Genomic DNA, 115,343 nt, shown 5'->3' with positions numbered 1-115,343 from the left:
AGCCCTCCACAATTTGTAGAAAAAAGGCCCGATCCGTCATCTAGTATAGTTAAGGACAACATTTTTTCATTAGATAATCCCTCACTCTTGTCAATCATTTGTATAGCTGATTGCCGTACTTTAAATAGCCCGTTTGCATCCGTTCCAAACCATAGATTATCTTCAGAATCTATTAAAATGCCTTTAAAATTAAGCTCTGAGTTCTGTTGAACCGGATTGAAGAGCTTTAATTCTGATCCATTCCAAACAACAATATGCCCTAAAAACTCTACATATAAATTTTCTCCCCCATTATTAACAACTCCAAAATTACTAAAAATTAAATTTTTAAAATCGCCTTCAAACTTTAGTGGGGAAAGTTTATTGTCTGCATATTTATAAAACCCTTCACTGCGAGTAGCCAAAATCAATTCTCCGGATCCGGCCGGAAATTCTCTTGAGTCTTCAAAAATACCATCAAACTGATCACTCAAGTCTGCTACTTCTATTGCCTTATTTCCTTTGAAGAATACGATCTTTTTATTGAGATTAACCCAAGTTCCTCCTTCATAATTTTTTTCTGGTTCGGTACTAACTGACTTGGTAATGTCAACTTCCTGAAATTCCACCCCATTAAACTTCAAGAGTTTCTCTGAACTCGTCAATAAAAGACTGCCATCTTTGGCATTCCGCATTCTAAAACCGAACCCCCCACTTCTATCTAAAGGAAAAGATTGGACTTCACCATTTTTATACCTCATCAACTTTGCTCGAGGTGCCTCAGCGATAATCCAAATACTTCCTTCTGAGTCTTCATGTATTCCTAGAATCCTTTCTTCAACCATTCCCGGAGTATTAGAGCGCTCAAAAGTTGTAAATGTATTTCCGTCAAAACGTACAAGACCTCCATAGGTAGCCAGCCATATATATCCGTCTTTTGATTGGATAATATCATTTACGGAACTTTGCGGCAGTCCTTCTTCCAGACCAAAATTCGTAACTACATAGTTTTCTGCATTAAAAGATTGGGAATATCCGGGGATTTGGAAAAAAAGGAAGGTTAGGAATAATATGAACGCAACACTCTTTGCGGAGTCATTTATATGTATGTCAGAATTAAATATGATTGGCATGCCCAGTGTCCAAAAAACTAAAAGAAATTAATCGAGATGAAAGTACTGAATTTTTCCAGTTATCAAAGTACTATTTAACTGCAACTAAGCACATTAAAGATCTCTTAGAATGATTCTCTAACTTTTTGGGGTATCAAAGAATTGATTCTGTTCTAAAACAGATTATCAAACTTAATGATTTTAACCGGCTTTGAAGTCAAGAATACATTTAATTATTTGAGGCTAGAAATTTAAAATTACTCCATTAACACCGCTTTAGTTATGTTATAGCATCCCACGAACAAAAAAACTGTACATTGAAAAAATCTTCACTCCTCTTTCTGCTTGTATTCTCTATTTTTTTTACTCCGGCCTTATCTTTTGCCCAAACCTTTAAGGTTCTTGTTTTTTCAAAAACTGAAGGATTCAGACATGCATCCATTCCTGCAGGGATCTCAGCTATTCAACAACTTGGGTTGGATAATGATTTTGAAGTAGACGCAACCGAAGATGCTTCGATGTTCACCTTGGAAAACCTGTTACAGTATGATGCCGTCATATTTCTCAGTACAACCGGAGATGTTCTTAATGCAGACCAACAAGCCGCCTTTGAGCAGTACATCCAAAGCGGAGGTGGATTTGTGGGTATTCATGCCGCTTCAGATACCGAATATGACTGGGCATGGTATGGTGGATTAGTTGGAGCATATTTTGACAGCCATCCTCCGGGAACTCCCACCGCCACCATTGAAGTTGCGGATAAGGTGCACCCTTCTACCTCTTTTTTACCGGATTATTGGGTCAGAACCGACGAATGGTATAACTACCGGGACAATCCCCGTGGTGAAGTTCACGTATTAATGACGCTCGATGAAGACACATACAGTGGTGGAAATATGGGATATGACCACCCCATTGCATGGCTACATCAATATGATGGTGGCCGCTCCTGGTATACCGGCGGTGGACATACCAGTGAAAGTTTCTCTGAACCAAATTTCCTAAACCACATTCTGGGTGGAATTAATTATGCCAGTGGCGACGTGCAAGGTCAGTACGAAGGAACTGTTGACGAAAAATACCAGATGACCGTAATCGACAACAATCCGGTCAACCCAATTTCACTTGCAGTACTCCCAAACCTAGATGTGCTATATATTGAACGCGGTGGCGCTATAAAATTAATAAATGAAGCTACAGGTGTCATTGAAGATGCCGGTAGTATAGATGTCTTCGATGGTTTTGAAGATGGCCTGATCGGTGTGGTATTAGATCCTGATTTCGAGACCAATTCATGGGTGTATTTCTTCTATTCGCCAACATCAGTGACAGAACAGCGAGTTTCAAGATTTGAATTTGTTGATAATGAGATCGTTTCTGAATCTGAAGAAATATTGCTTCGAATACCTACTCAGCGGGATGAATGCTGCCATTCAGGTGGTGATATGGAATTTGACGCCGATGGAAATCTATTTATTGCTACCGGAGATAATTCAAATCCTTTTGCAGATGGGTGGTCTCCTATTGATGAACGCCCAGGCCGTGAACCTTGGGACGCCCAACGGACTTCAGCAAATACTCAAGATTTAAGAGGAAAAATCCTCCGCATCCACCCTGAAGATGACGGAACTTATACCATCCCTGACGGAAATTTATTTGCGACTACTGATGATGGCAAGGAAGAGATCTTTATAATGGGAACACGTAACCCCTATCGAATGGCTATCAGGCAAAATACAGGGGAGTTAGTGTGGGGTGAAGTTGGGCCTGATTCAAGAGAAGATAATCCAAATCGGGGTCCGGTTGGGTATGATGAATTTAACCGCACGACTACTGCCGGAAACTTTGGCTGGCCTTACTGTATTGCTGAAAATATCCCCTACAACGACTATAATTTTGCCACTCAAACTTCATCAGGTACTTTTAGTTGTGATGCCCCAGTCAACGAATCTGTGAATAACACAGGAGCAACAAACCTACCTGCCGCCCAACCTGCATGGCTATCCTACACGTATGGATTCACCCCGGACCGACCTGAATTTGAAGAAGGAAACAGAACAGCTATAGCCGGAGGTTTCTTTGAATTCAATCCAGCAAACGAAGAAACCGGAAGTTTCCCACAGTATTATGACAGCACGCTTTTCATCATGGAATGGACTCGCAACTGGATCAAAGAAGTTCGTTTCGATGAAAATGGAGATCTTCTTCAAATAAACCCATTTTTTGATAGTCTGGTCTTAAACCGGCCTATCGATATGCAATTTGGACCCGATGGTGCTATGTATGTAGTTGAATGGGGAACCGGATTTGGGGGTGGTAATGAAGATGCCCGAATCATTAAAATCGAATATGTTGAAAACTTAGGGAATCGACCTCCACAAGCGGTTCTTCAAGCTTCAAAAACTACGGGCGCAACTCCGCTTACCGTAGATTTTTCAGCTGAACTCTCTCGCGACCCTGATGCTGATTTTTTACAGTATTCCTGGGACTTTAATAGCGATGATGTTGAAGACGCTAACTCCGAAACCACGAGCTATACATTCACAGAAGCGGGTTCCTATTTGGCAAAACTCACTGTTACTGATCCTGATGGAGAAAGCTCCGTTGATCAAATTCAGATTGTAGTCGGAAATACAGCTCCCGAAGTAACGATCGACTATCCCGTTAATGGTGGTTTTTATATTGAAGGGGATGAAATCGAGTATAAAGTTTCGGTGACTGATGCTGAACAAGGTACTATTGGAGACGGTATAGAATGCTCAGCCGTTGAAACAGAGCCTTCTATCGGGCATGACGATCATTCCCATGGTGCAGGCCCAAGCAGCGGCTGTGAGGGAACATTTATGACCGTAAGCCATGGCGATGGACCTGATAACGTCTTTTATGTTTTTAATGCCACTTATGAAGATGATGGAGGCGGTGCTAACGCTCCCCTCACTGGCTCTGCATTAACCGTTCTTCAGCCCAAACTAAAGCAGGCAGAACATGCGCTTGAGTCATTTGATATTCAACTCGAAGATACCGGAGATTTCCTTGGAGGAGGGAAAAATGTTGGTTTTGTAAATAATGGCTCAGCTCTGAAATTTGGTCCTATGAATTTTGAGAACATAGAGTTCATGACTGTAAGATATGCAACCCAACAAAATCCGGCCCGTGTTGAGGTAAGAATTGATGAAATAGACGGTCCACTTATTGCAAGCATGCAAACTGCACTTACAGGCGGATGGCAGACTTACGACTATTTCACCACCGAATTAGATAATCCGGGCGGTACACATGATGTCTATTTTGTTTTCAAAAATGTATTGAACCCGGGAGGAATTGGAAACTTCAATTGGTTTGAATTTCACGGGCAAGGTGTGGCTAAAGAGAATTCAGATTCTCTTGAAGGCTTGGCTGCTACCTACTTTTCAAATAATGATTTCACAGGTGATAAAGTCATTCGCAAAGAACCTATGGTTGCCTGGAATTGGCTTAGTAATAATCCCTTGGAAGGAATCCCTTCCGACAACTTTAGTGTCCGCTGGGAAGGTGAAGTAATGAGTCCAACTACAGGTAACTATCGTTTTTCAACAGGTACTACGAATGGCAGTGCAAAGGTTTTTATTGATGGCGAGGAGGTATCACCCAGCCAACAAGTTGCTATGGTTTCTGGAGAGAACCGAAATATACGAGTCGAATATATCCATACAACTGGCCCTGCTGGAATGTATCTTCGCTGGACCGGTCCCAACCCTTCCAACGTCATTCACTCGAAATACTTGACCCCGGATTTCGACGCATTAATGGTTTCAAATGAAGTCAATGAAAAAATAGAAATTCCTACTGAAATCTCGTTAGAACAAAACTACCCAAACCCTTTTAACCCCTCTACTCAGATAGAATTTAGTCTGCCAAAAAATGGACTTGTTCAGCTTAAAGTCTTCAATGTTGTAGGCCAAAGTGTTATGGTTTTAGTAGATGAAGTTCGAAGTCAGGGTCAACATTCTGTGACATTCGATGCAACGGGTTTCTCCAGTGGGGTTTACTTTTATCAGCTTCAGTTTGATGGGACTATCATTTCGAACAAAATGCTCCTCATGAAGTAACCCCCAAAACTCACCGTAGTTAGAACGGGCTTGAAGAAATTTCTCTTTACCTATAAGCCTGGGTTCGATTATGAAAAATGAAATTTCCTTTGCTTTGTGTATCGGATAAGTAAGTTGTCACCCTGAACTTGATTCAGGGTCTGAAAAGAGTGATTTTCTGATACCGGCAAGCCTCTTCGCTAACATCTCGTCCTTTTTAAACGAGTGTATGATTTTATTCATAGCTAAATCTATGAACCGGGTTTCCATATTCGACTGGGGACGTCTGGATTTCTGCCAGCTTCACTGCAGCATTGCTCATGGTAAGGGTGTAATCGTTGTCCTGAACATTGCCCTCCGAATCGCCTGTGGTCATTCGTAGCCATTTCCTCGGTTTTTTGAAAACAACAGACCGGGCATGTGATGTTGGAATATAATAATACCTTCATCTCAGCTTTTTCCTTTTTTCACATTCACCTTCCAGGGCTTTTAAAAATAGGACAATCTCCTTTAGGTCCTTCGCCAGTACAAGAATCAATTAAATCTATCAGAGTATTCTTTATTTGTTGTAGGTCTTCGATATTTTCTACCACACTTGGTATTTTTCTTCCGCTTCACTTTTGACCTCAGAGCAAGTGGTGTCAACATCAATTCGTAGTTCCAGCAGTTCCTTGATTTCTCTCAGCGTGAACCCTAACTCTTGCTCCCGCTTGATAAATTTAATCTGATCGATATGCCGTTGGGTAAAAATTCGGTAACCTGATCTTCTTCGGTCAGGCTTGGGAATGAGATTGCGTTTTTCGTAATAACGGACGGTTTCTTTATTCACATCAGCACGCCGGGCTACTTCTCCGATTTTGAAAGTGCTTACACCATTATATTTTTCTTTATTATCAGGTTTCATGGCTGGGCGAATTTATTTCTTGTTCTTACTCTACCGAAATAATAACTACTTAAAAAAGAACCGGAAACAAGGTCCGGTTCAATCTTAGTTTAGTCTTTCTATACCATGGTTTTGCCACAGCAGCAGGGAGGGTTTTGCGTACCTCCACAACTTGCTGGAGTTCCTTTGGTTACGGTAACTTCATATCCACACCCTTCATCCGGGCATTTATAAACTTCTCCTTTTTGAACGGCATACTTAGTTCTCCATTTAGTTATAACTTCAATACACACCTAATATAAGGCCTGTACCATGGTCCAGAGTCAAATAATAACAGATCCATTATCTCTGGGCTACAACATGTAGCTAAGTAGTATATATTTATCTATTTCTACTTTCTGGGTACTGGTTTGTCTGTAGTAATATCAGTCAAATAAATACTCAAAGCGGGAAGAACAGTAATTTGAACAATCGGCGATAAGCCAACCTCATAAGAAAAAATAGTTAGCTCTGGCATCGCAGATGTATATTCCCAAAGGCTAAGAAAAATAGCAACCCATTCAAGAAAAATACTTGCTGCAAAGCTTAAGCCGAAAAGCACAATATATCCTTTGCGACCTAGACGAGGTTCCAGATGCACGGACGAAGTCAGCATTGAGGTGGCTCTCCATAGCCCTAATACAATGATGATATCCCCTAAAACAGCTCCCCACATCCAAACGGTAGCCTTGAGAAAAGGCCAGTCCCACATGCCATATAGAAAGCCACATTGAACAAATTCCCAAATGGTATTAAGAATAAAAGCCCAAAAAATTACTTTTTTAACTGGCTCACTAATCACGTTCAATTATCAGAATCGTTAAGACTATAATTATACGTGGCAGCGATTATTGCCCCTGTTATCCAGCCTATAATGAAGGTCAGAATAATTCCAAGTAGTGATTCCCACAAAGGAATGTCCATACGAATGATTGATGACGTATCAAAACCGTGCAAGAGGGCGTTAAAAAAGGAAATAGTTCCTTGCTGGCCAAGCACAATCATCAACAAAGCACAGCCCAGGTATAGAATCACGCCTGTTGCGCCAACCGCTATTCCTAATTTCTTAGTGTTTAGTTTTCTCATAGTATCTCCTTTATTCTATTGGTTTGATGTACCTATTTAGTGATTTGAAAATATATAAGTCAGATTCGCAGTTTTAAACCCATCTTTTGATAACCTTAGTTTCCATTTTACATCCTTCAATTTTCGAGCTTCAAGAACCGTGCATTGATAGCTACAATAACAGTACTTAGCGACATGAGTATAGCTCCCACTGCAGGACTTAATATAATGCCCCAGGCGAACAGGACACCAGCGGCAAGAGGAATGGCTCCAATATTATAGCCGGAAGCCCACCACAGGTTTTGCACCATTTTTCTGTAGGTAGATTTTGAGAGCTTGATCAATGCTGTTACATCTTGAGGGTTATCTTTTACCAGTACGATATCACCGGTTTCAACAGCCACATCTGACCCGGCTCCGATAGCAATTCCAACATCAGCCTGAGCTAAAGCGGGGGCATCGTTGACGCCGTCTCCGGTCATGGCCACAAGTTTTCCTTGCCCCTGAACCTCCTTCACCTTATCGGCTTTTTCATCCGGAAGTACTTCAGCAAACACCTGATCAATGCCTAGTTCTCCAGCTACATAATCGGCCGTTTGTTGATTATCGCCCGTCAGCATAATGCACTCAATCCCCATCTTGTGTAATGCATCAATCGCATTCTTAGACGACTCTCGAATTTGATCTCCCAAAGCAATGGCTCCGGTCAATTGATCTCCAATGATCACAAAAACCACCGTTTTTCCCTGGGATGATACTTTTTCAACTTCAGCTGTTGGGTATTCCATTTCCTGGTCCCGAATATATCCGGGGCTTACTACTTTCACCGACTTTCCATTTACCTTGCCTTCAATTCCCTTTCCGGTAATGGAATTAAACTCATCCGGCTCCCAGGTTTCGCCGGCTTTTTCGAGGATTCCTTTTGCAAGTGGATGTTCAGAGTTTTTCTCCAGCGAAGCTGCATATTTAAGTATCTCTTCATCGGAGTGATCATCCCCAAAATTCAGAATATTGGTTACCGTAAAGGTTCCTTCGGTTAGCGTACCGGTTTTATCGAAGATAATGGAATCCAAGTTTCTTGCCTGCTCAAAAGCAGACCGATTGCGTATAAGAAATCCATTGGTCGCAGCAATACTGGTTGAGCGGGAAACCACCAATGGAATGGCCAGACCTAACGCGTGTGGACAGGTAATCACCATGACCGCTACGGTTCGGTTCATCGCAAAGTCAAAGCTTTGTCCCGTAAAAAAGATCCAGGCTCCAAAGGTTATCAGGCCGGCTGTAATAGCAACGATGGTCAACCAAAAAGCAGCCCGATTGGCTAAATCCTGTGTACGAGACTTACTTTCCTGAGCTTCTCTTACCAGGTTAATAACCTGAGATAAGAATGAATCGTCCCCGGTTTTAGAAATTTGTATAGTAAGAGAGCCTTTTTCATTTACAGAACCGCCAATTACCTCATCATCTTTTTGTTTACTAACCGGCTTGGATTCTCCGGTAAGCATGGCTTCATTCACGCTCGATTCCCCTTTAAGAACAATCCCATCGGCTGGCACTTTCTCACCCGGCTTGATGAGGACTTTGTCGCCCTGTTCTAATTCTTCTACCGGGACGTCTTCCGTTGATCCATCCTCATGTACACGATGAGCTTCACCCGGTATCAAAGCAGCTAACTCTTCCAAAGCTGTCGAAGCGCTCATCACAGAACGCATTTCGATCCAGTGTCCCAAAAGCATAATCCCGACCAAAGTTGAAAGCTCCCAGTAGAGCAGGTCTCCTTCAAAGCCAAAGACCACAGCCGTGCTATAGAGGTAGGCGATAGAAATAGCAAGACCGATAAGCGTCATCATACCCGGTTGCTTTTTCTTCAGCTCATCTATCAGTCCTGTTAGAAACGGCCATCCGCCAAAGAAGTAAACGACGGTTGATAACGCAGCTAAAATCCAGCTGTCACCGGTGAATCTCCAGTCCACACCCAGAAAATCCTGGATCATGGGTGATAGGGCCATGATCGGAATCGTGAGTGCAAGCACCCACCAAAATCGAAATTTGAAGTCCTGAACCATCATTTTGTGATGCTCATGATGGGAGTGCCCTTCATGCCCACCGTGATCCTGATTGTGTTCCTGATCTTGGTTATGCTCTTTATTTTGGTGACCATTGTGGTTATGGTCTTCGTGATTGTGATGTTCGTGGTTCATATTCTGCTCTGTTTAGTTAAATCGTTTGTTGCTTATCGGGATGACCAGTGAATAGCGGTAATTTTCCAATCCGAACCTGCCTTTTTTAATACAGCCAGTTCGAGAGAGGTCAGGTCTATTTCTCTTTCGGAATATGTTCCTTTCATGGAGCTAACCGTGCTTACCCATGCTGTATTCCCTTCAATGCTGATTTTTTGAGTTAGTATCTCACGATCCATGGCCTTCAGAAATTTACCATCGGAGTGAAAGTGATGGGAAAGATATTCTTCCTTCGTTTCCATTCCGCTGCCTTCCAGTATCAAGACATCATCAGCCATGACACTCGATGCAGCCTCAGAATCATTTTCAATAATGGCGGTTTTAAAGTTGTCAAGTGCTTCTAATACCTTGGTTTCTTTTTGATTTGTCTGAGCCATCACCGTTCCTGATAAAAACACAAGAACAGCGAATATTTTTATAAGTGATTTCATTGAGATAGTTTTTTAGAGTTGCGTCATTTCAATTTTAGATATGAGTACCGATCCCTGCCCTTGTAATTTTAGCCCTACGTTTCCACTTTCCGGAGCATCTCCGTGGCCGTGAACTTTCATCTCTCTGTTAATATATCCGCGAAAGTGCGTTTCATCTGCCACTACCCGTAGAAATAACAGACCCTCGGTTTCATAGGTGCCTTCTTCGAAAATGGTTGTTTCCCCGTTCTGGATTCTGCCTTGACGAATAATCCCATCCGAATTCAGTGAAACAAAATCATAGTTACTTGCATCCTGCAGGTGATGACTAAGTTCTATTTCTCCATCTAAATCATCCAGATTGAGGTAGTAATCAACTTGTATGTTTTGGTATGATTGATGGGTAACAAATAGACTTGCTTGCCCGGAAGCCTGAAGCTGTAGTAGCGGATTGCCACTTGAAGTGATAGTTGGCTTTAACGCCTGTAAAGAACCTTCCACCCAATGAAAGTTAGTGATTAGATCACTGACTGAATTTGAGTTTATGTCCCAGGTCCAGTCTCCATTGTCTTTCGTAATAAAAGAGGATGGAACAGTAGTACTGTCGGTGACTTCAGATGAGGCTTCTTCTTGTTGTAATAATTGACCGGTTCCCGCTCCATATCCATATACCATTTTACCGCCATACTCAGCCGTTTCATATACCATAAATAATCCCGGTAGCACTGTAATGAATGCAATGATCTTAAAGCTCTTCTTTTCAAAAAGATCAAACCAGTGAAAGGCGATTCTCAATAGAGTGTAAATAACAAAGAACCAAAGTAGATACTCCGCCCAGTCGGCGTGCTCGCTTAAAACAGATTGAGCTTCTGTAGGTAAAAAGACGCTATCTGCAGCTAATGTACCACTGTAATAGGTGACACCGGCGAAAAGTGCTCCTGCTACATAAAGGATGGTATTCTTTGTTTCATCCCACCATTTTTCTTGAAAAAAAAGAGATACAAAATTAGCCAATGCAGCCGTCACTAATAGCGCAATAGGAAAATGAACGATCAGTGGGTGAATGTTGGGAGCCCATTCAGGAGTTAGTAAAGATTCCATAATTAGTTAGTCAAAGTTTTAAATAATTGAGTTCAGAAATTAATTGTTGTGTCCAAAAGGTTATATAATCTCCAGGTTAGCCATCATGCCGTTGTCTTCGTGCTCCAGGTTATGGCAGTGAAAAACGTACAGGCCTTTTGGCGCATTGAAATTCATGATAACCCTAACAGTCTCACCGGGCATAACAAGTACCGTGTCCTTCCAACCTGTTTCGGTAGGCGTTAATCCTCTACTTCCGCTTCTATCAAGAACTTTAAACTGAATGGCATGCACGTGCATGGGGTGAGGTACGTTTGAGTTATTGATAAACTCCCAAATTTCAGTACTTCCTTGCTCTACACGTTCATCGACTCGCTCCATCTCAAACTGACGCCCATTAATGGTATGGCCGTTCATCATTTGCATGTCCAACCGAATGGAGCGGGTGCGATCAGCAGATGAAGCTTCAGGAAAGGTCGATTCAGACAGCTGACCGGGAAGGCCCATCGATTCTTGCTTAGATTCTCCATCGATCCTGAATTCCATAAGATCAAAACTGGTGCCTTGCTCTGGTCCGGAGCTCCCCATCATGTTTTGCATTCCCATCATACCGCCGCCGGAAGGCACATCAAATGGTTTACTGATAAGGTGAATACTATTTTTCTTCACTCCAGAGAAGTCTACCAGTATGTCTGCTCTTTCCCCGGGGGCCATTAATAATTCATTCGTCTCAATAGCTTCCGGCAGAAGGCCTCCATCGGTGCCGATGACCATAAAGGAAAGATCATCTTGAAACGCTACATTATAAATCCGGGCATTTGAGCCATTTAATACTCTTAAGCGATACACACCTGGCTCAACTTCATGGTAAGGAGATGGCGCTCCGTTAACTAAGATTGTATCTCCCAAAAACCCAGTCATCATCCGTTCGGGCATAGACGGGTTATAAATGATCTGCCCAGAGTCACTTACTCTCCGATCCTGAATAACGAGCGGTATCTCGTAGTTACCACTGGGTAAGTTGAGCGCTTTTTCTTCGTCATCCTCAATAATAAAAAAACCTGCTAACCCGCGGTAAACCTGCTCTCCTGTTATTCTGTGAGGATGCGGGTGATACCAATAGGTGCCGGCTCTTTGATTCAGGCTGAATTCATAATCATAGGCTCCTCCTGATATTGCATCTTTGGGATGTCCATCCATTTCGGGGGGAACAATGAGTCCATGCCAGTGAATAATGCTTTCCTGACCTATATTATTAGTAAACTGGATGTTAAGTTCCTGCCCCTTTACATGGCGAATTGTTGGACCGGGAACTGAATTATTAAATTGAAAAGCAGCCAGACTTAACGATTCTGGCATCTCTATTTCTGCAGAAGAGGCAGATAAATTAAACGAAGGATCTGTTATTTGACCCGGAAAAGGCAATCTGTTTCTAAAAGAACCCTGCAACTCATCGTCAGAAAAAGTTAGGCAGGATGTTAACCAAGGTGATAGGGCTAATGCACCAGTTCCAAGACCTACTCTGCGTAAAAATTGTTTTCTTTTCATAATTTTGAAACTATAATGATTGTATTTTTAAATACTTGATCACATCAGATCCTTTTTCCTCTTCTCGAATTCTTCTTGATCAATTTCTCCATCTGCATACCTTCGCTTAAGGATCTCAAGGGGAGTTTCTTTATCAGATTCTTGTTGATTTGTCTTGAATAACGGCCTTACTAAGACAATGACCAAGGCAATGAGTAAGAACCACCAGAAAAACATCATCCAGCCACCTCCAAAAAATTGAAAATCATGCATAATGCTATCATTTATAGTTTTAGAATTCGGGGATGACTTTGAAGTGCATCCCCATTTAATTTTACTAATGATGGTTCATACCTTTATTATCGGTAGAATCTGATTTCATTTTCATTCCCGAATCCATCATGCCTCCCTGCATCATTTGCATACACATCATATGCATGTTCATCATAGATGAGTTATCCATCATATTCATCATTTTAGCGTGATCCATATCTCCATCCATCATAGATTGCATCATTTCCATATGCTTTTTCATGTGTTCTTTCATTTCAGGATTGTTCATCATGGAGTTCATGTTTTCCATCATTTTGGAATGATCCATCTTTTGTGATTTCATCATTCTCTGCATCATCTTGGCTCGCATTTCAGGATTATTCATCATGTGATCCATCATCATGGATTGCATAGATGAGTCCTGCATAATGGTCATCATTTGCTGCTTTTTCTGCTCTATATTTTGTTGCTGGGCCACAGCGGTTACGGTTAGACCTAAACTTATTGCCAGTAACAGTGCGATTGATTTCATCTTTTTCATAATCTTATGGTTTTGTTAATGTTTGCTTTACTTAAAATATCAACTATCTAAGAGGTTAGCTTATTCAATGATGATTAATACTTACCGTTTATTTAGTGTAAGCCTATTATTCTATTACTTTAGATCCTCCCTCACCATCCCTGATCCTAATCATATTCTCAATAGGCATGACAAATATAATTCCATCTCCGCGCGAACCTGTTGAAGCAGTTTGTTGAATGATCTCAATAATAGAATTGACATCTTCGTCTACCGCTGCTATTTCTATTTTCACAACTTTGGAGTGCATCGCCGGGAATTGCAACGAGCCATGTGCATGGTCAGGATCGGTATATTGACCTGCTCCTTCTCCTCTGAATACTGTTATGCAACAATGACCTTCAGAACGTAGCGCTTTATATACTTCTTCAAGCAGCATGGGGCGTATGTATGCTTTTACTAATTTCATAATACCTCCGTTTTTGATTTATACATTAATTCATCTGCTCAACGGTTTCTCCACAGTTGTGCATTTGAGTGCCATAAAAAGGGTTTTCAATATCTTTTTTGTCACTTATCCAGGTGCTTCCACCACCGTACATAGGGCAATATTGCTTGAACAGTGCTCCTTCATATCCTTCTTCTTCAATTCGTGAAATAAGCATTTCTGAAATGGATTTGAACTCGGCTCTGAGCTCTTCAATATCACTGAATGTATCCGTTGAGAACACTCGGACATGTTCTTTAGCCGTTTCAAAATCATCTTTGGACAGTGCTTCCCGAAGTTTCAAGTACTGGGGTACTAATGCCTCAAGGCTTTTATCCATTTCATGATTTGAATGATCTTCAGTTGTATCCATAGTGGATTCATTCATATCGCCGTCGTCCATATTCATTTCACCGTTATTCATGTCCATAGCACCGTGATCATGTGCCCCGCGATTTGCTCCTGAGCCCGGTTCTCTATTCATCATACTGAGTTTATCGCTAAGCTGGGCGGCAGCGTCCACTTTAAATGTGCCGTTTGATACCACACGCTCACCAACTTCCAGTCCAGATTCGATTACATATTCGTTACCAGCCCTTTTGCCTAATACAACTTCCCTTGCTTCAAAAGCAGGAGTTTCAGCTGTGGAAACATCCATAAACACAATGGACCTTTCTCCGGTCCATAGCACGGCACTTCGGGGGACAAGAAGTTGCTGTTTTTGGCCTGATTGAGAAGAAATAACTCCTTCAGCAAACATGCCGGGTTTCATCTCTTTTCTTGGATTATCAACAGTAATACGTATTTCTACTGTTCGGGATTTATCATTTAAAAAAGGCTGGATAAAGCTGACTTCGCCGGTATAAGTGTGCCCAGGAATGGAGCTCACCGTAAAATCAATTTTATCTCCGATTTTTAAATTATTGACTGACGATTCATACGCCTCAAATTCAATCCATACCTCAGAAAGCTTTGCGATCCGGTATAGCATTGAACCTTCCTGAATATGGTCTTCCCGAGAGATATTGATCTCTGATACATAGCCAGATACTGGTGAGAAAAAGTCTAACTCTTCCATCACTTCTCCTGATTGTTCAATCTGGTTTATGGTCTCTTCCGGAAATTCCCAAAGCAATAGCTTTCGCCGGGCAGACTCATATAATCGAGGGTTTTGTTCTTTGAATCGGGCTGTTTCCAAAAGTTCACTCTGTGCCGTAATTAACTCCGAAGAATAAATAGAAACCAGTTTTTGCCCTTTACGAACGTAATCACCGGTATAATCTACATATAACTCCCGAACACGACCGGGGAAGTGAGCCGTCACATTCGATACCAAGTTCTGATTTACAGCCACTTTGCCAGGTAACCGGGTTTCAACCACTGGGACTCCTTTTCTAACCGGAGTGGTTTCAACCTCAGCAAGCGCAAGTGCGGCTTTTGAAAATGTAACAGCATTCGGGTTGAGCGATTCTGAGTTATTGTCATCAAGATCATTAGCCGGAATTAACTCCATTCCACAAATTGGACAATTTCCTGGCTCGCTTTCTCTTATCTGAGGGTGCATACTGCACGTATAAACCACATTGCCTTCCTCATCAGTGTGGGTTTCTGATATATGCTCTTCAAGTGTTTGTGGTTCCGAAGTCCCTCCGAAAAATAGGTAGCCGAGTAAGAGTCCACCCAGTATAAGTCCAGAGTAAATAAGTATGTTTTTTGTTTTCATAGTTGTAAGTATTGAGTTGTGAGATTAGAGTAGTGATTAGTTTTTCTTACTATTCATGGCTCAAATCACACGTCTATTTATTTAGATTAATGTTGTGCTTGCCCGTCAGGTAATCGATGAAAGCCGATGAAACCTGCATATCTACCAAAGCCTGAATACGGCTAAGTTGATAACCCAAAAGCTTGCGCTGCATCCGTAGAATTTCTTCAAAATTGGAACTGTCGGTTGAATAGTTCTGTGTCATAATGCTCAGTGCCTGATTAACCCGTTGAATCTGCTTCTGGTCATACAAGTCAAACCGCCGCCGCGCATCATAATAGTCCCTCAGCGAAGAGGATAAATCTGTTTCCAGCTTGTTCTCTTTGTCTGTTATTTGCGACTGTACTGATTGAATATTCAGCTCTGCTTGTTGAACCTTGGCATTGTATTTATTTCGGAACAGGGGAATTTTGAAACTGGCTCTGGCCATGATGGCATCTTTACCATTATCAGCTAGCGTTGGTACATCTGAGCGTTCTTCGGTGAAGATATAATCCAGGCCTACGCCAAAGGATGGTTTCCCGTCTTTTACTGCCAGCATTTTCATTTCGCGGGCGGAGTCCTCCTGATATTTAAGGCGATTTAATGCCGGGTTTTGTTGAACCAATTTATTCAGTAGTTCCGGCTCGCTTTCTATACTCATTTCAGGAATTAACGTATCCGGCAAGGTGATCACCTGTTCTTGCTCAGCATTCAAAAGCTCATTCACTTTTTGAATTAACACATTCCGATTGTCTTCAAGCAAAGCAATTTGCGTCTTCAGGTCTTCCTGTTCGATTTGTGCCCGTAACACATCCACCTGCGAAGCCTGATCTGTTTCATATCGGCTCAAACTTATCTCCACTAATGAGTTTAGGATGTCGAGGTTTTCGTTGGCAATCTCCAAGCTTTGGTCCAACTCATAAAGTTCAATAAGTGCTTTCTCGGTTTGATAAAACAGTCGATTTCGGGTCTCCTGAAATACTTCGTATTGCGCTTTAGCCTGCGCTTCCGATATTGATCGTTTATCTGAGAGGCTCCCAAACCAGGGAAACATTTGGGTTAGTGAAATCCTTGCTTTTTGTGGTCCCAATCTGGTTTCAATCGGACTGATGAAATAGGCAAAAGCAACTTCCGGATCGGGCAAAGTACCAACAATAGGACTTTCTTCAAGAGCTGATAGATAGTGCTGATATTCAGCCTTCAACTCGGGATTATTCTTAGCTGCTTGTTGTTGGTATTCTGCAATAGTTTGAGCTTGCACGGTAAAAGGCAGTGCAATTATGCCAAGTAATACAATTAATAGCAGAGCGTGCAGATGTTTCGCAAAGAGTGCTGAAGACTTTCTTCCCATCCTGCTCAATATTGGATATTCAATGTTCCTTAATCGATTTTCTTCTTTCATGACAATTCTTTTTTCATTTTAAATTCTTTCCACATGTAATAAAGGACCGGTATAACCAGTAATGTGATGATTTGCAGGAACATGCCACCTACACTCGGGATTGCCATAGGCACCATAATATCCGAGCCTCGGCCTGTGGATGTTAGGACGGGTAACAAAGCAAGGATGGTGGTGGCTGTCGTCATGAGTGTCGGGCGAATTCTGCGTGTACTTGCCTCTATCACTACTTCTCGTAATTCGGCCGATGTCTTCGGCTTCTTGCGATCGAACAATTGGTCGAGATAGGTTGCCATCACTACGCCTCCGTCAGCTGCAATTCCAAATAAGGCGATGAAACCTACCCAAACGGCCACACTTAAGTTCACGGTTCCCATTTGAAACAGATCCCGAAGATTTTGACCAAACAGATCAAAATTCAGAAACCATCCTTGACCGTAAAGCCAGACGAGCAGGAATCCCCCCGCCCAAGCCACAAAAATGCTACTGAAGATCATGGATGTAGTAGCCACAGACCGAAATTGGAAATACATGATCAGGAAGATAATGACCAGCGCAATAGGCAGAATAACGCTTAGCCGTTTCTCAGCTCGGACCTGATTCTCATAGTTGCCCGCGAATTCAAAATTGATACCTGCGGGAACCGCTATGTTACCGGAGTTCACACTTTCTTCAATAGCACGTCTGGCATTTTCTACCACTTCAATTTCAGCAAAGCCATCTAACTTATCGAAGATTACATAACCCACCAGGAACGTATCTTCGCTTTTGATGGCTTGTGGTCCTTGGTGGTATTTGATCTCAGCCAGTTGTGAAAGAGGTACTTGAACACCCGTTTTGGTGGGAACCAAAAGTTCATTTAAAGCCTCAGGGTTATCTCTTAACTCACGTGCAAAACGAACACGAATGGGGTATCGCTCGCGCCCTTCAACGGAGGTTGAGACTGCCATCCCACCCACACCCATCGACATAAATTGCTGCACGTCTTGAACGGATAACCCGTAGCGGGCTAACTGTTCCCGGTTCCAATGAACTTCCAAATAGGGTTTACCAACAATACGTTCCGCAAATACCGATGAAGCTTTTACGCCTTCAGCATTCTTCAGGACATCTTCTAATTGTAAACCAAAATTTTCAATTTCTTGAAGATCACTTCCCTTTACTTTGACCCCCATAGGGGCTCTCATGCCAGATTGTAGCATCACCAATCGTGTTTCAATGGGTTGAAGTTTTGGTGCCGAGGTAGTTCCGGGAATCCGTGCGACAGCTACAATTTCATCCCAGATATCATCCGGGGAGTGAATATGATCGCGCCACTGGCGATAATACTCACCGTTTTCATCCGGGATCAGTTCTCCATCTTCATCTCTTACAAACTCCCCTGAATCATTGACCTCGAATCGCATCCGCCGGCCATTTTCATCCGTTTTGTATTCCGATTTATATTGAATCACATTTTCGAACATGGAGATAGGTGCCGGGTCCAAAGCTGATTCAGCCCGGCCCATTTTTCCAACGACCATTTCAACTTCCGGTATGGAGTTAACAGACAGGTCAATTTTACGCATCACGTCTTCTGCCTCTTCTACACCGGCGTGAGGCATCGTAGTAGGCATCAAAAGGAAAGCTCCTTCATCCAGGGCAGGCATAAATTCTTCACCCAGTCCTGGAAAAGCTTCGGACGCTGAAGTCCAAACGGATGTTTCGCTTATATCAACCCCGACCGTATTAAAGCTTTTGGCTACAAACCCAAAGGTAGTTGCAAAGCCCAGCCAAATTACCACCCCAAAAATCACGAAAAAGGATGGAAGGGTTAGAAAAATCTTTTTATGATCCAGGCACCAACTAATAATGGGTTGATAATATTTGATGATGAGCCAGAAGGTGGCAAGAATAAGGGCGATCACTAAAACGATAAAAAACAAATTACCTGCAAAAGAGACCGATGGCCCAAAAGGAAGCCAGTATTCCGTAAGTAGCCAGGTTACTACCACTACAGAAAGTACGTTGTTGAGAATTGGAATTCGTTTGTGATATTCTTCGCCTAAAAAGAATCCCACGCCATTGATGAGTCCGAAGCCCATGATCAACAGACCACCCCAGCCTGAAACAGTCAACATGGCAATGAATCCTCCGATCACCAGCAAACCGTTCCAACTAAGTTTTAATTTCTTATTATTGATCTTCAGCCCGAAGAACCAATGGGCAAATGGTGGGATAAGTGTGATTGTAATGATGATGGAAGCAATCAGCGCGAAGGTTTTAGTGTAAGCCAGTGGTTTGAATAGTTTCCCTTCGGCAGCGATCATCGTAAAGACCGGGAGAAAACTCACAATGGTGGTAGTTATGGCCGTCAATACAGCCCCGGCTACTTCTACAGTAGCATTGTATATAACTTCCAGAAGTGATTCATCTTCCTCCATTTCTTCCAAATGCCGGAGCATATTCTCAGAAAGAATGACTCCCATATCCACAATGGTACCAATGGCAATAGCGATCCCGGAAAGGGCCACAATGTTAGCATCCACCCCAAAATACTTCATAGCAATGAAGGTCATGAGTACAGCGATGGGGAGCATTGCAGAAATTAGCACCGAAGTTCGCAGATTCAGTACCATTATAACGATCACGATAATGGTAATCAGTATTTGAAGCGTGAGGGCTTCTTCGAGCGTCCCCAAGGTTTCAGAGATCAGCGTAGAGCGATCATAAAATGGTACAATGGTGACTTGAGATTCGGTTCCGTCTTCAAGGGTTTTTACAGGCAGGCCGGCAGAAATCTCTTTGATCTGTGCTTTTATATTATCAATTACCTGCTGGGGATTTGCACCTTGCCGGGCTACGACTACTCCACCAACGGCTTCTGCTCCAGCCTTATCCAACACACCTCTTCGTGGAGCCGGCCCCATACTTACGAAGGCAACGTCCTGAATTCGAATGGGCGTATTATCCACTACTTTAACCACAGCAGATTCCAAATCTTCCAGGTTTTCTATGTACCCAATTCCCCGAACCAGGTATTCCACGTTATTCATTTCAATAGTTCGGGCACCGGTCTCAGCATTGGTTTTCCGAACCGCATCAATCACTTCAGGTAGAGTAACCCCATACGTTTTTAGTTTGTTTGGGTCGATGTCGATCTGGTACTCTTTTACATACCCTCCAATGGAGGCGACTTCTGCCACACCTTGAGCTCCTGATAGCCCGTATTTCACATAAAAGTCTTGTATAGACCGTAACTCCTGGGGGTCCCATCCACCTGCTGGCTCTCCACTTTGATCCCTGCCTTCCAGCGTGTACCAAAATATCTGTCCTAATCCGGTAGCATCAGGACCAAGGGCGGGCTTTGCAGTTTGAGGGATAGTGCCGGCAGGAAGCGAGTTTAGTTTTTCAAGGATACGGGAGCGACTCCAATAATAATCCACATCCTCTTCGAAAATGATGTAAATGATGGAAAGACCGGTCATGGAATTACTTCGAACGGTTTTGATACCAGGCACAGTCAGTAACTGAGTGGTCAAAGGATAGGTAACCTGGTCTTCTATATCTTGAGGTGATTGTCCTTCCCAGTCAGTGTAAACGATCTGTTGGTTCTCCCCAAGGTTGGGAATAGCATCCACAGGAACACGATCCCGAGGAAGAAAGTCAAGATTCCAATTAAAGGGAGCTACTGCAAGTCCCCAGCCTACTAAGACTAGCAAGAATAGTACAGCAACAAGCTTATTTTCCAGGAAAAACCGGATGGTTTTATTTAGCATGAGTTTATTATTGATGAATCGGTACAATTAAAAAAGCAGTCATCTCTCGATAGATATCTGAGACCTTGAAGCCTATTTTTTAAAATAGATAGTACAAGAATCAAGGTTCCTGACGTTACAGGAATGACTTTAGTGGAGAAAAGATATACCGATCCCTAAATCAGAAAGGACTCGTTGGCTAAAAAGATGGGAGGTTGTGAATAGGAATCCGAAATAAGAATAGCGTGGTTATCGGATTCTGGTTGATTTATGTGAGCTTCAGAAATTATCGCAGTCAGATTAAGAACAGGTAATTTACTTTTTTGAAATACCTGCGATTCCGTTTTTAGCGGTGCCTGATCGATACTGCAAGCACAGGCAAAACCAAAATCATGCATTCCCGCGTCCATTACTGATTCAGCTGCAGATTGGTCCTGATGCTGATCTTCCATGGGGCAGTCGTCATGTCCCGCCATCATGGTTATAGGCATTTGATGGTCAGTGTGCTTAACCTCCATTGAATCGCATTCTTCCATCGATTTTGCATGGAGTCCCACAGGTACAGCAATCCCGACAAGGATGCTTAAACTGAGAAATGAAGCAATTACACGGTATGTGGCTGAAAATTTCACGTTTGTATAATACTAATATCTAAGCTCTACTAAAATACCAAACATAATTATGCACACCTTTTAGGTAATTCGATAAAATGGGGCAACTGTTATACTGGCTGAGGTGAAGGCTGGAGTATACCTCTCTTCAAATTATTTTATGAAAAACTACAGTGAGCACTTTAAGAAGAGCCTGAAAGGATTCTTAACCTCCTATTCCAATCTCTTAAAATATTTAAAATCGTTTCCGCTTTCAGAGTTAAAGCGAAATACCTCGCTTCCAAGGAATGAAGTCATACTGTTCCAATTCCATAGATTTGGCAGGTTTGCGACCGCTTGCCGTTTCTATGATGTGATCCAGAATCTGCTCTCCCATTTCCTCAATGGTCTTATCCCCCGTAATCACCTGACCCGTATCTATATCAATAATATCAGGCATTTTTTCTGCCAGGTGAGAGTTAGAAGAAAGCTTTAGGACGGGTGCAATCGGGTTTCCTGTAGGGGTTCCTAGTCCGGTTGTGAATAGAATAACGTTTGCCCCTGAACCTGCAAGTCCGGTTGTAGATTCTACATCATTGCCGGGCGTGCAAAGTAAATTCAGTCCGGGTTTGGTTGCGTACTCTGTATAATCAAGCACGTCCATCACGGGAGAAGTCCCTCCTTTCTTAGCTGCACCAGCTGATTTCATCGCGTCCGTAATCAACCCGTCTTTAATATTTCCGGGGGAAGGATTCATATCAAAACCAGAGCCTGAGTCTATGGCTGACTGCTCATATCTGCGCATAATGTCAACAAATTTCTCGGCATGCTCGTCTTTGTCCATCCGGTTTATCAATTCCTGTTCTACGCCACACAACTCGGGAAATTCGCTAAGAATAGCCTTACCACCTAGGGCAACCAATAAATCACTGGTATATCCAATCGCTGGGTTGGCTGATATCCCTGAAAATCCATCAGATCCACCACATTCCAGCCCAATGGTAAGCTTACTTAATGGAGCCGGTTTACGTTCAATCTGATTGGCTTTAACCAACTCCATAAAGGTTTTCGAAATAGAATTTGTAATCAGATCTTTTTCGGTTCCCGTTGCTTGTTGGTCAAGAATAACGACCGGTTTCTTGAGGTCGGGATTCACAGCTTTTAGCGCATCCCTAAACATACTGATCTGGGCATTCTGGCAACCCAAACTTAGCACCGTAGCTCCTGCCACATTAGGGTTGTTAATATATCCGGAAAGAAGGCGGCATAGTGTTTCAGAGTCCTGACGAATGCCTCCACAACCTCCCTGATGAGTTAAAAAACGAATTCCATCTATGTTATCGAAAACTCGCTTTTTCGTTGGTTGGGGCGACTCTGAAACTTCAAATTCAATAGCACCACCGTTGAGGTTGTTATTCTCATAGCGCTCCACCAACGTGTTTACCATCCCTACATAAGGGTCCTCTTTTTCGAACCCAAGAGCTTTGTTAAAAGCCTTTTTGATAGTTTCAATATTCCGGTTTTCACAAAAAACGAGTGGAAAAACCAACCAGTAATTAGCCGTTCCAACCTGTCCATCTTCACGATGGTAGCCATCAAAAGTAACATCTTTCCATTTAGATACATCCGGCTTAGACCAACTTGCTTTCTCTCGGTTTTCTATGCTGAACGTGTCTGATTTGTGGGTCAGGTTTTCCGTAGTAATCGCTTCACCAGTCTTTATTGCCTCCTGAGCTACTCCAACTGTGACATTGTACATGTGAATTTCATCACCCTTGTCAAAGTCTTTCAAGGCGAACTTATGTTTCGACTTGATGTACTCCTTCACCGTAACTTCCTGACCATTCACCGTCACCTTAGTTCCACCAGGGATCTCAGTTAAAGCTACTGCTACATCATCTTTTTGGTGAATTGTGATTGCTTCCGTCATTCTTAAATATTTTGTATCGCTTTTAACATTTCTGTAGAATTGATAGATGTATAATACTTGAGAACTAAATCTCTCATACCATCTACCTCCGTCAAATCCTGATCCCACATCGACTCTTTGCTGAGTACTTCTTCTACCAACTCTTCTTCTGAGAGGTCCTGACGCTCACTAAAAAATTGAAGGAATTCTGCATCATCCCGAAGCTGATCATGTCTTTCTTTGTAGAGTTTTATCAAGCAAGCAAGAGCGAAAACCAGTCGCTTTGGCAGCTCCCCTTTTATTTTGAGATAATCCAGCACTGTAGGCAACACTCTTACCTTATACTTTGAAACTGAGTTGAGTGAAATATCAATGAGCTCATGCCGAATAAACGGATTCTTAAATCGCCCTTTTATTTCCTTGGCAAACTCTTTGGGATCTCCCCCAGGGATTTGGATAGTTGGGACAATTTCTTCAAACATAATTTCCTGCATAACTTCTCCAACTACCTCATGATCAATGGCTTCTGCAACCGTCTCCAATCCTGAAAGGAGCCCTATTTGAACCATAGATGTATGGGCCCCATTCAAGATCCTTACTTTCTGAGTTCGGTATGGAGTGATATCATCCACAAATTTCACATTCAACCCTGCTTTCTCTGCTGGAAAGATATCTTGTAAAGACTTTGGAGCCTGAACTACAAAAAGGTGGAAAGCTTCTGATTTAACAACCAGGTTATCATCGTATCCAATGCGTTCTTTAATTTCTTCAATTTCATCTTTTGGATAACCAGGCACAATCCGGTCAACCAATGTATTAGCAAAGTTGGTATGCTCGGTTATCCAGCTTTTAAACTCATCACTCAAATCCCAAAGTTCAATGTATTTTAGTATACATTGCTTGAGGTTATCACCGTTACTTTCAATAAGCTCGCAGGGTAAAACCGAAACGGCTTTGTCAGCTGAGCCTCCAAAATGATCAAAGCGGTGCTTAAGCAACTGCGTTAACTTTCCTGGGAAGGTCACCGCCAGTTCATTATCACCAGGTTTGTCGCTTTCTTTAAATTCAATCCCTGCTTCTGTGGTGTTTGAAACAATTAAATCTACCTCAGGCTGTTCGGCAAGATTAAAGAAAGCATCCTGCTCCTCAAAAGGATTGACTGCAGAGGTTATACATTCAATTTTGCGAATTTCATCAATCGTTTGATCCCCCTCAATTCCCTGTCTCAGATGATGATATAGTCCATCTTGTTCTTTCAAAACACTGACCATACCGTGTTCTATGGGTTGAACAATTGCAACTCCACCATTGTAGTCTGTTTCCTTATTAAAGATGTCAATCATCCAGTCAATGAAGGCCCTCAAAAAGTTCCCCTCACCAAACTGAATTACTTTTAGAGGCTTTTCGATTTCACTCTTATCTCTGCTGAGGCTTTTCATAAATACTGGGTATTTTTACTCTTTTAAGTAATCGGTTAAGTAGATGCGTATTGTAAAGGAAAAGCAGGTCTAATTCAATCAAAAAGTGCAAATAAAGCCGATTTAAGTTGTTAAGTAAAATTTTCTGAAATTGTACTAACTAATTTGGTGGTATCGGCTGATTAGCATAAAAATAGCACTATATACCCGTTATTTGCCGTCATTCTTAAATAGATATCTTGCAAGCTAATTCGGTCAAAACGGGGGTACTTGTCCCTTCCTCATTTATCTCAGAAAGTAACTGCTTCACTGCGCGTCTACCTAACGATTTTGTAGGCTGATCAATACAGGTAAAAGGTGAAGTCAGATATTTATTAAAATCACTTTTGCCAAAGCTTAGAATTTTTACTGTTTTAGGATCAATGTCATGCTCATTCATGTATTTTAATGCTCCCAAACCCACTGGATAGGTTACAGTAAACACGGCTTCCGGCACTCCGCTAGATTCGACTAATCTCTTGAAGCTATTGTAGCCAGCCTCTTCGTTATATCCTCCTTCAATAATAGCGTCAGGGTTAATCTCTATACCTGCTTCCTTCATAGCATCTTCATAGCCTAATCTACGATTTCGACCAATATCTACAGAATCAAAACCTGATAAGTGAGCAATATTAGTGCAACCCTGTTCTATTAAATAGGTAACTCCCTGCCGTGCACTGTTTCTATCTTCGGCTTTTATATAGCTAAAGCCTGAATCATTAAATCCCCGATCAAAGAATACCAGATTAATACCCATATCTTTAACCACCTCAAATCGTTCTAGATCTTTGGTCTGCTCGGTCGTGGATATAAGCAAGCCATCTACCCTCATCTGTAACATAGTTTCAATATGAATTTTCTCCAGTTTCTCATCCTCCAAAGAAACACCAATAATTACCTCATAGCCATGATCAAAAGCTGTTTTGTAAATGGATTCAACTACTGAAGCGAAAAAGTAATGGGCTATTTTTGGGATGATTAACCCTATAGTTTTCGATTTTGAGGACGTCAAAGAACGGGCAACCAAATTTGGCCGATACTTCATCTTCTTAGCCATCTCTTTGACTTTTATCCGTGTTCCTTCGGATATATCAGGATGGTCACGAAGAGCCTTAGAGATACTGACTTTCGTCAGATTTAATTCATCGGCAATATCCTGCAGAGTAACATTTTTCATTTCATAGGATTTAGTTCTGAGCTAATATATACCCACATAAAGAAGCTCGATACATTTATACTATCTGGTTATGGTACAAATTTAATAAATTCAAAACATTCATAACCCGCTGTAATTTATATGATAAGCCAACTTCACACTTGACTTCTACTATAAGTTACACCTCTAATTCAAATTGACTAAGACTATACTTCTAGGTTGCCTTAAAACCAAAGAAAGTATTAGCATTTTTAAAACTGATATCCTTCGCCATATTTCCAACTAAGTCAAAGTTGGACGGCAATAAGCCTTTCTCAATATCATCACCAAGCACATTGCATAAAACTCGCCGGTAATATTCATGTCGAGGAAACGAAAGAAAGCTTCTGGAGTCTGTAGTCATCCCAATAAGCTGACTCAAAACTCCCATATTTGACAGTGACTCGATGTGAGCTTCAATTCCATCCTTTTGGTCGAGAAACCACCATGGCGGACCATGCTGCAATTTTCCAGCTACCGAACCATCCTGGAAATTTCCAATCATAGTCGACATTAATTCATTATCTCTGGGATTGCTATTGTACAGTATCACTTTAGGAAGTTGATCTTCAGAATCCAACCTGTTTAAAAGATGTGCTAAAGGTTGTGCAAGATCAAAATCACCAATAGAATCAAATCCGGTGTCGCGGCCTAATTCTTTCATCATCCGGGAATTATTATTCCGGATGGCTCCAACATGAAGTTGATAGACCCATCCTTTCTTCGCATCCATCACACCGCAGTGATACAAAAAGGCAGATTTAAATTTTCGAGTTTCTTCTTCTGTTGGTGACTCTCCTCCCAATACCTTCTCGAAAATCGAAGCAATTTCTTTGTCGGTAAAGTCATCAGAATAAGGTCTGTCGGTACCATGATCGGAAGCACGGCATCCCATTTCATCAAAGAAGTCATGACGTTGCTGAAGAGCTTCCAGAAAATCATCGAAGCTCGAAATACTTACTCCGGTCACATCTGACAGTTTTTCAACCCAGCTCAGCCATTCCTTTCCATTTTCAATTTCCATTCCCCGATCAGGCCGGAAAGTAGGAACCATTTTAAAGGCATCTTCACCCTCATCTCTTAACTGAGTATGAAATTCTAATTTATCCGTTGGATCATCCGTTGTTGCTACAACCTTCACATTATTTTGCTTAAGTAACCCACGGGTAGAAAATTCTGGAGACTGAAGCATTTCATTACATTTATCCCAAATTTTCTCAGCAGAATCTCCGTCTAACAATTGTTCAGTAATACCAAACGGATTCTTGAGTTCCATATGAGTCCAGTGGTACAAGGGATTTTTCAATGTTTTAGGAACGGTTTCAGCCCACTTCAAAAACTTCTCTTTATCGGATGCGGAACCGGTAATAAACTTCTCATCTACCCCACAGGTACGCATTGCTCTCCACTTATAATGGTCACCATCGAGCCAGATCTTTGTGATATTTTCAAAGTTCTTATTCTCTGCTATTTCCTGAGGTGGTAAATGGCAGTGATAATCAATAATAGGCTGATCAGCAGAATAGTTATGATAGAGCTTTTTTGCTGCTTCCGATTGAAGTAAAAAATCCTGATGTATAAATGGTTTTTTCATAGGTCAGTTTGTTTTTAAGCTACTTTAGACGTCTCGAATTTTTTTTAAATATTTATGAGCCACTATCACACGAATAGTGACGCAGATTCTATTACTGATTTTAGATTGTTGTTGCGGTGAAGCCTCCATCAACGGTCACCATAGACCCGGTCACAAAAGAGGAAGCATTTTTTGAAGCCAGCCATACCACGGCTCCCGAAAGTTCTTCTGCTTCACCAAATCGGTCCATAGGAGTGTGACCAAATATAGACTCCGTTCGTTCTTCCGTAAGAATTTCCCTGTTTTGTTCTGCTGGGAAGAATCCGGGGATAATAGCATTAACCCTGATATCATGCGGGGCCCATTCGCGAGCTAAGAAGCGAGTCATATTATTCATTCCAGCTTTCGAAATGCTATATGTAAATACCTTAGAAAGAGGGATATCTGAAGATGCAGAAGAGATATTAATGATACTTCCCCCCTCACCCCTCTCAATCATATGTTCACCTACAATACGACTCGTCAGAAATGCGCCTTTCAAATTAATATCAAGTATTTTATTCCATTCTTCTTCGGTGATATCCATAATAGGCGTAGTGGAATTAACTCCCGGAGCATTCACTAAAATATCTATGTGCCCCCATTCATCAATCACTTTCGAAATAGCTGACTTTATTGAGTCCTCGCTAATGGCATTTATCTGACATGCCATTGCTGTTCCACCAGCGCTTTCAATACGGGAAATTTGTTCGGTAGCTCCTTCCTTATTGCCGGCATACGATACTGCAACTTTGGCCCCTGCCTGGGAAAGGGCGAATGACATTTCTCCCCCTAGTTCTCCACTTCCCCCAACAACAACTGCTACCTTACCTTTGAGTGAGAAAAGCTTTTCTATATAGTTCATTATTATCTTTATCTATTTTAAAATGATCATTCAATTCGGCTATAAAAAACCAACTGAAGGTAAGTAATTGAAAAGGGATTATTTTGTATTCGTTAAGCTGGTATGGGATTCCTTTAAAATAACTTTTGAGATCTGACAATAACGCATAATACTTAAACAGCTGTTCGTTATTAATGATCTGACCTCATTTCTTATCATCCTTAAATTACAGCAAGTGTTGAAGCAGCTCCGAAAGTAAATGTAAACCTTAATCCTGAAGCAATGGATTTAGCACCCCACTTTCAGTATTTGATTAACATCCACTTTTTGACTCCAACGGTTGCAAAACCGCTTTTTAATATATATAATTTAACCGGTAACTTAAAATTGGTTTAAATGATTAATCCAGTCTTATAATCTGATATTTCTTCAACCAAAAATGGCTCTTGGATACTTGATGAAGACATTACCTGAAGTCCAAAACCATTTAACCTAAAAGTCCTAACCATGCCCAACGTATTTACTATGAGTTATACCCACGCATTAAAAGAAGCTTTAACAAAAGTATCTATACTTTTACTTCTCATTATATTTCCAGCAACGGCCTTTGCTCAGATGGGAGAAAAACCTGAGAATATTGCGCCAATGGATGCACCTTTCGAAATGGCTGAATTGGAGCGCCCGGAAATACCTGATCAGGTATTTGACATTCGGGATTATGGCGCTCAGACTATGGATGAATCTTCAGACTTCAAAAATACGGATGCCATCCATCGGGCTGTTGAGGCTGCAGCGGAAGCTGGTGGCGGGCAAATTCTCATTCCAAAGGGAAAATGGCTTACAGGTCCTATTCACCTTAAAAGTAATATGGATCTTCACTTAGCTGAAGGGTCAGAAGTATTATTCAGTACTGATAAAGAAGATTATTTGCCGGTTGTAAGGCAGCGCCATGAAGGTGTAGAAGCCTACAACTACTCTCCTATGATCTATGCATACAAAGTGAAGAACGTATCGATCACGGGAACAGGGCTTCTAAATGCTCAGGCTGATCACTGGTGGGAATGGTATGAAGAGCATGGTACTCCACCCCGAGCTGCGGCCTCAAAAGTACCTTTATCCAGGCGAGACTTTGGAAAGGGTTCAGGAATGGAAGGTATGCGTCCCAGTTTTGTTGTTTTTTGGGAGTCCGAGGATATTTTAATTGAAGATATCTCAATGCTTGACTCTCCTATGTGGAATTTGCATATGATCTATAGCAAGCGAATTATTATTCGTGGAGTAAATATCAATAGTCTTAAAGCTCCAAATGGGGATGGTGTAGTTCTTGATTCCTCACAGGATGTACTTGTTGAGTATAATCATTTTGAAACGGGCGATGATGCCGTTGTGCTCAAATCCGGGCTCAATGAAGAGGCATTGGAAATCAACATTCCTACACAAAACGTAGTAGTTAGAAATTTTGAAGCCCGAAGAGTTCGCACAGGAAGTGGAGGCGTTGTATTTGGAAGTGAAACATCGGGAGGAATCCGAAATGTTTATGTCCACAATGCCCTTTTTGATGGAAGTGACCGAGGCATTCGATTTAAAACCGAACGTGGACGTGGTAATGTCGTCGAAAACATCTTCATCGAAAATATAAAGATGCGAAATATCACGTATCAGGCTATAAACTTTAATACGTTTTATACAGGCCCTGGAGTTACAGGTCCTTCTCCTCTAATGAGAAACGTCCATATTAAAGATGTGGAAATTGACGGTGTACCAACTGCGATTGAACTTGTAGGTCTTCCAGAAAAATGGCTCGAAAATATTCACCTCGAAAACATCAACGTCATTAATTCTGAAAAAGGAGCTCGAATAACGCGTGTTAAGGGACTGAAGATGACGAATGTAACCATTAACTCTGAAGAGCAAGCGATGATTGCTGAAGATGTATATGAAATATTCCTTAATAACCTGACTCTAAATGATGGAGTTTCAGGAAAGCCTTTTACTCTTCAAGGACGTCATACCGGAGCAATTTTCACAGATGACTTCCCTAATAATCAAATTGAATTTAAGGATGGCTTAACGAAAGATATCGTTAAAGAATCGCCAGAGGTTCAGGCCTGGTAAACTGTTTCCCATAGTAGATCCAAGCCTCAGGTGCTTAAATGTGCCTGAGGCTTTTTTGTGTGATTTGAATTCTGAATGAATACAATTTCACTCTATAAAACCCGATTCCTTAAGCCATGCCTCACATAAATCCGACCACATTTGTGTTGAACCGGGGTTTCCTACAAGCCCAATGCTGTGTCCTCCTTGCGGAAAGATATGCAGGCTGGAAGCCGTATTCCCGTGCTGTAGCAACGCTTCGTAAAAAATGATGCTGTTCATCGGGTGAACCGATTCATCATTTGCGGCGTGTCCCAGAAAAGCCGGTGGTGTATCCTTATCAACCTGCAGCTCTGTTGAATATTTGTTTATGAGTTGGGGTGACGGGTTTTCGCCCAAAAGGTTCATCCTACTCCCCTCATGCGCATACTCACCAAATGTAATTACCGGAGAAATCATCACCATAAAATCTGGCCGGTAAGAATATTGATCGAGTGAGTCACCAAAAGCGGAAACATCTTCATGAAAGGTACCGATAGTGGATGCCAGATGACCTCCAGCTGAGGTCCCCATCACTCCAATTTTGTCAGGATCGATTCCAAGCTCTTCGGCCATTGAACGTACTAATCGCATTGCTCTTTGAGCATCTTGTAAAGGAGCAATTTCTCGCTTAACCAGGTCGGGTGAAAGAGGTAACCGGTAGTTAACCACAAAGCTGTGGACACCGAGCGTATTGAACCACTTAGCCAGCTGAAAGCCGCCTAGATCATACGTTAAATGATGGTAGCCTCCACTGGGAAAAATCAAAACGGCCGCTCCACTATTTTCTTCTTTTGCGGGATGAAAGCTATACATCTCCGGATATTTATTGAGATATATGCGGTCGTTCTTCACACTATCCTGAATAGATAATCCTTTTGAGTTTGGAAGTTCATCTTCAGGCCAAAGTGAAACGGATTGTTGAGCTTGAAGAGAACCAGAATGAAGAGAAATACCTGTGGTAAATAGTATAGTTAGAAGTAGTCTGGTCGCTTTCACATCAGGCAAAGTTTAAGGTTTTAATTAGAGCGTATCGCCAGGTTATGAAAGTCACTGGCAGAAATTCGAGTAAATCCATTACCCTCTGGTAGCTCGCTGATTTGTCCCTCATCGTTTCGCTCCCACCCCCAGGCTACTAATGAACCATCCTCTTTAAGTGCTATGCTATGGGAATAACCCGCTGAAATAGATGTAAAACCGTTTTCGGTTGGTGTTGAACTTACTTCTTTTTTTAGGTCCCAGCCCCATGCCGCAATGCTTCCATCTTTTCTGAGTGCAAGGCTATGACGGGCTCCTGCTGAAATTGCGGTATAATTTTTATCCGTTGGCGTATCATCAACTGAACCAAACATGTCGTCTCCCCAAGCTACTACCGTTCCGTCACCCTTAAGAGCTAAGTTGTGGTAGGTACCTGCAGAAATAGCCACAAAATCATTTCCTTCAGGAGTATCACTTATTAAGCCATTTGTATTCCATCCCCATGCATGTATACTTCCATCTTCATGTAAGGCAAGGCTATGGTTACCGCCTGCTGAAACTGCTACAAATCCATTTCTTTTGGGTATGGTACCCCTTGCATATTCTTCATTTATCGAATAATCCCATCCCCAGCTAACAACGGTGCCTTCTTCAGTCAAAGCAACGCTATGATTGCTTCCGGCTGCTACATCTGTGAAATTTTTAGTTTTTGGAGCTTTTGAAACTTGACCATCACCGTCTGATCCCCAAGCATAAATGCTTCCATCTTTTTTTAGGGCAACGCTATGCAAGTATCCGGCTGAAATATCTATAAAGTCTTCTCCAGATGGAGTTTTAGAAACCTGTTCACTTCTATCCCCACCCCATGATACCAGGTGACCACCAGTGAAGACTCCAGAAAGAACTAAAGTAACAATAACGGGTAGTAGTAAATAAAACCGATAATCTAATTTCATGAGAAGATGTGTGATTTTTATTATTAAAATAATATGTGTTACTAAAAAAAACCCGTATAGCTTTTTCGAACTATACGGGTGATCTTTTTAGAATTGCTGAGATGATTAAAGCTCAACAACATCATGACTAAAGTTCTATTTAATCAGCATCATCTGTTGAGTAGAGACTCTATCTCCAGCTTCAAGCCGGTAGATATAACTTCCACTTGCAAAGTTTGAAGCATCAAAATTCACTTCATAATTACCTGCAGCTTTAAAGTCATTAACCAGAGTAGCTACTACTTGTCCAAGCATGTTGTAAACGGTAAGCGAAACAGTTGCTGCTTCAGGAATCTCGTATTTAATGCTTGTAGTTGGGTTAAATGGATTCGGATAGTTCTGTTGTAACTGGAACTTATTCGGGGTTCCATCATTTTCTACAGAAACCGTTCCACATGAGACGTTTGTTCTTGATACTGAATAATAGGCTATTGGATAGCTTTCAGCTGCAAAATCTGGAATTCCATCAATCCATGTTTCAAAAGCTCCGTCACTTGGCTCACAGATATTAGTTCCATCGTACTCTAGAACTCTCATGAAAGTAGCATCTGTCAATCCAATTGGCAGCTCTCCGGAGAGGTCTGCATTCCCTGAAAGCTGCAGAGCACCTAGAACGCTCAGGTCATCAGTTACTCGTCCTGCATCAGCAAGTGAGGCAGGTATGTCGCCCGATAGCTGATTGTTTGATAGGTTAAGGGAATCAAGCTGAATTGTATTTCCTAAAGAAGCAGGGATACTTCCTGTAAGGTTGTTATCATCAAGTGCTAAAGTGGTTAGATTTACAGCAATCAAACCTTCACCGAAAAATGATGGTATTTCGCCTTCAAGTCCTAATCCTCCTAAACCTAAGTAAGAAAGATTATCCTGGTCTCCTAACCATGATGGTATTGAACTGATCCCAATTCCAGTTCTGGAAAGTTCAAGTAAGCTCCAATTTTTAGTTTCAAACCAGCTTGGTAAAGATCCTGTTAATTCAGGATTATCACTCAGATTCAAGGATTCAAGTTGAAGGTTAATCAGGTTATTGTTAGAGATATCCCCTGTTACACCAACATCTTCAAGTACTAGCTCAGTTACGTTTCCAATGCTTCCACCGATCCAATCAGGAATTTCACCTACTGTCATGTTTGGATTGTCGATGAGTACGATAGATTGGATACTATTCACAACAGAAAATGCTGCTGGTAGTCCGCCTTCAATGTTAAGGTCTTCAAGGTGAATATTAATTAAATCGGCATTTGCCCATTCAGCTGGGATAGTACCTGTAATATTCATATTTGCGAAGTGGACGTCTTCAAGATTAGCAACATCACCAACCCATGTAGGAAGTCCACCTGTCCATCCACCGCCATAGAAGTTAATTCTTCTCAGGCTAGGCATCACTGATAGATCCGGTATATCGTCCGTTGTTTCGCCCTCACCAATAGTGTCTCCCTGGCCCCCAATAATAAATTGCTCAAGTGCTTCCATTTGGGCAAGTTTCGGAGAAAGAGAACCTGTTCGGTTGGTATTTTGAATTTGGAAACGAATCAGTGTTTCACCCCAAGAGTCAAATATCCATTCTGGAATCGGTCCTGGCTCAAGATCATTGTTCGCAATACGGTAATACTCCATACCTTCAAGACTTGACCAATCTGGAATCGGTCCGGTTAGCCTGTTATTATGGAAATAAACACGATTTAATGTGGTCAATTCTGAATGAACTTCAGGAATTTGTCCAGTAAAACGATTGTCATCTACATATAGACGAGTAAGTGCGGGCCAAGAACCATTACCACCTAAAGTTTGAGGTAAAGGGCCAGAAAAGTAGTTCTGACGAATTCGGAATTGCTGCATAGACTCCATTTGAGAAAACACATCCCAATCAACTGTTCCAGTGAATAGGTTGGTTCGCACCAATAAGAACTGAAGTCTGTCAAGAGTAGCTAATTCTGGTGGTAATCCTCCAATGTGTAAATTCACATCTGCCTTAAAATCTTCAAGAAATTCAAGATCTGCCAAGTCCGCTGGAAGTGGACCAGGAACCGTCATGTTATTTCTAGGCATATCAATCACTGTTACACGCCAGTCAGCAGGCTCTCCATCGCCAGCTACGTTGGCTACCTCTTCAATACCAACCCAAGAGTAAACGGGGGCATCAGTGAGCCAACCAGAGTTATCAATCCATTGATCACCATTTGTTGACTCATAATAAGCTACAAGAGCCAGTGAATCATCTTCGTTGATAACATAGCCTTCACCTGGCTGGGCAAATGAATCTACGGCCATGAATGTTGTCATCATTACTGCTAAAAAGATGCCACTAAAAGCTTTGCATAATTTTAAACGGAAAAGATTAAACATAACATCTCCCCTACCTTTTATTTTTGTCTTAGTATCGAATGTTTGCATAATACTCGCTTTAGAGTTGTTGTTCTTAGATTGATAAACTCCGACCCATACATATGGTGCTGATCATTGTATGATTGGAGATTATTTATTGCTTTAAATTCATTATTAAAGTCGGTAACGCAACCCGAGTGTAATTTCCCTTCCATTCAATTCAGATGTGTAAGGGTATAAATCAGGTTCGTAATAGTAGTCTCGCTCCAGGTTATTCAGGATGTTCGATGCGTCAAACCAGACTTGAAAATTTTCCGATAACCAATACCTGGCTGTGAAAGATAAATCCTTTGTTGCTCCATTAAATTGATCGTAGTAAACATTCCCGACAGAAACGAGAGTTTGGTCATTACTACCATAGGAAGAAATAGCCGCAGCCGACCACTGATACGTAATTTGAGTAAAGAAATCGCCTTTGGTAAAATCGAGACCCGCATTAACGATGTGTGGACGCTGTCCTTCCAGAGGAGTTATATATTTGTAATCGGGATCTACATTTCCTCCAACAAACTCAAATAATTCAGCTAAGCCGTGGGTATATCTTTCATTCACTGTTCGGCCAACATCTGCAATAGACTGCGAATAGGAGTAATTTACGTAGGTACCCAGATTGCCAAGAATTCCTGGTAAAAACTCCAGGTTCTGCTGCCAGGTAAACTCGGCTCCATAAACAGTAGCCTGTTCACCGTTTTGAAAGCTATTGACGTTCCATCGCCCGGTTAGTCCTTCATCATTATTGTCAGCAGAGTAATCCACAACTTGATTAGAGGAGAAAACAAAGTCTTTCATATCCTTATAAAAGAGACCTACCGTAAACTGCCCAACATTGAGGAAATAGTGCTCAAAAAGTACATCAAAGTTATTAGAGAGCATTGGACTTAGATCAGGATTCCCTCGCTGTATAGTTCGTGTAGCAAAATTTCGCTGTACATAGGGATTAAGCTGACCAAAGTTTGGACGTCCAATAGATCGGGAATATGCAAACCTTAGATTAGTAAAATTGTTAATGGAAAAAACGGTCTGCAAATTTGGAAAGAGATTGAAATAGCTGTTCGTCTCTGTAATATCAGTAGCGCCTTGAAACACTCCTGAGCTGCTAATTTCACTTTCCCGCCCTGTGTAACTATTATCCGTGTATTCGAGACGAAGCCCCCCTAAAACGGTGAACCAATCGATTTGAAAATCTGCCATTAAGTAGGTGGCGTAGGTATTTTCATTGGCATTGTACTTCGATGTTTCAGTACTTAATGCCCACTCATCAAGATCAGTTTGGAAACGAGGTGTTTGTGTTATATAAAATTCTTTTGCCTGATCCAGATCGATCAACCAAGGGATTTCGTAGGTACGTCCTGAGCGATTGAAAATACTCCAGTTCGCATTCTCAATTTGCTGAAACTTTGAGATATCAAGATTTGAGCTGTAGTTCCTAAGCAACCGCTCTCCAATACCGCGCTTATAGGTTAAAGAAGCATTTAAACCCGTTTTGAATGAACCGTTAGAGTATGGAATTTCAATATCGAAAGTCCCTTCAAAATCATTATCAACATTACTGTTAACGCGATGATCCATATCCTGAAAATCCATTTCGGTTGCAGGAGGATAACCAGGAAACCGACTCCATGGAGCAACCTCTACAGTCGGTTTCCACCGGTTATCAGTATTAAAAATAAATTCATGGTCTGAACCTGTCTGAAAACTCATCCGATACTCATCTTCACTAAATCTTCCGTGTCCCCAACCAAGCTTGTACTCAATGTCCATATTATCTAAGCGATGACGACCACCAGCCTGAACGGTATATTGATGGATCGTGGACTCATCTAAACGTGGGTTGTAACTTATACTGCCCTGGTTTTCAGCATCTGGATCGTTGGCTCCATTCGGGTTTCCGGTGTAGGTAGGCTCGGAGTAGTTAGCCATTCTGGGCTCATAATTAACCCCATATCGATACTGTGACTGATTCTGAATATTGAAAATACCTTCAATATGATAAGTACTCTCATTTGTAGGCTGGAACGTAAACTGTAAACCGGAGCCAATTCTTTCAGGAATAGTATAATTAAACTCATTTTGTACATCAGATAAGATATCTACTACTTCTGGAGCTGTACTTTCAAAAGTTCTGCTTGCCCATTCAGTTCTAAAAAGTTCACTCGCTGATGGATCTTTCTGGTAGCTAAAATTCACTCCAAATGAGTAATTATCAGTTGGGCTGTCACCATAATTAATAGAGGCTCTTTGCTGGGTTCCGGCATGACGGATGTATCGATCTTGAAAACCACCGCCAAGTCTGATATTCATGTCACGTTCCCCACCTACTGGCCGGCGTGTACTAATATTGATAACCCCAGCAAGGGCATCCGCTTCCATATCAGGAGTAATTACTTTAATTACCTCGAGATTCTGAACCATATCAGCAGAAATTGTACTCAAATCAACACTTCGGTCTCCTCCGGTAGCACCCATACGCTGACCGTTCATGGTAACGTTTGCTGAACCTGCACCCACACCACGTATATTGGTTCCACCATGGCCCATACCTGCGATTCTTGAAAGGGCACCAGTTACTGTGTTATCAGCAAAGGTTTCAATCTGCTCAGCTGATATTACGTTTTTAATATTCTTTGATTTTCTTTGCTCACTAAGCGCTCTTGATTGGCCTCTTTGGCGAGCTGTAACCTGAATTTCTGCTCCCTGGATAGTAGTACTGGAAAGCTCCATATTTAACTCAAGCGTTTCTCCCTCTTCAACGGTTACCTCTACTTCTTTAGACTCAAAACCTAAATATCTGAAAAGAATAGTTTGTGCACCTGCTGGTACTCCTCGTACGATATACCTTCCATCGATATCAGTAGAGGCACCTATACTAGTTCCTTGAACTACAACATTTGCACCAATTAAAGCCTCGCCATTTTCGGCATCTTTAACTTCTCCCCTGATGATTCCTGTTTGAGCCAAGGCAATCATTGGCGATACAACCATTACAAGTAAAACAATAGAGAATTGAATCCAGTTAACTTTTAGCCTTAATACGTTCGAAGCGCTTTCAGCTTCTTTTAAATGAAACAATGTCTCTAAACTCTCTATAACACTTGATTTAATGCGCATATAATCCAACAACTTAACCGGTTAAATTTGTTACTATAATTAACAATTTTCTGTCTTAAGAATCAAAATTATTTCATCTAAAAGACCTTGAAAACAGTCTTTTAAATACTTTGAAGGGGCATTCTTATTTAATTAATGCCATTTTTCGAGTTAGGGTGTACATAATGTTTCCTGCTGCCTGACCTGAAACGGCGGTCAACCTATATACATACACTCCTGAAGCCAATGAACTAGCATCAAACTGAACAGTATGTCGTCCAGCAGACTGATTTCTATTCACTAATTCAGCCACTTCACGCCCAGCCATATCATATACTTTGATTTCAACTTTTGCTGCTTGAGGCAGACCATAGCTTATGTTGGTGGTTGGGTTGAACGGGTTTGGATAATTTTGTGATAGAGTGAAGTCATTAGGTTCATCAGTTCCGTTTTCTGTAGATGTTACCATCTCAGTCACGAAAAATTCATACCCAGTCCACAGCCCTGTTCCTGTTCCATTCTTTCCTCTAACTCTCCAGAAATAGGTTTCTTCACCCGCAAGTTGTGTATCGGCAGGGAATAAATACATGGTATCTGGAACAGTCGTTTTATAAATGATATCAGCAGAGCTGCTTGTTCCGTTTCGAATTTCTAACTCGTAGCTTTCAGCTAGTACCGCAGATTCCCAAATAAATTCAGGCTGAACTGAAACACTGGATTTCCCAACTGGAGATACCAGAGCAAGTGTTCCCGGGGCTGGAGTAAATTCGCCCTGAGTTTGAATGCTGTGAACATAATTTTCAAGATGAGAATACCCATTTCCGGCAATTGATTTACCGTCTTCAGCATCATCTGGATCTAGTCCATTTTCATTTTCCCAATCATCGGGAATGCCATCACCATCCGTATCAATCCGTACGGATGCAGATAATAATTCAGGCCATCCTCCTACGTCTTCCTGACTATCAATAATTCCATTATCTCCCCCACCATCATAGGAACCGCCGCCATAGGTAGCCGTTCCAGTCCTGGTTTCATGAACAATACGTGCATCTACAGTATCTCTTCTCGGTAGAGTTGCACCTGCAAATTCAAGTACACTAAGATATGCTTCTTCAGCTGTTTCAAATGATTCTAAAGCCGGAGCTTCAAAAGGTTCGATAGCTCTGATTAAGTCTTCTTCTAACTCTGTAATATTTTGAACGCCTCCGTCCCAGTTATCAGCAGTAATATCAGGATAGCCTTCTACGTAATTGTCTTCTATATACCATTCAGAACCGTCATTGGCATCAGCATCTAAAATTCGATCTGTATCATCTGTTGCTGGTCCTGCCTTGTAATAATTCGCCACCATATTATGGTTACCATCTTCGCCGCCGTAGGCACTATTGAAGCCCCAATTATAGATTACGTTGTTGCGGTAGTCTACTATTTCTGTCTCAGGACTTGTGGTATATCTAGCTCCGTTAAATCGTGGATTTCTGCTCGTGTGGTGAGCTAGCAAATTATGATGAAACGTTGCACCTGCTCCGCCCCAAATACCGCCATAGCCATGCTCGTCTTTGGAGTGAACCGAATTGTACATACTCTCACTAAGTATGCTCCACTGTAGCGTAAAGTTCGTGTTGTCATAGAAACTACCTACCTCATCTATCGACCAACTCATCGACACATGATCAATAATAATATCGGAGTTTTGTCTTCCCCACAATGCATCTAAACCATCAAGATCACCTGTTCCTATATCACCTGGGCGGAAACGTACGTACTGAATAATCACATTATCCGCACTAATTACAGTTGAACGGCCACTTATGGCAATTCCATCCCCTGGTGCTGTTTGCCCAAAAATTGAAATAGAATCATTTCGGATAGTCAAATCTGTACGAAGTTCAATCGTCCCGGAAAGAGCAAATACTATAGTACGAGCTCCTTCCATTTCAACGCCACGGCGAAGGCTTCCTTCACCAGAATCATCGAGATTTGTAACAGTATAAACTTCGCCGCCACGGCCTCCAGAAGTGTATTTCCCAAACCCTTCGGCTCCTGGAAAGGCCAACTGCTGGCTGACACCATCAGCCATAAAAAACATGCTCAAGGCCAGTGTCATAAACCCATAAAAGGCCTTCTTAAGCAAAGGCTGAAAAATATTGATATTCTGGTACTTCATAATTTTATAAATAGTAGAGTGAGTAATTGGGATATATTAATTGCTATAGTCTAACGCGAACACCGACATTAAATTCGATTCCATTTCTCTTGTAAATGCTAGTTGGGTAGTTATCCCGACTGAAAGCGTATTCAACCCGTTCTTTATTTAACAGATTGTAGATATTTGTCCATATTTCAACTTTATCAGATACATCAAATTTTGCAGTAGCTGATAATTCTTGAAAACCATCTTGATATCGATCCAAGTAAACCTGACCACCTCCAATAGCTGGTGCAAGTTGAGTTTCACTTTCAAGGCTGCTTAACATTTCATCTGACCATTGAAAGGAAAGTTGAGCAAAAAACCGATTTTGGTGATAATTAAGAGCTGCGTTTACAACATGCGGACTTTGTCCTGGAATAGCTGTTTCGTCACCTCTTGAGTTTTCAAACTTTGAATCAGACCAAGTATAGTTTGCATAGGTTCCAAAATTCTTTAGCAGCCCTGGTAAAAAGGATAACTGTTTTTGTATCGCTACCTCTACCCCATATACATCGGCTGAATTATCAGAGTTTTGATAGGTGGTTCTTGTGCCAGCAATCTGTGTTTGGCCGTCCTGAAATAGGGGTTCAAAATATTGATACTCTCCTTCATTGATCTGGATTTCAGAATCAACAGATTCAATAAATCCTGACATGGTTTTATAGAAACCCGCTATTGAAAAGGATCCACCGTTATCAAACATATAATCAAACATTAAATCGATATTGTCAGACATTACGGGATCTAAGTTTGGGTTACCCGCAAATAAAGAAGTGTCTTCTGGTGTGCTTAACTCGAATGGAGCCAACAAATTCAATTGAGGTCTTGAGATGGTTTTAGAGTAAGCAGCTTTCAGGTTAATCTGTTCACTTAACTGATAGTTAACCTGGGCATTGGGGAATACATTCATAAAGCTGTTACTGGCTGAAGTATCAGCTACCTCTTCAAACTGAGAGAATCTGTTATACTCTACAACCCTTCCCTCATAAGATGATGAGGTATGTTCAACCCTCGCACCTATGATAAGTGTGATTGGATCAAAGTCGAGGTTCGCCATAGCGTAACCAGCATAAATATTCTCATCACTAAAGTAGTTGTAGATTTCTGAATCCCGGTAATATGCCCGGTCATCCAATCGCATATTTGGAATACTTGATTGGAAAAAGGAATTAGCCTGCTCGGGATCAACCAGTCGGTCCAGATCGTACGTATTATCAAAAACGCTTAGACGATTCAGGTTTCCTTCTTCAAAGCCTTCCAGGTTTAAGAATCCCTGAAACTGATAATGATATTCGCTAAATGCACCTCTTTCATTAGCATCTTGCTCTTTAAATAGTGCACTCGCACCAGCTTTCACAGAACCCACACTAATAGGGATTTCAACATTTACCCTACTGCTTAATTCTTTATCTCGATAGTCGTCAATAATATAGTTCATCTCCTCGAGATCCATATCCGCTGGAACTGGTTTACCTTCCATAGGGGAAGCCGTTGGGCGGAACGGATCAGAGGCATCAATAGAATATTCAACACCGGTTTCTAAAAAAGGATAGAGGTTCTCTGTTCGGTCTATAATACTTTGAGACAACCCCACCTGATAATCAAAAATAAATGAATCAAAGGTGTTTTCACCGCCTGCCTGGAAAGTAAATTGAGCAGTATTTCGCTCTTCATAATTTAAATCATAGCCAAAATCGGACTGACTTCCGCCAGTAGTATTAGCATCTGCCCAGTCTCCATTGGCTAACCAACTATACTTGTGATCAGACATCTTCAACTGATTCAGGTTTACAAAACCATTGAAGTAATAGTTTGAAGATTCAGATGGATAATAGCCTAGCTGAAAATTCCCGGCAAAACGATTTACGCCCTCACTTTGAAAGCCTGGAGAAAGCCGGTCAATAACATCAATCGGACCTGAACCTAAATCGGTAGTTCCATACCCCATCTCCAGAGATTCCCATGCCCGCTGATCTCTTTGATAATTTGCACCAATGGATAAACTCAGCTGATCGCTTACGGGCCCTGAATAGCGTAACCAACTTCTTCCTGTGGCTCCGGTTTCTTTGCTATATGTAGGATTCAATCCTCCACCAATACTTCCCGACATCACCGTTCGGTCTCTCAAAGGGGAAAATGTTTTAAGGTGAATAGCTCCTGCCAACCCGTCCGCATCCATATCAGGTGTAAGTACTTTAACCCATTGGATTTCTTCAATTAAGTCAACAGAAATAGCTCCTGCATTAGCTACACGTGTATTTCGACCAGTAGAAGACAACCGCTGACCGTTAATGAGCATGTAATAATTCCCGTAACCTGTTCCTCGTAAACTAATTGACCCATCCCGGTTCACATGAACACCCGGAAAGCGAGCAAATGCATTCTCAATAGTATAGTCGCCAAAATCCTGTACCTCAACATTGCTAAGTGAGTCCGTAAATATTTGGTCTTCACTATTCGTTACATTTTGGGCTGTAGCGGATTGCATGCTGGTTATCCCAAAAATTATGGTCAAAACCATGAATAGGCCTGAGATGTAATTGCTTCTTGCTTCAACCATAGTATTTAGAAAACGATTTTTCATATTGATCTTTCTGATTTTAGCCGGGTCTATGTCGTTAATTTTATATATCAAACCTTACCCCCACCCTTAAATCAAAACCGCTGCGAATGTATGTGCTTGTTGGATAAGCACTCCTGTTTCTGAGGTACTCAATCTCCGGCGAGCTCATCAGATGGTTCATATTTGTCCATACACTGAATCGAGAAGACAATTTATAACTCGCTGTTAAGGAAAGCTCTTCATAGCCGTCTTCATATTGATCTAAGTAAACGTTGCTCTGAGCAATCTCTGGAGCCAATTGTTGTCCGGATGCAACCCTTGTAAGTGCCTCTGAACTCCAATGATAGGATACCTGTGCTTTGAATCGATCTAATGTATAATTCAAGGCACCATTCAGCACATGAGGACTATGCCCTGTAAATGCTTGTTTATCACGACTTGCTACTGACCTGTAGCTGGATTGAGACCATGTGTAGTTTGCATACACTCCCATATTACGTAGGAAGCCTGATAGAAAGTTCAGCCGTTGATCAACCGAAAGCTCTACTCCGTACACTGTTCCGGTTTCATCACTATTCACATAAAGAACGCGCTGATAGCCATCGTACTGTGTGTTTGGCTGACCCACAACTTCCCGCTGTTCAATAAAGTTGTTTATTAATTTATAGAAACCTCCTACCGTGATGAATCCACTATTTCCAATCCTTTGCTCGAACATTAAGTCAAAGTTTTCGGAGGTAATAGCTTCCAGCGTATGATCTCCACTAAAAGTAGTTGAGTCTTGATTATCAATGCGGGTAAACGGGGATTGCGGGAAGTAATCGGGGCGATCTATGGTTCTAGAATAAGCGGCTTTAATGTTGTTCTGCTCTGTAAGCCCATAGTTGATTTGCAGATTGGGAAATAGGTGTAATGCACTTTCGCTTTCGCTTTGCTCCGTAACAGGTTGGACATCGCCGTCTTCATTAAAGGAAACGGAATTACCAACAAGGTCAGTAATAGCATATTCGACCCGTGCACCAGCTTTGACTTCCAAACCAGCAAATTCCATATCGGCCATTGCATAACCAGCATAAATTTGTTCATCTGTTGTGTAGTTCCGTATTTCTGACTGATAAGCCGCATAGTTATCATCACCGGTAAAAAGAGGCCGCTGACTTTCAAAAAATGCTCTGGCATTCTCAGTATTTACAAACCATGGAATATTGTAAGCATCATTGATTACATCAATATTTCTGTTTGGCTCACGAAGCATATTAAAGCTGATCATTCGTAGGGTTCGGTTATACTCAAACCGGTTCTCATCGTACTCACCCTCTTTCGAAGACCATCGTGAACTCAAACCTGCTTTTAACGCGCCGGAAGAAATTGGAAACTCTAAATCGGCTCGAACAGCAATTTCATTATTTACATGTTCTTCAACAATCCGGTCAAAATCTTGTCCTATCATAAATTGACGGTCAACAGTACCATCATCTAAAATCTGGACTTCACGATTAGTAAATTCAAATCTGGGTCGATTCTCATCGCTTAGATCCAACGCATAGTTAAGCTCATCAATTTGAAATGGAAAAAGGTAATCCCTGTTATCTGCTCGGCCCTGAGTCCAGCCGGCATTATAACTCAGCGTGTAGGAATCCATTTCATGTTCTCCCCCCGCCTGGAAAGCGAACTGTGAAGTATTCAATGCTGACATTCCTGCCTCATGAGAAAAGGAGCCTAATTCTCCCTGAGCCCCGGTTGTAGACTGGTCAATCCAGTCGCCACCTGTAATCCAGCTGTCTTGATGGGTGGTGTAAACCTGATCATTACTATTAAAATATCCTTTAAAAAAGTAGGAATTCACTTCATCGGGAGTGAAATACACATCTGCAGAAGAAGTGAACCTTCCATTTTCTGTAATATTAACTGACGGAGATACACGGTCAAATACATCTACCGCTCCATTACCAAAATTTTCCGTACCGAAGTCGATTTGTAACTCTTCAACAGATCTTATAGCCTGATGGTAACCAAGACTTACCGAAACAGCGATTTCATCCGAAAAACTTTCTGCATAATGTATCCATGCCCTGCTACCCGGACCGGTTCTGCTGTTGTACTTAGTATTCGCTTCTCCTCCAACTAAAGCGCTAAGCGTGCGCTTTTTCCCAGCGGGAATAACACGATTTGTGTTGAGATTAATTAATCCTGCAAAAGCATCTGCACTCATTGAAGGATCTAACACTTTAGTCACTTCTACACTTTGAATAACGTCCATTGAAATATTTCCGGGATCAATATTCCGTGTACCTAAACCTGTGTTTGCAAGGCGTAACCCATTAAAAGCGACTCCATATGAGTTATAACCTACTCCCCTGAAATTAATTTCTCCATCTCTTGAAGCCTGAACTCCGGGAATTCGGATTAGTGCTTCTTCTAAAGAGATATCTCCAAAAGCGGCAAATTCTGAAAAATTAAGGCTACTGGAAAAATCTGCGTTCTCGGAATATGAGATTGGGGCTTCGAGCTGCACTTCAACACTGTCAGCATCAGTGGCTTCCTGAGCATTGACTATTCCTGGAATAAACGTAAGTAAAGCTATCAATAGAAAAGACACTCCATTCAAAGCCGGCACTGAATCAACACGGCTTTTCGTAAAAGCTAGTGTACAACTTCCAGATAAAAATTCTTCCCATTTATTGATCATGACATCCAATTTCTTTTTATAAACTTATCGGCTAAAATCGTCAAAGCGCTTCCAGTTTATCCCGCTATTCTCTCCTAATAAATATCAGTTATAAGCTGCTTCAAGTATTCCGCCTTTTTGTCTCTAAAGCTAAGCTCAGTTTTCTATATAAAACTGCTTCTTACTTAACCGGTTAAACTGCCTATCAAATAACGAGATATTCTCTGAATAATCAACTCTAAATTGATAATGATTGAAAAAAATACAGCTGCTAATTCTCAACTTTCTCAAACGGACGTAAGTGTTTATCAAAGTGTGCTTTAAGGTTTGCATAGTGCAATTCTTCGTTCTTCTCCAAGGCTGTAATTAGCCGTTTTTTGTAGTCTTGAGCTTCCACAAAATCCTCTGAGAGAATAGAGCCATACGCGACATGTAAAACCTGCCGTGCGTGATTATCGTCCAAATACCCTGTCAACTCCTCTTCATTTGCCTCAAAGGGATCTTTAATTTTCGCAGGTTCAGCTGATATGTGATACGTCTTTTTATCTTCATCAAATCTCTTTAAAGAAAATGCCATGATTTCCCTGAATAAATGGGGTTCACTTTCGGCTATGGTTCGTAATGCTTCCAAATAACTGGTCCCCGCTGTTTTAACGTGAACTGCTCCCATATCGAGTGCCCCAATAGCCTCATAAACGGTAAACTTATCGCTACCAGAATGAACGCTTAACTTATATCCGCCAAATTGCTCGGCGATGGCAAGGTGTTCTACATACTCATCTTTGAATTGCTCTATGTTGCCTTTAAAGTCGATGCCCTTTTCAAAATCCCCGCAGAATCTGGGGGCCAAACTCACCAGTTCAACACCCAACCGATCTAGTTCAGAGGCCACTAAATAATGCTCGAAAAGTGTAGTTGGAGCATCAGTTTCATCTACCGAAAGTTCAAGTTCCACGGGATGATCCGGATAGGTTTCAGCTATATATTCGGCCATCATCCTGGTGTGAGTAATAACTCTGCCATATTTCACCATTGCCTTTAGAATCTCTGTCTCTGAAGCAGAAATTTGCAAGCCTGTTTCTAATTCGACCTTAGTATCAGTGAGGCGATTAAGGAAAGCCTTAGGTTCATCCTTTAAGTCATTCCATGGTAATTTTTTGTACATGGATTTCAGCTCATTCTCATCCATAGTCTTCACTTCATTTACCACAAAATCACTAGGATCGATGGTAAACATGGTGAAACCGGCTTCTACCATCCGGTCAATATCTTTAGTTGTTTTCAGGTGATCGGCATCTGCTCCAAATCCTTCATGGAAACCCTCTTGGAATACCGCCCATGATGCCGCATCCATTACTTCCTGTGCAGTTCTTTTAGTACGCTCGAGCTCCCGAATGGATTGCTGCGCCATCACTGGCATGAAGCCGGTTCCTTTAACAGCTTTCAGGTGCGCCGGACCTGCGTTACCAAGTCGATCGCCAAATCCATATGAGTTTTTCTTTCCAATTAACTGAGCATTTGTAAAATTAAATTTAGAACGGAGAACAACAGCATTTTCAGGTGATAGCTCACACTTCAACACATAAAACGAACCTGCCTTCACTTCTTCTCCTTGAAACCCTGATTCTGAAAAGCCTTTTTCCTCTGATACTACCAATAAATACTTTTCTATCCCCTTCCTCACTAAAGCCAGGAAGTCATTTCCATCTTTATGAACTGAAGATTCATATAAGCTAAAACCTTCCAGCTGGTCTATGGCATTCTTAACTTTTCTGACTGAATTTTGATCGACATTTTGATGATAATCCACAGCTCAGTCCCTGGTTATTTATTGACTCTCGATTTCAGGATCCCAATTTCCAAAAACTCGCTCTTTGGTGTAATTTTCAGCCTGTTTTTTAGTAAGCTGATGACTCCAATCTACTCTTTTGCCTGAATTAGCACCGGGTCCTTTGGTACTAAATTCCCCATAAAAAGCACTTGATTCTGCTTCTGCCTTACCCCAATTATCCCAGCCCTCAGGGAGGATGTGAGAACCCATCCGGGTATTCAGAAATACTGTTTGTGCAAAATTTCTCCATGGGCGTCCTAAGTAAACTTCATCTATACCTTCGGCAGCAGTTAGGCTGCAATTCTGAAATACAAATCCGTATTCCTGATTTTCTGGCGTGGAGGCTGCGGTGATGTAGGAGTTTGATTTACTGTAAATTTCGGAGTCTTCAAAATAAGCGGTTGCTCCACCAAAAATAAAGTCAGTAGTGCCTTCTATATAGCAATTTCTGAAATAATTACGATTCCCCTCACCTGCTAAATACACGGTGTCCTGATTTCCCAGCAGGTTGCAGTTTTCAAAAGAAACCCGGTCACCTTCCACATGTAGCGCTACTGCCTGACCCACTTCTCCTGCACTATTTTCTATGGTGAGGTTCTCAGCATGAAAATCATTCGCATCAACCAAAAAAGTGTAGGTATGAAAGGTGCTATTTCTGCCCCGGTCAACACTATCAAAATAATCGGAAAAAGTAATAATTGTATTCTCTTTACTTTCCCCGATTATGGAAAGCTTGGTATTCCAGGCGTGCACCTTCACCTTTTCTTTATACACCCCATCCCTTACATAGATTGTGATGCGCTCGTATGGATATGATTTAGCACCGTCAATGGCTGCCTGTATACTAGTGTAGTCACCACTTCCGTCTTGAGAAACTATAAACTCGGTTTCATACCCTTGTGCAAATACCTCAGTGAATAAAAAAACCGATATCAAAGTCAGGAGAAAGCTTGTTGTCCTATTACTCATTCTTTTAACCTTCATCAGTTTAGACTCCAATATTGTTTTCCGAATTAATTCACTTTAAAAACGTATTCCCCACTGATTATCATTAATCCTCGCCTTCAACAATATATTTGGCCAGTTCATGGTCCAGTTCTTCTAAACCTTTAAGTACCAGTTCAGCCATCATGCGGGCGCCGGTTTCACTGAAATGGGTATTGTCCGTAACTCCATCAGGGTAGTTGGGGTTCTGTCCCGGTTCTAGCTGCAAAAACAGAAGCTTTGATTTTTCTTCCCCGATCTCAGTCAGCATTGCCTGACTTTTTCTATCCATATCAATTAACGGTACTCCTTCTGATTCGGCTACTTCCCGCATCAATTCAGAATATTGCTCATGCGTTTCTTTCACTTGCCCGTTTTCATCAAACTGCCTTCGTGTGATTGGGGTCAATAAAATTGGATGTGCATCAACCGCTCGGCTCTCACTTATATACTGGCGAAGAAACTGCTGAAATTGCTCTGGAGGAGTATATCTTGTTTTGGTTGGAACTTCATCATTGTGCCCAAACTGAATCATCACAAAATCGCCTTCTTTCAGGGTTTCTTTGATGGTTTCCCATCGACCTTCTTCAATAAATGTACGAGTACTACGGCCGTTTCTTGCGTGATTTTCAACTTCAACTTCATCCGTGAAATAATACTGAAAAGGCATTCCCCAACCCGTTTCCGGATAAGAAGAAATCCGCTTATCCGACATTGTCGAATCTCCAACTAAATATATGGTTGGAGTTTGTTTCGGGGTGAAGGCCATCGTAACCAAGATTACCGAAACTGCTATTAGTAAGCTTCCTGTTATAACCCTTCTATTCACTTTAATACTCTTCATAAGTTCGTTTTTATTGTGAAATTCTAAACCAATCAACATCAGCAAAGCCTGAGTGCTGGCTCGAGTAATCCAGATAGTCATCAGAATCTCCATCTCGGGGTTGACTGGCAAATATGCCCACTTTAGCCCCAATCCAGCGCCCTTCTTTAGCCTGAAATTCTTTTCCTAATGGTTTAAACATGTTCCCATCGGTGCTGTAGCTAAATGTGGTAAGCCCACCTTCCTGAACTTCTGCACGAAACCAAACGGTATTGGTTTCTACCTCAATACTTTCGTTAACTTCTTCAGGTTCACCTGCATCGGCTCCGGTGGTATTTACCTGCTTAACTTGCAAACCACTCTCTCCTCGCTCAATAGCTATATAGCTGTAATCTTCGCCCATCACTACTAAACCGGATTTTTCGCCAATCATGTGTGGGGTGAATTTTAATTTCGTTGTAGCGGTAAATTCAGGCGCCGGGAATTTCTGCAAAAGCAGATTCGGGACATCCCAAAGATTTCGGGCCCCTTCAGGCACAGGTCTTCCATACAAACGGATGAACCCAAAGTTGGATGTCAGCGCCCAGGTTGATTCTGGATTCCCATGCCATTGCCACTGTAATCCTAACTCTTTTGTGTCAAATTCATCTGATTCTGCCGGTGACTGAATGGGATAGTTCTTTCCTACATCCGGTTTTTTGTGAGTTAAAACAGGTACACCTACACCATCATTATTACTATCCACGCCCATCATTGGCCAGCCATCTTCCCATTCAACAGGGTTCAGATGTACAATTCGTCCATATACTCCTTTATCCTGAAAGTGCACAAACCATGATTCTCCCGAATCAAGTTCTACCAATCCACCCTGATGTGGGCCATTCACTTCCGTGTCTCCTTGCTGTAAAACTCGCTTATGCTCATATGGACCAAACACATTTTTTGAGCGCAACGCCAGCTGCCAGCCTTCCGTTACACCACCAGCAGGAGCTAAAATGTAATACCAATCGCCCCGCTTCTTGAATTTTGGCCCTTCTACAACGCGATTACCATTTTCATGACCATCAAAAGCCAGTACGGGTTTGCCAATCATCTTTGTACCGTCAGCTGCCATTTCCTGAACCACGAGTACTGTATTTATTCCTGAACGGCTTCGGGCAAATGCATGGACCAAGTATGCTTTTCCGTCCTCATCCCAAAGCGGAGACGGATCGATCAACCCTTTACCGGGCTTAACTAAAACAGGCTCTTCCCAATCCCCTTCAGGGTCATCCGTTTTCACCATATAAATTCCGAAATCAGGGTCGCCCCAGTAAATATAAAATTCTCCGTCATGGTAGCGAATACTTGGTGCCCATACTCCATTCCCATGCTGTGGGGTTCTGAAATGTTCTACGGGCGGAAGTTCTTTTACGGCGTGATTCACTAATTCCCAATTCACTAAATCTTTGGAGTGAAGGATTGGAAGAGCTGGAACAGCATTGAAGCTAGAGGAAGTCATATAAAAATCATCCCCCACTTTTACCACGTCGGGGTCTGAATAATCTGCATGAATGATGGGGTTAGTGTAGGTTCCATCACCATTATCGGGTACCCATACATCTGATACTTCTTGATTCTGAGCTAACACCGGATTGCTTTGAAAGTAACCCAAAAAAACGATGCAGCTGACATAAAAAAGAATTCGTCTCCCTAATATTTTCATAGAAAATCTATTTTTTTGGGTTGATAATATCTTGCACCCGTTCATTCAAATACACTTCAATATTTGTGTAATCCTCGTTGAGGGTATATAAAATAGCATCCGATGGTTGATTCATATTTAAACCATTTTGTTGTTCCCAAATATCAGGCATACCATCTTTGTCCGTATCTTTTTGGGGCTCACCTTGCTCTAATTCCGGCCAACCGCCCACATCTTTTTGCGAATCGATAATTCCTTTTAACCCTCCAACTGAACCGGTGTAAGTAGCCGTTCCTGTTTTCACTTCTCTTACAATTCGTTCATCTACAACGTCTCTGTGCAGGCTAGCTCCCACTGTGGGTAACAAATTATCCAGAATAGAAGAAGCTGGTTTTGCAATTCCTGAATCAAAACTGAACGGATTAACTGCCTTGGCTTCTTGGGCATTTTTAGCTTGAACACCTCCCGACCAGTTGTTCCCGGTAACTTCCGGAAAGCCTTCAACAATATTTCCTTCCACAAAAAACTTACCATAGGGTGTTGATGGATTTACGATACGATCTGAAACATCATCATCGGTAGCGGGCCCCGCTTTAAAGTAGTTATTCACGATATTATGCTCACCCATCTCGCCACCATAGATACTGTTGAATCCCCAGTTGTAAATCACATTGTTATAAAAATCTACCTGGCGGTTAGTGGGGCGAGAATCGTAATCAGAATCTGCTAAACGAGGATTTCGGCTGCTATGGTGGGCAATCAGATTGTGGTGGAACGTCGCTTTTTGCCCGCCCCAAATACCTCCATATCCGTGCCGTCCTTTAGGATGATATGAATCTCTCAGTGATTCAGAAATAATGCTCCATTGCAGCGTAAAGTTTTGGTTTCTATAAAAGGAAGAAACTTCATCAATACCCCAGCTCATTGAACAGTGATCGATAATGATATCCTTAACTTCAGTAGCGCTGAAAGCGTCGGCTGCTAATTCATGAATATCCCCGAGCCGAAACCGCATAAACCGTACAATTACATTATTTGTTTCCAGTTCAACCGTATAGTCTCGAATGGTGATGCCTCCGGCGGGAGCGGTTTGTCCCGCAATTGTCAAGTCACCTGAATAGATGATGATGGGAGACTCCAACTTGATAGTACCAGAAACTGAAAAGACAACGATTCGGGGACCTTCTTTTTCCACAGCTGCTCTGAAGCTGCCCGGTCCGGAGTCATTCAGGTTGTCAACGTAAATAACCTCACCACCTCGGCCCCCTGTTGTATATTTCCCATACCCTTCCGCTCCTGGAAATGCGAGTGTTTGTGCGGCCAAAGGAATTGTTGAGAAACAAATGACCCCAACTAAAAATGTCTGAAAAATACAGGAGGCTTGTTTCAACATCATAATAAATAACTCCGGTTGATTATCGATCCATCTCTAGACTTAATTTTATAAATGGACCTGTGGCTTTGGTATCGTTTACCTGAATTCTCTCATTCACATAATACTCATAGGTACCGTCTCGATATGGATCTCCACCCAAACCAGCTACCGCACAAACATGATTTATATTGACAAGGCCGTCCTCATCTACTTCAATAAACTCATCCAAAATGCCCTGAAAAGCTACTTCAGCAAAATCGTGGTAAGATTCATCCAGATATCCTTCATTTGCTCCTTTCTTGATGGCATAAGTAAACATTATTGAAGCAGAGGCTTCTAAATAGTTGCCTTCACGGTCTCCCTGATCTACCACCTGATACCACACTCCAGACTCTTCATCCTGATATTTCTCCAGTGCTTCAACTAGCTCTTCCAAGATGATTGTCAGATCATCATGCTGAGGGTGGTTTTTTGGGAAATAGTCCAGCACATCTACAATAGCCATTGCATACCAACCCATTGCACGTCCCCAGAAATTGGGCGAAAGTCCCGTTTCAGGATCGGCCCAGCTCTGCGTTTTACTTTGATCCCAGCCGTGATAAAGCAGACCAGTTTCAGGGTCCCGCATATATTCAAACATCAGTTTAATCTGAAGTGCTACGTCATCATAGCTCTCGTAATCCCCATTTCTTTGATTGTACTCAGCGTAGAACGGAGCTCCCATATAGGCACCATCCAGCCACATTTGCCATTGATAGCGGTGTTTGTGCCAAAATCCACCCAAGTGGTTTCTCGGCTGATATTCAAGGTGATACCGAAGCTGTTCAATAGCGTCTTTGTACTTCTCTTTGCCCGTCTCATCATAGAGTGCAAACAAAGCCCTACCCGGAGCAACGCGATCTATATTAAAATTCTTGATATCATATTTTTTGATGGTGCCATCTTCCTCAATCATGAAATCGTAGTAGGCATCAATATATTCCAGATACTGATCATCACCTGTTGCCTTCCATACTTTTTCAATAGATTTCAATACTAATCCAAAGGTATACTCCCACTTTGGTTCATCCCTGAAATCCATATAAACCGGATCAGGATTTCTTTCCATAATGGATAACGCCATGCGCTCCGACCATTTCTGATCTTCAGATATAATCTGACTGGTTACTGGCGAACAGGCCGTTAATAATGTGAGAACGGATAATAAGAGAGTCTTCATGTTTTATGCCCAACAATTCTAATTAAGTGATAAACTACAGTGCTTCTATATACTAAATACTAGTTATTTTAACCGGTAACTTAAATACGAAAATTTTTACTCTTTTTCAGTAATCATATTCTTTGCTCGCTTGCAAAACTGTATCGCAAAACCCCAAGGGTCACGGAGCATAACCAAATGAGAGCCATCTTCAAGTATCTCATCAGATACCAGGGTGGCTCCTGCCTCCATTAACCTCTTCTTATCTTTGGCTGGGTTTTCAGAAACGAAGGCAAGATGAAGTAGCAAAGGATTCATACTCTTATAATCAGGTACTTCTTCTGGTGGATTATTATAGACTTCAATCATCACCCTTCCGCTGCTATCAGCCAGAAATACAGTAAAAGGAGCTTCTTCTTGTTTTCTGACTACAGTCAATCCTAAATGGTCTACATACCAATCGCACATTTTTATAGGATCGTCAACATTAAAAGCAAAGTGCTCAATCTTCATTAAAATAATATTTTTGAGTATTCATGGAATAATTAATTCAATCGATTGCATTTACTCAAGTATAATCAGTCACTTCATTGTACAAAAAAGTAAAAGCGCTTTTGCAACAGTTTGATAGCATAATTATTCAGTTACCGTTGAGAAACAATAAACTCTGTCTCTGGTAAAAAGGTATAATTTTTATATATTCAGTGCAATCGATTACACAAAATTAAAAACTAACTATTATGTCTGTTAATTATTCTGTCAGATACGCTGCAAATCCAGAAGACGTCAAGAACTATGGTACCGATCGCCTTCGTGAAGACTTCCTGATTGAAGATCTTTTCGTTGATGGTGAGATCAATATGGTATACTCGTTTTATGGGCGTCAAGTTGTAGGTGGTGCTAAGCCTGGTTCTTCTCCTCTTAAATTGGAAACCATTGACCCGCTTAAAGCAAACTTCTTTCTAGAGCGACGTGAACTGGGAGTAATTAATGTAGGTGAGCCGGGTATTGTTAAAGTTGGCGACACTGAATATGAAATTGATTTTAAGGAAGCAATATATGTTGGTCGCGGTGAGGAAGAAGTCACTTTTCACCAAAAAGATGGAAATCAACCTCTCTTCTATTTCAACTCTGCACCTGCTCACAAAGCCTTCCCTACTAAAAAAGTATCACAAGCCGATGCGGAAGTTGTTGAGCTTGGGTCTCTGGAAACAGCCAATCACCGAGTAATTCGCAAATTAATCGTAAATAGCATTGTTGACACTTGTCAACTTCAAATGGGAATGACCCAGCTTGAGACCGGTAGTGTTTGGAACACCATGCCAGCTCATGTTCATGACCGACGCATGGAAGCTTATTTTTATTTTGAAGTTCCTGAAGAGCATGCTGTTTGCCACTTTATGGGGGAACCACAAAATACCCGACATATCTTTATGAAGAACAATCAAGCCGTTCTTTCTCCCCCATGGTCTATTCACTGTGGATCTGGAACAAGTAACTATACTTTTATTTGGGCTATGAATGGTGAGAATCTTGATTATGGCGATATGGATCATGTAAAAATTCAGGATCTCAAGTAAGTAGATCACTAAGAACGCCTTAATGCATTTGAAAGCAATATCTAACTAATTAGTAATACTATCATGAGTTCACTATTTGATTTAAGCGGAAAACCAGCTTTTGTAACTGGTGCAACCCACGGCTTGGGTATGGCTATGGCTAAAGGATTAGCCGAGGCCGGAGCAGAATTAATCATCAATGGTACTACTCCTGAAAAAATGGAGAAAGCTCTGGAAGAATACCGATCAGAGGGTTACACCGTTCATGGTTTTATCTTTGACGTAACCGATGAAAAGAAAGCCAAAGAGCACGTTGACAAAATTGAGGATGAAATTGGACCCATAGATATCCTTGTAAACAATGCGGGTATAATAAAACGAGTCCCCTTAGAAGATATGGATGTCGAAGATTACCGCCGGGTAATTGATGTAGATCTGGTTGGACCTTTTATCATGGCTAAGCAGGTTGTAAAACACATGATTCCTCGTGGAGAAGGTAAAATCATTAATATCTGCTCAATGATGACGGAATTAGGTCGTGATACCGTAGGAGCTTACGCAGCTGCTAAGGGTGGATTAAAAATGCTTACCAAGAATATGGCTACTGAATGGGCTAAGCATAATATTCAAACAAACGGAATTGGTCCGGGATATTTTGCGACTTCTCAAACAGAGCCTATCCGAAAAGACGGGCATCCTTTTAATGAATTTATTATTCAGAGAACGCCAGCCGGGCGTTGGGGAGATCCTTCTGATCTAGCAGGAACTGCAGTATTTCTATCCTCTAAAGCCAGCGATTTTGTAAATGGACAGGTCGTATATGTTGATGGCGGTATTTTGGCTACCATTGGAAAACCTGCTAACGAATAAATTTATGACTATGCGATTCAAAAAATACATCACTTCTGTATTCATTCTTTCTTCGGCAGTTTTAATTTCAGCATGTACTGCCATGCAGGAAGATTTCACGCTAACCAATAATTCTGAAATTGATCGTTCTAACGAGCCTATCGTCCTCTCTCGGGATGCAATTATAGATAAAACCGGAGGCATCCAAATCACCGAAGGTCAACTTCCTCTTCCAGTTGTGGGAGATCAGCCTTTACCCGCTCAGGTAGATGACATAGACGGCGACGGTGAATGGGATGAGCTGGCCTTCACCATAAATATTGCAGCCGGAGAGTCAAAAACGGTATCAATAGAATATGTGAATCCAGGTGATTATCCCGAATTCACGCAGCGGACCAATGTGCGTTTTGGAGTAGTTGGCGACAATGGAATCGAAGCCCTGAAAACACTCTCAATTCCCGGAGAAGAATTACCCGTCCCTCTTTTCACCCGGTTCCAGATGGATGGACCCGCATGGGAAAATGATAAAGTTGGCTTCCGTCAATATATCGACGGACGAAATGGACGTGATTTGTATGGGAAGACACTATCTACCATGGCATTAGATACGGTAGGCATTTCCGATGAAAACATGCCGGTTGATGACTACCATGTTATGCTTCCCTGGGGGCGTGATATACTGGCCGTCGGAAATTCATTAGGACTGGGTGGTATTGGCATCATTGAAAACAACAACCCCGTTCGGCTCGGTGTGAGATTGGATGCTGAGCAAAGCAATGTAGGCATGACTTCATATAATTTAATTACTGAAGGCCCGGTTCGGTCAGTCTTTAGCATTCACTATGAAGATTGGGATACAGGTGAGAACAGCTATAATCTTGAGAATACGGTAACGATTTGGGCTGGAAGTTACAGCTACAGAAACGATATCTCCTTAAGCAGTACTAATGTGGCAGATACATTAGCTATTGGGGTGGTAAATATTCACAATGATGAACAGCCTGTTCTATTAAATAAAGATGATAACCCACTTAGCGCTTTCTACACCCACGACAAGCAGACGTACGACGATGAGTGGTACTTAGGAATGGGTATTATTTTTCCATCTATGCACTATTTAAGTTATACGGAAGCTCCGGAATCAGGTCCAGGAATTACCACTAGTTACCTTAACCTATTTGAGCTGGTTGACCAGAAAAGCCTGAGCTATCATGTAGTAGCAGGATGGGAATTAAGTGACGAGCGTTTTGCTGATGCTGAATACTTCCGATCTTTTATGGAAGAAGAAGTACAAAAAATTTCATCTCCAATTACTGTAGAATAATTTTTTATATCCGTTGAATATTCTCAGATCATATTACCACCATAGCATTATTCATTCTAGTATGTGAACTTAATGGCTCAGAAAAGAACCACCATTCATGACATAGCAAAAGAGCTGGATATCACAGCTTCAACGGTTTCGAGGGCGCTAAAGGATCATCCCAGAATTAGTGAATCTACCAAAAAGTCGGTAGTGGCTATGGCTAAAAAGATGAACTACCAGCCTAACAGCATTGCTGCTGCGCTGAGAAGAGGAACCAGCAATTTAATTGGCGTAATCATACCAACCATTGATCGAAATTTCTTTGCCTCTGTTCTTCGTGGCATCGAAGATGTGCTTAATGACACGAACTATAACGTCATTATTTGTCAATCCAGTGATTCGCTTGAAAAGGAGAAATCAAATATAAAGGCTTTACTTGAAGCTCAGGTAGATGGAATTTTTGCCTCTTATGCAAAGGAAACCACCGATTTCAGTCATTACGAAGAAGTGCACGACCGGGGAATTCCCCTCATTCTATTTGATAGAATGCAAGAATCTTTTGATGTAGATGCGGTAGTAATTGACGACTACTTAGGTGCTTTCAAAGCAACTGAACATCTTATTGAGCAGGGTTGCACGCGTATCACTCATTTTTCAGGACCTCAGAACGTAAGTATTTATCGGGATCGCAAAAGAGGATATGAAGAAGCTCTCAAGAAACATGACCTCCCTGTTGAAGAAAAATTCATCCTTAATAGTGATTTGAAATTAGAAGCCGGTAAATCTCTGGCTGAAGAAATAGTATCCTGGGAACAGATGCCTGATGCTATTTTTTCATCGAGTGATTATGCCGCCATGGGCGCCATGGAAGTTTTCAAATCCAATAATCTTCGTATACCTGAAGATATTGCGATTGTGGGCTTTAGTAATGAGTCTTTCACTTCTATTGTTGATCCAGCCCTTACAACGGTTGACCAGCATAGCAAGAAGATGGGCCAGTTCACGGCAAACTTATTTTTGGATCGTATTCAGGAGAATGACATCCCACATACGCCTTCCAGAACCGTATTGAATCCTGAACTTATTATCAGGAAATCATCACTCAAAAAAAGCACCTAAAACAGTGATTTCAAGTTGATAAAATCCTGTTTAATTAGTTACTTGAACAATCGATTGCACAATACTTTTAATGAATCTGATGTTCAGTTGTTTATCAGCTATAAAAGAACACAAATCAAATAAACCTAACCTTCATTATGAAAAAAGTAGTCACCTTCGGAGAAATAATGCTCCGACTATCACCCCCCGGTTTTTTAAGATTTTCACAAGCTAATTCATTTGAAGTTATTTACGGAGGCGGAGAATCGAACGTAGCCGTTTCTTTGGCCAATTATGGCATTCCTGTAGACTTTGTCACGCGCCTCCCTAACAATGACATCGGAGAATGTGCGCTTCAGGAAATGCGTAAGCGAAACGTAGGCACAGAGCATATTGCAAGAGGCGGCGAGCGACTTGGAATTTATTTCCTTGAAACAGGAGCTGTAAGCCGTGGAAGTAAAGTTGTTTATGACCGTGCGCATTCAGCCATTTCAACCATTCAAAAAGGCGATATCGATTGGGAGAAAGTTTTTGATGGTGCGCAATGGTTCCACTGGACGGGTATAACTCCGGCTCTATCTCAAGGTGCAGCAGATGTTTGCTTAGAAGCAATCAAGGCCGCAAATGATTTAGGTATAACCGTTTCTACTGACTTGAACTACCGTGCTAAGCTATGGAATTATGGCAAAGAGCCCGGAGAAGTTATGCCCGATCTCGTAGAAGGTTGTGATGTAATCCTTGGGAATGAAGAGGATGCCGAAAAACACTTTGGCCTGCACCCTGATAATGTGGATATCACAAAAGGTGATTCTATGGATAGTCAGGCTTACCTCTCTGTCTGTAAAAAACTGAAAGAACGTTTTCCACGAGCTAAAAAAATTATTACTACTCTCCGTGGTTCTATCAGTGCATCCCATAATTCATGGTCTGGTGTTCTTTATAATGGAGATGAATTCCTCGAAACCAATACTTATCAGATCACGGATATTGTAGATCGTGTAGGTGGCGGTGATTCTTTTATGGGAGGTTTGATTTATGGCCTTCTTACATACAAAGATGATGATCAGAAAGCCCTAGACTTTGCCGTAGCTGCTTCTTGCCTTAAGCATACTATTTATGGCGATGCTAACCTGGTTACGGTTGATGAAGTTGAAAAACTAATGGGCGGAGATGCATCTGGCCGTGTTTCCAGATAGGAACATATGAAATTAGAATACACATGGCGTTGGTACGGTCCTGATGACCCCATTACTCTGGCGGATATTCGCCAAACAGGAGCTACTGGGATTGTATCTGCGCTACATCATATTCCTGCTGGCGAAGTATGGTCTGTGGATGAAATTCAGAAACGGAAAAAGGAGATCGAAGCCGCTGGCCTCAGTTGGTCTGTGGTTGAAAGTGTTCCCGTTCATGAAGACATTAAAAAGCGTAGCGGGCAATATGTGAGTTACATCCAAAATTATCAGCAGACCATTCGAAATCTCTCTCTTTGTGAGGTCAAAACGGTGTGCTATAATTTTATGCCTATTCTTGACTGGACCCGGACTTCCCTTGATTATCCAATCCAAAATGGAGCCTATGCCCTTCGTTTTGATGCAACAGCTTTTGCTGCATTCGACCTTTTTATTTTAGGCAGAGCCGGTGCTGAGAAAGACTATAAAGATTCCGATATCCAAAAAGCGGAGCTCTTTCACAATTCTATTAGTGAATCTGCCAAAACCCAGCTTACTGATACTATCATAGCTGGTTTACCAGGTGGCCATGAAGGATATTCTATCGAAGAATTCAAAGAAATACTGCGTCAGTACAAAAATATTAGTAGGGAGGATTTGGAGGCTAACCTCCGGCAATTCCTTCAAAAAGTAATTCCTACGGCCGAAGAGTATAATGTAAAGATGTGTATACATCCGGATGACCCGCCTTACCCTATTCTTGGGTTGCCTAGAGTAGTGAGTACCAAAAAGGATATTGCCCGGTTACTGAGTGATGTAGATTCACCTTGCAATGGAATTACCTTTTGTACGGGTTCCTATGGAGTGCGAGAAGATAATGACCTCCCTGCTATGGCAGCAGAATTTGCAGATCGAATCCACTTTTTACACCTTCGCAGTGTGCAAAGGGAAAATGATGGTAGCTTCTATGAAGCAGATCACCTGGAAGGAGATTCAGAAATTGCCGGAGTAATGAAAGCCATCCTTGAATCTCCCAAACTAGATGAAAGCATCAGTATTCCGGTGCGCCCAGATCATGGCCACAAAATGTTAGACGATATTGATAAAGAAACAAATCCAGGATACTCGTGCATTGGAAGGTTAAAAGGCCTTAGCGAGCTCCGCGGATTAGAACAGGGCTTACGCTTTAACTTGAAAAATTAATTCCTTAAAAAGATTTTTGTTTAAATCTGAAAGCGTTTTTATTTGTATTTAAATAAGACATCTCTTATTTCTTATAGAGAATTCACAACTGATTTCATAATTATATAGACCAAATTTTATGGCAAGATTTACACGCATACAGGTAGCATCTGTAATGGAAGAAACAGGATTAGTCCCTCTTTTCTATCATAAAGACTTAGATACCTGTAAAAAGGTGCTTACCGCCTGTTACAAAGGAGGAGCACGCATTCTCGAGTTTACCAACCGCGGTGATTTTGCTCACGAAGTCTTTGGTGAGCTCAATAAATTTGCGGAAAAAGAGCTCCCCGAAATGATACTAGGTGTTGGTTCTGTAACTGACGCCGGAACTGCTTCACTATACATGCAGCTAGGGGCGAATTTCGTGGTTACACCCGTCCTTAGAGAAGACATTGCCGTTGTTTGCAACCGCCGAAAATTATTATGGTCACCAGGTTGTGGATCACTCACTGAAATTGCCCGTGCTGAAGAACTTGGTGCTGAAATCATTAAAGTTTTTCCGGGAAGTCAGCTTGGCCCCGGCTTCGTGAAAGCTATAAAAGGGCCATGCCCTTGGACAAGCATTATGCCTACTGGCGGTGTTTCAGCATCTAAAGAAAACTTAGAAGGCTGGTTCAATGCCGGTGTTACTTGTGTTGGGATGGGATCAAAGCTTGTTACCAAAGAGTTTTTGTCAAATAAAGACTTTAGCGGGCTTGAAAAACATGTCAGCAGTACTCTTGAACTTATCAACTCCATACGTAATGCGTAAGACTTTAACTTCATTTCTAATTCTTGCTTGCTTTCTCTCTGTAACTTTAACCGGTTGTGGAGAAAGCGATGAAGGCAAAAAAACCATTCGGTTAGCCCATGCCTTAAGTACTTCTCACCCCGTTCACCTTGGGATGGTTCGTATGGCCGAACTGGTTGACGAAAAATCAGATGGACAGCTAACCATCAGTATATTCCCCAGCCAACAGTTGGGTTCAGAGCGAGAAGCTCTTGAGCTTTTGCAAATCGGCAGCATTGGGATGACCAAAGTATCCTCGGCCGCTCTTGAAAACTTTGTACCAGAATTACGAGTGTATAGCCTCCCTTATCTTTTTAAAGATGAGCAGCATATCCTAAACGTATTAAATGGAGAAATCGGAAAGGAACTGCTCTTGGCGGGTGAAGAATATTGGCTCCGGGGTCTCACTTATTACGATGCAGGACAACGCAGCTTTTATACAAAAGATCGGCCCATAGAAACTCCTGAAGACCTTGAAGGACTCAAGATTCGGGTTATGGAAAGCCAGATGTCTGTGAATATGGTAAACCAGCTGGGTGGCTCTCCAACTCCAATTTCCTGGGGTGAATTGTACACCGCACTTCAACAGGGTGTCGTAGATGGAGCGGAAAATAATCCTCCTTCGTTCTATTCCTCCCGCCATTATGAGGTTGCTAAATATTACAGCCTTGATGAACACACCATGCTCCCTGACTTACTCATTATGAGCACACACCAGTGGAATAATTTAAGCGAGCAAGAACAGGAATGGGTACAACAATCAGCAGATTCTTCTGCGGTATATCAACGGGAGATTTGGGCAAAAGCTGAGGAAGAAGCTCTTGAAATTGCCCGGGAAGCAGGCGTTGAAATCAACTATCCGGATAAAGAACCTTTTATAGAACAAACAAGGTCGGTTTATGAACAGTACAAAGAATCCGATCCAGAGTTTTATCAATTAGTCCAGCGAATACTGGACGCACAGTAGCAGACCGAAATTTATTATGAAAAAATTCAACAAGTACCTCGAATATTTCCTCGCCACACTGATGGCACTTATGCTAATAAGTGTCTGTTGGCAGGTATTAACACGCTATGTTTTGGCGACTCCAAGTTCCTTCACAGATGAGCTGGCTAGATATCTTCTTATCTGGATTGGTACACTTGGTGCAGCATACACTTCTGGCAAAAGGCTACATCTCTCTATTGACCTATTTCCAAGCAGCCTGGAAGGCCGTTCCAAATACAGGCTGGCTATACTCATCAATCTGCTGATTGTTTTATTTGCCTTAACCACCATGGTTATTGGAGGCTCAAGGTTGGTCTATATCACTTATACGCTGGGACAAACATCAGCGGCAATGCAGATTCCTTTAGCCTATGTGTACACCATCATCCCCATTAGTGGTGCTATGATTGTGTTTTTCAAAATTCGTGATATCATAATAATGGATCCTGAAAATCCTGATTTCACTCCCCCAGAAACTGCGGATCCTGAGAATACTGATCTCTCCTCTCAAAATAATCCCTCTTAATTAAGGCGACCTATGGTTTTAACAGAAGTATTGATTCTCGTTTTTAGTTTTTTAGTTTTCCTCGGAATTGGTGTACCTATCGCCTGGAGTATTGGTTTATCTGGATTATTAACCCTATTCGTTGGTATTGACGCCATTCCCGCTTTCACCACTCTTGCCCAGCGAATGGGTACGGGTTTAGATAGTTTTACCTTGCTCGCCATTCCCTTTTTCATACTGGCGGGTCAGTTGATTAACAAAGGAGGCTTGGCTCATCGGCTTATAAAATTAGCTAAAGACTTGATGGGATCCCTTCCCGGCGGGCTTGCTCACGTAAACGTGGTTGCGGCGATGCTATTTGGTGCTATTGCAGGTTCTGCCGTAGCTGCTGCATCAGCTATTGGTTCTATTTTAGGGCCACGCATGGAGGAAGAAGGATATACTAAAGAATTTGGAGCAGCTGTAAACATTACTTCTTCTACTACCGGGTTACTCATTCCTCCTTCCAACATTTTGATCATTTATTCACTGGCTAGTGGCGGTGTTTCTATTGCCGCACTGTTTCTGGCTGGTTATTTACCCGGAATACTTACAGGACTTACCCTGATGGTTGTTGCCGCCGTTTGGGCAAAGAAGAAGAACTTCCCGGTTGGAGAACGAACCTCAATTTCTGAAATATCTAAAAGCTTTGTTAGAGCACTTCCGTCACTACTTTTACTAGTTATTGTGATTGGAGGAATAATTGCCGGAATATTTACAGCTACAGAGGCTTCAGCAATCGCCGTAATTTATACGTTGGTTTTGGGCTTCATCTATAAAGAACTAAAAGTAGATGAGCTGCCCGAAGTGTTCCTTGAGGCAGTTAAAACAACATCTATCGTAATGCTTTTGATTGCTACTTCTATTGCCATGTCTTGGGTAATGTCGTTCGAAGAAATACCGCAAACAGTGACAGAGGCTTTACTTTCACTCAGTGATAACAAAATAGTTATCCTGCTAATGATTAACGTTATCCTGCTTTTTGTAGGAACCTTCATGGATATGACTCCGGCCGTACTCATTTTCACCCCAATTTTCCTCCCCATTGTTGTAGACCTGGGGATTGACCCGATTCACTTCGGAATAATTATGATTCTGAACCTATCGATTGGGCTTTGTACACCGCCAGTTGGTACTATATTGTTTGTAGGAGTTGGAGTTGCCAAGACAACCATTGTCAAAGTCATTAAGCCACTACTACCGCTTTTTATAGCTATGATTGTAGCGCTTATGATTATTACTTACTTCCCACAAATCAGTTTATGGTTACCAGAACTATTTGGTTTGAACTAAAATGATTAGCCCGCTGGGGTTTCATCAGACTCTGATATAAACTCCTTCAGTTTCTCCACGTTTTTGCGCGAACCAATGTAGATAGGTGTGCATTCGTGGAGTGAACTTGGCTTTATTTCCATGATCCTTTTCTTTCCGTCCGTAGCAAGCCCGCCAGCTTGTTCAATGATAAAACTCAAGGGATTACATTCATACATCAAACGAAGCTTACCATTCGGATACTTCGAGCTATCAGGGTACATAAAGATGCCTCCTTGTAAAAGCGTCCGGTGAACATCTGCTGCCATGCAACCTATGTACCGGGCTTTAAAAGGACGATCTGTTTTGGGATCAATCACCTGGCAATGTTTCACGTACTTCTTCAGCCCAAGCTCCCAGAAGTTATAGCTTCCCTCATCAGCACTATAGATATTTCCATACTCGGGTATTTTCACATCCTCACTGCTTAAAATAAATTCACCAATGCTTGGATCGAGTGTAAATAGTCGAACACCCAGCCCAGTTGTGTATCCCATTACAGTGCTTGAACCATATAGAACATAGCCCGCTGCTACCTGCTTTTCTCCGGTTTGAAGGGCATCCTCCTCGGTAAGCGCTTTATCGCCGTCCGGTCGCATATAAATCGAAAAAATACTGCCGATAGATACACTTACATCTATATTAGAAGAACCATCCAGCGGATCCATATACACAATATACTTACCAGACTCTCCGCTTAGACGTACAATTCCTTCATTTTCTTCCGAAATAACCATGCATGTAATATTTGAACGGCTTAGAGCGGAAATGAGCTGCTCATTGGCAAAAAGGTCCAGCTTCTTTTGACTTTCACCATGTACATTTTCCGATTTCTCGTATCCAAGGATATTAGTGATCCCTGCCTTATTCACTTCCCGTGAAATAATTTTTGCGGCAAGGCCAATATCTCTCAATAACTGTGATAGTTCTCCCGTTGCTCCTGGGAATTTGTTTTGAGCTCGAATAATGTATTCTTCAAGTGTGGTTAGTTCTTTCATAAAACACTGATTTTTTTGGTTCGGAAAGGTTCAATATATACAAATTGGAGGATTAAGTTACCGATTAAGTAAATCCTCATTTTTGACAAGTATCCTGCAAAAAACTTATATCCCCTGCCCTTTTGATTTATTATAGGCTGTTAATCGCTCTCTTGGAAAATTATTAAAGCAAAAAAAAATACACTCATTCTGGCTCCTTTTCACTTAGGAAAGGAAACCAGAATGGTGTATTAAATTTAAGCTAATTCCTTAGCTCTAATTTTGTGTCTAACTCTTACTTAATAAGTGTGAGTTTTCGAACTGCTGAGAAGTCTCCTGCAGTCAGGCGATAGATATAAATACCTGTTGCGAAGTTATCAGCATTCCAGTCAACTGAGTGACTACCCGCTGACTTACGTGTGTTAACTAGCTCTGCAACCTTACGGCCTGTGATGTCATACACTTGTAGTTGTACATCTGCGGCTTCTGGCACATCGTAGTTGATGGTAGTCGTAGGGTTAAACGGATTCGGGTAGTTTTGGCTTAGTGCAAATTCAGTTGGTAATTGATCTTCCGCTTCGTTTGAAACACCAATGTTTCGTGCGATACTTAGATCAAAGGATTCATCTGCAAACTTAACTGTTTCACCAGCTTGAGCTGTTACTGTCCAAATAAGGTCGATACTGCTTCCTACTTCAACTCCTAAATCAGCTACAACATCGTCTATTTCCTGATAAGTTAGAGTCAGTGTAGTAGCAGATCCTTCGTCGTCCGAAGCAAGGCTTACTAATGGGTCAGAGAAATCTCCGCCAACAGTATCAGCATGCCATGTATAGGTAGTTGAATCTGGACCACTTGGTGTTTCCCAACTTATTTCTACTTCGGTTGTTACATCACCTGTAAGATCTAATGCAAAACCATCTTCAGGAGAAGTAAGTGCAAATGTTCCAATTCTTGGAGCACCTAGCGCAAATAGCAAGCTACCACCATCAAAGTTTACGACTGCATCTTCACCTAGATTAAATCCAATTGTGTTATCAAACACACCTGCATTAAGGTTTAGGGATTCATTAATCGTTACTCCTCTGGATTGAGTTACTCCTGCTTCGTTATCAATAGTTAAAGAAGCTACCTGTAGCGGAAGGGCAAAACCTGTCCACTGAGCTTCAGTAGCATTGATTACATAATTTGCTTCGGAACTTAGGGAAAGGATAGTATCTCCGGAACCTCCTAACTCAAGGTTTCCTCCCCCCGCTGAAGAGAAGGCTGCAGAGTCAGAACTAGCAAGCGTGCCTCCCGCTTCTAAGGTGAAGTGTTCACCACTTTCGGACAAATTACTGTTGCCCATATCCAAATATGCACCTTCCTGAACTAAAATGGGCAAATGCGAAATTTCAAAATCAGCAGACACATCTAAATGTTGGACTACCTCTTCACCTGCAAAGATAAATGCGTTGCCAGCCCTGGCATTTGAAGTTTGAGTCTCACCGGCATTTAAAGTGAGATCACCTTCATAAAGGTACCAATTTACTATCGGGCCTGAACCACGAGATATCGAAAAGTTACCTCCATCTACCGTTATGTTTCCATAATGATGGATGTTAATTTCTGATGCACTACCTGTACCATTAGATGCGAACGCATCTGCATCCGCTCCCATATTGATATCACCCATTATAGTTATGCTGAGTGTATCAAAAGTACTAGGATTGGAAAGATAGAAGCGGGCATTACCCGTACTGATTACATCAATATTACCTCCGACAGTGTTATCTCTCATTCCAAGGTCATTGTTTTCAAGATTACCAGGAGCGTTAATGACGAGGTTATGAAAGTCCTGATTACCATTTCCAGGAGCAGATATTACGGTGCCACTTACCAAGGCTGTTGAGCCTTCAGCCCATGTAGCCGTTGGAAAGTCTCCACCATCTCTAGCGTGGTCGTACGTAGATTCTCCTGTAAATGTAAGCGTTGCATCACCATCTACATCAAATACACCATAGTTGGTGAATACACCTTCGTATGCAAAATCAGATCCTGAAGCCAGTAGCACTCCTGAAGAGTCTGCTATTTCAAAATATACTTCAGAGTCATAGCTCACATTATTAGCTGTAATAGTCTGTCCCGGAACTCCATCGCTTGCAGTATCTGCTGCAAAAACAAAACTACGGGTTTGGCCGTGTTTATCGATATCAGAGTCACCAATTTCACCACCATTAATGGTCATATCGCCATACAGTGTCCATACGGCTCTACCACCACTACCACGGCTAACAGATAGGAAACCGCCGTTTACAATAGAGATATCGCCCATAACTTTAACATCATAGTCAAATACATCTCCTGATCCGGTTGCTGTAAATTCGGATGTTTCTCCATCTACTACAACATCACCCATAATTGTGATACTGCGTGCAGGATCACCTTCATCACCAGCTGAGGATAATCGGAACTGATTTCCGGCTGTGTTAAGAACCGTCATATTACCTCTTAGGGTATAGTCGTCCCATCCTATATTAATGTTTTCAATCTGACCGGCATTATTCCAGGTATAGTTAAAGAAATCCTGATCGCCATTGTCTGGATCGTTGGTTTCAATACCTGTTAACAAAACAGTAGAACCATCAGCCCATGTTGCCGTTGGGATTTCCCCAGCGTCATGTGCATGATTATAAGTACCACCATCTGATACAGTCATTGTTCCTCCGTTAAGAACAACCGGGCCACCTGCTTCAAGCTCTCCATCGAGAGACAAAGTTCCATCCACTGTCAGAGAATCAATAGGAAATACGCTGCCTGCTGCTAGTGTTACATTAGAGGAAGCATTAATTTCGTAATAAAGCTCGCTCTCCGTTTCTACGTTAGAAGCAGAAATTGTTTGGTTGGTTCCTGCAAATACAAAACTTCTCTTCTGTCCATGCTTTTCAATATTTGATTCACCAATCCTGGCATCTGTAACGGTAAAGTCGCCATGTAGAGTCCAAACAGCAGCTCCACCACTACCCCGGCTTGTAGATAAAAAGCCTCCATTGATGACTTCGATGTCACCCATGACTTCTATGTTATAATTAAATATATCTCCTGAACCGGTTGAAGTAAATTCTGCATTTTCGCCATCTACAACCACATTACCCATAATTGTAATACTGCGAGCAGGATCTCCTTCATCACCAGCAGAGGAAAGTCGAAATTGTTTGCCGTTTGAGTTCAGTACAGTGAGATCACCATTAAGAGTATAATCATCCCAGCCAAAACTGATGTTTTCTAGCTGTGCAGCATTGTTATAAACCACATGGTGAAAATTCTGGTCCATCTCATCCGGTTCACCTGTTACTAAACCTGTAAACATGGCTGTAGAACCTGCTTCCCAGGTGGCTACGGGAATAGCACCCTCGTCTCGGTCGTGCTGATACATACCTCCATCAGCAAATACCAGTGTACCACCGTCTGCAGTAAGTTCACCTCCTGTTAGTGGTGGTGCTATCGTCCCTTCAACAGTAACTTGGCCAGTAATTGTTACTGTGCCCGAAGCAACATTAACAGAGTCACCATCAAGTATGGTTATATTTTCAGATCCATCTGGTGCTGCGGTTGCTGCTTCCCAGGTGGTCCCATTATAAGTTTGCCAGGTAGCTGTTGTACTCCAGTCGCCATCAGCAGTAGAACGAAAATCCCCGTTCTCTTGTGCCATGACTCCCGTAGTCGCAAAAAGCGCTACCAAAAGTGTCGTTAAAATTATAGTAGATGTCCGTTTCATTACTACTCCTGTTTTACTATGATTATTAGATTTGATGTTTTTATAAACTTGTTCATTTGTTATACCGCATAAACTTCAAATAGTGAGATAAGCCTTTATTCCTAAGTGACTCCATATCGAATATTTTAAATCATGAAATATGGTTCAGAATTACTGAATCATACTTTTTCGTGCTTAGCCCCCCATATTAAATCGCACCTTAAGTGTATTCGTTGATGCAAAAACGGCGACTAATTTCAAAGCTAAAATCCAGCTGGCATTATTTTAAGTTATCGGTTAAGTAACCTATTAGAATTTAACCTAAACTCAGGAAAAGTCAAGATTCTAATTACCGCTGATAGATAGGAGTTATGAACACACTACAACCACATTCATTAACCTCTTTGTTAATAACATCTTAATGAAAATAAGACCTGCCTTAAATTACTTATAAGGGAACTTAACCGGTTATTTAAAAATGAATTGAAACCGCTTCCGCTCCCCCTTTATGTGCGCATTTCTGGTTCAAATTTTTTATTCAGGCAAAGAAAGATTTATGCAAGCTGACTGGCCCCCTAATTCTAGAAGGGTTTATACCTTTTTCTTGAACCTTACTTCTGTTGTCCTTTTCAATTCCAACAGCGAGTATACTAGCCATCTGAGCAGTTAAAACTAAGGGTTCTGAACAATGCCTTATTTAATCAAAATCATCTTGTTGGTTTGAGCAAAGCCTGCAGTCTCTAGCCGATATAGGTAGACACCACTTGCTAGATTAGATGCATCGAAGTTAACAAGGTACTGACCCGCCTTCTGGTTGCGATTAACCAGTGTACCAACCCTTTTCCCTAACATATTATATACACTCATTTTCACATGCGTAGATTTAGGAAGTGAATATGCAATATTGGTGGAAGGGTTGAATGGGTTGGGATAATTTTGATGTAGTTCGAAATTATCCGGAATATCTTTTGAAGGCCTATTCACACTCACAGCGGTTAATTCAGGAGTAGGCATCCAGTCCCGGCCAAAGTTGGGGTTACTTTCTTTCGAAAAAATATTTTCCAGCGTGTATTCAGCGGCTTCCTGATCAGACAACTGAGTGGCAAAATCAACCCTGCTTTCAAAGTTTACACAGCCAGGTCCTGAGCAATTGTATTCTCCATATAGGCCTGGCTCTACGTTCCACGATAGCCACCCTTCTGGATTTAGGGATTCTGGATAGTAGGTGTTCAAGAATACTGTTCTTGGAGATTCTTGCCATGGTCGGCCAAGGTGAAAGCTTGTAATCGGTTCTCCGTTAAAGCCTATGGAATCTGCAGAGATGATATTATCGATGAACACAAACCCAAACTTTGATTCAGGTTCTGTTGCAGCGGCTGTAAGCGTGCCTCCATTCCTGTTAATATGAATTTGTGAGCTATCAAAGACCACAATATTTCTCCCAAAAATAAAATCAACCGATCCTTCTATATAACTATTCTTGAAGTAAACCCGGCCTGTTCCATTGGAACCACGGGCATAATATGTGTCCTGGAATCCTAAAACATTTACGTTGTAGAATGCCTGCCGGTCTCCATTGGTAACCAAAGCAACGGCTTGCTGGTTTGGTTCTGTTTTATCATTCTTAATCACATTTTGGAACGTAATATTTTTTGCCAGAAAATCATCTGCATTAATGGCGACGCTGTAAGACCGACTAGTACCTCCAGCAATATTTGCATAGTCATCATACCAAATAATAGTGTCGTCTCTGTCTTCTCCAATCAGTTGCACATTTACTTTGCCTTCTTCGAGTACGAGTTTTTCATAATACTCACCCTTTTTCACAAAGATGGTGTATATACCTGTATAATTATCTGGCACATCATCAAACGCGGCTTGGACAGTTGTGTAGTCTCCACTACCATCGCTTGCAACAACTTTATCCACATCTGGTTGAGGTGTTTGCGTTTTGAATATCATTTCCCTTCCATATCCTGTACCAATACTATTGGTTGCATAAGCCCTGACATAGTAGCGGGTATCTTGATCAAGAGGGTACATTCCACTTACGAACGACCCTAAACCGCTGCCGTCTTCAGTTTTAAAATCATCGGTGGTAGGTTCTCCTTCCGTATTCCACACAATACCTCGTACTGTTACGGAGTCTCCACCCCATGAGGTCACTTCTCCCCCACTTTTTGCTGACTCCACTAAGATATCAGTAACCGGAGCTGATGTAACTTCAGGGGCTGATTTAGAATCTAAGGTTGTAAATTGAATTTCACGGCCATATGAAGTCCCCGCCTCATTAGTTGCATAAGCACGCAAGAAATAAGTTGTTCCGGAATTGAGTCCTATCAAACGACTGCTAAAACTTCCAGACCCCGTTCCATCTGTTGTCCTTTCATCAGGTGTGGTTGGTTCACTCGAGGTACTCCAAACTACACCACGTGAAGTGACTTCCGAACCACCGTCCGTAGTTATATTTCCTCCACTATAAGCAAAAGTTGTTGAAATACTTTCTACGTTATAAGTGGCCACAGAAGGAGGTTCTGATGTTGCGCCAACCGTAGAACCTGAAATTGAAACACTGTCAATGACAACTAACTTTGCCCAACCCTCACTTTCAGTGTTATAGGGATACACTCTTATATAAAGCTCTTCATTAGTCTCTACTGTATCTTCTAAAGTTGCTTCCAGCAGAGCTGCTCCACCATTATCACCATCGTCAACAAATAGTGATGTATCTGGTATAAGTACCTTCTTCTCCTGAAAGGTGGGATCTTTTGAATAATATACTGTAGCCCTCAGGTTTTGTGAATACCATGCACCCATTGAAATCGCAAACTCATCAGAATAAAAAGTAGCACCAAATTTGGGAGCCACAGAATATTGTATATATAGACTGTCAACCGGGGAATCCGAGCCAATCCAGCTCTGGCTTTTCGTCTGTACAGTAGAGGCAAATGCAGTTCCGCCATCCGCTTTTGTAATTTCTTTAAAATTATATAGCTGCATTGCATCGCTGTAAGCCTGACTGGTTGCTGTGAGCGCTCCTGATATAACAGCATCCTCACTTTCATCAAGGGGCCACTCGACTACTGCTTCAACTGGAATACTTTGGGTTTCTCCACTAATAATTACATCCTGCAGAGCAAGATATTTGCCAGTTCGAATACTTGGATCGTTATCTACCCAGGGATAAATACGGATAAAAAATGATTCATCAGATCCCACTTCAACTCCTGGAGTTGCTGTTACATACAATAGACTATCGCGCTGCAAATAGTTATTTCCAGATTCATCTGCAGTTTCGTATTGAATTTGAGTTTTGTCGGTAAAAGCAGGATTGGTAGAGTAGTACACATTCGCTTTCATTGTATTGATACTAACTCCGGCAATACCAAAAGAAACGGAATCCACCCTCAATGAGGAACCCTCTTTGGGAGAGGTTTTAAATTCAACATATACCCCTTCAATTTCTGTGGTTTGATTTGCAGGCCACTCATTCCCTTCGATGCGAATCCGCTGACTCGAATTTGGTCCTGAGTAATTGTTAGTCTCAGTATTACTAAATAATTCATCTTCAGCATTAAGCTGACCTGCTGTTATTACACTTAATCCCGTTCCACCATTATCCGGATCTGTTAATGGCCAAGTTGCCGAAGCTGCATCCTGAGCCACGGCGTTCAAAGATAATATCAGCGATAAATAGAACGTCCCAATAACTAATTTCACCTTATACATATCATTCTCCAACAGATACAAATACTACTTTTTATTTCTACTATGATTTAAACCGATCAAAGTTACTTAACCGATTACTTAATAATGTAAAAAAACCGATTACAAATGAAACTGGTATTCAATAATGATGATAAACCTTTGATAATATTGGCTATTTAAAATTACACTTATCGAATAGCACGGGCGAGAAGGGAATTTAGGTGATGGTGTCGGCGTCTAAAAACCTTATCAAAGTAGTTACTTTAACTTTTTTTCTAGAAGAATGGAGATTGGTTACCAAATCAAACAGGCACTAACACTTTTCGAGAGTTACTACCTCTTTAATGTATCGTTTAAAAAGCTCACCACATGACTCATCGTCGGCTCAAACCAAGGATGAAAAAGCCAGAAAGAATGAGGCGCATCCAGCTTGTATGATTGATTGTATATATTATGTTTATCCAGTAGCGCAGACATTTCTTTCTGACCAGCCAGGAATCGTGGATAAGCACTACCAATAAAAAGGGTGGGAGGAGTATTCCGATTGACATGGGTAAGAGCAGAAGCGTCTATCCATGTATCACGTTTTTCTATTTGGGTTCCGCCCAGCCAAAGTCCAGCAACCCGCCCTTCTTCTGAAACTGGGTGAATAAAAGCCAGCACTCCATCAATATCTACCAATGCCTGAACTTTAGCTGCTGTGTTCGTGCTATCAGCAGGATCCTCGAACCGACCTTTGTTCTGAGTAGTTGCTACTAAAGCTGCTATTTGTCCCCCAGCTGACGTCCCCATAACCGCTATTTTATGGGGATCTATTTGATTGTCAGAGGAATGATCACGCATCCACTTTAGTGCTGACTTCACATCATAGATTGCTGCCGGATATTGTGCTTCTGGACTCAGCCTATATTCTACAGCTACCGCTACATATCCTTGAAAAGCGAGCTCCATTGCTATTTGCTTCATCATTGATTTATCTCCAGAGATCCAACCTCCCCCATGAACAATCAAAACAGCGGGCAGTAGTTCATTTATTTCTTTGGGGTGGTAAACATCGACATGGAGATTTCGATTACCTGTATTCTTGTAGACTATGTTTTTTTGAATTTTCAGCTGATCTTCCAATTGCTGATCTACAAGTGCAATATTGGGATACTCTTTTACATACTTCTGATAAGCACTTTGTAAAGTGTATGAAGTATCTCGTGGAAAATCTTGAGCAAGTAAACTTTGCCCTATAAAAAAGAGCATTACTGTCAAAACAAACTTAAACAACCTATGTGTCATGCTTAAATTTCAATTTTATTGGAGCTACTTAAATAGTTCTTCTCATTTTTTGTCCTCGATACTCAAGAGAAGAAGAACGTAATTAAACTTCTATAAGAGTAGCATGAAGCTTAACGAAAATCCATAATAAAAAGCCTTCGATTAATAATCGAAAGCTTTTGCTTCCCGGAAGTAACAAACTTACGAATTCTGTTCTCAATGAAATGATCTCTTAGGACTTTGAACAAAGGTCGCAACGGAATTAAGCTCGAAATTGACTCGCAAAAATTGCTTGAAATCTGCCCTTTTTTGGATCATGCGAACCTTTTAAAACCGGTTAATTCTGTTAACAAGACTGACAGGTATAAAAGTGATTGAAGAGTGCGGATAAGCCAGGCATTTTATTGATTCAATCAATGACTTTATATAAATAAAAAGGTTCCATTCGTAATTGAACGGAACCTTTCATTCATAGCACTATATCTATTTAATTTATTCAAACTCGATGATATCAGCGGTAATAGAAACCGATGCTTTTGTATAAACCATAAAGTTCGATGTGTTGGAGTCATATTGAATGTTAATAAGTGCTAGTGTTCTCCCTTCTATCGATTCCCCCTGTTTCTCGAAGTTATCCCAAAGCGATTCACGAGCTTCTTTATATAACATTTTATTTCCATCAAGAGGAATTAAGCCTACAGAATTAGTGGCTACGCCCCATGAATAACTGGCTCCAAATAAATACGCTGTTTCAGAGGTGCCCGTCACATTTTTAGCCACAATAGTATAGTTGCTTTCTTTTAGCTGAACCTCTGTACTATTAGAGGCCACAAACATACCTGCGTTTCCACAGCCAGTAAGCAGAAATGCCACGGCCGTTAGAATGATAAATGTATAAGATTTCATATTGATAAGATTATTTTAGATTGGATTGTTGTTTTATTTGTTGTACTTCCTGGTTGAAAAAATCCTGTAAACGATGATTGCCGTAGCGGGTTGCAATACTGTCACGCGCCATAAGTGTGAGAAAGAATTCAAGCGGTCCATATCTTTGCTCAGGTAGAAAAATCTTTGCTGTATTTAGCATCAATGACCTCATCCAGCCCGGAAGGTGAACAATATCAGCCGGTTTATTCCACGCGTATAAAGCCATTTCTGCTATCTCATTTTGAGTAAGGATATCTGGTCCGCCTACCGCTATCTCTTTATCTTTCTGAGCAATTGCTTGTACACACACTTCCGCAAGGTCAGCTCCGTGGATAGGATTTAGCTTTGACTCTCCATTCCCGAATAACACAACTCTTCCTTTTTCGGCCATGTAGAGTACGTCCCGCAGATCTGAAAAAAATCCACTGGTTCGAATGACGGTATATTCTAATCCCGAAACTTTGAGGGCATCCACAAATCGTTCTTTAGCTTCGGTGGCCTTAAGATGGCGTAGCTTGTCTCCGTCTATTACAGACACATATATAAATTTCCTAACCCCTTCTCGTTCTGCTTCCTTTAGTAGGTTTAAATTTGCCCGGTAATCCACATCCATATATGTGAGCCCATCTTTTTGGCGGGTGATGCCTACAGTTGATATCAATGTCTCGATACCTTTACAAACACCTTTTAATGTTTCAGGCCGGGTTGCTTCAGCCTTCATAATCTTCATATTCCGGTGATTCAAGCCTTTCAACTTTTCCGGAGCCCGAACAAGAGCTAAAACTGGTATCCCCCAGCTATCCAGTTCTTCCAGTATATGTTTGCCGAGATAGCCACTGGCTCCGGCAACTAAGATTTTTGTCATGGTGCATTCCTTTTTTAATTCCAGAGCCAAGATCAGCAGGAAACATCTAGTAATCGTGCGGAATGATATTTTCGGCGCTTTTTATGAAATCTCGGACTTTTTAGAAAAGAGAAAGGGCCGGTAGCAACAGAATGAGAAGACTAAACCACTCTGCACTGAAAATTCAGCGTTTTCAACCCCTTGGCTGGGACCAATGTAGGAAGTAATTAAAATGAGAGAGTAGGTAACTACTTATTCTGAGGCATAAGCTTTGACCTCTCTTCCCGAAAATCGGGACTCCTCCTCAAGGAAAGACTTTTTCCAGGCTTTTTAAAAAACTATTCCTATGTAAGTCTCTGATGTGTTATGTGCGTCTTTCTCCTTGTGAAGGAGAAAACAAATGAGGTCGGAATGAAGATTCTGTTGCAGATTAAGACTCCTTGCAGGCTTAGAATCAAGTCACCTACTTATGCTTCTTCAACCACTTGCGTGGGGTAATACCTGTTTTCTTTTTGAAGTAATCATTGAAAGTGGATTTAGAATTAAATCCACTTTCAAAAGCTAAACCCAGTAAGGTGAAATTCTTATTAGCGGGATCCAGCGACTTCTGCTTAAAACACTCTAACCGGAAATTATTAACATAGTCGTTGAAGCTTACCCCCACCTGATCGTTCAGCATCCATGATAATTTATTTGGATGAAGTCCGGCTTCATCAGCCAGGGTTCTCAAAGTCAATGCCGTATCAAGGTAACGTTCATCTTGTTGCATTAACTGATCGAGTTTTTTTATAGCCATGTCGATCTCTTCAGGCTGCATCAATAATCTGGCATCAACCTCATTATTCTTATGCGCATTTCCATTACTCAGCTCCTGCACTGATCGTTTGTTGGGTAACCGGGAAGGTTCGAATGTTTTTGTGACCAACTCTTTATAACCATCTGTTTCTCGAATTTTGTCAAGAAATAGGCGGCTTAGGAAGTTTGCGAACTGACCTCTTTTTCCAGCCACGGCATTTTGAAGAAGGTCCAGTGCTTTATCTTTGGCTCCAAACTGCGCATATAAAAACAAAGGCCAGGGCACAATTGAAAAACCTTCTTCTTCTTCTACGATCTCATCAATATCCTCACGCTTGATACCATGATCGGCAGGTTGATGAGTCAATGTATATAGCATGCTACATGATTTCGGAGATTGAGCCAATGGCGTATAACCTAAATAGGCCTCCAAGGCTTCCTTATTCTTTAACTTGATCAGGCTAAGTTGCTTCAAGGTGATGGCATGCGTGAAATTCGGATCGGTCCGGAGAGCGGCTTCTATACTTGTAAGGGCCGATTCATAGTCTTCCTGCAAATAATGAATGTTCGCTTTGGTAAAATGATGGTTGGGCGAAAGTGGATCCAGCTGAAGGATATGTTTTGTATGATCCATGGCTTCATCGAACCAACCAATGGCCGTATATAATTCAGCTAACCCTTCCTCGGCTTCCGTATAAGATGGATTTAAGGCCATTGACCTTAGGTAAAGTTTTTCGGCTTCCCGGTAATTCCAATGCCCCCAAAATTCAAGCGTTGCTTTGCTATAGTATCCCAGAAATGACTGATCATCGACCTCAAATCCCCGATCTATATAATCTGCTGCAATGTCAAGTGATGCAATATTTGGGGTCCAGGACCCAAACATTGAATGACAGTAACCAGCTCCAAAATATGGCCACGCAAAATCCGGAGCCATCTCTATACATTGCTGATAAAACTTCATTGCATTATCGATCCCTTCACGGTCCCAACGCAAGTGATTATATCGCGCCTTTAAATAGAGATTATATGCCTGAATATTCTGAGTGGGCACAGCCACCAGGCGTTCACCGATTTCCAGGTGACCAAAATTTTCCCTGATCTGTTCCGCGATAGCTAAGCTAATCTCATCCTGAAGCTCAAAGATATCCTCAATATCACGATCAAAGCGACCCGACCATATTTGAAATCCATCTGTCGTTTGTATCAGCTGAGCAGAGATCCGGACTCTCTTCTTTGACTTACGTACACTCCCCTCCAATACCGTAGACACACCCAGCTGATTACCAATATGACGCACATCCATATGCTGCCCTTTGAACGCAAACGAAGAAGTTCTCGCAGTCACCTTTAAACCCTGAATCCGGGTCAATGCATTAATGATATCTTCGGTGATGCCATCGCTGAAGTATTCATTTTCAGGATCTGAACTGAGATTCAGAAATGGCAGAATAGCTATGGATTTATTATCGATCAAAAAAAAGAAGGTGTTTTAGTACTACCCGATATTCATATATATATAGGAAGAAGATATAAAATCATGGGAATAAAGGAACAGAAATAAAAAGGTCAGACGATAGGTGTCATTAATATCCTTTACAGTAACTCAGACACGGGGAGCCGTCCTTGTTTTAATTCTAATTGGATTACCCCCTTTTATAATCAGTATGTAATGGGAGCATAGCCTCAGCTGAGCATCCGGGAACAGAGCTCCGGTTAGGGGACAAAGACGAATACTATAACCTATTGTATCAAATCACCAAATACCTCCGCTCTCATTTTAATCCCACCAATTATTCCAATTGATATTGAAGTCCATTCGGCACTAAAGAAAGAGCGTTAAGAAGATGACGAAATGAAGCGTGAAGAAACCCCGAGCATTCGGGGCGCATGGCACTTGATCTACAGACAAACCCGGCCGGGGAGCATTTATTTCTTTTAGCGGAATGTAGCCATCCTTAGCTCTTTTTTCGCAGTCGCCCCGATCAATCGGGGTTGGTTCTTTTGTCGGTACAAAAGAACAAGGAAAACAATGACAGGCAACCAAGTCCTTTCCTGCACGAGAAGCCGGAGCTTCCGGGACAGCATTGCGAAGATGGACCTTCGCAACAAGGTAAAAGCCACTGATCTAATCCCTTTCTCCATAAGCACCCTTAAAGTCCAAAATCTCATCAATACGTCCGCGATTTCATTTCAGGACGTTTGACCTGCTATTTCTTACGATCATTGATCTGTCGATTCGATTAAGTGGATTTTTAAGACTGAATCTATCGACAAATATCAAATCATTCATTTAATCATTTAAAATTTAGAACAATGAAAAACCTACTTATTATTGTTTTTACGCTTGTCTCAATTAGTGCTTTTGCTCAAACTAGCTCACCGGAGGGTAAAGAAACTGAAGTAGCCTATAAGTGGCGGGTAAGTATGCCTTATTTAGTTCCAGATGAGATTGCCTATGGTTATGGAAAGCGAACTAGTATTCAAATGGTAGAATTACATGTAAAACGTAACCTTGATGATAAGAGCATCATAGGTGTAAAGTTTGCCACCTGGCGCTTATTCCAACCCATGGGAATCACCTGGTGGCAGGGTGTTGTGGATAAAATAGAATCTGGGACTGAATATTACGATGGATACTTAAGAGAAACAGGAATTGGCGTCTCATACCAACGCATGCTTTGGAAAGGGCTTTTTGCATCTGTTGAAGTGCTACCACAAATTCAAACCTATACCGATCTAGACGGTAAAAAAATCAAAAATGGATTTAAGCTTTATAACTCGGTTCATTTGGGTTATCACGCAGCATTTGGGAAGAAAAAACGACTTTTCGTAGAACCTCAGGTTCATATCAACCAGTGGATGTTTGACAACAATTCTCCTGCAGGATTTAAAGAGTTTGATAACAAATATGGAAACGTCTTTTGGTTTGAGCCAAACCTTTACTTCGGGTTTAAATTCTAAAGCATATCTACCACCGAGTAGCTGTGGGATACGCCCAATAAATAACTCTGCTAAGAAAGACTGATAACCTGATACTATGTTTAAATCAAAAAAAGGAAAGGACGAAATACTCCAGCTCTACGATGTAAAACTGGAAAGCCTGAATATTGAATACGAATACTTAACGGTACAAAGCAGTTTTGGAAAAACCAACATCATAGCTACGGGAGATCCAGCGAACCCGCCGATCATACTTGTTCATGGTTCGAATGGTTGTGCCCCTATTGCTCTGGAGACCTATGCTAATCTGCATAAAACCTTTCGAGTTTATGCGGTGGATGTACTGGCTCAACCCAATAAAAGTGCCGATACGCGCCTGAGTATGAAAGATGAATCCTATGGAAAATGGATGAATGAAATCATCGCTGACCTAAAGATTGAATCAGTAACTATGGCAGGATTCTCTTTTGGAGGATTGATCATTCTTAAAACACTGGAACATGATGAAGCTATGATCAAAGAAGTGTACTTGTCAGCGCCTGCATATATCGTAAATGGAAATCCATTAAAAGCCATTTTCAAAGTTTTCATCCCTATGAAAAGATATATGAAAACTAAAAAAGTAAAGTATGTCGAGAAGTTTCTGTCCCACTTGTTCACCGATCGGGATGAGTTTGCTATCGAATTTCTTTCCAAAGTCTTTTTAGAATTTGAGATGGACTTTACCCCGGTTCCTGTCATAGATGCCAAGGCAGCCAAAGAAATCACAACTCCGATAACCATTTTCGCAGCTGAAAAAGACATCCTGTTTCCCGGAAATAAAATGATAAAACGGGCAGCTAAGATATTTCCGTCGCTTAAAAAAAGCACACTTCTTGAACATTCGAAACATGTTCAAAACAAAGAACAAAATGAAATGATCGAACGGGAGATCCTTAAATAAAAACGCCATGAACTCTATACTAAAAACCATAGAATTTCCCGAGCCTACAGTGATACCGGTTAATGGCATTGAACTGGAAGTTTTTGAAGCAGGTCAGCAAAATGCAGGTAAACCCATTGTTCTTTGCCATGGTTGGCCTGAACATGCTTTTACCTGGCGACATCAGATTCCTGCTTTAGTTAATACAGGCTATCATGTGATCGTCCCAAATCAGAGAGGTTATGGTAACTCTTCACGTCCGGCTGAAGTTACCGATTATGACATTACACACCTGACGGGTGATCTTATCGGGTTGCTCGATCATTATGGATATGAGGAGGCAACCTTCGTAGGTCATGACTGGGGCGCAAATGTTGTTTGGAGTCTGGCACAACTACATCCGAAACGGGTACAGAAAATCATAAACCTGGCTTTGCCTTATCAGGAAAGAGGTGAAATACCCTGGATTGAACTTATGGAAAAGTACTTAGGGAGTGACAACTATTTTGTTCACTTCAACAGACAACCGGGTGTTGCCGATGCTATTCTGGATGATCATACAGAGCAGTTTCTACGCAATCTTTTCCGAAAGAATGTACCACAAGTTGCGCCAGAACCCGGAATGATGATGATCAATCTTGCCAAAGCTAACGAGCCACAAGGGGAAGCCATCCTAAGTGATGAGGAACTAGCTGTTTTCGTTTCTTCTTTCCAATCATCAGGGTTTACCAGCAGTATAAACTGGTACAGAAACCTGGATCGCAATTGGCATCTCTTAGCCGACGTAGATCCAGTCATTCAACAACCCACACTCATGATTTATGGCGATCGTGATATGATTCCGAAGTCTGAAAGATTACCAGAATTTGTACCCAATGTGGAAGTGGCCAGTTTAGATTGTGGGCACTGGATACAACAAGAAGCACCTGAAAAGACTACGCAGGTTATTCTGAACTGGCTCGATAAAAATAGAAAAATATGAAAGCGATTAAATGTTTGAAATACGGAGGTTCTGAAAACCTGGTACTGGCAGATATTGAAAAGCCAAACCCAAAAAACAATGAGGTGCTGATAGAAATTAAAGCTACATCAGTCACCGCCAGCGATATGCTCATTCGAAAATTGGATGAGCCGCTTATTCCAAAATTTATACTTCAGATCATCTTCGGTTTTGGGAAACCACGCAACCCCATTTTGGGGATGGTATCATCTGGAGTAGTGGTAGCGAAGAGCGACAAAGTAACCTCCTTTCAGATTGGTGATGAAGTATTTGCCTACGGTTCTATGTCCCCTACCAATCACCGCTTTGGGTCTTATGCAGAATATATATGCCTGCCCGAAGACTGGAATATCGCCCTGAAACCGACCAACATCAGTCATAATGAGGCTGCCGCGACTCCCTATGGTGGCTTACTGGCTATGCATCTACTGAGCAAAACCTCCATTCAGAAAGGCGATGAAGTCTTAATCTACGGGGCTTCAGGCAGTATTGGAACCATGGCAGTGCAATTAGCCAAAATTGCCGGCGCGAACGTAACCGCTGTTTGTAGTGGCAAAAATTTTGACTTGGTCAAATCACTGGGTAGTGATCGGGTGATTGATTACACCTTGCAGGGCACTGAAAAACAGTTATCCACTTATAAATATGTATTAGACGCAGTCGGAAACTCAAAGTCTTCCCTACTTAAAGAGAAAAGCAAAAAAGCATTATCCGTAAATGGTAAATACATATCCATTGATACCGGTGTGCCCAAAACCCCCAGAAGTGCTTTTCTACAATTGAAAAACTACCTCGCAGCAGGGAAGGTCAAACCGGTAATTGATAGAGTCTTCCCATTAGAAAAAATGGCCGAGGCCCACGATTATGTTGAACTCGGGCATAAGCGAGGTAATGTGGTCATTGTAACAAGCTAAAAGTAAAAAGTATGAAATGTCTATATAGACTGTGGGCATTGGATTTTAGGCAAGAAAAACCAGAAGAAACCAATCAGGCTATTTTAGAATGGTTGGCAAACCCCGATGATTAAATCATTAATATCAAGGTGAAAATTATTAAAATGAACAAGAGCAAAGCATATAAATCCATTGCTATATATCTGATTTTGGTTATTGCACTAAGCTCCATATTTCACCTGGCCATTGTCAAACTATATCCTTCAAGTATTTATATCGGTGGGCTAATGTGGTGCCCCGCGCTTGCTACTTTTGTTACACTGAAATGGACTAGAAGACCCATTACTTCGTTAAACTGGAGATGGCCAGACTTGAGGCACATTAAGACTTCATATTTCGTTCCATTTCTTTATGTCACGGTCACCTATGTTCTTATTTGGCTATTTGGACTTGGAGGCTTTTCCAATGAAGAAAGCATAATTGAATGGGCCAATAATCTTGGCCTAATGGGGATTGGATCATTAAAAGCCGAGATAGCTGTGATCATCGGAGTGGTATTGCTGGCCACTGTAGGTGTTATCAAATCCATGGCCACTGTACTCGGTGAGGAAATCGGTTGGCGAGGATTCTTTGTTCATGAATTGAGAAAGGTCAGCTCATTTACTGGAACCTCCCTAATAAGTGGAATTATCTGGGCACTCTGGCACTGGCCTGTCATTGTTTACTATGGAAACAATGTACTGCTCGAGTTTACCACCTTTCTGGTCGTAATTATCTCCATGTCATTTATCATGACCTATTGCACCTTCAAATCAAAGAGCCTCTGGCCAGCAGTGATTTTCCATGCTGTTAGTAACGTTTATGTTCAAAAGATCTATCCTCCATTGACTTCTAGTACTGACACTACCGAGATATGGCATGGGGAGTACGGTATTATGTTCGCGATGGTCACCGTTGTTTTCGGATTATTTTATTGGCGAAAAGCAGTGCATGAAAAACTATAAAAAACACTTAACACATTCAAAATATGCCTAACATGAAAAATCAATTTTTAACACTCTTATCCGTGATCATCCTTAGTGCATGTAATGGTTCTTCGAACTCTGGCATAACTCAACAACCAACATTAGCAGATTATCAAATTGGGGAAACATGGGTCTGGAAATACAAAGGTGTAACGACTGAAGGCGAAGTTCGTTCAGATGGCACCGACAAACGAATGATCGTACAAATGAATGAAGGTTTGGGCATGACCATAGGCAATGACACCATTCCCCTCGTAGACATTGTAAAGGTGGATGAAAGCGAAACACCTAAGTATGACTGGCCGCTGGAAGTAGGTAAAAAATGGAAATATGAAAACAGCTGGACCAGTCAGGATGGTACTACGGGGGCTCAAAATCAAGATGCGGAAGTTTTGTCCTATCAGGAGGAAACGGTAGAAGCCGGCACATTCATGGCATATACCATCAAATACACCGGTAAAACTACAAACTCCAGAGGCTATAATGCGGATGAAGAGGAAATTTGGTTATATGCTCCGTCAGTAAAAAACTTTATTAAACTGACTCAGTCTCAAGGTGATTTTCTATACGTAGAAGAATTAATCAAATATTCAAAATCATAATAATTAATAATGAGTTCATCACATCAGTCACTTAAAAAAAATGCCAGAATTACGGGTATCTGGTATTTGTCATTAGCGGTTTTCGGAGTACTAGGATTTCTTGTTTTTCATCCCAAAGTGTTTATCACCGGCGACCCTGCTGCAACCCTTCAAAATATCATTGAAAATGAATCGATTATCCGAACCCGTCTGTTGCTGGAATTAGTGATAGTTTTATCACAAGTACTGGCTGCTGTTTGGTTTTATAAATTATTCAGACTCATTAATGAATGGGCAGCCTGGTCTTTGGCTATCTGGGGTACCGTTAATGCAGTAGCTATTATGATCAGTGCTATAGCTATGGGGTCGATGATTAATGTTGCTTCTTCTTCTCTGGTGACTGATGAGCAGATCCTGTTAATTGCAGTTTTTCACAACATAATCAGTAATGCCTGGGCTGTTGGAAGTCTCTTTTTTGGACTATGGCTTATTCCAATGGGATATATCGTTACCCATTCACGCAGAATGCCTGTTTGGTTAGGATATACCCTTATTATCGGTGGCTTTGGTTATATGCTGAGTACTTTTTTCCATTATTCGGGAATAGAGTCTTCTTTCACTGAATACCTAACCATTCCTGCTACTGTCGGCGAATTCTGGATGATCGGGTATTTGCTCATTTTTGGGATCAGGTCAGATACCTCAATCACTTAGTAATACCCGAGAAACAAAGATTTACTTTATGACCACCTTCAAAGGTTCTATGAAAAACTTAATCATCAAACTGTGATATGATGAACTCAGTTCACTTTACTCTGTTGTTACCAAATAAAGCAAACTATGAGAACTTTTACATTTGTAATTTTATGTATTCTTCTTTTCGGAGCACAAACGACGTTCGGACAGAATAAAACGGATATTATAACTGGAAGTCAGTTCATTATTAAATCTAATATTTTAAATGAAGAAAGAACTTGTTTAATAAGTATTCCTGATTCATATAATGATTCAATTGAAGTGGCGAAAAAATATCCAATTATCATATTATTGGATGGATATACTCATTTTAAAACAGCATCTGGAATAGTACATTTTATGAGTTCCAATAGAAACCGAAACAATTTAATGCCAGAAAGTATTATTCTAGCCATAGAAAATATTGACCGTGAACGAGATTTTACCGTTACAAAAATTAAGACGAAACGACCAAATACTATGGGAGATGGAAGGAATTTTTTGAATTTCATTGAGAAAGAGCTAATACCATATGTTGATGAAAATTATAGAACAGAACCGTCTAGAACTCTCGTTGGACATTCTTTAGGAGGTCTACTTACATTAAATTCTTATATGGATAGAAATAGCGTTTTCAATGCTTACATTTCTATAGACCCAAGTATTTGGTGGAGTGAAGAGATGATGAAAAACAAAGTTGATTCTATTTCATCAATATCATTGAATAAAAAACTTTATATAGCTACTGCCAATCAAGGAGAGGCTAGTTACGAGCGGAATAAAAAAAGACACGACTATCTCTATGAATTAATCACAAAGAAATCGGAAGAACCTCTAAATGTCGATATAAAGTATTTTGACAAGGAAAACCATCGCTCTGTACCATTAATAGCTTTGTACGAAGGTTTAATCTACATTAATCAAGAGAATTGATAATATTGTAGAAAATACCTTTGGTAACAACGTACATAGCTCATATACAAGACCGTTAGTCGCAATGTAACAAATTCATAATCGTTTCGTCTTCGATGAGCAAACCAATTGTTAAAAAATAATGCTGGAAAAATCTTCGGAACGAAAAGAAGCGTGGAAAACAATATTTTTGTTTCTTGTATTAGTTGTTGTTCTTACTTCGCCTTTCCATTATGCCATAGTAAATTTATATCCTTCACGAATATATGTTGGAGCTATCATGTGGTGTCCCGCAATAGCTGCATTTATTACCTTAAAAACTAAAGGACGTAAAGTCTCATCACTACATTGGAATTGGGGAAATTGGAAATATATCCGATGGTCTTATGTTATTCCTGCCTTATATGGTATAATTACTTACATACTAATTTGGACTTTAGGATTTGGAGATCTAGCCAACAAAGAAGCTATTACAGAATGGGGTAAAGACCTTGGTTTGTTTGGAATTGGCACTTTAAATACAACTTCGATAACGATTATTGCAATTAGTCTATTAGGTACTGTTGAAGTAATTAGAGCTTCAGCCACAACCTTAGGAGAAGAAATTGGCTGGAGAGGCTTTTTTATCTATGAATTAAGAAAGGTGCTTTCCTTTACTGGAGTATCTGTTTTTAGTGGGCTTATCTGGGCTGCCTGGCATTGGCCGCTACTTGTTTACTATAGTAATAATGTGCTATTAGAATTTATCACCTTCTTTATCGTAATTATTTCTATCTCATTTATTATGACGTATTACACTTTTAAATCTAAAAGTCTATGGCCAGCAGTACTATTTCATGCCGTCAGTAATGTGTACATTCAAAAAATAATGCCACCTCTAACCATAAAATTTGAAGGAACAGAGCATTGGCTTGGTGAAAACGGAATTATGTTTGCAATTGTAACTTCTGTTTTTGGGATTTTCTTTTGGATAAAAGCGATTAAAGAAAAATTATAAATAAAACACTGCACCTAATAGACCGTTCTGCGCCATAAATAATTGTAGGAATCAAATCCAATAGAATGGCATATATAAAAAGGTGTTTTAGTCTGTTATTGTTATTGATTGTAGCATTCTCTTGCTAACAACCTAAAGAATAAGAGCCAGCAACTAACATTATCAACTTAATGTGAAAATAACTCCAAAAGCGAAAAGAAACATTTCAAGGGTTATTCCCTTCGCAATTATCTGGTTAGTGATTGGATGGATAATTGATATAACAGTGTTCGATGTAACTCGTAACCGAAACCTTAATCCAGATACCGATATTACCTACACCATTCCAGTGCTAATTTTTGCCAGCCTTGCGAATATAATGATTGGACTAATTGTAGGGATTTTAGAAGTGGTTTATTTAGAGAAAAAATTCTCAAACCGAACACTGAGTGCCAAGTTTTTATACAAATTTTTAATCTACCTGACCTTATTTATTACCATTATAGGTATCTTATATCCTGTCGCATTTACGCTCGAAACAGGCATAAGTTTGCTAAAAGTTGATGTTTGGCAACAATTGGGTAGATTCCTAATAAGTATTTCTTTCCTTACCACCTTATTTCATTTGTCTGTAAAGCTTATGGTTAGTTTGATCTATTCTGCTGTAAGTGAAAACTTAGGTCATCAGTTGCTTTTGAATTTTTTCTCCGGGAAATACCATAAACCCAAAATTGAAAAGCGGATTTTCATGTTCCTAGACATGAAATCTTCGACTACAATAGCCGAAACTCTAGGCCATGTAAAATACTTCAAATTACTGGACACCTATTACAATATTATGTCAGACCCCATCATTAATTCATTCGGTGAAGTCTACCAGTACATAGGAGATGAAATCGTGATTTCATGGAAACCTGAAAAGGGCATTAACCAGGAAAACTGCATCAAATGCTTCTTTGACATAAGCGATTATCTCAATAAACAAAAAGAAGTTTTATTTCATGAATTTGGCGTTGAAATTGGATTCAGAGCAGGGATCCATTTCGGTGAAGTCACTATTGGAGAAATTGGAGCCTTAAAAAAGGAAATCGTATTTACTGGGGATGTCTTAAATACAACCGCTAGAATCCAAAGTCTTTGTAAGGAATTAAAATCTGACTTACTGATCTCAGGTGCAATTAAAGAATTATTACCCCATTTAAACTATCAATATAGCTCTAAAGGAGAAATAGAACTGAAAGGAAGAGATAAAAAAGAAGAACTGTTTAGCGTAACTTTAGAAAAGAAGCCGACAATCACTAACACTACGTAAAACTGCATTAAAACGCATTTTATATTAAACGTTATAGCAAAGAAAAGATAATCATGAACTTCAAACAGATTAAAGAACGAACAAGACTATTAGTCAACAAAGTGTCACCTGTATCGGAGGGGTCATTAGATCTCATGAGTGACTTGATTGTAATTGAGGATTATGAAAAAGGAGATGTATTTATTGGTAGAGGGAAAAAAATAACAAGGAATACTTTGTTTTCGACGGTGTTTGTCGGAGCTTTTTGTTAAGCCCAGAAGGTGAGGAAGTAACTATATCTTATTTTCTTGAAGGCTGGGTTCCAGGATACCAGAGTTTTGCAAATTATCACAAAGACCTTGATGCGGTTGTTGTTACGTTCTACAGTACGACTGATCCTGAACTCTACAATTGGAACTTGTTAGAAATCATAAATAATAGAATTGTCAAAATACTGAAGAGACAAAAAAGCTCATAACCATGTATAAATGGCATTAAAGCACACATTATACTAACCTTTAGCCCCTTCATAATTAAGAGATAGTCACCGTAAAGCCTCGGCATCAAGTGGACATGACTCAATGCTCGGTATTCCGACTACTGTTTTAGAATAGCATAATAATTTGCCATAGCCGATTCTTCATCAACCGACAAAAAGTCATCCACATAAAAAAAGATTTGCCTTATGTCCACCTTAAAAGATTCTATGTACATGGTTCAATATGATTAGTAATAATCTTAAAACTCTTCGGTAGAACTCTATTTGGGTTGTATAGTTTCAAACCGCAAATAAACGGCACTATTTTAATAACCCGTTTACATTCATTTTGTAAACCTTTCCGATAGGGATATTGTGATCCTCTTTCAGAAAAATACGATTACCCTGAACACTTTTAATATGCCCGACAGCCACCACAAATGATTTGTGAACTTGAAGAAACTCTCCCGATGAAAGTATGTCCAGCATTTCTGCAATCGTTTCTCTAACCGTTATCGTACCCGAACTGGTAATAACTTTCACATAATTCCCGGAAGCTTCCAGATACAGGATATCATCTATAGTCACCTGCACATATTTCTTGTTTTCTCGAAGGAAAACTGTGCCGGGCTTATCACCGGCATTTCCAGGATCAGAAATCACCACATTACTCCCGCTCCCATCCCCACTGGTTTTGGTGCTGCTTGTTGCTTTATTTACCGCTTTCAGAAAACGTTCGAAACTGAAAGGCTTTAATAAATAGTCTGCCACGTTGAGTTCATAGCCTTCCAAAGCAAATTCACTGTAGGCTGTGGTTACAATCACTTTGGGCGGCTCAACCAGTGTTTTCAGAAACTCGAAGCCTTTTAATTTGGGCATATTTAAGTCCAGGAATATGAGATCGACTTTATGCTCCCTGAGATACTCAGCCGCTTCCAGGGCGTTGTAACAGCTTTTGGCCAGCTGCAGGTAAGGCAGCATATCGCAATACTCCCGAATCACTTCATGGGCCAGATACTCATCATCTATTATCAGGTAACTAATCATATTATGTCAGCTCGATCGACAGTTGCGCTTTGTATATACCATCTGCTTTAGAAGTGTTCAACAAATGTTTTTTAGGGTAGGCCAGTTCTAACCGGCGTTTCAGGTTTTTCAAGCCTATACCCTGCTCTTTCTTTTTCGCATTCGCTTCCAGTGATTCTTCATCATAATTATTTTCAATTGAGAAGTTCAGCACCTTCCGGTTGGCGATCATATTAATGCGAACGTACGCATCTTCTTTCAGCTGTTCGACCCCATGCTTGAATGCATTTTCCAGTAGTATGATAAACAGCAATGGCATAACCTTATATCCCTCTTCCTGGATGTCTGTAGTAAATGAGACACTTATTTCTTTGTGATACCGCATTTTATGCAGCTCAATATAGTTTCTCAGGTATTCAACTTCTTGTTCCAGTGTCACCCATTCTTTTTCTCCCTCATATACGCTGTACCGCATCATATCGGATAGTTTCAGGATCATATTCCGTGCCTTTACAGAATCTTTTCCCACTAATGCATACAGATTATTAAGTGTGTTAAAAAAGAAATGAGGATTCACCTGACTTTTTAAATGCAGTAACTCCGTTTTTTCCTTTTCATGCTTCAGTTGAAGCAACGAGCGTATTCTCCAGATCAGCCAGGGAATCACCACCACTAACCCGAAAATCATCATGGCTACAGCAGAAAATGCTTCCAGGTCATCCCCGTTTTCCATCCCGCCGGATATCACCATCAGGATGAATAACCCGATATAGGTAAGTATGATTAAGAGTAATCCGCGCTTTTTTATAAATGAAATCATGTACAAAAGTAGGTATGAATACATCCCCAATCAAAAGAGTTGACAAACGGACGAATACCAGTGGTAAACATCCCATACAGTGTGATGAAGTTACTTCACATATAGATAACAGCTTTCCGGATGATGAACGGTATTGTTGATCCCAGTTTCTTCGGAGCAACGCATTGCTTTAATAGATTTGTTCAAAAACCTATTCAAAGCTATGAACACATTATCAATATCAAACCTATCCAAAACTTATCCCAACGGCGTTGAAGCACTTAAAGGTGTTTCAATCGAAATTAACAATGGCTTATTCGGACTTTTAGGTCCAAATGGAGCGGGCAAGTCAAGCTTAATGAGAACGATAGCAACGCTTCAAAAACCCGATTCAGGTTCAGTCATCTTGAATCAAATAAACGTGGAGGAACATCCACAGTATATCAGAAAATCACTTGGCTATTTACCTCAGGAATTTGGTGTATACCCTACTATGACCGCTGAGATCTTGCTAGATCATTTTGCAGTTCTAAAAGGAATATCAGATCGAAAAACTCGAAAAGAGCGGGTCGACTATTTATTAGATCAGACCAACTTATTTCAACACCGAAAGAAAAAACTAGGCGGATTTTCCGGGGGTATGAAACAACGCTTTGGCATTGCTCAGGCTTTATTGGCTAATCCAAGTTTGATCATTGTGGATGAACCTACGGCCGGACTAGATCCAACGGAACGTAATCGGTTTCATAATCTACTTAGTGAATTAGGTCAGGAAGCAATCGTAATTCTATCTACCCATTTTGTGGATGATGTGAAAGAGCTTTGTACCAATATGGCGATTCTTAATTCCGGGAAACTACTTTGGAAAGGAAGCCCTCAACAAGCTATTAATGAGATTGAGGGAAAAGTGTTCTCCCGGCAAATATCCAGAAGCCAGATTCATGACTATAAAGAAGAATATTCAGTAATCGCTGAACAGTTATTTCAGGGAAAACCACTCATTTACATTTATTCTGAATCTGATCCCGGCCAGGGATTCCTTCCCGTGGAACCCGACCTCAATCACGTGTATTTCAATAAAGTTCACTCCTGAATACTCGTCATTCTTCAACCTACCCTTTTTAAATTATACATCATGTTTACAGAAATTTTTCGATTCGAACTATCATTCAGAGCCCACCGCTTCGATACTTATCTATACTTTTTAGTCTTATTTCTTTTCTCACTTGTCGCGGTCGACTTTCTATTTGAAGGACAAGTTGTTGTAGTGGCTAAGAACTCACCTGTGATCATTGCCCGCACTATGGGAATTACATCTGCCTTATTTTTATTGATTGTCTCCATGATTGCAGGGACTTCTATTATAAGGGACTTCAGTAGCAACACGCATTCACTTTTTTTCTCTTTTCCATTCACTAAATGGGAATATTTAATGGGAAGATTCTTAGGATCTTTTGTAACAGTGATTATAATTTTCCTTGCTCTCCCCTTAGGAATTATGTCATCACCCTTCTTGCCATGGCAAGATCCGACTGACTTCGTCTCATTCAACTTCCTGGCATATCTTCAGCCATTCGTTGGGTTGATCATTCCTACGCTATTCTTTAGCAGTGCATTATTTTTTGTGACTGGATTATTAACCAGAAAGCTTCTTTTAGTCTATATTCAGTCCTTTTTCTTCCTGCTTATTTATTTATTGGCATTAAATTTTGCTGCAGGTTCAGATGATTTGTTTTTAACAACTTTGATAGAGCCTTTCACTTTTCAAACTGTTCGAATTGTCACAGGAACCTGGTCAAATCTGGATAGAAATACATTACTAATTCCCATTGAAGGGGTTCTCCTGGCAAACAGAATGCTATGGCTTGGCTTTGGCGTTATCACCCTCTTCATTGGTCATTATTTTTTCAAATTCGAGACCCAACAAAGTTCAGGAAAAAAGAAGACCCTTAAAGACACTAAGAACTCAATTACGCCAGATTCTGTAATCATTTCTAATCCGAAAGTAGTCACTACTTTTTCTACATCTTCTATTTTTAGGCGACTGATAAAACAGATCTGGTTTAATTTTCGCCTTGTTGTAAATGGCGTTTCATTTTGGGCAATTTTATTAGTTGCTGTCGGGATTTTGCTAATTAATGGATTCAGCCTCGGAACCAATTTTGGAGTTGATAACCTGCCAACAACCTATTTGATCGTTGGTGAATTGGTTGAGCTAACCATCATCTTCTTTGTTGGGATTATCCTTTTCTATTCGGGTGAGTTAATCTGGAAAGAACGAGATGAACGTGTGAACTACGTTGCTGATTCTCTTCCTACAGAAAATTGGTCGATCGTTGTAAGCAAAATTCTTGGCTTAGTTCTCCTATTAGTTGTACTAATGCTTTTGATGATCCTTTCAGGGATTGGGTTTCAAGCATATAACAACTATTTCGATTTTGAAATAGGATTATACCTGACTGCATTTTTCCTGGAAATATTCCCATTCCTCCTGTTAATGACTCTTGTCAGTTTCAGTGTTCAACTTCTGGTAAATCATAAATATGTAGCTCATATAATTACGGTAATAATATTAGCCACCACGACTATCGGATTCCAAGTAATGGGCTTGGAACATGTTCTGGTTAGATTTGGAGGATCTTTCTTACCCACTTATTCCGATATGAATGGCTACAGTAATTTTATGGAATCCTTTTTTTGGGTTAAGATGTACTGGATATCTTTCACGGTTTTCATTCTGATACTAACAATTTCATTAGCTCCTCGTGGCACGGAAACTAGTTTTAAACAACGGATTCGTGGAATATGGATTAACTTTAGTCCAAATCTCAGAAATGCCGCACTTTTCCTTTTTCTTATGACGGTCGGTTCTGGGGTTTTTGTGTTCTATAACACAAATGTGTTAAATGAATATCTCTCTTCAAAAGAGGAGTTGAATCTAAGAGCCAGTTATGAATTACAACTAAAGCATTATGAGGAGTATCCACAGCCTGAAATGGACGCAGTTTCCTTAGAACTAGACCTCTACCCTGCTGATCGTTCTTATCAACTTAATGGATCCTATGAACTGATAAACACAACCGATTCAACCATCGATACTCTGTTAATCCAAAAAACACCACATAACCTCGTAAAGTTATGGTTCCCACATCAATCCATTATAGAATCTATAGATAGCACAAATTCAGATTTCGGATTTTATAAACTGTTGCTGAGACAATCTCTACATCCAGATGAGACGGCATCTCTAAAGTTTCAGCAGAGTTTTAATCCAACGGGATTTTCTTCTGAGTTGAACCCAAATTTAGTTAGCAATGGGACCTTGATTGATAATTTTCAGTTTCCATCTATCGGTTATTTAGAGGATATCGAAATATCAGACCCAACGTTTAGAGATCAGCTAAGCTTAGCTGAAAAGAAAAGAAGTGCAGTATTAAGCGATGTTACTTTTGGACAAATTGGAAAAGCGGCTGGTGATGGCGAGTACATCGATTTTGAACTTATTGTAAGCACCGATTCCAATCAGATCGCGGTTGCTCCGGGTAAACTTTTGGATACCTGGGTTTCAGATGATCGAGCCTATTTTCACTATTCATCAAAGCAAAAGATCTCTAACTTATATGCTATAGTTTCAGCTGAGTATGAAACATTAACCTCAGCTATTAAGCTAACCAATAATTCTGACTCTATTGATCTTGAAATCTATTATCACCCCGGACATGAGTTTAATGTTGGGAGTATGATGAATGGTATGGAAAGATCTCTCAGGTATTTTTCTGAGCATTTCTCTGCTTTTCAATTCGATCAATTACGTATTGTCGAAGTCCCTCTCTATCATAATCGTGCGCAGTCGCTACCTGGTTTAATAACGGTTGCTGAAAACATGGGGTTCACTTTGGATATCAGGGATGAAGAAACACCTGATCTTCCCTTTTATATCACTGCACATGAGGTATCCCATCAATGGTGGGGGGATCAGGTAAATCCAGCCAAAGTTCAAGGACAAACTTTAATCTCGGAAACCTTAGCTCAATATTCAGCACTTTCAATATTTAGAAATACCTTCTCCAAAGACCAGGTCGATGAATTTCTTGAATGGAATATGAGACAATATTTTAAACAAAGACCACAGGAGTCTGTTGAAGAAATGCCATTACATCTTGTTGAATCCGGACAAGATTACATCTATTACCGAAAAGGTTTAATTGCGATGAATGCCTTCCAAAAATTAGTCTCTGAGGAAGCTGTAAATGCAGCTTTAGCGCAGTTTATTACAGATTGGAATTCGTTTTCCGGGGATAAGCATCTTGACTCAAATCGCTACCCTATCTCGACTGACCTTCTTGGATATTTCTATGCGGTAACTCCTGATAGTTTAATTAATGAGGTTAAAGAGATATTTGAGGAAATAGTGATTTATGATAATAAAATCGAACAGGTGGGCGCTCAGGAATTAAGTTCAAATCAGTTTGAAGTAAAATTAAAGTTGAGTCTAAACAAACTCCGCGTTGTTGGTATTGAAAATGAACAGGCCTTAGAATTTACAAGACCCATTGAAATCAGTTTTTATCAATTTGATGAATCCGGGAAAAAAACGCTCATCGAGAAAATAGAAATCAAGGAAAACTTCAAAGAATCAGACTATACCTACACCTTTTCTCAACGTCCCGATCTTCTGGTTCTCGATCCTGATTTAACGTTTTTGGATAAAAATATCTCAGATAATAAACGCCAAATAGATTGTGAGTAGATATAATTTCAAGTAAAATGCCATAGATTAATAAAGGGAGTGGTAGACTAGGAATAGATTATGTATGCAATCCCTGCTAATACTACAAGTAAAGTGACAACACCTCTTTAAATTTCTTATTACTTCCGCTTCAAAATTTCATCTCGAACGGTATTGCTGTAGGTCTGACCTATGGGGACTTCTTGTTTTTCTACCGTAATAGTATTTCCGTGAATAGTTTTAATTCTTTCTACCGCTACAATAAACGAACGATGCACCCGCATGAACGCCGGGGCCGGTAGCAGCTCTTCAAGATCAGAGATCTTTTCGTGAACCAGCAGTTCTTCTCCTTCCAAAAACAATGCGGAATAATTTCCTCTGGCTTCCACATATAGAATATCTTCCATATTCACCTGGTGGTACTCCTTATCACCCTTTACAAAAAAACGCTGGGGTGACATGGAATCTCCTTCCTGCTGATCATCTCCTTTACCAGCCAATAAAGATGATGTAGAAATAGCTTTATTAACAGCTTTCAAAAATCGTTCAAAACTAAATGGTTTAACCAGATAATCTTCTATGGCCAGCTCATACCCTTCAAGGGCGTGTTCTTTGTATGCAGTGGTTACAATAACTTTGGGTGGGTTTTGAAGGGTTCGAAGAAAATCAAAGCCTTTCAGTTTGGGCATGTTCAAATCCAGAAACATTAAGTCTGTCTTGTTTGAATTGAGCCACTCCAAAGCTTCCAGAGCATCATAACACTGTTTTACTACCTTAAGGTGGGGTAACCTCTCACAATACGTACTCATCAAATCCTGAGCCAGCGGTTCGTCATCTACGATTATACATTTAATCATCATTAATAAAGCTCAAGGTTTACGGTAAATACGCCCTCTTCTTTCACAATATCTAACTTATGTCGGTTTGGGTATAATAGCTCCAGGCGTTTCTTCAGGTTTTCAAGACCGATTCCCTGTTTTTCCCCTCCATCCTGATTGTCAAAATTGTTCTGGATTTCGAATACCACTTTTCCTTCTTTCGGTACCGTTTTTAAAGAAGCGTATATGTAGGCTCCTTCCCGCAGACTTTCCACCCCATGCTTGATGGCATTTTCCAGAGGTACAATAAACAATAATGGCGCTACTGAGACTTCACCATCTTCTGGTTTCTCGAACCGGATATCTACCTCTTTTTGGTACCTGATTTTATGCAAATCGATATAGCGTTGCAGGTAATCAACTTCCTCCTTCAAGGGTACTTTGTCTTTTTTCCCTTCATAAATAGTATAGCGCATCATATCCGAAAGTTTCAGAATTACCTCCGGTGCTTGATCAGATTGGTGTACCACAAGCGAATAGAGGTTATTCAATGTATTGAAGAAAAAATGAGGGTTAACCTGACTTCTCAACAGGGCAAGTTCAGCACTTGCTTTCTCTGCCTTCAGGCTTCGAAACCATTTCCATTGTTCAAAGAACCACAGCCCTATCAGAATGGGGATTGGAAGTAGAAACAAGCTCAGTGCCCAAAACTTGTAGGTACTTTCATAAAGCTCGAAGCTGCCAGTAAATAATCTTGCGTACAAAAAGAAGAGTGCAGAGCCACCATATAAGCCGAAGATGAGCAATCGATACTTTTGGAAAAACGCTGGCAAAATGAAATAAAACAGCAATAGCCAGAATGAAATCATAAGGAGAATCATCAGCGGATTATCCATAAGACCGCTGGTAAAATAACCTATACTGAAAATCACGATGGCCAGAATCCCAAAACCTGCCCCAACTCTAATCATCGACCCTCCCTTAGCCAGGTATTTGTGGATGGCCAATGAAATGAAGAAGGCGTAAAACAAGAAACCAAGCGTATTAGTTATCCACGCACCGGAGGGTATCCTGATCAAATCGATGTATTCCATAAAAAGTATCATTGCGTAAGTGATAGCCGGTCCTATGACAAACGCCTGATATTTCTTCAAATCTTTTTTCATGATTCAAAATAGGACAAATCCAGGATTCATTCTCTGCCTATGGATGAACGATATCGTTTTTAGTATGAATCCACCTTTTTGCTTCATCAACCTGATTCGTGTCTGTTTACTCACGGTCCATATCAAGAATACTGTTGTTCGTCCAATCCGGTAAACAAAGCTAATCTGGCTGCGTAGCTTCGCTCAAATTCAACAAAAATGAGTCGCTATGAACACCCTCCAAATTCAAAACATATCTAAAACCTATCCCAACGGAACCAAAGCGCTGAATGACGTATCCCTGACTATAGAGAATGGAATGTTTGGTCTTCTCGGAGCTAATGGAGCTGGAAAGTCTACCCTGATGCGAACCATCGCCACACTGCAATCTCCATCTTTAGGGAGTATTCTTTTTAATGGTGATGATATCCATTCTAACCCGGATACAGTGCGAAAGGGACTTGGTTACCTCCCTCAGGAATTTGGCGTATATCCCAAGATATCGGCGGTGGAATTATTACATCATATTGGTGTGCTTAAGGGACTTTTAGATAAGAAAGAACGCGGCGAACAAATTGAACAACTTCTTCATCAAACCAACTTATGGGAGCACCGGAAGAAACACGTACACACCTATTCAGGAGGGATGAAACAGCGTTTCGGCATTGCGCAGGCGCTGCTTGGAGACCCAAAAATTATTATTGTTGATGAACCTACAGCCGGTTTAGATCCGGAAGAACGGCATCGCTTTCTAAACCTCTTGAGTAAAATCGGTGAGAATATCATTGTGGTTCTTTCAACGCATATAGTTGCAGACATCTATAATCTGTGTCCAAATATGGCGATTTTACATCAGGGTGAAATTCTGGTACATGGAAATCCTTCAGAATTAGTAAAAACGCTAGAAGGAAAAATCTGGAGAAAAACGATAGATGATAATGACCTGCCTGGATATCGCGAAACACACCACGTCATTTCAACACGACTGATTGCAGGTAACACCCTAATTCATATAAAAGCCGAAAGTTCCCCGGGAAGTGAGTTTGAAGCTGTAGACCCAACGCTCGAAGATTTCTACTTTTCTGTAGTCCCATCCTCTGAGCTTCAAACTATGGGGGTATCATGATTACCGAATTACTCAAATTTGAATTCACCTATCAAAGAAAACTTTGGGCATTGCCCGCCGCTGTCATTTTGTTTTTCCTTACAGGATTTCAAATTGGTGGACAAGCGTTTGCACCTGATCTCGTAGACTATAATGCGCCCTATAAAATCAGCTATTATACCTCCCTGTTTACTCTTGGAGCTGTTTTTGCCATTATGTTCTTTGTAATCAATGGGCTATTACGGGATAGTACATACCGAATGCAGGAGATTATTTTCAGTACCGGCGTAAAAAAGCATCACTTTTTTATTAGCCGTTTCTCCGGAGTCTTCTTGTTTAGCCTGCTTGCTGTGAGCCCGTTGTTACTTGGAATGATCTCCGGGACTTTGATCGTCGATTTGGATCCTGAGCGTCTGGCTCCGATTAGTCCAACTCTTTATTTCTGGAATTGGCTGGTTTTTGTATTTCCAAACGTATTTATATGCTCAGCTTTTATCTTTACAGTAGGGTTACTTTCTAAAAACAGAATGTCGATCTACGCATCGGCTGTCCTGATTTACGTCCTCTACTTTGTGTGCTCTTTCTATTTTAATTCTCCAGTTTTGGCCGATTCTACCCCAACTCACACCGAGAACATGATGTTAGCGGCTCTGGCAGATCCATTTGGCATTTCAGCCTTCATGGAGCAAAGTAAATACCTCACACCTTTGCAAAAGAATAGTGTATGGGTTTCTTTAACCGGGAATTTATTACTCAACCGATTGCTGTGGATCACGATTTCCTTTTCCTTCTTAGGTTTTGCCTATCGGTTGTTTTCCTTCCGTGCCTTAAATCAGAAAAAACAGAAAGCGCCAGATGAAACCAAAACGAATGAAGAAATAACTAATAATATAGTCTATCAACCTATCGCACCATCAGGTTTTGGATTAGGGGCGTTTTGGCAAAGTTTCTTAGCACAGACTAAAATTGGGATCTCTCAACTGCTAAAAAGTCTGCCTTTCCAGGCTATGTTGGTGTTCATCACTTTCATTATTTGTTCCGAATTTTATTCCACGCTTGTTGAAGGAGGCAGTTATTCCGAAAGTTTATACCCTATTACCTCGATTCTGGCCGGGTTAAATAATGCAGCCATTTTCATTTTTGGCCTGCTGTTAATTGTTTTTTACAGTGGTGAGTGGGTCTGGAAAGAGCGAAGTGAAGATTTTCACCTTATCCTTGATGCAACACCTGCATCAAATGCCTCATTCTTTTGGTCGAAAGCTTCTGTCTTACTCAGCATCCCTTTTCTTTTCATCACCCTTGAGATTGGTATTGCTATTGCCTTCCAATTCATATTGGATTACGCTCACATTGACATAAGTACCTACCTCTCCTTGTATTACTACCAGGGAATTCCACTCGTTTTTTACATCCTGCTCACTCTATTTATCCAAACACTTTCTCCGGGAAAATATCTGGGGATGGCTATAAGCGGAATTGTGATTGCCGTTTTTGGAACTAACTTATCGGGCTATCTGGGTATTGAGCATCCATTATTAAGAATCGGCTATATGCCCTCCGTTACTTTTTCTGATATGTCGGGAGTCAGCAATAATGCATCCGCCTTTCACCTGCTATCTTCTAACTGGATAATTGCAGGCCTGATTTTATCCATACTTGCTCTGCATGGCTGGCAACGTGGTATTGCTGGGAATTTTCAGGAGCATATCAAACAACTTTTCCGAGGTTGGACAAGCCGGAAACTAGTCCCTCTTTCTATCTTTACATTGCTTTTTCTTTGCACTTCTGGAATGATTTTCTACAAGACCAATGTAGAAGCGGAGTACCTGTCATCTGATTCAGTGCTGGATCGCAGAGCTGAGTACGAAAGAAAATACAAACACTATGAAGAAGAGCACTGGTTATATCCCATCTCCATTTCCACCGATGTAGCACTTTTTCCTTTCGAGAGAACATACTCAGTTGATGCTGTTTATACGCTTTCCAACAAAAGCGATACCGTTGTAAACAGAGCACTTTTCATCGAGAAAAAACCAATTACTCATATTTCACTTGAACGAGCTATACTGATCAACCAGGATTCTACGCACGGGATCTTTGAATTCGAGTTCAATTCACCTGTCCTACCGAGGGATTCCGTTAAACTGACTTTTTCTGCTAATGGAGCTCACACCGGACTCCGTTCCGGTAGAGATTTGGTGGATAATGGGAGTTTTGTTCATTTGCGAGACTTCAGTCCGTATCTCGGTTATACCGACAATAAAGAAATTACGGATAAAGCCGAGCGTAAGAAACGCGGGCTTCCTGATCGGGAAGAAGAACAGCCCTCAGCAGCTGATTTCGAAATAATGGAATCAGGTTTTGGCAGAATCAATTTCGAGACCACTTTATCTGTCCCGGCTTCTCAAACAGGTATTTCCGTTGGAGAAATGAAGGGTCAATGGACTGAAAATGGCAGGAACTATTATCAGTATAAAACGCAGAGTCCGGTTGCACCTGCCATCACGTATCAATCAGCTGATTATACATTAGAACAAGAATATTTCAATGGAATTAGTCTGGAGCATTATTACCATCCCGGGCATGCATTCAACAACGCTGCCACCATGAATAGCATGAAACAAACCTTGGATTATGCTCAAAAGGAATTTGGGGAGTATCCCAGAAATCACCTTCGTATTACAGAATTACCTTCTTACTGGGGATTTGGCGGATTTGCTACGGCGGGAACTATCAGCATGGTCGAATATAATTTTTATCTGGTTGATGAAAGAGATCTGAAAGCCTTCAGCCTGGTAGCTAAACGTACTATTCACGAAGTCGCCCATCAGTGGTGGGGTCATATTCTAAGTACTCAAAGCTTGAGCGGAGGGGGCATTTTTGTGGAAGGATTTGCTAAATACACGGAAGCTGTAGTTATGGAGAAATACTATGGGATGCATTCTTTGTATCAGTTAAGCCAATCGGCTAATCACACCTATTTCAACGGCCGATCTTATGCTTCCACGCTGGAACAGCCGTTTTACCTGGAGCAAGGCGAACATTACATGTTGTATGGCAAAAGCTACATCGTGATGATTGCCCTTAAAGAACTGATCGGTGAAGAATCATTAAATGGAGTATTGAAAACGCTGGTTGATCGACATAAAAATGAGATCGATGCCACAGTCACCTCAGTCGAGTTTCTGGATGAGTTATATATAGTGACTCCGGAAGAATATCACTATTTAGTTGATGACTGGTTTAAGAAAATCATTACTTATGATCTTTCAATTGCTGAAGTGTCGTATAGCAAACAGCCAAGTGGTGTTTATGAAGTTACCATCCATATTGATGCCAAAAAGTATGAATCGGTGGATGGAATTGAATCAGAAATTAGCATGAGTGAACCAATCCCTATAGGGTTATTTTCAACTCACCCATCGGGAGCTTCACTGGATGATGTTATTTTTCTAAGCCCGAAAACTATCGTAGATGGTAAACAGAAACTAACCTTCCAGGCAGATAAACTTCCTAAGTATGTAAGCATCGATCCTTATGGAACACGTCCTGATTTGGTAAGATCAGATAATCATCTTGGGGTTGATTGATTTTTTGATATGGTCAGCCACAGAGTTGTTCCACTAATCCGGATATTACCAGTCCGGAATCTTTTCTCCTTCGGGCATATTAATAATCTGCGATTCCTCATCTTTGATGACAATCGCAGATTTCATTCCATCACATTAATCAAGGCCACAAATGGTCGTTTGCCCGGGGTCGTTAGCCTTATACTTCTTCTGTATCCCCAGTCATCCTGTCCGCCTTCCCATTGTACTTCCAAGAGTTCAGGTTCCAACCAGGTCAGATTTTCAATATCAAGCCATCGGACTTCCAGTTTTTCTGCATAGATCCAGGGATCAAGGTTTACCGTGAACCGGCCTGCAGGAAAATAAACTGCATATTGCTCCCCAATACGGGCCGAGGCATACGCCTCCATGGTTGAAGGAACAGGTACGCGAGCTAAAAGCAAGTCGTTATGAGGAGCGGAGGTAAAAATGTCAAACTCTTTAAGCAGCATATCCATAGCCTTTAGGTTCACCTGAACCTTCTCATTCAATCCAGAGCCCCAATGATCTGAACCTGCCGGACGGTGAAAGCGACTTGAAGCACTTCCTGCAAAAATATTGCGCCAAAACCGGTGTATAGCTTCTTTTTCGGAGCCTGCTGAATAGTTAACACCATCCACGCCACCATATACTTTCACGTTATTCATGGGCATTGGGCCGCTCGGAAACGAGGCGATTTTGGTTCTCCAATACATAATATTGTCCCAGTGCCCTTGGCCTCTTGCTCCCCGGGAATCCTGATTATTTTGAGAAATTTCGAAAAAGTCGAAGATTTCGGGATAGGTCATTACGTGACGCACAGAGGTTGAGGGATCGAACTGCATGGTGGTTACATAGATCTCGTGGCTTGATTTACTACCAAGCTCTTTTACAAATTGTGCCCAATAATTCTGCCACTCGGTACTCTCAGAACTCTCGTTGTTGATATTGTACAACACATGGCCGTATTCGAGGGTTTTGCCTAGTAGTTTTTCAATAAATTGTTGTTGAAAGTGAAGCCCTTGCTGATCATTATTGTCAACGGTTGCATAGAAATCCTCCTTACCTTCCCAACTTCCGGCCTCCATATTACTATTGTTTTCAGGATTCCAGGGATGAGTATTCCACCGGTGGCCACTAATATCAAACTGATCCCAAAGCGTAAGCTGAACGATGATTCCTCGTTCTTCCGTCTCATTCAGAAAGAATTCCAGGCGGTTCCAGTATTCTTCATTCCATTGGGTGAGATCATACAAGCCATCTTCATTCTGTGCAAAGGCAAACACATTGTTCTCGTCCCGGTCCGACATCGTATTACGGACATAGTTACCGCCCACTGAAATAAGAAGGTCTAGATGTTCGGTCAGCTGCTCATCGGTCCACTGAAAGTGGTTATCATCATCACTTCCACCACGAAGGAGTATAGGTTCTCCCTTATATTGCCAGTACCAGTTATTGTCGGTATAAGGCTGAATAACATTATCCGGATCAACCTGAAATGCATTAACAGACGATATAGGTAATACCATTAGCAGTAAAATAGCGATGATTTTTATATCCCTGAATATTCTGAATTTCATAATCTTTGAGTTTTATTCTTTTGTTTTGCAAGTCAGACTCTGAATCTGAGTCATTCTGCCAGCGTCTTTCCAGACACTTAGTATGGTATTACTTCCGCTAAATAGTACTAAATACCAAGGCAGTTAAAAGAGCTCTTGCAGGTTCTTATTTGCAGTTTTAAAAATGCACTAGTCTGTTTTATTGAGTTAGTCTATTTCTCACTCCGGATACTTTTCCAGCACATTATCATCAATAGTGGAAGCTTCTGAAGAATCATCAAAGTTTGACGAGTATTTGTCAAATAATTGGATCAGGACATCAACCACTCAGATAAAGTTGAAGTGATTTTACTTGAAATGCAAACACGGTTAGGTCGGTTTGCATCGATCCATGTGCCTGGGAAGCAAAGCCATTAAGATTCCGATTTCGGAGAACAGGTTGGGCTTCATCCCGATTATGGCAGTTCCGTTTTTAAAAAAATGAATGGCTGCACACCCAGAGAGTTTAGAAATAAAACAGGTTGGATAGCTTAAAAAAATAAAAAAGCCTGACTCAATTTAATGAATCAGGCTTTTGCTCCCCGGAAGTAGCAGACTTGCGAATTTTGTTCTCCATAAAATGGCCCCTTAGAGCTTTAAACAGAGGTCCCAAAGGTTATCAGTTTGAAATTGACTGGGAAAAATTGCTCGAAATCTACCCTTTTTTGAATCATGCGAACCTTTGTAAACCTCGGTTTTCTGTTAACCAGAAACTGCCTAAAAAGAAGAAACTCTCCCCTGCTGAGCAAGCTAAGCTGTACCGAAAATTATTGGACTCTGGGAAGGTTAAAAACAAGGCTGCTCTTGCCCAGAAATTTGGAGTCAGCCGGGCTTGGGTGACTAAGGTTTTGAGTTGACCTTGTGAAGGTAAGCTTATTCACTTATTTGTATTATTCATAAATCAAAGAAGAAGTTCCCTCATCCAACTCCACTTCAATCGTGCTGTGACTGAAGTTGTAAGGTTTCAGAATGCCACGAATTTTCTTTTTGGCTTCCAGAATGTCTGAGTAGCTCTCTACGTTTTTTAGAATGAGATGAGCAGTAAACACATGCTTTTCTCCATCCAGCGACCATAAGTGTAGGTGCCTGGTATCGGCCACAATATCCTGTTCAAGAAACTTTTCCTCCAGTTCATCAATACTTACATCATCCGGAGTTCCCTGCAAAAAAATATGCAGGGTTTCTTTGAGTCGTTTTACCACATTCCAAAGAACGTAGGCGGTAATAAAGAGAGATAGGGCAGGATCTAAGTAATGAATGTCTTTGATAAGTAATACAATAGACACCACAAGAACGGCAGCCCAACTCAATACATCTTCCAATAGGTGCCAGGAAATGACTCGTTCGTTGAGGGTTTTGCCGTGACTCACTTTCCATGCAGCATATCCATACACCGCCACACCCACGATGGCAAAGAGAAGCATTCCCTTGGCATCGGTATGTTCCGGCGATAATATTCTGGCAACCGCTTCATTGATCACAAAGATAGATCCAGCGATTAGTACCAAGCTGTTAATTAAAGCACCAAGTAGCGAGAACCGTGTATAACCAAAGGTAAAGGATGAATTCGCTCCCTCTTTAGATTTATGATCAAGAAACCATGAGAGTCCGAGTGAAATACTGTCACCTAAATCGTGCAGGGCATCGGAGATAATGGCAACACTGTTTACATATAAACCCCCAAAAAATTCAAGAATGGTGAACCCAAGATTGAGGAAAAAGGCAAGTTTGATGTTTCCATGCTCGTGTGAATGATCGTGAGACATGCTTTCAGGTTTCTAAGGTTATAAAAATTACTTCTAACTTACGCCATATGCGATGCACACAGAGCCAAAGTATTGATATTGAAGCGATACACCACTAAAGTACTTTTCTATGGAATTACAAGGGGTACGTTGTGTATGTTCGTACCGAGTTCCATAAGGGCTTAGTAATTTTACCATTAATTTTACCAGCCACTCAGGCCATCCATTTGGTTTTTGTAGTTCAAATATTGACAATCGCTTTCCCTTTTCTAACGTAGTAGCAATTTTTTGGATGATTTGATCATATTCCGGGGACATCGTGATTGCCATCGTCGAAAGAACTCCGTCCGTATCATCTGGAATTTGAAATTCAGCCATATCAGACTGTAACAGTTCTATATTATCCCAACCTTTCTTATTGGCTTGGCTTTCAGCCTGTTCTAACATCTTAACTGATAAATCTACACCTATGATTTTTCCTTCAGCTCCTACTTTTTCCTGAAGAAGACTAAAATTCAAACCGGTTCCACATCCTAAATCGACCACTGTATCACCAGGTTCGAGATGTAAATTTTGAATGGCCTTTTTTCGATATGTATCTACTTTGAATCCAGCAATTTTGAAAAAGAACATTGACAAATCATAGGATGAAGCTAATCCATCATACATCTTCTGAATTTCTTCTCTTGTGAATATTCTTTTGTTCATAATTTCAACTTATTAATACATTTATTATGCTTTCATGAAATGGAAATTGAGATAAATTAACCCTCTATGTTTGTTATTCTGAAAGCTTCAAAATTCTCAGGGCACCTCGCATTACAAAACTGAATACTATAGCTCCAATGAGTAAATCCGGCCACCTGCTATCCAGTGCATAAACAAGAATTCCGGCCAAAATTACACCACCATTTACAATAATATCATTGGAGGTAAAAATTGTACTCGCCTGCATGTGTGCTTCTTTGCTTTTCGCTTTATTGATAAGCCATAAGGTAAAAACATTTGCAACAAGAGCCGTTGAAGCAATAATGATCATCCACTGAAAGTCGGGCATTTCACCCACTCCAAGAAACCTCCGCAGTACTTCAAGAAATCCCAGTGATGCCAGACCCATCTGAAGATAGCCGCTAATTTTTGCTACTTTCTTTTTTCTTGCTACCGCTGCTCCAACAGCAAAAAGGCTGAGCGCATATACGGATGAATCTGCCAGCATATCTAGTGAGTCTGCAATCAGCCCCATAGAATTGATAATCCATCCGGCTGTCATTTCAATGATAAAGAAGAGAAAGTTGATCGCTAAAACCCACCATAGAATGTTCTTTTGTTGCTGCTCATCAGAAGCGAAAGGCGACATTTGAGCCTCTTTTGTTGAATTCAATTTAGAACCCAAACTCAGGGAGTCAAGGGCTTTCTCAATCTCATTAAGCCTATTTTCGTGATACACTTCTAATGTACGATTCGGGATATCAAAGTTTAGAGATTTAATATCTTCAAACTCTTCCAACCTCATTCGAATCATTTGCTCTTCGGCTGAGCAGTCCATTTGTGGAATATTAAATGTGGATTTTTTCATGGTTGAATATATGGGATTATTTTCATCTTCAACTTAACTGTGACAAAGAATCACCTGTTCCTTACCCCTCAAAAGGCTCACAGGTTTTAATCCTAAACGCTTTTTGAATATCTGTAACGTAAATGATGCCGTCACCGCGTTCCGGTGTTTTGGCATTGGCGCAGATAAGTTGAACAACGTTATCGGATTCTTTGCATTGACATACCAGCTCTAATTTTACGACTGGACTGTCCGTAAAGTGAAAATCCAGCGATGGGGACGCATCTTTCTGTTTGTATGCTCCGGTACCTTCTCCTTTGGAAAGCGTAACACTTTCATGTCCTGCTTCTTGGAGTGCTGCAACTACATTTTCTACTCTGTTTGGTTTTATAAAGGCTTTTATTTCTTTCATAATATTATGTGTTATGCATTAACCCCGGCAAAGCCATAAAAACATGAATATGGCTTTGCCGGAAAGTTTTTGTTAATCATCGTCGGAAGTCTGGCTTTTCTTCATTTCAGAGATCAGGTAATAGGCATTGTTCCAAGCTACTCGTGCTCCATCCGGCAATGGTTCTAACAACTTCACTTCAACCCAACCATCTTCCTCAATGCCGGTCATAATTTCTACCGGAGTGAAAGACCATTCGGTATTTCCGTTTTCCTCTTGTTGTTCTGCGGTGAATAGGTAGGTTTTACCCTCGTCCTCAACAATGGCATTCTCAGGCAAAGCAAAGGCTTTAGTCTCTGAAGTGTGAATCGTGCCGTTGATATACATCCCGGGAATCAGGAAGTTTTCTTTCTGATCAATTTCGCCGTGCACATGCACTGCCCTAGGATTTTGTTCGAATTGTTTGCCTACAGAGTAAATGGTAGCTGTAAGTATTTGATCCGGTACTGACTGTACAGTAAAAGAGATGGATTGGCCCCTTTTAACTTTGTGCACATCTTTTTCAAAGACCATCAAATCGGCATGAACATGTTCGTTATCCACAATTTCAAACATGATTGTTTGGGGATCAACGTACTGACCGATTTGAATCTGAACCTTTTCGATGTACCCATCAATAGGGCTTACTACCGGCACCGACGAATAAATATCGCCGTCTTGTATTTGTTCAACGTCCAGGTTAAGCTGATTCAGCTGAGCCTCATAACCTTTGACCTCCGCCTTAACTGATTCGTATTCGGCTTTAGTTTGTTGGTAAGTTTGGCCGGAGCCTACCTTTTCATCATATAACCTTGCTTGTCGCTTAAATTCATGATCTAAATACAACATGCGCTGATACAACCGTACGTATTCAGTTTGGACTTTGGTTAAATTAGGATGGGAAAGGAAGGCAATAGTCTGATTTTTTGACACCTGATCTCCCTCAATAACTTCTATGGAACCAATATTACCTCCCAAAACCGCAGTTACGCTTGCCTCATGCTGCGGGGGAACTTCCAGCTGACCATTTGCTTCTACGCTCTCTGAGAGAAAGCGCAGGGACAAAGTATCCAGTTTCATTCCAAGGCTGTTGAACTTCAGTTCCGACAGATGAACCATGTTTTCTTCTGCCTCAGCCACACCGGCAAGTTCTGTTGCTTCTTGTTCTTTTTCATCGCTATTGATCTCGCCGCAGGCTGTAAAAACAGATGCAAGGACAGCCAATAAAATTATATATAAATTAGATTTATTCATTTTTTTGTTGATTTAAAATCTGTTATTGAGTTTTGTTGAGGTAGTATTCTAATTGGAAATGGCTATTCAGATAATTGCCAAATGCATTCCATGAGTCGATTTCAATGCGAATGGCATCTCTGATGCTTTGAAAGAAAGCCACATAGTCTATGGCTCCTTCTTCATAAGAGGTGATGGCACCTTGCTGTTGTTCTTTGGCAAGAGGGAGTGCTTCCTGTCGATAATATTCCCACGAGCGCAACCATTTCTGATAATTTTCCCGGATACTGTTATAGGTACTGTTGAATTCTCTCTGAGCCTGGTCTAGGTTTTGACGGGCAATATTTCGTTCAATCCGGGCGGATTGAGTTTTCCCGGCCTTAGACCAGAAGAATACCGGAAGTCTGATCCCGATCTCATAGGAATTAAAGCCACCTTGCGCAGCTATTTCCTGCCAGCCATAACTGGCTTGAAAACTTGGTAAAAACTGACTTCTTTGTTCTTTAATCGATGCTTCCGCCACGTCAATTTTTTGTTGATATAAAGCAATCAGCGGATGGTCGAATGTAGAATCTACCTGTAAAGGTTGAACAAGCTGTTCGGCTGAAACACTTTGAACCGTGTATAACGAGTCCCCCTCAAACCATTTGTTAAAAGCTCGAACAGCAGCCCCATAATCGCGGAAGGCTTGTTCTGTTTGTATGGTAATTTGGTTGGCCTGATTCATGATATTAAGATATCCCAGCCGGGAAATTTCCTCCGTTTCAAATTTTATTTCCGCAGCCCTAGCAATATCCCTGAATTGCTGGTTCAGGCGATTATAGATCTCATATTGTTGTTTAGCGATGAAAACCGTTGACCAGTCCTGCTTTACCCGGAGCCTGAGCTCTAACTCAGACAATTCATAGTTCAGCCTGGCAAGTTCTGTTTGTTCATTCCGATGATTTAGCCTTGGTAAAACACCGAACAGATCAAACTGCTGCTGAATGCCAAATTTTGTAGTAACACCGTCCGAACCGTTGCCGAACTCTTCACCTCCGGTAAAGAGGTTCGTATCGCCAAAGTCCCAGGCTGTTTTTTGAAGAGCCTTCCTGTTGTCAATTCCAAGCCTGGCTGCCTCAAGAGAAGGATAATTTGCTATCGCTTTTTGAACGGCCTGATCCAGCGCAATTTGCGGGAGGGTATCATTCAGCACCTGTTCCTGAGCCTGTACAGAATCGGGAGAAAGCAGCAGGCTTCCACCAATAATCAGCAACACAACGGAGGCCATAGAAGTACTACCCGGCTTGTGTTTTCTCATTTTACGCTTTTCTATGTACGCATAAAGGATGGGCAGCACGACCAACGTAAGCAGCGTGGCGCTAATCAACCCGCCGATTACAACAGTGGCCAGCGGCCGCTGTACTTCAGCACCGGCTGTTGTTGAAAACGCCATCGGAAGAAAACCCATAATAGCCGCCGTAGCGGTCAATAAAATGGGGCGAAGTCGCTCTTTGGTACCTGTCAAAATTCGTTCTTGTAAATCCATAACACCTTCGATTTTTAATGAATTAAACCGGCTGACGAGCACAAGGCCGTTTAGCACAGCCACTCCGAACAATACAATGAAACCAACTCCGGCAGAAATACTGAAGTCCATTCCACGTAAAGCCAGGAAGAAGACACCTCCAATAGAAGCCAGGGGAATAGCCAGATAGATCATTACCGACTGTGAGAACGATTTTAGTGCGAAGTACAGCAGCACAAAGATAAGAAACAGGGCTATAGGCACTACAATAGCCAATCGGTTCTTGGCCCGTTGCAGATTCTCAAATTCACCCCCATAAGTAATGTAATAACCCGGCGGCAGATTCAATTCGGCCTCCAGTTTTTCTTGAATATCCAAAACCACCGATTCCACATCCCGCCCGCGTGTATTCACACCAACATAGCTCCTGCGAAAGGTGTTATCTCGCGAGATCTGCATAGGCCCCGGCTGATAACTGATATCCGCCACTTCTTTAACCGGCACCTGTGCACCGTTTTCCAGATCTACATACAGATTGCGAATATCCTCAATGCCAGTACGATGAGCTTCATCAAAGCGGATCACAAGATCAAATCGTCTTTCGCCTTCGAATACAACTCCAGCAACACCTCCGGCAAAAGCTGAACTTACGTATTGATTGAGCTTCGTGATATCCAGTCCATATTGAGCCACTTTTTGCCGGTCATACCTAACGGTCATTTGAGGTAGTCCAGCCGTACGTTCGGGACTCACATCACCCACCCCTGGAATAGTTTGAATAATTTGAGCCATTTCCTGAACTTTCTCCGCCAATACATCTATGTCGTCTCCGTATAGCTTTACGGCGATATCTTCTCGTACACCTTCCAAAAGTTCGTTAAACCTAAGCTCTACCGGCTGGGTAAAAACGAAATTCACACCTATCATGGTCTGATCGAGTTTACTCTTTATTTTTTCTATCAGCTCCTCTTTAGATTCGGCAGAGATCCAGTTTTCTTTATTCTTGTCCAGAATGATGTACATGTCGGCAATGTCCATGGGCATAGGATCAGTGGGAATATCAGCTACCCCAATTCGAGCTGTTACTGTTTCTATCTCTGGAAATTCTTCCAGCAGTGTCGTCTCAATTTTCTTGGATTGATCGATCGCCTCTGATAATCCACTGCCCGGACGGAATAGGGCTTGCATGGCAATATCTCCCTCATCCAGTTGTGGAATAAATTCACCTCCCATTCTCGAAAAGGTGAACATCGCACCGCCAAAAAGCAGTATGGCAGCTACAATCACAACAGGTTTTCGCTTTAACGACCATTGGATAACCGGATCGTAGCCCTTCTGAATAAAGGATATAAGTTTGTTGCTGACCCGATCGAGGCCTCGCTCGAACCGGGCAAACCATCCCTTTCTATTTTGTGAGGGTTTCATAAACAGTGCCGAGACCATTGGTACATAGGTAAGACATAAAATAATAGCACCTAATACAGCAAACCCAAAGGTGAATGCCATAGGACGGAACATCTTACCTTCTACTCCTTCCAGAAACAGGATAGGGGCAAATACAATAAGGATGATCAACTGTCCAAAGAAGGCAGCATTCATCATGGTGCTGCTTGCCTTGTAGGCAATTTCATTCATCTGTGTTTTACTAAAAGCACGTTTTCCGGATTTCACCCTTTTTTCAATTTCATGAACCGTGCCTTCCACTATAATTACGGCTCCATCAACAATAATACCGAAGTCGATGGCTCCAAGGCTCATTAGATTGGCCCACACCCCGGTGGCCTTCATCATTATAAAAGCAAAAAGAAGGGAAAGCGGAATAAGTGAGGCGGTTATTAACCCTCCGCGTAAACTTCCTAAGAGTATTACCAAAACGAAAACTACAATCAATGCACCTTCCACCAGGTTTGTGGTAACTGTACTGGTGGTTCGTTCAATAAGAGCACTTCGATCAAGGAAAGGCTCAATCTTTAAACCTTCAGGCAGTGACTTTTGAATTTCAGCAATTCTATCCTGAACGTTTTGAATGGTTGCATTCGGGTTTGAGCCTTTCAGCATCATAATAATGCCACCTACTGCTTCCTCACCATCCTGAGTAAAAGCTCCATAACGAATTTGAGTTCCAAAGGTAACCTCTTCTGCTACATCTCTGATTAGGATGGGTAGTCCGTTTTCGTTCTTGACTACAATGTTTTCTATATCTTCAAGGCTGCGTATCAATCCTTCGCCACGAATAAAATTAGCCATCTTGTTTTTCTCGATATAGGCCCCGCCGGTATTTACATTATTCCTGGACATTGCCTCATATACTTCTGAAATACTAACTCCCATTGCATTTAGTTTATCAGGACTTATGGCTACTTCATATTGTTTGATGCCTCCACCGAAGGAGTTGACCTCTATAACCCCTTCCAGGAGCACCATTTGGCGCTTAATAATCCAATCTTGTATTGTGCGCAATTCATCAGGCGTATATTGATCTTCATATGCAGGGTCCACCTGAATGGAGTACTCGTAAATTTGGCCTAATCCACTTGAAATGGGCCCCATGGATGGACTTCCAAAATTCTCGGGGATCGTTTCGCCCAGTTCACTGAGTTTTTCCTGTACCAGTTGCCGGGGTAAATAGGTACCCATATCATCTTCGAAAACGATGGTAACCACGGATAACCCGAATCGGGATACCGAACGGATTTCAGTTACTCCTGGCAGGTTACCCATGGCAAGCTCCACGGGATAGGTTACAAATTGTTCAATGTCTTCGGTAGATAGATTTTCCGATACCGTAATCACCTGTACCTGATTATTTGTAATATCAGGAACCGAACCTAGATTAATGGTCATCATAGAATATAATCCTACTCCTATTAGAGACAGGATAAACAAGCCGATGATAAACTTGTTCTTAATCGAAAAGGCAATAATTTTGTTGATCATGTTTACAGCTGTGTGAATATAGATTAGTCTTTGATGCCGATCTTTTTCAAATACTTTGGCTGAAACCACAGAATGACCAGAGGTTAAACAGCTCGTTGAAAAAAATGGATGGGGCAGAATTTGTTTCTGCTAAATAGAGAAAGGCAGGTATTAAATCAGAAGTTGTGTGACTTTAATAACTTTAAGAGTTATTGGAGGGGATAAGTTGTCTTTTAGATATACAGGTAACGTAATTTGAAAAACAGGTTCACCATAGTTCCCAAACAAATAAGGAATGATTGGAAACATAAACTTACAGTCCGGGCACTCATTTCTTAACAGTGCATCATCATAGCAGCACTGATTTTGAAATTGATGGTGCTTTTTTTCAACTGTTTTGTACCCTGAATTAGTCTCTTCTGAATGTTGTAATACAATTTCAAAACAGCCTTTATCTAAGTTGTAGGTAGAGGAAACATCATGAGTACTTGCTAATACAGAAACACTTAAGGGTAGAAAAAAGAAAAACCCTGCCCATGAAAAAAGAAAAGATGCGATTGTCGCAACATTCAGATTACGTATATATGCTCTGAAAAAATACAATTCTTTAAGGGGAAATATTGTGATTAAGTAGAATGCAGATAATAAGGATTATTTGTAATGCAACTCAATTGCAAAGATCAGGAAGAACAGGAAGGACAACTCCCGGTTATCACAAAATTGCCGTTGGATGGAGTAAAATTTTCGGGCAGATCGTAGTTAGGAATGCCAAGATGTGGAAAACAAAATGTTTGTTCACAGGATAAACAATAAAAATGAACGTGCACATCATCCGGGTACGAACAGGTACAGTTTTCAGAACAAAGGGCATATTTAGTTATCCCACTTGCATCGTTTATTTGATGCACCAAACCATGTTCTAAGAATGTTTTTAAGGTACGATAAAGCGTTGTTCGATCTGCATGGGTAAACTTTTCTTCAAGATCTGATAGGCTTATTACCGACTTTGTTTCAGCCATGAAAAGAAGAATCCGCATGCGCATAGCGGTCGGTTGTATATCTCTGCTCTGCAATCTTTTTTCATGAATAGTCATCTTTATTGAAATAATATTCGTTGATTAATGTGTACAAGTAATATTTATACAAAGGGCGAATCGCCGGTATAAATCATATCAATTCTATGATAAACTACCACTAAAATCTTTGAAACTCATATTTGGTAATTTTGATATAAATATATGGGTTCGGGGCAGTTATCTTTCGTTTCCAAAATTCTAAATAAGTGAAAGATTGGCAAGCTATAACACATTGACCATTTCCTGATTTACTGATTCGGATTGCTTTTTAATACTCCGAAATCCCAACAAAAAAAGAAGAGGCAAAATTGCAGAGGGGATCTGTTGAGGAATAAATGACCAGCTTAGGAGAAAGAGCAGAAGAATAGCTGCATATAGTACCAAAAACACTTTATAATTTTCTGAAAGTCGTTTTCTGCCCATAAAAGAAAATATAAAGGCCGACAAAGCCGGGGCAGACCACACTATATTCCAATTCCATTTGGTTGAGGGATACGAAGAAAAAAACCACAAAAAAATGATCAACACTCCAATCAACCCAATTATCCCGAATAACAGACGGTCGAACCAAAACCAGAATGTGTGATTAGTTCTATAGAAAAACCCGGCAAGCAGGCTTGTAATCAGCAAAAACCAAAAGCTTAAAGTGGGGCTTACTCTCGCAGGACTAATGACAGACCGTTTCTGAGGAGCATAAAATCTCTGCTCTGAAACCAAGGCAAGACTTGTATCAGCTTGCTGTATCCGAGCGTGTGAAAATCCCTCTTTTAACAGGTCGGGTAAGAACAGCGTTTCCGACTCGGGTGGGTTGCGGTCGGCGGGAGTACCCAACAGCAAGTTAATCCCAAATTTTACCCAGGAAACGGATTTCACGTAGGGATTAATAAACTGCCGAAAACTATTCTTTGCCGAATTTTGCGGCTCTTGAAAATGGATTGAATCCCCAGCTACTGCCTTGACAGCCTCATAGATCCGGGTGGTACAGTTATCATAGAAGAACTCATAGGAATAATATCGATTTTCGGGCCGGGCGTTATTCTCCAAAAAATCATACAAGCGTTTGGTTTGATTCTCTGTTAGATTTAATCGCTGTTCAGTAATAATGCGGCCGTCATTCAAATATGCTTTTTTTGCATTCTCAAACTTGTTCACCGAAAGAAAATATCGCAGATCGCCGAGGGCAAATTTCCAATAAAACCCTGGAGCGTTGAAATCAAAAGTACCATAATTATATGCGCGATCTACACCTGCTTCCGGGTCGTAAATGCGCAAGGCAGTATGGCCAAACAAAGTGTACAATTCAGCACCGGAAGAAGTCGTAAGGAGACTGACCTGAGCTTCCGGCGAAAGTTTAGGTTGCCCGGCGTCTACAGAAGAAGTTGCTGCAATAAATAGTATCAGGAAAAAGCTTACTGCTTTAGTTATAGTGTGCAACATATTGGCCGAGCTAATTTATCTTTGAATAGGTTAGGATTTGTAAGCTAACAACCTCAACGCATTAAATACCACAACTACTGTTGACCCTTCGTGGCCGATGACTGCCCAACCCATGCTCAGGCCAAAAATCGTAGCTGGCACAAGCAGAGCCACCATACCCAGGCTGATCCACAGGTTCTGCTTGATGATCGATTTGGTTTTGCGGCTCAGTCCGATAGCAAACGGAAGAACGGAAATCTTGTCGGCCATTAAAGCTACATCGGCTGTTTCAAGGGCCACATCTGATCCGGCTGCTCCCATAGCAATGCCCACTGTGCTGTTGGCCATGGCCGGAGCATCGTTGACGCCATCGCCTACCATCGCTACGTCGCCTTCCTCTTCACGAAGCTTTTTGACAGCTTCCACCTTGTCTTCAGGCAGTAAATTACCTTTTGGGTCGTCGATACCGATCTCTTTAGCAACAGCATCGGCCACCCGCTGATTGTCGCCCGTAAGCATGATCAGGTGTGTCAAGCCCATGTCCCGCAGTTTTTGAATAACCTCCTTGGCATCCTCTCGTGGGGTATCCATGAGTCCCAGCATACCAAGATATCGATCACCATGACGAACAATCATGGTCGTTTTACCTTCTCCTTCCAATTCTTCTACCCTTCGTCTAAGGTCTTCTGAGAGTTTAATGCCATCGGCCTCTTCAAATAGCTCCGCATTCCCGATATACACTGTTGT

At 41.1% G+C, this 115,343-nt stretch carries 84 protein-coding genes and 1 pseudogene (2 of these 85 cut by a window edge); 28 read left to right on the top strand and 57 right to left on the bottom strand.

Annotated features, from left to right (window positions below):
* Positions 1-1,112, bottom strand: partial view of a hypothetical protein gene (locus CL667_13845; GenBank protein MAL18781.1) — the 5' end (the start) only. 1,927 nt of this gene lie to the left of the window's left edge; the window shows 1,112 of its 3,039 coding nt (coding positions 1-1,112); it begins with the start codon at positions 1,110-1,112; the stop codon falls past the left edge of the window.
* A gap of 296 nt (positions 1,113-1,408) precedes the next feature.
* Here CL667_13845 and CL667_13840 point away from each other — a divergent pair, with 296 nt between their 5' ends.
* On the top strand, positions 1,409-5,179 hold the full coding sequence (locus tag CL667_13840; protein ID MAL18780.1) for a hypothetical protein: 3,771 nt from the start codon (positions 1,409-1,411) through the stop codon (positions 5,177-5,179).
* A gap of 565 nt (positions 5,180-5,744) precedes the next feature.
* Here CL667_13840 and CL667_13835 read toward each other — a convergent pair.
* From CL667_13835 to CL667_13745, 19 genes are all read right to left on the bottom strand, one after another.
* Positions 5,745-6,062 (bottom strand): heavy metal-responsive transcriptional regulator, encoded by a 318-nt coding sequence (locus tag CL667_13835; protein ID MAL18779.1) that lies wholly within the window; start codon positions 6,060-6,062, stop codon positions 5,745-5,747.
* 370 nt (positions 6,063-6,432) lie between these two features.
* Positions 6,433-6,882 carry a hypothetical protein gene (locus tag CL667_13830; GenBank protein ID MAL18778.1) on the bottom strand — a complete coding sequence of 150 codons (450 nt, stop codon included), beginning with the start codon at positions 6,880-6,882 and terminating at the stop codon, positions 6,433-6,435.
* A 2-nt stretch (positions 6,883-6,884) separates the two neighbouring features.
* Positions 6,885-7,166 (bottom strand): hypothetical protein, encoded by a 282-nt coding sequence (locus CL667_13825; GenBank protein MAL18777.1) that lies wholly within the window; start codon positions 7,164-7,166, stop codon positions 6,885-6,887.
* Positions 7,167-7,282: 116 nt separating this feature from the next.
* The gene (locus CL667_13820) at positions 7,283-9,346 is read right to left on the bottom strand and encodes a copper-translocating P-type ATPase (GenBank protein ID MAL18776.1); all 2,064 of its coding nucleotides are present in this window, start codon (positions 9,344-9,346) and stop codon (positions 7,283-7,285) included.
* A 32-nt stretch (positions 9,347-9,378) separates the two neighbouring features.
* Positions 9,379-9,816 (bottom strand): DUF4440 domain-containing protein, encoded by a 438-nt coding sequence (locus CL667_13815; GenBank protein MAL18775.1) that lies wholly within the window; start codon positions 9,814-9,816, stop codon positions 9,379-9,381.
* A 12-nt stretch (positions 9,817-9,828) separates the two neighbouring features.
* The gene (locus CL667_13810) at positions 9,829-10,896 is read right to left on the bottom strand and encodes a hypothetical protein (GenBank protein ID MAL18774.1); all 1,068 of its coding nucleotides are present in this window, start codon (positions 10,894-10,896) and stop codon (positions 9,829-9,831) included.
* A 60-nt stretch (positions 10,897-10,956) separates the two neighbouring features.
* Entirely contained in the window at positions 10,957-12,423 is a 1,467-nt protein-coding gene (locus CL667_13805) for a bilirubin oxidase (protein MAL18773.1), read from the bottom strand.
* A 39-nt stretch (positions 12,424-12,462) separates the two neighbouring features.
* A complete protein-coding gene (locus CL667_13800; protein ID MAL18772.1) occupies positions 12,463-12,675 on the bottom strand; it encodes an electron transporter RnfE in 213 nt (70 codons plus the stop codon).
* Positions 12,676-12,739: 64 nt separating this feature from the next.
* Positions 12,740-13,216, bottom strand: coding sequence for a hypothetical protein (locus CL667_13795; GenBank protein MAL18771.1), 477 nt, complete (start codon positions 13,214-13,216; stop codon positions 12,740-12,742).
* Between the two features lie 106 nt (positions 13,217-13,322).
* Positions 13,323-13,664 carry a transcriptional regulator gene (locus tag CL667_13790; GenBank protein MAL18770.1) on the bottom strand — a complete coding sequence of 114 codons (342 nt, stop codon included), beginning with the start codon at positions 13,662-13,664 and terminating at the stop codon, positions 13,323-13,325.
* 25 nt (positions 13,665-13,689) lie between these two features.
* Complete coding sequence (locus CL667_13785; protein MAL18769.1) at positions 13,690-15,405, bottom strand: efflux transporter periplasmic adaptor subunit; 1,716 nt, start codon at positions 15,403-15,405, stop codon at positions 13,690-13,692.
* A 73-nt stretch (positions 15,406-15,478) separates the two neighbouring features.
* A complete protein-coding gene (locus tag CL667_13780; GenBank protein MAL18768.1) occupies positions 15,479-16,828 on the bottom strand; it encodes a hypothetical protein in 1,350 nt (449 codons plus the stop codon).
* Positions 16,825-20,583, bottom strand: coding sequence for a cation transporter (locus CL667_13775; GenBank protein MAL18767.1), 3,759 nt, complete (start codon positions 20,581-20,583; stop codon positions 16,825-16,827). Before CL667_13775 ends, CL667_13780 begins: the two co-directional genes overlap by 4 nt.
* A gap of 155 nt (positions 20,584-20,738) precedes the next feature.
* Positions 20,739-21,080: a hypothetical protein gene (locus CL667_13770; protein ID MAL18766.1), complete on the bottom strand. Its 342-nt coding sequence runs from the start codon at positions 21,078-21,080 to the stop codon at positions 20,739-20,741.
* Positions 21,081-21,432: 352 nt separating this feature from the next.
* Entirely contained in the window at positions 21,433-23,082 is a 1,650-nt protein-coding gene (locus tag CL667_13765) for an altronate hydrolase (GenBank protein MAL18765.1), read from the bottom strand.
* Positions 23,083-23,084: 2 nt separating this feature from the next.
* Positions 23,085-24,500 (bottom strand): altronate oxidoreductase, encoded by a 1,416-nt coding sequence (locus CL667_13760; protein ID MAL18764.1) that lies wholly within the window; start codon positions 24,498-24,500, stop codon positions 23,085-23,087.
* 205 nt (positions 24,501-24,705) lie between these two features.
* Positions 24,706-25,695: a LacI family transcriptional regulator gene (locus tag CL667_13755; GenBank protein MAL18763.1), complete on the bottom strand. Its 990-nt coding sequence runs from the start codon at positions 25,693-25,695 to the stop codon at positions 24,706-24,708.
* A gap of 193 nt (positions 25,696-25,888) precedes the next feature.
* Positions 25,889-27,307 (bottom strand): glucuronate isomerase, encoded by a 1,419-nt coding sequence (locus CL667_13750; GenBank protein ID MAL18762.1) that lies wholly within the window; start codon positions 27,305-27,307, stop codon positions 25,889-25,891.
* A gap of 100 nt (positions 27,308-27,407) precedes the next feature.
* Positions 27,408-28,190, bottom strand: a complete 783-nt coding sequence (locus CL667_13745; GenBank protein ID MAL18761.1) for a gluconate 5-dehydrogenase — start codon at positions 28,188-28,190, stop codon at positions 27,408-27,410.
* A gap of 486 nt (positions 28,191-28,676) precedes the next feature.
* On the opposite strand from CL667_13745, the gene CL667_13740 reads away from it, so the two are divergent.
* Entirely contained in the window at positions 28,677-30,284 is a 1,608-nt protein-coding gene (locus CL667_13740) for a glycoside hydrolase (GenBank protein MAL18760.1), read from the top strand.
* An 87-nt stretch (positions 30,285-30,371) separates the two neighbouring features.
* Here CL667_13740 and CL667_13735 read toward each other — a convergent pair whose 3' ends face one another.
* The 14 genes from CL667_13735 to CL667_13670 form a co-directional block, all read right to left on the bottom strand.
* Positions 30,372-31,256 (bottom strand): pectin acetylesterase, encoded by an 885-nt coding sequence (locus CL667_13735; protein ID MAL18759.1) that lies wholly within the window; start codon positions 31,254-31,256, stop codon positions 30,372-30,374.
* Between the two features lie 65 nt (positions 31,257-31,321).
* Positions 31,322-32,236, bottom strand: coding sequence for a hypothetical protein (locus CL667_13730; GenBank protein ID MAL18758.1), 915 nt, complete (start codon positions 32,234-32,236; stop codon positions 31,322-31,324).
* A 135-nt stretch (positions 32,237-32,371) separates the two neighbouring features.
* Positions 32,372-33,889 (bottom strand): hypothetical protein, encoded by a 1,518-nt coding sequence (locus CL667_13725; GenBank protein MAL18757.1) that lies wholly within the window; start codon positions 33,887-33,889, stop codon positions 32,372-32,374.
* Between the two features lie 882 nt (positions 33,890-34,771).
* Positions 34,772-37,765 carry a hypothetical protein gene (locus CL667_13720; GenBank protein ID MAL18756.1) on the bottom strand — a complete coding sequence of 998 codons (2,994 nt, stop codon included), beginning with the start codon at positions 37,763-37,765 and terminating at the stop codon, positions 34,772-34,774.
* Between the two features lie 124 nt (positions 37,766-37,889).
* Positions 37,890-39,914, bottom strand: a complete 2,025-nt coding sequence (locus tag CL667_13715) for a hypothetical protein (protein MAL18755.1) — start codon at positions 39,912-39,914, stop codon at positions 37,890-37,892.
* A gap of 43 nt (positions 39,915-39,957) precedes the next feature.
* Positions 39,958-42,522: a hypothetical protein gene (locus CL667_13710; GenBank protein ID MAL18754.1), complete on the bottom strand. Its 2,565-nt coding sequence runs from the start codon at positions 42,520-42,522 to the stop codon at positions 39,958-39,960.
* Between the two features lie 40 nt (positions 42,523-42,562).
* Positions 42,563-45,190 (bottom strand): hypothetical protein, encoded by a 2,628-nt coding sequence (locus tag CL667_13705; protein MAL18753.1) that lies wholly within the window; start codon positions 45,188-45,190, stop codon positions 42,563-42,565.
* A 250-nt stretch (positions 45,191-45,440) separates the two neighbouring features.
* On the bottom strand, positions 45,441-46,979 hold the full coding sequence (locus CL667_13700; protein ID MAL18752.1) for a hypothetical protein: 1,539 nt from the start codon (positions 46,977-46,979) through the stop codon (positions 45,441-45,443).
* 18 nt (positions 46,980-46,997) lie between these two features.
* Positions 46,998-47,969, bottom strand: coding sequence for a pectin esterase (locus CL667_13695; GenBank protein MAL18751.1), 972 nt, complete (start codon positions 47,967-47,969; stop codon positions 46,998-47,000).
* An 82-nt stretch (positions 47,970-48,051) separates the two neighbouring features.
* A complete protein-coding gene (locus CL667_13690) occupies positions 48,052-48,753 on the bottom strand; it encodes a GntR family transcriptional regulator (protein ID MAL18750.1) in 702 nt (233 codons plus the stop codon).
* An 85-nt stretch (positions 48,754-48,838) separates the two neighbouring features.
* Positions 48,839-50,512 carry a glycoside hydrolase gene (locus CL667_13685; GenBank protein MAL18749.1) on the bottom strand — a complete coding sequence of 558 codons (1,674 nt, stop codon included), beginning with the start codon at positions 50,510-50,512 and terminating at the stop codon, positions 48,839-48,841.
* Between the two features lie 7 nt (positions 50,513-50,519).
* On the bottom strand, positions 50,520-51,836 hold the full coding sequence (locus tag CL667_13680) for a pectate lyase (GenBank protein MAL18748.1): 1,317 nt from the start codon (positions 51,834-51,836) through the stop codon (positions 50,520-50,522).
* Positions 51,837-51,906: 70 nt separating this feature from the next.
* Positions 51,907-53,085: a glycosyl hydrolase family 88 gene (locus CL667_13675; GenBank protein ID MAL18747.1), complete on the bottom strand. Its 1,179-nt coding sequence runs from the start codon at positions 53,083-53,085 to the stop codon at positions 51,907-51,909.
* Between the two features lie 96 nt (positions 53,086-53,181).
* A complete protein-coding gene (locus CL667_13670; GenBank protein ID MAL18746.1) occupies positions 53,182-53,577 on the bottom strand; it encodes a glyoxalase/bleomycin resistance/dioxygenase family protein in 396 nt (131 codons plus the stop codon).
* Positions 53,578-53,804: 227 nt separating this feature from the next.
* Here CL667_13670 and CL667_13665 point away from each other — a divergent pair, with 227 nt between their 5' ends.
* The 10 genes from CL667_13665 (at position 53,805) to CL667_13620 (ending at position 63,884) form a co-directional block, all read left to right on the top strand.
* Complete coding sequence (locus CL667_13665; GenBank protein ID MAL18745.1) at positions 53,805-54,644, top strand: 5-dehydro-4-deoxy-D-glucuronate isomerase; 840 nt, start codon at positions 53,805-53,807, stop codon at positions 54,642-54,644.
* Positions 54,645-54,707: 63 nt separating this feature from the next.
* Entirely contained in the window at positions 54,708-55,493 is a 786-nt protein-coding gene (locus CL667_13660) for a gluconate 5-dehydrogenase (protein MAL18744.1), read from the top strand.
* Complete coding sequence (locus CL667_13655; protein MAL18743.1) at positions 55,429-56,796, top strand: DUF4861 domain-containing protein; 1,368 nt, start codon at positions 55,429-55,431, stop codon at positions 56,794-56,796. Before CL667_13660 ends, CL667_13655 begins: the two co-directional genes overlap by 65 nt.
* Positions 56,797-56,868: 72 nt before the next feature.
* Positions 56,869-57,897 (top strand): LacI family transcriptional regulator, encoded by a 1,029-nt coding sequence (locus CL667_13650; protein ID MAL18742.1) that lies wholly within the window; start codon positions 56,869-56,871, stop codon positions 57,895-57,897.
* A 137-nt stretch (positions 57,898-58,034) separates the two neighbouring features.
* A complete protein-coding gene (locus CL667_13645; protein ID MAL18741.1) occupies positions 58,035-59,072 on the top strand; it encodes a 2-dehydro-3-deoxygluconokinase in 1,038 nt (345 codons plus the stop codon).
* Positions 59,073-59,078: 6 nt separating this feature from the next.
* Complete coding sequence (gene uxuA, locus CL667_13640) at positions 59,079-60,251, top strand: mannonate dehydratase (GenBank protein MAL18740.1); 1,173 nt, start codon at positions 59,079-59,081, stop codon at positions 60,249-60,251.
* Between the two features lie 118 nt (positions 60,252-60,369).
* Positions 60,370-61,041 (top strand): bifunctional 4-hydroxy-2-oxoglutarate aldolase/2-dehydro-3-deoxy-phosphogluconate aldolase, encoded by a 672-nt coding sequence (locus CL667_13635; GenBank protein MAL18739.1) that lies wholly within the window; start codon positions 60,370-60,372, stop codon positions 61,039-61,041.
* Complete coding sequence (locus tag CL667_13630; GenBank protein ID MAL18738.1) at positions 61,034-62,026, top strand: TRAP transporter substrate-binding protein DctP; 993 nt, start codon at positions 61,034-61,036, stop codon at positions 62,024-62,026. Before CL667_13635 ends, CL667_13630 begins: the two co-directional genes overlap by 8 nt.
* A 16-nt stretch (positions 62,027-62,042) precedes the next feature.
* Complete coding sequence (locus tag CL667_13625) at positions 62,043-62,573, top strand: TRAP transporter permease DctQ (GenBank protein ID MAL18737.1); 531 nt, start codon at positions 62,043-62,045, stop codon at positions 62,571-62,573.
* A gap of 12 nt (positions 62,574-62,585) precedes the next feature.
* Entirely contained in the window at positions 62,586-63,884 is a 1,299-nt protein-coding gene (locus CL667_13620) for a hypothetical protein (GenBank protein MAL18736.1), read from the top strand.
* 5 nt (positions 63,885-63,889) lie between these two features.
* Here CL667_13620 and CL667_13615 read toward each other — a convergent pair whose 3' ends face one another.
* The 8 genes from CL667_13615 to CL667_13580 form a co-directional block, all read right to left on the bottom strand.
* A complete protein-coding gene (locus CL667_13615; protein MAL18735.1) occupies positions 63,890-64,900 on the bottom strand; it encodes a class 1 fructose-bisphosphatase in 1,011 nt (336 codons plus the stop codon).
* A 274-nt stretch (positions 64,901-65,174) separates the two neighbouring features.
* The gene (locus tag CL667_13610) at positions 65,175-68,636 is read right to left on the bottom strand and encodes a hypothetical protein (GenBank protein MAL18734.1); all 3,462 of its coding nucleotides are present in this window, start codon (positions 68,634-68,636) and stop codon (positions 65,175-65,177) included.
* A gap of 672 nt (positions 68,637-69,308) precedes the next feature.
* The gene (locus CL667_13605) at positions 69,309-72,344 is read right to left on the bottom strand and encodes a hypothetical protein (protein MAL18733.1); all 3,036 of its coding nucleotides are present in this window, start codon (positions 72,342-72,344) and stop codon (positions 69,309-69,311) included.
* A 312-nt stretch (positions 72,345-72,656) separates the two neighbouring features.
* A complete protein-coding gene (locus CL667_13600; protein MAL18732.1) occupies positions 72,657-73,574 on the bottom strand; it encodes an esterase in 918 nt (305 codons plus the stop codon).
* 507 nt (positions 73,575-74,081) lie between these two features.
* Positions 74,082-74,495, bottom strand: coding sequence for a hypothetical protein (locus tag CL667_13595; protein MAL18731.1), 414 nt, complete (start codon positions 74,493-74,495; stop codon positions 74,082-74,084).
* 10 nt (positions 74,496-74,505) lie between these two features.
* Positions 74,506-75,381, bottom strand: a complete 876-nt coding sequence (locus CL667_13590; GenBank protein ID MAL18730.1) for an NAD-dependent dehydratase — start codon at positions 75,379-75,381, stop codon at positions 74,506-74,508.
* Between the two features lie 442 nt (positions 75,382-75,823).
* A complete protein-coding gene (locus tag CL667_13585) occupies positions 75,824-77,629 on the bottom strand; it encodes an AraC family transcriptional regulator (GenBank protein ID MAL18729.1) in 1,806 nt (601 codons plus the stop codon).
* 464 nt (positions 77,630-78,093) lie between these two features.
* Positions 78,094-78,327, bottom strand: coding sequence for a hypothetical protein (locus CL667_13580; protein ID MAL18728.1), 234 nt, complete (start codon positions 78,325-78,327; stop codon positions 78,094-78,096).
* Positions 78,328-78,471: 144 nt separating this feature from the next.
* Here CL667_13580 and CL667_13575 point away from each other — a divergent pair, with 144 nt between their 5' ends.
* From CL667_13575 to CL667_13525, 11 genes and pseudogenes are all read left to right on the top strand, one after another.
* Positions 78,472-79,119, top strand: a complete 648-nt coding sequence (locus tag CL667_13575; protein MAL18727.1) for a hypothetical protein — start codon at positions 78,472-78,474, stop codon at positions 79,117-79,119.
* 76 nt (positions 79,120-79,195) lie between these two features.
* Positions 79,196-80,041 carry an alpha/beta hydrolase gene (locus CL667_13570; protein ID MAL18726.1) on the top strand — a complete coding sequence of 282 codons (846 nt, stop codon included), beginning with the start codon at positions 79,196-79,198 and terminating at the stop codon, positions 80,039-80,041.
* 7 nt (positions 80,042-80,048) lie between these two features.
* Positions 80,049-81,002 carry an alpha/beta hydrolase gene (locus CL667_13565; GenBank protein MAL18725.1) on the top strand — a complete coding sequence of 318 codons (954 nt, stop codon included), beginning with the start codon at positions 80,049-80,051 and terminating at the stop codon, positions 81,000-81,002.
* A complete protein-coding gene (locus CL667_13560; GenBank protein MAL18724.1) occupies positions 80,999-81,934 on the top strand; it encodes an alcohol dehydrogenase in 936 nt (311 codons plus the stop codon). Before CL667_13565 ends, CL667_13560 begins: the two co-directional genes overlap by 4 nt.
* A gap of 143 nt (positions 81,935-82,077) precedes the next feature.
* Complete coding sequence (locus tag CL667_13555) at positions 82,078-82,917, top strand: CPBP family intramembrane metalloprotease (protein ID MAL18723.1); 840 nt, start codon at positions 82,078-82,080, stop codon at positions 82,915-82,917.
* 32 nt (positions 82,918-82,949) lie between these two features.
* Positions 82,950-83,540 (top strand): hypothetical protein, encoded by a 591-nt coding sequence (locus CL667_13550; GenBank protein MAL18722.1) that lies wholly within the window; start codon positions 82,950-82,952, stop codon positions 83,538-83,540.
* A gap of 9 nt (positions 83,541-83,549) precedes the next feature.
* Positions 83,550-84,233, top strand: a complete 684-nt coding sequence (locus CL667_13545) for a hypothetical protein (GenBank protein ID MAL18721.1) — start codon at positions 83,550-83,552, stop codon at positions 84,231-84,233.
* Positions 84,234-84,359: 126 nt separating this feature from the next.
* Positions 84,360-85,187 (top strand): esterase, encoded by an 828-nt coding sequence (locus tag CL667_13540; GenBank protein ID MAL18720.1) that lies wholly within the window; start codon positions 84,360-84,362, stop codon positions 85,185-85,187.
* Positions 85,188-85,308: 121 nt separating this feature from the next.
* Positions 85,309-86,163: a CPBP family intramembrane metalloprotease gene (locus CL667_13535; GenBank protein MAL18719.1), complete on the top strand. Its 855-nt coding sequence runs from the start codon at positions 85,309-85,311 to the stop codon at positions 86,161-86,163.
* 172 nt (positions 86,164-86,335) lie between these two features.
* Complete coding sequence (locus tag CL667_13530; GenBank protein ID MAL18718.1) at positions 86,336-87,454, top strand: adenylate/guanylate cyclase domain-containing protein; 1,119 nt, start codon at positions 86,336-86,338, stop codon at positions 87,452-87,454.
* Between the two features lie 53 nt (positions 87,455-87,507).
* A pseudogene (locus CL667_13525) lies at positions 87,508-87,749 on the top strand (hypothetical protein).
* A 483-nt stretch (positions 87,750-88,232) separates the two neighbouring features.
* On the opposite strand, the gene CL667_13520 reads toward CL667_13525, so the two are convergent.
* Positions 88,233-88,958: a DNA-binding response regulator gene (locus CL667_13520; GenBank protein MAL18717.1), complete on the bottom strand. Its 726-nt coding sequence runs from the start codon at positions 88,956-88,958 to the stop codon at positions 88,233-88,235.
* A gap of 1 nt (position 88,959) precedes the next feature.
* Positions 88,960-89,757: a histidine kinase gene (locus tag CL667_13515; protein ID MAL18716.1), complete on the bottom strand. Its 798-nt coding sequence runs from the start codon at positions 89,755-89,757 to the stop codon at positions 88,960-88,962.
* Positions 89,758-89,959: 202 nt separating this feature from the next.
* On the opposite strand from CL667_13515, the gene CL667_13510 reads away from it, so the two are divergent.
* Positions 89,960-90,829 carry a multidrug ABC transporter ATP-binding protein gene (locus tag CL667_13510; protein MAL18715.1) on the top strand — a complete coding sequence of 290 codons (870 nt, stop codon included), beginning with the start codon at positions 89,960-89,962 and terminating at the stop codon, positions 90,827-90,829.
* A 42-nt stretch (positions 90,830-90,871) separates the two neighbouring features.
* Entirely contained in the window at positions 90,872-94,486 is a 3,615-nt protein-coding gene (locus tag CL667_13505) for a peptidase M1 (GenBank protein MAL18714.1), read from the top strand.
* Between the two features lie 119 nt (positions 94,487-94,605).
* Here CL667_13505 and CL667_13500 read toward each other — a convergent pair whose 3' ends face one another.
* Both CL667_13500 and CL667_13495 read right to left on the bottom strand, forming a co-directional pair.
* Positions 94,606-95,322, bottom strand: a complete 717-nt coding sequence (locus CL667_13500; GenBank protein ID MAL18713.1) for a DNA-binding response regulator — start codon at positions 95,320-95,322, stop codon at positions 94,606-94,608.
* A gap of 2 nt (positions 95,323-95,324) precedes the next feature.
* Entirely contained in the window at positions 95,325-96,449 is a 1,125-nt protein-coding gene (locus CL667_13495; GenBank protein MAL18712.1) for a hypothetical protein, read from the bottom strand.
* 208 nt (positions 96,450-96,657) lie between these two features.
* Here CL667_13495 and CL667_13490 point away from each other — a divergent pair, with 208 nt between their 5' ends.
* Complete coding sequence (locus tag CL667_13490; GenBank protein MAL18711.1) at positions 96,658-97,554, top strand: multidrug ABC transporter ATP-binding protein; 897 nt, start codon at positions 96,658-96,660, stop codon at positions 97,552-97,554.
* On the top strand, positions 97,551-101,123 hold the full coding sequence (locus CL667_13485; GenBank protein MAL18710.1) for a hypothetical protein: 3,573 nt from the start codon (positions 97,551-97,553) through the stop codon (positions 101,121-101,123). Before CL667_13490 ends, CL667_13485 begins: the two co-directional genes overlap by 4 nt.
* Before the next feature lie 122 nt (positions 101,124-101,245).
* Here CL667_13485 and CL667_13480 read toward each other — a convergent pair whose 3' ends face one another.
* The gene (locus CL667_13480; GenBank protein ID MAL18709.1) at positions 101,246-102,700 is read right to left on the bottom strand and encodes a hypothetical protein; all 1,455 of its coding nucleotides are present in this window, start codon (positions 102,698-102,700) and stop codon (positions 101,246-101,248) included.
* 575 nt (positions 102,701-103,275) lie between these two features.
* Between CL667_13480 and CL667_13475 the strand changes: the two genes are divergently transcribed.
* Positions 103,276-103,575 carry a hypothetical protein gene (locus CL667_13475; GenBank protein ID MAL18708.1) on the top strand — a complete coding sequence of 100 codons (300 nt, stop codon included), beginning with the start codon at positions 103,276-103,278 and terminating at the stop codon, positions 103,573-103,575.
* 33 nt (positions 103,576-103,608) lie between these two features.
* On the opposite strand, the gene CL667_13470 is transcribed toward CL667_13475, so the two are convergent.
* The 10 genes from CL667_13470 to CL667_13425 all read right to left on the bottom strand — a co-directional run.
* Positions 103,609-104,484 (bottom strand): cation transporter, encoded by an 876-nt coding sequence (locus CL667_13470; protein ID MAL18707.1) that lies wholly within the window; start codon positions 104,482-104,484, stop codon positions 103,609-103,611.
* Between the two features lie 33 nt (positions 104,485-104,517).
* Entirely contained in the window at positions 104,518-105,171 is a 654-nt protein-coding gene (locus tag CL667_13465; GenBank protein MAL18706.1) for a hypothetical protein, read from the bottom strand.
* Between the two features lie 73 nt (positions 105,172-105,244).
* The gene (locus tag CL667_13460; protein ID MAL18705.1) at positions 105,245-106,039 is read right to left on the bottom strand and encodes a cation transporter; all 795 of its coding nucleotides are present in this window, start codon (positions 106,037-106,039) and stop codon (positions 105,245-105,247) included.
* Positions 106,040-106,100: 61 nt separating this feature from the next.
* Entirely contained in the window at positions 106,101-106,430 is a 330-nt protein-coding gene (locus CL667_13455; protein ID MAL18704.1) for a transcriptional regulator, read from the bottom strand.
* A 72-nt stretch (positions 106,431-106,502) separates the two neighbouring features.
* Positions 106,503-107,702, bottom strand: a complete 1,200-nt coding sequence (locus tag CL667_13450) for an efflux transporter periplasmic adaptor subunit (GenBank protein ID MAL18703.1) — start codon at positions 107,700-107,702, stop codon at positions 106,503-106,505.
* A 22-nt stretch (positions 107,703-107,724) separates the two neighbouring features.
* On the bottom strand, positions 107,725-112,125 hold the full coding sequence (locus CL667_13445) for a CusA/CzcA family heavy metal efflux RND transporter (GenBank protein ID MAL18702.1): 4,401 nt from the start codon (positions 112,123-112,125) through the stop codon (positions 107,725-107,727).
* Between the two features lie 150 nt (positions 112,126-112,275).
* Positions 112,276-112,707 (bottom strand): hypothetical protein, encoded by a 432-nt coding sequence (locus CL667_13440; protein MAL18701.1) that lies wholly within the window; start codon positions 112,705-112,707, stop codon positions 112,276-112,278.
* Between the two features lie 77 nt (positions 112,708-112,784).
* Complete coding sequence (locus CL667_13435) at positions 112,785-113,198, bottom strand: transcriptional repressor (GenBank protein MAL18700.1); 414 nt, start codon at positions 113,196-113,198, stop codon at positions 112,785-112,787.
* 204 nt (positions 113,199-113,402) lie between these two features.
* The gene (locus CL667_13430) at positions 113,403-114,617 is read right to left on the bottom strand and encodes a hypothetical protein (protein ID MAL18699.1); all 1,215 of its coding nucleotides are present in this window, start codon (positions 114,615-114,617) and stop codon (positions 113,403-113,405) included.
* Positions 114,618-114,647: 30 nt separating this feature from the next.
* Positions 114,648-115,343: the 3' end of a copper-translocating P-type ATPase gene (locus CL667_13425; GenBank protein ID MAL18698.1), read on the bottom strand. 1,899 nt of this gene lie beyond the right edge of the window; the window shows 696 of its 2,595 coding nt (coding positions 1,900-2,595); its start codon lies beyond the right edge, outside the window; its stop codon occupies positions 114,648-114,650.

The sequence above is a fragment of the Balneola sp. genome, from assembly GCA_002694685.1.
In the GTDB taxonomy this organism is placed as follows: Bacteria; Bacteroidota; Rhodothermia; order Balneolales; family Balneolaceae; genus Gracilimonas.
The sequence above is the reverse complement of the archived record's forward strand: the minus strand, read 5'-3'. Positions and strand labels throughout refer to the sequence as shown.

Bases quoted from the DNA above. Each gene is read 5' to 3' on its own strand.
- CL667_13835 (MAL18779.1), bottom strand. From the start codon at position 6,062: ATGAAACCTGATAATAAAGAAAAATATAATGGTGTAAGCACTTTCAAA.
- CL667_13825 (MAL18777.1), bottom strand. From the start codon at position 7,166: ATGAGAAAACTAAACACTAAGAAATTAGGAATAGCGGTTGGCGCAACA.
- CL667_13820 (MAL18776.1), bottom strand. From the start codon at position 9,346: ATGAACCACGAACATCACAATCACGAAGACCATAACCACAATGGTCAC.
- CL667_13815 (MAL18775.1), bottom strand. From the start codon at position 9,816: ATGAAATCACTTATAAAAATATTCGCTGTTCTTGTGTTTTTATCAGGA.
- CL667_13810 (MAL18774.1), bottom strand. From the start codon at position 10,896: ATGGAATCTTTACTAACTCCTGAATGGGCTCCCAACATTCACCCACTG.
- CL667_13805 (MAL18773.1), bottom strand. From the start codon at position 12,423: ATGAAAAGAAAACAATTTTTACGCAGAGTAGGTCTTGGAACTGGTGCA.
- CL667_13800 (MAL18772.1), bottom strand. From the start codon at position 12,675: ATGCATGATTTTCAATTTTTTGGAGGTGGCTGGATGATGTTTTTCTGG.
- CL667_13795 (MAL18771.1), bottom strand. From the start codon at position 13,216: ATGAAAAAGATGAAATCAATCGCACTGTTACTGGCAATAAGTTTAGGT.
- CL667_13790 (MAL18770.1), bottom strand. From the start codon at position 13,664: ATGAAATTAGTAAAAGCATACATACGCCCCATGCTGCTTGAAGAAGTA.
- CL667_13785 (MAL18769.1), bottom strand. From the start codon at position 15,405: ATGAAAACAAAAAACATACTTATTTACTCTGGACTTATACTGGGTGGA.
- CL667_13780 (MAL18768.1), bottom strand. From the start codon at position 16,828: ATGAAAGAAGAAAATCGATTAAGGAACATTGAATATCCAATATTGAGC.
- CL667_13775 (MAL18767.1), bottom strand. From the start codon at position 20,583: ATGCTAAATAAAACCATCCGGTTTTTCCTGGAAAATAAGCTTGTTGCT.
- CL667_13770 (MAL18766.1), bottom strand. From the start codon at position 21,080: ATGGAGGTTAAGCACACTGACCATCAAATGCCTATAACCATGATGGCG.
- CL667_13765 (MAL18765.1), bottom strand. From the start codon at position 23,082: ATGACGGAAGCAATCACAATTCACCAAAAAGATGATGTAGCAGTAGCT.
- CL667_13760 (MAL18764.1), bottom strand. From the start codon at position 24,500: ATGAAAAGCCTCAGCAGAGATAAGAGTGAAATCGAAAAGCCTCTAAAA.
- CL667_13755 (MAL18763.1), bottom strand. From the start codon at position 25,695: ATGAAAAATGTTACTCTGCAGGATATTGCCGATGAATTAAATCTGACG.
- CL667_13750 (MAL18762.1), bottom strand. From the start codon at position 27,307: ATGAAAAAACCATTTATACATCAGGATTTTTTACTTCAATCGGAAGCA.
- CL667_13745 (MAL18761.1), bottom strand. From the start codon at position 28,190: ATGAACTATATAGAAAAGCTTTTCTCACTCAAAGGTAAGGTAGCAGTT.
- CL667_13740 (MAL18760.1), top strand. From the start codon at position 28,677: ATGCCCAACGTATTTACTATGAGTTATACCCACGCATTAAAAGAAGCT.
- CL667_13730 (MAL18758.1), bottom strand. From the start codon at position 32,236: ATGAAATTAGATTATCGGTTTTATTTACTACTACCCGTTATTGTTACT.
- CL667_13725 (MAL18757.1), bottom strand. From the start codon at position 33,889: ATGGAGTATTACCGTATTGCGAACAATGATCTTGAGCCAGGACCGATT.
- CL667_13720 (MAL18756.1), bottom strand. From the start codon at position 37,765: ATGCGCATTAAATCAAGTGTTATAGAGAGTTTAGAGACATTGTTTCAT.
- CL667_13715 (MAL18755.1), bottom strand. From the start codon at position 39,914: ATGAAGTACCAGAATATCAATATTTTTCAGCCTTTGCTTAAGAAGGCC.
- CL667_13710 (MAL18754.1), bottom strand. From the start codon at position 42,522: ATGAAAAATCGTTTTCTAAATACTATGGTTGAAGCAAGAAGCAATTAC.
- CL667_13705 (MAL18753.1), bottom strand. From the start codon at position 45,190: ATGATCAATAAATGGGAAGAATTTTTATCTGGAAGTTGTACACTAGCT.
- CL667_13695 (MAL18751.1), bottom strand. From the start codon at position 47,969: ATGAGTAATAGGACAACAAGCTTTCTCCTGACTTTGATATCGGTTTTT.
- CL667_13690 (MAL18750.1), bottom strand. From the start codon at position 48,753: ATGGCCTTCACCCCGAAACAAACTCCAACCATATATTTAGTTGGAGAT.
- CL667_13685 (MAL18749.1), bottom strand. From the start codon at position 50,512: ATGAAAATATTAGGGAGACGAATTCTTTTTTATGTCAGCTGCATCGTT.
- CL667_13675 (MAL18747.1), bottom strand. From the start codon at position 53,085: ATGAAGACTCTCTTATTATCCGTTCTCACATTATTAACGGCCTGTTCG.
- CL667_13670 (MAL18746.1), bottom strand. From the start codon at position 53,577: ATGAAGATTGAGCACTTTGCTTTTAATGTTGACGATCCTATAAAAATG.
- CL667_13665 (MAL18745.1), top strand. From the start codon at position 53,805: ATGTCTGTTAATTATTCTGTCAGATACGCTGCAAATCCAGAAGACGTC.
- CL667_13660 (MAL18744.1), top strand. From the start codon at position 54,708: ATGAGTTCACTATTTGATTTAAGCGGAAAACCAGCTTTTGTAACTGGT.
- CL667_13655 (MAL18743.1), top strand. From the start codon at position 55,429: ATGGACAGGTCGTATATGTTGATGGCGGTATTTTGGCTACCATTGGAA.
- CL667_13650 (MAL18742.1), top strand. From the start codon at position 56,869: ATGGCTCAGAAAAGAACCACCATTCATGACATAGCAAAAGAGCTGGAT.
- CL667_13645 (MAL18741.1), top strand. From the start codon at position 58,035: ATGAAAAAAGTAGTCACCTTCGGAGAAATAATGCTCCGACTATCACCC.
- uxuA (MAL18740.1), top strand. From the start codon at position 59,079: ATGAAATTAGAATACACATGGCGTTGGTACGGTCCTGATGACCCCATT.
- CL667_13635 (MAL18739.1), top strand. From the start codon at position 60,370: ATGGCAAGATTTACACGCATACAGGTAGCATCTGTAATGGAAGAAACA.
- CL667_13630 (MAL18738.1), top strand. From the start codon at position 61,034: ATGCGTAAGACTTTAACTTCATTTCTAATTCTTGCTTGCTTTCTCTCT.
- CL667_13625 (MAL18737.1), top strand. From the start codon at position 62,043: ATGAAAAAATTCAACAAGTACCTCGAATATTTCCTCGCCACACTGATG.
- CL667_13620 (MAL18736.1), top strand. From the start codon at position 62,586: ATGGTTTTAACAGAAGTATTGATTCTCGTTTTTAGTTTTTTAGTTTTC.
- CL667_13615 (MAL18735.1), bottom strand. From the start codon at position 64,900: ATGAAAGAACTAACCACACTTGAAGAATACATTATTCGAGCTCAAAAC.
- CL667_13610 (MAL18734.1), bottom strand. From the start codon at position 68,636: ATGAAACGGACATCTACTATAATTTTAACGACACTTTTGGTAGCGCTT.
- CL667_13605 (MAL18733.1), bottom strand. From the start codon at position 72,344: ATGTATAAGGTGAAATTAGTTATTGGGACGTTCTATTTATCGCTGATA.
- CL667_13600 (MAL18732.1), bottom strand. From the start codon at position 73,574: ATGCTCTTTTTTATAGGGCAAAGTTTACTTGCTCAAGATTTTCCACGA.
- CL667_13595 (MAL18731.1), bottom strand. From the start codon at position 74,495: ATGAAATCTTATACATTTATCATTCTAACGGCCGTGGCATTTCTGCTT.
- CL667_13590 (MAL18730.1), bottom strand. From the start codon at position 75,381: ATGACAAAAATCTTAGTTGCCGGAGCCAGTGGCTATCTCGGCAAACAT.
- CL667_13580 (MAL18728.1), bottom strand. From the start codon at position 78,327: ATGAGATTTTGGACTTTAAGGGTGCTTATGGAGAAAGGGATTAGATCA.
- CL667_13575 (MAL18727.1), top strand. From the start codon at position 78,472: ATGAAAAACCTACTTATTATTGTTTTTACGCTTGTCTCAATTAGTGCT.
- CL667_13570 (MAL18726.1), top strand. From the start codon at position 79,196: ATGTTTAAATCAAAAAAAGGAAAGGACGAAATACTCCAGCTCTACGAT.
- CL667_13565 (MAL18725.1), top strand. From the start codon at position 80,049: ATGAACTCTATACTAAAAACCATAGAATTTCCCGAGCCTACAGTGATA.
- CL667_13560 (MAL18724.1), top strand. From the start codon at position 80,999: ATGAAAGCGATTAAATGTTTGAAATACGGAGGTTCTGAAAACCTGGTA.
- CL667_13555 (MAL18723.1), top strand. From the start codon at position 82,078: ATGAACAAGAGCAAAGCATATAAATCCATTGCTATATATCTGATTTTG.
- CL667_13550 (MAL18722.1), top strand. From the start codon at position 82,950: ATGAAAAATCAATTTTTAACACTCTTATCCGTGATCATCCTTAGTGCA.
- CL667_13545 (MAL18721.1), top strand. From the start codon at position 83,550: ATGAGTTCATCACATCAGTCACTTAAAAAAAATGCCAGAATTACGGGT.
- CL667_13540 (MAL18720.1), top strand. From the start codon at position 84,360: ATGAGAACTTTTACATTTGTAATTTTATGTATTCTTCTTTTCGGAGCA.
- CL667_13535 (MAL18719.1), top strand. From the start codon at position 85,309: ATGCTGGAAAAATCTTCGGAACGAAAAGAAGCGTGGAAAACAATATTT.
- CL667_13520 (MAL18717.1), bottom strand. From the start codon at position 88,958: ATGATTAGTTACCTGATAATAGATGATGAGTATCTGGCCCATGAAGTG.
- CL667_13515 (MAL18716.1), bottom strand. From the start codon at position 89,757: ATGATTTCATTTATAAAAAAGCGCGGATTACTCTTAATCATACTTACC.
- CL667_13510 (MAL18715.1), top strand. From the start codon at position 89,960: ATGAACACATTATCAATATCAAACCTATCCAAAACTTATCCCAACGGC.
- CL667_13505 (MAL18714.1), top strand. From the start codon at position 90,872: ATGTTTACAGAAATTTTTCGATTCGAACTATCATTCAGAGCCCACCGC.
- CL667_13500 (MAL18713.1), bottom strand. From the start codon at position 95,322: ATGATTAAATGTATAATCGTAGATGACGAACCGCTGGCTCAGGATTTG.
- CL667_13495 (MAL18712.1), bottom strand. From the start codon at position 96,449: ATGAAAAAAGATTTGAAGAAATATCAGGCGTTTGTCATAGGACCGGCT.
- CL667_13490 (MAL18711.1), top strand. From the start codon at position 96,658: ATGAACACCCTCCAAATTCAAAACATATCTAAAACCTATCCCAACGGA.
- CL667_13485 (MAL18710.1), top strand. From the start codon at position 97,551: ATGATTACCGAATTACTCAAATTTGAATTCACCTATCAAAGAAAACTT.
- CL667_13480 (MAL18709.1), bottom strand. From the start codon at position 102,700: ATGAAATTCAGAATATTCAGGGATATAAAAATCATCGCTATTTTACTG.
- CL667_13470 (MAL18707.1), bottom strand. From the start codon at position 104,484: ATGTCTCACGATCATTCACACGAGCATGGAAACATCAAACTTGCCTTT.
- CL667_13465 (MAL18706.1), bottom strand. From the start codon at position 105,171: ATGAACAAAAGAATATTCACAAGAGAAGAAATTCAGAAGATGTATGAT.
- CL667_13460 (MAL18705.1), bottom strand. From the start codon at position 106,039: ATGAAAAAATCCACATTTAATATTCCACAAATGGACTGCTCAGCCGAA.
- CL667_13455 (MAL18704.1), bottom strand. From the start codon at position 106,430: ATGAAAGAAATAAAAGCCTTTATAAAACCAAACAGAGTAGAAAATGTA.
- CL667_13450 (MAL18703.1), bottom strand. From the start codon at position 107,702: ATGAATAAATCTAATTTATATATAATTTTATTGGCTGTCCTTGCATCT.
- CL667_13445 (MAL18702.1), bottom strand. From the start codon at position 112,125: ATGATCAACAAAATTATTGCCTTTTCGATTAAGAACAAGTTTATCATC.
- CL667_13435 (MAL18700.1), bottom strand. From the start codon at position 113,198: ATGACTATTCATGAAAAAAGATTGCAGAGCAGAGATATACAACCGACC.
- CL667_13430 (MAL18699.1), bottom strand. From the start codon at position 114,617: ATGTTGCACACTATAACTAAAGCAGTAAGCTTTTTCCTGATACTATTT.